This window comes from Methanobacterium bryantii (assembly GCF_002287175.1).
In the GTDB taxonomy this organism is placed as follows: Archaea; Methanobacteriota; Methanobacteria; order Methanobacteriales; family Methanobacteriaceae; genus Methanobacterium_D; species Methanobacterium_D bryantii.
In genome coordinates this window covers 57,672-173,014 of sequence record NZ_LMVM01000039.1, presented here as the reverse complement: position 1 = coordinate 173,014, position 115,343 = coordinate 57,672, and the positions used below count along the sequence as shown (strand labels likewise).

Here is a 115,343-nt window from a genome sequence, read left to right as displayed (position 1 = left end):
CCTTGCAGAAGTTAAGATTCTATGGAAAGTAGGCTGTGAAATTCCCATTATTTCTGCAGATTTTTTCTGCTGGATATCATGATAGTCTCTAAGCCTTATCGCTTCAAATTCATCTATTGTTATTTCAATAGGCTCAAGAAGCTCTAAATTTTCTTTTTCTGGCTTAAAGCACCGTATCTCGGGCTCTTTTGATATTTTTCTAAATACTCGAGGTCTTGGCATGGCTGAATATATATTCAAAACTGAAATATAAGTTTTTTTATTTAAAGTTGAATATTCACATCGGAAATTCACAAGATAAATAGGTTATTTCTTTTAATTTTTCATGATAATTTTTAATATAGTAGGTAATTCAATTACTTATTTCCTGTTTGGACAATTCTAAATTAAGGAAATTACTTTTCAAGTTGTGAATATATATTCAAAAGGAGCATATCCAAGTTTGGGGCTGTTTTAATTATATAAAATTACAGTTTAATGTTTACAATTGCTCTTTTAAAAATTGTTATGGATAGAAACTTTCACTACCTGAACTTAGAAATAAAAAAATAATAGATATGGGGGCAAAGATTGATTTTAAGATGAAAAACCGATAATATTTCAGTAAATGATTAATTATTAGTTCTTTTTCGCAGTGCTTCTTCCAGGGCATTTTTAGTAGTAGTGTTTTGATCAATTAGCTTCTGAAAGACGTTTTCACTCATTATAGTTTTTGTGATCATCTTTTGAAGATCGCTTTCATCTATGACCTTCTGGTCAATTAACTTTTGTAAAGTTCCATATGCTGTATTTTGATTGATTATCTTTTGTAAAGTGCTTTCACTCAGCAATGTTCTTGTAATCATCTGGTGTAAGTCATTTTCATCTATGACCTTCTGGTCAATTAACTTTTGTAAAGTTTTATAAGCGGTGCTCTGGTTGATTAGTTTTTGTAACGCATTTTCACCTAATAATGTATTGTCAATTATTTCCTGCAAGGCAATGTCTGATGGAGGATTTTCCAGTTTTGTACTTTTCCGTCTTTTTAATTTATTGGAAAAATCGGTAAGCTCTTCTATTACATCTGTTAAATTCAAATATTTCTTAGAATCACTTAAAAAGTTCCTGAATCTATAAATATAAAATTTTTGCTCTATTGATGAAAATTCTTTAATTAAGGAGGGATGTGGTTCTATTTGTTCTTTTTCAGGGTTTATCCACCAACCTGGATTTTCAGTTACAAAGATAATATCTTTTTTTTCTCCTTTTGCATAATCTAACATTTGATACCATGATACTAAATTACTGTACTCATTTTCTTCAAACCCTGGACGAATTCCTTTAATTTTCCTTATTTTAGCTTCGTTATTAATTTCCTTCAACTTTGGATCAGAATAATTATTTCCTGTTTTTCCCTCAAAAAGATCATTTAATTTATTTCTAATTTCATCGTGATCAGGTTTTCTTAAGCTTTCAGACATATTTTCTAAAATAGCATCAATTCCATTGAAGTTTTCTTTAACCTGGATATCAATATTTGAGCTGCTCAAAAAAGTATGGTTTAAGTCCGCAATTTTTTGAGCTAAATTTTTGGAATCTTTCTTTAAAATGGTAATGTTATTTTTTAAGTCTTCATAATTTTGGGCTGCTTTTTTCACGCCATGAATACTATTTCTTTGAAACTCTGAACTAATTTGGTAGGGTATCCATATGCGGTTAGAGATTTCATTTTTGAGGATGTTAATGAATTCACTGTAAATCTCTTCAGGGCAAGTATACAAATTCATTAAAACGCTCGTATCAAAAACAAATGTGCATTTTTCCCATAATTTTTCTAAATTGGGTTCATCATAAAATTCATCTTTCATAATTAACTCCTAATCATTCTCTAGCCAGCGTAGCTCTTATTTAATAAAATTTGGGTCCATTATTGGCGTTTTAAATAATAAACTTAAGCTAAATTACTAAAAATTACTAAATAATGGACTAATTTTATAATTTATTTTTAGTTTATAGTATTCTCTGTGTTGCTCATAATTTTATCATTTATGAAACAAATTAAATCGAAAAATTTAAACTAAATATATTATAAAGTGCTAATAAGTATTTAATTTTAAATTTAATAAAAATAAACCCATTATTATAATTTGGGGATATTCACGGTAAATAAGTAATTATTATTACTTTTTAATTAGAGATATGATAAAAGCAGTTATTACGTGCTTCATTTTTTATATAAATTATATTGAATTGATAGTTTAAATGGTTGATTTTTAGATATTTTAAATGATTATAATGGTTATTTGGACAATTATATGCATTTAATGGTGATAAAAATTGATGTATATTGGAAATTTTAATTTTAAAGCATGATTAATGAATTATTCAAGAAGATAAAAAAGTAGAAATCTGATAAAAACTAACATATAATTGGTGATTTGATGGTTACTGAAAACGTAAAATGTGGAAGATGTGGAGAATGGTTCAAAAGAGAAATACTGGAGGATAAACGGATTAAAAAATCAGGGAAGATAGAAGAATACCTGTGCCCTGAATGTGATGAAGAAATAATGAAAAATGAGTAGTTTTATTTTTTTAATATTTGCAAATGCAGGCACTGGTATCAATTTAACATAGTTTAAATAATTTTTCTTTAAAGAACTAGAAAACTCAGTTATACATTGAATAGCTAAATATTCTACTTTTTAATTAGATTATAGGACATTCTATCATTTTCAATAAAATTTTAGTCTAATTTTAATAATTTTTTTCTAAAAATTAAGCTTAACAAAACGTTTATATACGTTACGAACTAACAAAAGTCTGTTTTTAATTATAATTGATCATACCATTATTTATTCATATTTCATCGTTTTTAGTTTGTAAGCCTCTATTTTATCTATAACGCATGATGATAGATTGTTAGTTCATATAAGGCATTTATCATTCATTCCTATTGTTTTGATTATTTGGATTAAGCAATGAGGTGACATATAAATGAAAATAACATTCATAAACCCCCCGCAGACCAACTCAAAGTACAAATTTATAGGAGTAGTAGCTCCTCCTCTTGGAATAGCTTATATGGCTGCAGTTTTGGAGGAAAATAACTTTGATGTAAGCGTTATTGATGCTTCTGCTATGGATATGACATGGGAGGCTCTGGAGGAGGAAATAGGGGAAAATTCTCCGGAGTTAGTGGCCATTACAGCATTAACTCCTACTATAGAACAGGCTTTGAAAACAGCGCAGCTGGTGAAAAAAGTTTGTCCAGATACTGTGGTTGTAATGGGAGGTTATCATCCTACATTCAATTATCAGGAACTTTTAGAGAAGGATTTTGTGGATATTGTAACAATAGGAGAAGGGGAGTACACCATGCTTGAACTGGCTAAAACGCTTGAAAATGATGGTGATCTAACTGAAGTTAAGGGAATAGCCTTTGGTAATGTAGTTACGCCGCCTCGCCCACTTATAACGGATTTAGATAGTCTTCCATTCCCTGCACTGCATCTCCTTCCAATGGATCATTACAGGCTTTTGAATATGAAAACCAATGTAGCTACAATGATCACCAGCAGGGGCTGTCCAATGCAGTGTTCATTTTGCGCTTCAGCTGCTCTTCACGGCCCTAAAATGCGCTTAAGATCACCTGAAAAAATAGTGGATGAGATGGAATATCTAATAAAAGAGTATGGTGTAGAAACAATAGCTTTTATGGATGATACATTCACCCTTTACAGTAAAAGAGTGAAACAGATATGTGCCGAGATCAAAAAACGGAACATGAATGTTTTCTGGGGCTGTACAGCTAGAGTCGATACCTTATCAGAGGAAGTATTAAAAGAGATGAGGGAAGCAGGATGTATAACCATATTTATGGGTGTGGAGTCAGCAGATCAGCAAGTCCTGGATCAAGTAAACAAAAAAACTACTGTTGATAAGATCAAGCACGCATTTGAAGTATCCAGAAAAGAAAAAATCCGTACTATCGCTTCAGTAGTATTGGGAATGCCTGGCGATACTAAAGAGAGTATGGGAAGGACTATAAAGTTTGTGCAGGAATTAAAGCCATCTTATGCTATTTTTAGCCTGGCAACACCATATCCTGGAACCAGGTTTTACCAGCAGATGAAGGAGAAAAATCTGATTAAAGTTAAGGACTGGTCTAAATATACCCTTATTTCACCTATTATAGATACTATGGAATGTTCTTTAGAAGAACTTAGAAAAATTCAAAGCAACGCTTTTCGTAAGTTCTACCTGCGTCCAAGGTATATCCTTAGTCAAGTATGGATGGATGGCCCTATACTCTTAAAAACATTAGTTGCTGTTATCCGAAAAGTAGCATAGCACTGTTTAATATGTTATTTGTAAAATAAGTGGTTATTCATCCTGTTTTATTAAGATGAGTGTTAACTGGGAATGCATTGGTTATTTTATAAAATAAATGGGGGATGTAAATTGATTATTCATCCCATTTTTCTTTCATTCTTTCAATGGTCATATTATAATCTGGAACATTGGTCTGGCATCCTTCAGCCTCTACAATGAACGATGAAACAGCAGAGGCGAATTTTCCACAGTATTCTAGATCTTTGTCATTTAAATAAGCATTTAAGAACGCAGCACGATATGAATCTCCAGCTCCCGTTGGGTCTACTGGGGTTCTGAGTATTGAATCTATTTTAATTTTTTTATCAGCGTATATCATGCTTCCGTCTTTACCGTATGTTTTAACTATAATTTCAGGCCCAATAGATCTCAGTTCAGTGATATCCATATTCAATGTTTTTAAAATTCTATCAATTTCGTAATGGTTTCCAAAAAGAATGTTACAGACTTTTATAACACTTTTAAGCTTTTCTGGAGAGTACATGTGGAGATCTTGTCCTGGGTCAAATGATATCAATTTTTGAAATTCGCTGGCCACTTCACCTGACCTTCGATTGAAGCAGGGGTCGCCTGTTGCTAGGTGAACTGCAGTTGCCTTTTTAATAGCTCTTTCAGGAGGTTCAGATTCTTTAAAGTAAGCTGCAGCCCCCCAGTAAAAATAACTTATCTGATCATTGTTAGAATCTGTAAAAACCCAGGCCATAGGTGTTTTTTCGTTTTCAATCACTATCATGTCCTCAGTGTCTACTCCCATAGTTTTAAGCTTATTGTGGTAATTTGAAGCTTTAAATTCGTCTCCAACAGCAGATACCAGTGCTGATTTAAGTCCTAATGCAGATGCAACCACTGCTACATTTGCAGCTGCTCCTCCATCGAAGTTTTTTATCTGTTTTATCAGTGTTGACGAATTTGGAGATGGAAATTCCTTAACAAGAACTATGGAATCTAAAGCTGTGTGCCCAATGGCTAGAAGATCTGTTTTTTTAATCAGAAAAATCACCTCATAATATAATAATTATTATAAATAACTCTGGAAAAATTTCCCATGGTTTTTACAAGTTTCGTTTTAAAACTATTAAAATGTTTGGAAAGTTATTTAGGTTTGGGGAGAGTATATAGTTCTAAATGATTAAAACAAATTTAAGTTAAGCTTTTTAAATAATGTCTGGAGTGATTAATTTAATTATTAAGCTGTTGTGGGGTAAGTGGTATGGTTAATAAAAAATCTGTTGTACCTTCCGATATTGAGTTTATCAGGATACTGTGGTGTGATAATGCAAATATAATAAGGGCAAAATCGATTTATAAGACTTCTTCGGAGGATTCTGAGTATTATGTAGGTATTTCTGAAGGTCAACAGGGAGTACCTGCAGTATATGATGCTGTTGTTGAAGAAAGCGGGCTTAGTCCAGTAGGTGAAGTCCAGCTTAAAGCAGATCTTTCCAGTTTTACGCCTGTTCCATATTCTCCAGGTCACGGGCGTTTTATGGGGGATATGAAAAAAAATGGAGAGACGTGGGATTACTGTCCCAGAGGGTTTTTAAAAAGGATGGTCAATAGAGCTGCAGAAATGGGGTTTTCAGTTAAAGGGGCATTTGAAAATGAATTTTACCTTTTAAAGAAAACAGAAGATGGAATTTTCCCTGCTGATAACACTTCCTTTGCATCAACTTATTCCATGGATATAAATAGCGAAATTATTAATGAAATGGTTAAAGCACTTATTTTACAGGGTATGGAAGTCCAGCAGTACCATGCTGAATCTGGACCTGGACAACAGGAAATTACAGTTAAGTACGACGAGGCTCTTAAGGCATGCGACAATCAAATAATATTTAGAGAAACTGTAAGGGCAGTTGCAGGTAAATATAGTTTAACCGCATCATTCCTTCCTAAAATATTTGTGGATAAAGCTGGAAGCGGATGCCATTTGCATTTGAGCCTGTGGGGGGAAGGTAAAAATATTTTATCTGATTTTGAAGAAAGATATGGAATGTCTAAGGTAGGGAGTCATTTTATAGCTGGTGTTTTATATCACTTGCCTGCACTTATGGCTGTAACCACTCCAATTACCAACTCTTATCATAGAATTAAACCGCATTACTGGAGCGGAGCTTTCCAATGCTGGGGAATTGGTAATAGGGAGGCCGCTATTAGGGTTATTCCTGAATTTGATGGAGAGATCAAAAATTTTGAGTTAAAAACAGTAGATGCATCTTCTAATCCTTATCTGGCATTGGGTGCAGTTATTGCAGCAGGGATTCATGGAGTAACACAGAAAATGGAACTGGAAGAGCCGGTTCAGGAAGATCCTGGAAATATTTTACAGGGAAAAGATTATAAAATAAAAATTTTACCTTCCCGACTGGAAAATGCAATTGAAGAGCTGGAAAAAGATGAAATAATCTTGAATGCAATGGGAAAGAAACTTTCCAAAGCTTATATCGCAGTTAAAAAAGCAGAAATAGAATATTTAAAAAATTTTAATTTAGAAAAAGAAGTTGAATTACTCCTTGAGAAATATTAGCTGTAAAAAAGTTTTTACAGGTCTTCGAAATTATCCTCTTTTATTCCTAAGATATCTGTAGTTTTTTTAGCTCTTACAGGTTCTATTTCTATTTCTTTTGGAGGTTGTAACTTTTTAATATCTTCCTGCAGTTCTTCAATACCTTCTGGAATCCTATTAAACAATCTATTAAATAATCCAAGGTTTTTTAAAGTAGTTATAGCTTCCATTGACATTGAAAGATACTGTTCTAACTTCCGTTTTTTAGATTCTAATTCATTTATAGTTTTATCTTTCTTGTTTACTACTTCCTGGAGGTGTCTGTAACTATTAACTAGTTTGTTATACTCTATCTGGACCATCTCAAGCCGGTTGACGTTGGATCGAAGACTTTCTATTTCATTTTCCTTTTGAGATTTAATATCCAGAATTTCACTGTAATTACCTTTTAATTCATCATAATTAATTTTTAACTCGTTATAGCTACTTTTTAGTTCATTAATCTCCTTTTTTTTGCCTTCAATTTCATTTTTAAGCCCTATATTTCCAATTCGATAGACTTCCATCTGATTGTTTATAGTTTCCTTTTCTTCGAGCTTTTCTTTTAGAGAGTTAGAGCTATGTTCCAATTCTTCTTTGAGTTTACTGTATTCATTCTTAATGCTTTCAAGTTCGTTTCCTTTATCATTGAGTAACAGGGTCAATTCATTTGATTTGAGCGCATAGTTATCTTCAAGTGTAGTAATTTTAGAGTTATAGTTTTCTTTAAGTTCGTACATTTCGGATTTTGCCCTTTGAATTTCTATGTCTTTTTCTTGAATTTTAAGACCTTTTAATTTGAGTTCTAAGTCTTTAGATTCTAATTTTGCTGCTAATTCCTTAGACTTATTTAACTCTTTTTCAAAGTCTTTTTTGCTGACGATGATAACATCTTCAATGTTTTTAAGATTATTAGCTTCAAGTTCTTCGCTCTCAATCTCAATGATATATTTGTTGTACTTACTGATTTTTTTCTTTAAGACACCCATACTAACCACTCTACCAACATCTAGTTAACTTTCCTTTATTCATTCATGGGTATAAAAGCCACTCTTATTACCTTGTAAACCAATTATCTTACACTTTCAAATCCGCACTTTTCAACTAATCTCTGCCCCTTAAAAGTTAAAATGAAATTTAAAAAGTCATCTATTCTTTTATCTTCTTTATTACATATAACGCAACTTATGATGTGCCGTGTATCATTTTTTATAATATCTGAGCCTTCCCATAGGCTGCTGTTTATAAATGTGTAAAATTCAGGATTTTTTTGGATAAATCTTAGGGCATCATAAGGTAATTTAAATTCCCACGCTAATTTATACTGAATTTTATTATCGTCCAGTGTATTCCATGCCAGCCTTTGGGGTGAATCAAGAATTTCAACAAAATTTTTCCCATTTAACTCCTTGATGTCATGATGTGTTCTTGCGCAGGATACGAGAACCAGGTGGTCATATGCAATTGGTACAAAGTCTAAATTTTGGATAAATGCGTGCACGGGGTCGTCAAGTGTTAGAATATCCACCATATCGAGGTTAGCTAGATGAATTGCATTTTTATCACTTGTTCTGTATACTGCAGCATTTAAACCATATTTTAATGATAACGTTTCCATAAGTCTGGAAGAAGCATATCCTCCGCAAATAATGATTTTTTCACGATTTTTAAGCCTATTTGTATATTTTTTATACTTTTGAAGGATTTTTTGCGCGTTCCCGGTCAGCTCAGAACCTGCACCAGTTGCAGCGAGAAGTTTAAAACCAAGTTTTTCTTCAGCTTCTTTAATACGGCGATTGAGAACTGCATGGGATATGTTTAGTTCTTGAGCAGCTTTTCGTTGGGAATATGTTCTGGATACATGTTCAAGCGCTTCAAAAAGTTTATAACTAAATGTATGCCCTTCTATTATAAGGCTTACCTTTGGATGGTATTTCATTTTAACCCCTGTTTAGTTGTCAAAGTATGGATGTAATTTCAGTCTTTCTATTATTAAAAGGATTATAACCAAATCAATATTTATAGGTAAATATACTAAGAAAGAATATGGAAATATAGATTCTGCAACCGGTGAGAAAATGATTTTAAATGAGGCTATAGATGAAATAGTGGACAATATTAAGGGTGTATCATCAGAAATTGACAGTGAACGCATTGAAGAAATGCTTGACATGCTAATTAATGCAAACAATGTTTTTATAATAGGTCTTGGAAGATCTGGACTGGTTGCAAGGGCCTTTGCTATGAGGTTAATGCATCTTGGAATAAGTGTATATGTGGTCGGGGAAACTATAACTCCAGCTATATATGCTGATGACTGTTTACTTGCAATTTCAGGGTCAGGAGAGACCAGTTTTATTATAAGCACTGCTACAATAAGTAAAAAAAGAGGGGCAAAAATAATTGCGGTAACATCTTATGAAGACTCAACCCTTGGGGGTCTTTCTGATTTGATAATGCCAATTAAAGGAAGAACTAAAATTGACACAGAAAAAGATTATATTAAACGCCAGATAAACGGAAGGCATCAGCCACTGTCTCCACTTGGAACTTTATTTGAAGTATCAACTTTTATATTCCTTGAAGGTGTCATAGCTGAGCTTATGCATAAAATGGGAAAAACAGAAGAAGATTTGAAGGCGAGGCATACTGTTCTTGAGTGATTTTTTTAAGAGGAGTTAGTTACGGTGTGTTTTTGATCAATCCCAACAAAAATCTACGATTTTTGTGGGCCCGAAAATCATAGATTTTCGACGGCCTTTTTTTTAAAAAGGTTGAAGGGGAGGCATAATGTTCTTGAGTGATTTTTTGGAATTAAACAGATCACTCCAAAAATCTTTGATTTGCAATATGTTTTTGATGATTTTATTTTTTTAAATGACTTTTTTGTTTTTATATAACCCTGATTAATTTCAGGTAATTATTAAACTATATATGTAAAATGGTTGGAGAGTACTATTTATGTCCAGAAAAGGAAAAATTATTCTAATTATTCTAATTATCTTACTTGGTGTAACAATTGCTTATCTAGTCTGGCCTCAACCTACAACAACCAGTAACAGCCAGAGGACAGTTATCAGTACAATAAACCTCCCAAACCCCATACTTGAGGGTAACGTGTCTGTGGAGCAAGCTATACAGAATAGGCGTTCTGTGAGGCATTATACTAACCAATCTATAACTTTACAAGACGTTTCACAGCTTATGTGGGCTGCGCAGGGAATCACTGATAAAGCTAACAACTTAAGATCGGTACCCTCCGGCGGACAGGTCTATCCATTGGAAGTGTATATTATTGTAGGTAAAGATGGGGTAACCGGGTTAAGTGAAGGAATATATCATTATAATCCCTATAACAACACACTGGAGAAAACATCAGAAAGTGATGCTCGTTCAGATTTGTCTCAGGCTGCAAATGGACAGGCATGGGTAAAAGAAGCTCCAGTAGATATCGTAATTACTGGAGATTACAGTAAAATGGTGGCTAAATATAAAGATGAAACACTTTGTACTCGATTTGTGAATTTAGAAGCAGGGCATGCTGGAGAAAATATTTATCTGGAAGCTGAAGCCAGAGGTCTGGTAACAGTAGCCTTAGGTTCATTTAAAGATGACCAGGTCCATACAGTTCTCGGCCTTCCAGCCAATGAAAATACGATATATATTTATCCAGTAGGGTATTCTGCGTATAACACATAGTGTTATACTATTTTTATATTAAAATCCTGTAGGGATGTGTATATATGTTAAACCGCTCTCCCCTGACAAATCCTGCTAATGTTATCCCTGCTTTTTGGGCAACGGAATAACCCGAAGAAGTAGGAGCTGCATTAGAAGTTAAAATCGGAATTCCGGTCCTTGAAACCTTTATTAACATGTCTGCAGGCATTCGCCCACTGTATACGAGGAAACTCCTTGAAAAATCTATTTTTTTAAGTGCACTTGCACCTATAACTTTATCCACTGCAACGTGGCGGCTTACATCTTCTATACCTATAAATTCATCAGTATCTTTATTTACAAGACCTGCTATGTGAGTACCGCCGGTTTCCTGCCATACATGGGCTTCTTCTTTTAATTTTTTAAATCCTTCAAATATGTCTTCTTTAGAAATGGTATAATCTGAATCTACTTCATTTATATAATCAATTTTGGTTCTCCACCCTCCAAAGCAGTCAGAGCCAACGATCAATTCTTTTCGGATATCAAAATCAGCGAGGTCAACAGTTACGTTGATGGTATAATCTTCCACTTTTATTTTGGTTATATTGTCTACAGATACAGCTAATCCTTCTCCAAGTAAGTATCCTACTGCAAACTCTTTTAAAGAGTTAGGGCTTATGGAGAAACTTCTAGTGACTGTCTCATTTATGATAATTTTGATTTGCTCGTCATTAACAATTTTTTCCTCTACCTGAGAGATTCTGTTATCAACACGTGTAGCATTTACTTTTTTAAACATTTCTGCCATGGAATTACCTCGTAGTCAAAAAGTCTGTCTATATTTAATTAGTTCACTGATTATTAAAACTGACGTAAAAATAAAAAAATTAATAAATTAATGTTTAAAAAGAGAGTTACTTATTTATTTTTTATCCGTTACAACGTCATCTACCCATGAGATGGCTGCAGCTACATTTGGGAATCCTATAGTACTTGTGACAATAATTAACGCATGATATAACTCTTCAGGAGAGGCTCCAAGTTCAAGAGCTCTTCTTGCGTGGCTGTGTACGGCACCTTCTGATCTTATGGCGGCTGATGCTGCAAGCTGAATTAAATGTGAATGTTTATGATCTATAGGGCCGGATTGATCTGTTATTCTACCTAAATCGCTTAATGCATTCCCAAATTCTTTATATCTTTCTCTTATACTTACATAATGATCTGGAAGTTCATCTGCCATGGTTATCATCCCAGTTTCTTTTTATTTACCTGTTTATAATATGATTTTAATTTGATATATTTATTACTGATTATAGTTTCAATTTACAGTTCCTAAAAATTTTTCAAAAAACTTCAAATGATTGGGGTGAAATAACTATAAATAGAAAAAATGTATATTTTTATATCATTACTCTTTTTAAAAGATTCAATCAGTCCAACTGATAAGTCAAATTTAACCAGTACATTTAAGATATAATTAGTAAACCGGTGGAAAAGAATGGAAGACAAATTAAACGAAATTTTATCAAGTTATGGGGGCGAAAAATCAGAATTAATTCCTATTTTACAGGATATCCAGTCTAATTATGGATACTTGCCTGAAGATATAATAATAGAGCTTTCAAACTTTTTGAAGATGCCTGAAAGCGAAATATATGGAGTTGCAACGTTTTATTCTCAGTTTAGATTTACTCCTGTGGGTAAAAAACATATAATGGTTTGTACAGGGACTGCATGCCACGTACAGGGTGCACCTCAAATAGTGGCTGGAATTGAAAGACATTTAGGTATCAAAGAAGGAGAAGTGACCATTGATTTAGAGTATTCTCTTGAATCTGTGGGATGCCTGGGTTGCTGTGCTTTAGCGCCATGTGCCATGGTCAATGATGAAGTTGAGTCTCATATATCTTTAAAAAATATTAAAAGGCTTTTTAAAAGGAAAAAAATAAAGAAAAAGTAAGTAATTAGATCAAAACTTTAAAAAGGGAAATCAATGAATTTCGATAAAATAGTTAAAACTGCAAAAAAGGAATATAAATCGCTTTATAAAAGCGAAAATCCGTTAATACTCATAGGTTCTGCCACATGTGGAAGATCGGCAGGTGCAGCTCTTGTAAAATCTGTAATTCAAGATGAATTGGAGAAAAATAACGCAAATGCAGAGATCATTGAAGTGGGCTGTATTGGGTTATGCTATGCAGAACCAATAATAACGATTTTTAAGCAGGGAAAGCCGGGAATTTTCTATGGAAATGTAACAAAGAAGACAGCAAAAGAAATTATCAGATCTTATATTGTAGAAGACGATCCTTTGCCTGAATATGCCCTTGGAACTATTGGAGAAGGAAAAATTGAGGGCATACCTTTATTTTTTGATACTGAAGTGTTAAAACCGCAAGTAAGGCGGATTTTACGTAACTGCGGCATTATAGATCCAAAGAATATCAACCACTACATTGCAAATGATGGGTACAGTGGATTTATGGATGCTATTGAAATGGCACCAGAGGAAGTTATAGAAAAAATAAAAGAATCAGGACTTAGGGGAAGGGGCGGAGCAGGATTCCCTACATGGATGAAATGGCAGTTCTGCCGTGATTCCGGCGGGGAAACCAGGTATTTAATATGCAACGCTGATGAAGGAGATCCAGGGGCGTTCATGAACAGGTCTCTTCTTGAAAGTGATCCTCATTCAGTTTTGGAAGGAATACTCATAGCAGGATATGTCATCGGCGCGAAAAAGGCGTATATATACTGCAGGGCTGAATATCCTCTTGCACTTGATCATTTAAAACACGCCATAAAACAGATGCGAGAATATGGATTTTTAGGGGAGAATATCTGCGGCTCTGGATTTAATTTTGATATAGAAATAAAAGAGGGTGCCGGTGCATTTGTATGTGGTGAAGAAACTGCACTAATCGCATCAGTTGAAGGAAAAAGGGGAACTCCACGTACACGTCCTCCATTCCCAACAACTTCTGGCTTATTTGGTAAACCAACCGTTATAAACAATGTGGAAACCCTTGCAAGCGTAGCGCTTATAATGCAGAAAAACCCTGATAAATTCGCAGAATTTGGGACAGACTCAAGTAAAGGGACCAAAACATTCTCTTTAGTGGGTGAAATTGAAAGGCCTGGCTTAATTGAGGTGCCTCTTGGAACAACCTTAAGAGAAGTAATTTTCGACATAGGTGGAGGTATCCCCGGCGGCAAAAAATTTAAAGCAGTGCAAATTGGAGGCCCTTCTGGGGGATGTCTTCCTGAGAACTTCCTAGACACTCCAATAGACTATGACTCCATGACAATGGCCGGTGCGATAATGGGTTCTGGTGGGCTTGTTATAATGGACGAGAGCACCTGTATGGTTGAGGTTTCCCGTTACTTCCTTGAATTTTCTCAGAGGGAGTCCTGCGGTAAGTGTGTACCATGCAGACTGGGTGCAAAACAGATGCTTGATGTACTGACTGATATAACTGAAGGAAAAGGTAAACCTGAAGATGTACAGCTGCTTAAAGACCTTTCAGAAGGAATTAAAATGGGTTCACTGTGCGGTTTAGGTCAAAACACACCGAATCCAGTGCTTACAACGCTGAAATACTTTGAAAATGAATACAATGCACACATCAATGATGATTTCTGCCCGGCCCTTGCATGTAAAGAATTCATAGCTTACCGTATACTAACTGAAGAATGCAACGGCTGTAGATTATGCTTTAAATCATGTCCTGTAGATGCAATCAGCGGTGAGAAAAAACAACCACATGTAATCGACCAGGAAAAATGTATAAAATGCGGTACATGCATCGAGCTGTGTTCTGGAAAGTATGACGCTATGGAATGCATACCAAAAATAGAGATGGATGAAGGTAAATAACTGCTTAAACATCCTTTTTACGCTATTTTTTAAGTTTAAATTTAAAATTTTTTACTTTTAGATTATTAAAAATCAGTAATTAATTTTTATCTCGTATTAACAACTCAATCTTCTTGCCTTCACCTACTCCAAATTCTTCGGTTTTAAGGGATTTTATCATACCAATAACTGCATTTTTAACGAAATCCTGCACAAAGAAGTTCATTGGGATAATACGGTCATCTACTCTGAGTAAAATTTCATCAGATTCAGTTTTACATTCTGTACCCTGTTTTACTTCCCCTTTCACAACAGCTTTTGCAAATTCTGTACAGTTTTCAAAGCCGCATTTCTTACAATCTAAATTCTGTAAAATGCCGTAGCTTCTTTCTTCAATTAGATTTACAATCGGTTTTACATCATCTTCATTCATTTCCAAAGCATTAACGCGGGTTATTATGAATTCATCTTCAATATCCGATGTGGCTATTTTAGCATAGTTGCAACGTTTAAAACTTTCTAAAACTACAAAATCAAGGTTTTTAATGAATTTTACCATGCTTAAAAGCTGGTCCAGGTCCATGTTTTTATTTACAGTTAAAAATGTTTCATCACCTGAGCCCACTACAATTTCAGCCCCGGCTTCCCTGTGTTTCCATGTGTCTTTACCTTCAAGATCAAAAGTGTGGTGGGTGTGTTTAATGGTTCCAACGCTGAAGCCCCTGCTTGTAAGTTCAGCAACGATTCTTGTAACGAGTGTTGTTTTTCCAGTATTCTTTGTTCCAGAAACAGCTATAACTTTCATAATTACACCTATAGAATAATTCAATGTCTCCTTGAGTAATATATCATTAATAAAGTGTATTCAATTATAATAACTTATCATAAACTAATTTTGCTTAATATATGTTGTACCTTATTTTTGGGAATTTCAATATAAATAAATATGATGATATATAATTTCTAAATAACTTACATATATCGGATATTTTCCATATTTTGGAGATAAAAGAGTATGTATACAATGGATAGATACTCATTTTAGAATCTAATTTTGATAATTTACAGATTTCAATGATTAACATGAAGAAAAATAAAATCACATTTACAATAGATGGATTTAATATAGAAACGGAAGAAGGAACCACCATACTTGAGGCGGCACTTGAAAACGGTATTTATATTCCAAATTTATGTTACAGCCATCAATTAAAACCATATGGGGCCTGTAGATTGTGCTTAGTTGAAAATGATGATGGAAGATTGGTTACATCATGTGAAACAATTTCACAGGAAGGAATGAATATAAAGAGTGAAAGTGAAGCAGTAAATAAAGTAAGGAGGCTTGTTGCAGAACTTTTAATTGCAAACCATGAGATGGACTGCCTTACATGCGCTAAAAATAATGAATGCAAACTGCAGGAGATAGCTTCTTATCTTGGCATTCAAAGGGATGATCTGGGAAGTTTAAGGTGTTCGACTATAGATCTTGAGAAGGACGAATCCAATCCATTTTTTGACAGGGATCTTAAGAAATGTATACTGTGCGGAATATGTGTTAGAACGTGCAGCGAGATGCTGGGTGTAAATGCAGTTGATTTTGGATTTAGAGGGTGCAATACAAAAATTACAACATTTGCAGATAGGCCTATAATGGAATCGGCCTGTGTATCCTGTGGTGAATGTGTTGTAAGATGCCCTGTGGGTGCACTGGTTCCTAAAAACAGCCCAAAACCTTCAAGGGAAGTTAAAAGCACATGTCCTTACTGTGGTGTTGGTTGTAACATATACCTTGGAGTCCGGGGAAATGAAATTACAGGTGTAAGGGCTGATCCAGATAATAAAGTAAATAAAGGTAACCTCTGTGTTAAGGGTCGATTTGGATATAAATTCATCGATCATCCAGATAGGCTAACATTGCCTTTAATAAAAAAGAACGGGGAATTTGAAGAAGTAAACTGGGACGAAGCACTTGATTTTATAGCTCAAAACCTTGAAAAGTATAAGGGAGATACTTTTGCAGCGATTTCATCTGCAAGATGCACAAATGAAGATAATTATGCTCTCCAGAAATTTACACGTGTTGTAATGGGCACAAATAATGTGGATAACTGTGCACGTTCATGCCATGCACCATCAGTTGCAGGGCTTGCCCGAAGTATGGGGAGCGGGGCAATGAGTAATTCTATAGATGAAATACCTGATGCGGATTGTCTATTTATTATAGGTACCAACGCAACGGCGTCATATCCAGTTATAGGTATGAGAATGATTGAGGCAGCTAAAAAGGGTAAAAAGCTCATTGTTGCAGATCCAAGGGAAATACAGCTTTCAAAATATGCTGATGTGTTCTTAAAACATAATCCTGGAACTGACGTTGCTCTTCTTATGGGTATGATGAGGGTGATAATTGATGAAGGCTTGTATAATTCTTCCTTTGTCGATGAGCGCACAGAAAACTTCGATGAATTTAAAAAATCACTTGAAGAATTTGATCTTGAATCAGTTGAGGAAATAACTGGAGTTGACAAAGAAAAAATAAGGGAAGCGGCAAAATTATACGCGTCAACAAAACCCGCATCTATTTTGTACTCGTTAGGTATAACAGAGCATTCTCATGGAACTGACAATGTATTTGCACTCAGTAACCTGGCACTTCTTACAGGAAACATCGGAAAACCTTCCACTGGAGTAAACCCGATTAGGGGACAAAATAATGTTCAGGGATCCTGTGATATGGGATGTTTACCTGATTCATATCCGGGATACCAGAAAGTTGATGACCCTGAAGTTTATAAGAAATTTGAAGAAATGTGGGGTTGTGAATTAGATAAGTCTGTGGGATTAAAAATGCCTTTTGTTATAGGTGCATCAAGTCTTGGAACAGTTAAAGCACTTTATATTATGGGTGAAAATCCGGTTTTAAGCGAGCCTGACTCTTCAAGCATCATCAGATCCCTTGAAAATCTTGACTTTTTAATAGTTCAGGATATTTTCATGACTGAAACGGCACGCATGGCTGATGTGGTACTGCCTGCAGCATCTTATGCTGAAAAGGATGGTACATTTACCAATGCAGAGCGAAGAATACAGAGGGTACGAAAAGCAATAGAACCAGTAGGTGAATCTAAAGCTGATTGGGAAATAACCTGTGAAATTGCTAAAAAGATGGGTGCAGAAGGATTTGAATTTAAAGACGCTTCATCAATTGTAGATGAACTTGCTTCAGTTGCTCCAATATTTGGTGGAATTGCCTACAGCCGTATTGAAGAAGAGGGCATACAATGGCCGTGTATTGATGAAAAAGACCAGGGAACTCCAATTTTGCATGTAGAAAAATTTGCAACTGAAAGCGGCAAAGGGAAGTTTATACCTTTACACTACAGACCTCCGGCTGAGCTGCCTGATGAAGAATATCCATTACTCCTTACAACAGGGCGTAGTATTTACCATTATCATACTACTACCATGACTGGAGCCGCCGATGGTCTTGTTGAATTGTACGGTGATGATCCAGTAGAAATAAACCCTGAAGACGCGGAAGAACTTGGACTTGAGAATGGGGATATAGTCAAGGTGACCTCAAGGAGGGGTGAAGTTAAAACAAGGGTAGAAGTAACTGATATGTCTCCAAAAGGAGTAGTCTTCATGACGTTCCACTTCGGCGAAACGCCTACAAATGTTCTTACAAGCCCTGCAATGGACCCTATATCCAATACGCCGGAATTTAAGGTTTGTGCGGTGAAGGTTGAAAAAGAGTAAGTTTATCATAATTTAAATTTTTCATTTTTATATGATGTTGAAATAAGTAATCATAATAGAATAATAAGAGAGTTTTTGGGGTTGATTTTAATGGGTAAAAAAGAAGCTGAAGTGTTTCATAAACAGGCGATGTCCTTTTTAGGGCAGGGTGAAGTTCAAAGAGCAGTCGAATTTTTTGATAAGGCAATTAATCTGGATGAAGATTTCTTTCCTGCATGGAACAATAAAGGAATAGCCCTTCTAGAACTTAAGAAATATGAACAAGCACTGGACTGTTTTGAACAGGTTATTCGTATAAATCCACTTGATAGGATGGTTTGGTATAACAAAGGATACACTCTGTTTATGTTAAAAAAATATGATGAATCTGTAACTGCACTTGAAAATTTCCTTTACACCTACTCTAAAGACGACGACGATTTCTATAAATATGCTTCATACCTGCAGGCTAACGGCTTTTATTATCTCAAAAAATATGATGAAGCGGTTGAAATACTTAGGGGCCTGCTTGTAAAGGATGAGAATTTTGGGGAAGCTCATGAACTTCTTGATCAGATTACAAAAAATCAGGAATAAAGTAAAAATATAACTTAAATTCACTCAAAAACTTTTAAAGAGCTGTATTTAAGTATATTGCATTTTTCACCTTTTTTTATATCTTTAGTATCTTCATCAATGAAGATATAACAGTTTGAAAGCACTGCTGATTTATTTATGCCTGCTTTTGTTTTTATTGGGTAAACCCGGTCCTCTTCAAGTTTTGCCCTTATTATATTGCACTTGCCTTTAGATGATCTTATATCATCACCTGCAGTGCATTCTATTAAATCGAACTTTTTGTATATATTCTGCATTTTTAGGATGTAATTTCTTGTAAAAATGTCAAACTGGACTGCAGCAGCTACTGGATAACCTGAAAGCATGAAAACAGGCTTATTATTTACAACACCAAATCCAACAGGTTTCCCTGGTTTGATGGCAACCCCGTGAACCAGAACTTCTCCAAGTTTAGAAGTTGCGCTTACCACAACATCTCCCTTGCTGATTGCGGTCCCTCCAGTTGTGATTACTACATCATATTTTTGGGCATATTCGTGGAGTTCATTTGCCATGGTATCCAAATCATCTCTGCAGTGTTTAATGTGGGGTACTGCAAGAGAATCTTCAACCAGTCCTTTCAAAGCAAATCTATTTGAATTCACTATTTTCCCAGGCTCAAGATTTGTGGTTGGATCTACAAGCTCATTTCCAGTTATAATAACTCCCACTTCAGGTTTTTTGAATACTTTGACCCTGCTGTAACCTGATGAGGCTATCACAGAAAGGTGATTAGGATCTAGAATTTGGCCCTCTTTTAAAATAATTTCTCCTTTTTTTAAATCTTCGCCTTTAAGCGCTACATCTCTATTAAAAGCAACTTTTTTAGTTATTTTAATCTTGTTATCCAGGTGTTCAATATCTTCTTCCATTACAACTGCGTTTGAACCTGGGGGCATAGGCGCTCCTGTTGCTATTCTAATTGCATGTCCTTGACTTAAAGTGTGATTAGATACGCTTCCAGCACCAATTTCATCTATAACTTCAAGATATATTGGATTAGATTTGGATGCCATTACTGTATCTTCTGCTATTAAAGCATACCCGTCCATTGCAGATCTGTCAAATGGGGGAACATCAATTAATACTTCAATGTTTTCAGCTAAAACTCTTGTATTTGCTTCTTCAAGAGGTATATCTTCTTTTTTAAGTGTTATTTTTACACTTTCAATTAGTTTCAGTGCATTTTCTACGGGAATTAAGTTTGATGAGTACATAATAGACACCAGTTAAATATCATTATTGATTATTTTTTTAACCTTTAATATGTCTTGAAAAAGCTGGTGCAAATAGGTTGTTATTTTTGTTAAATTTTAAAATCATGATGACCATAAAACGGGTTCAAAATGCAGGTATGGAAAAAAGCTTTATCTGGCGTGAAATTTAAAATTAAAGGATTTTAAGGGCTTTAATTGTATGCAGTTTTTTTGAAAAAGTATGCGTATGGAGGGTGATTTTTATAGTGTAAAGATGTGTGTCAAGTACACATCAGTATATATAACTTGCTATATTTACCTAGTCGAAATATATATATTTATAGAAACAAGATGTGTAATCAATACACAAGGTGTCCATCATGCCAAAACACATTGCTTCAGGATTAAAATATTTAGCGGCAGTAGAACTCATTAGAGAGGGACGCAGCCAGAGAGAGATATCAGAAATGTTGGATATGGACAGATCAACACTTTCTCATTATTTAAATGGTAGAAATATATCTATGGGATCTATAGAGATAGCAGAACTCATTAAAGGTTTCTGTCCAAAGGACTTCCTGAAGTTAACAAGTGCTCTTTTGGAAAACATGGATACAACAAGAACAATTGTTAAGACATGTTTAAACCAGAAATACAGAGCAAAAGTGAAGGACTCATGTATTGGTTGTGGGCTTTGTGTAGATACATGTTTGATGAATGCCATATCGTTGGATAATCTCAAAGCACAGATAGACTCTGAGTCATGTTGTGGATGTCTTATGTGTGAAGAAAAATGTCCTACTAATTCAATTAAAATAGTTTTGGAGGTTGAAGAAAATCCAAATCCCTCAAAAACGTAGTTTTTGTGAGCCTTGATTTGGATTTTCTGAACCCCAAAATTTGGAAAAATTTTGAGTTTGAGGAAAATCGTAGATTTTCTGAACAGCAAAATTTTTGATAGCATAAATTTTGGAGGAAAAATAATGGCTGCAAATGTAAAAGAAGTCAAAGCCAAAAATTTCGACATTGAAAGATCAGCTGAAGAAGAAAGAAAGCTGTCATTCAAGAATGAAACATGTGTTGGCTGCGGCATTTGTGAACAAATATGCCCAGTAGAGGCAATAGAGCTCGGCGACATTGGTGCAATAGTAAGGACCGGTGCTGAAGAGCCTAAAATAACAATAGATGAACATAAATGTGTACTTTGTGGTATGTGTGATGTTGCATGCCCTGTAGATGCATTAGATCTCACAATAGACGGTAAACCAATAAAAGAAATAGAAACTTACCCACGTCTCATATCTTCTGCAGAAATAAGTGATGATGCATGTGTTTACTGTAAAGCATGTGAAAGAGCATGTCCACAGGAAGCAGTAACTGTTGCAAGGGTACTCCCAGACAGGTCAAAACTTGTATCTGGTGAAATTGAAATCAACAAAGAAAAATGTATAGACTGTGGTGTATGTGAAGAAATGTGCCCTGCAGATGCTATAACCATTGAACAAAAAGGTCCTGAAGACTTCGAAATATCAGTAGATGAAGAAAAATGTGTTTACTGTGGCGTATGTAAACGTGCATGTCCTGAAAATGCTATAATGGAAGCATGCAGAGCATGTTCATACGGTGAATACGAAATCAGCCCAGAAGCAGCTGAAATCACTGGTAAAGCAATCATTGATGAAGAATCATGTGTAAGATGCGGATGGTGTGAAGATGTCTGTCCAAAAGAAGCAGTAGCTGTTGAAAAGCCATTCGAAGGTGAACTGGAATTTGACGAAGAAAAATGTGAAGCATGTGGAGCATGTGTAGATATATGCCCATGTGATGTATTAGAGTTCCACAAACCATCCAAACCAGCTGAAATCGGCGATAAAATCGATAAAAAAGAACAGTTCTGTATATACTGTGGAGCATGTGCAAATGTATGTCCTACAAAAGCTATAAACGTAAAAAGAACTGCAGTTAATTACACACCTACTAAATCCAAATCATGGCAACAAAGATTAGAATCTTTAAAAACTTAAAATCATACAGGTGATCAAATGGAACTTAAAGTAAACCAAGACAAATGTCTCGGATGCGGTGTTTGTGTAGTCGCATGCCCAATAAATGCATCAATCAGTCCTGAAGTTTCAGGTGGACACGGTCCTAAGACCGAAGACGTAATTATGATGGTTGAAAATGGAGTAATCAAATTATTCAGTAAAGATAGCTGTACAAAATGTGGTACCTGCCAAGTATTCTGTCCTACAGATGCAATCTGGCTAGAATGAGGTGTTAAATTTGACTTATGTAGAAAAACCAGCCGTTCCTAAAGTAGTAAAATTTGAAGAACCAACTGCTAAAGAACGAACTAAATTAGAAGTAATGCTTAACACAGGTTCCGACATTTACCAAGGAGCTTGCAAAAAAAGAGGATCTACCCTTAAAGATGAATACAGAAAAGTTGCTGGAGTAGCATACATGGACCCTAAAGACATGGCTAAATTAGGCGTCGCTAACTGGGAACATGTGAAAGTAGTTTCTGACTGGGGAGAAGTAATTGTATTCGCTGCTCACTCAAGGGATGCTCCTCATGAAGGCACAATATTTATACCAAAAGGACCATGGGCAAATGTAGTAACAAGCCCTGAGACCTACTGCTGCTGTGACCCTACATACAAAGGGATCATGTGTACAGTTGAAAAATCTGAAGAAGACGTTTTATTAATGGCTGACCTTATGAGAGCAACCTACAAAAAATACGTCGGCAATAAGGATGAAGAAAGCATCGCCAAACTTACTTCACTTGGAGAGATGCCGGTCTACAAGAAATTATAAGGAGGTTACATAAATGGCAAATTACGAAGAACCAATAACAGACTACGATGAAATCGTAGAAAACTGTACTTGCGCTTTTTGCGGATGTAACTGTGACGATTTAGATTATTTAGTTAAAGATGGGCATGTTGTTGCAGTAAGACATGCTTGCAGACTAGGTGCTAGTAAGATTATGGAAGATATGGATCAGAGATTATTAGTACCAATGATAAGGAATGAAGAAGGTGAACTTGAAGAAGTTGACTGGGATGCTGCTTTAGATAAAGCTGCAGAACTTATAGCTGGAGCTGTAAGACCTGTATTCTACGGTTGGAGTGAAACTTCAATTGAAACCATGCATTATGGTCTCGAACTTGGTGAATTAGTAGGAGCTGTCTTAGACAACCAGGCAACTATTTGCCACGGTCCTTCTATTCAGGCAGTTCAGAATGTAGGATACCCTATTTTCACCCTTGGAGAAGGTAAAAACCGTGCAGACATGGTTGTTTACACTGGAAGTAATGCTATGAACTCTCACCCAAGACACATGGCTAGATACAGTACTTTCCCACGAGGATACTTCAGGCCAAGGGGAAGATACGACAGAACTGTTGTTACAATGGACCCTAAATACAGTGACACAGCTAAAATGTCTGATGTATGGATTGGGTTTGAACAAAACGGTGATTACGAGTTCTATAACGCTATAAGAGCAGTTTTAAAAGGTAAAAAACTCAAAAAAGATGTAATCTCAGGTATACCTAAAGAAGACATATATGAATTAGCCGAAAAAATGAAAAATGCTCAATTCGGTACACTTTACTTCGGTTTAGGTTTAACACATACTTTATCCAAACAGAGAAACATTGACATAGCTATTCAAATGATAGCTGACTTAAACAAATACTCTAAATGGGTACTGATGCCTATGAGGGGTCACTTCAATGTTAACGGGTTCAATATTTTCATGTCTTATGAAACTGGATTCCCATACGGTGTCGACTTCTCAAGAGGATACCAGAGATACATGAACGGGGAAACCAACACCATAGATCTCTTAACAAGGAAAGAATGTGATGTATTCATGGTAATAGCTGCAGATCCAGGAGCACACTACCCTGGAGGAGCTGTAAAACACCTTGCAGAAATTCCAGTTATACAGATAGATATCCACTGGGGACCATCAACTGAAATAGCAGATGTAGTACTTCCAGGATCATTCATAGGTGTGGAAGCTGCTGGTACCAGTTATAGGATGGACGGTGTTCCAATCTACATGAAAAAAGCTATAGACAAACCTGAAACTTGCAGAGACGACGAATGGATCGTAAAAGAATTATTAGAAAGAGTTAAAAAAATCAAAGCTGAGCAAGGAACTTCACAATCTGAAGAAGGAGCTTTAGCTAAATAGGTGATTTCATGGAATACATACTTAAAAATGGTATTGTTTACGACCCTGCCAACAAGATAGCAGGAGAAAAGAAAGACGTAATGTTCAAGGATGGAAAAATCGTTGACAACGTCTCTTCTGATGCTAAAGTAATTGACGTAACTGACAAAATTGTAATGCCTGCAGGAATTGATCCTCACGCTCACGTAGCAGGACCAAAACTTGTTGTAGGTAGGTTATACAGACCTGAAGATTCAAGAAAAGGTGTAACTGGTAAAAAAGGTGTAGCAAGATCAGAAAGTGGATTTTCCATACCAAGCTGTCCTGCAACTGGATACAGATACTCTAGAATGGGATACGGAACAGTAACAGAAGCAGCTGTACCTCCACTAGAAGCTAAACACACTCACGAAGAAATAATGGCTATACCTAACTTAGACATTACTCCACTCGCTCTCTTTGGTAACAACTGGTTTGTAATGCAGTTTGCTAAAGAAGGTAAAATAGATGAACTTGCAGCATTCATCTCTTCATGGTTAAAACTCACCAAATGTTACGGTGTAAAAATAGTTAACCCATGTGGAAGTGAAGCATGGGGATGGGGTATGAACGTACATGGAATTGACGACCCTGCTCCATACTGGGACGTAACTTCCAGAGAAGTAATAACTGCGCTTGCAAAAGCTAACGAAAAGTTAGGACTGCCACATTCAATACACATACACCCTAACAACTTAGGACACCCAGGAAACTACCCAACAACTATAGGATCTTTAGACATTGTCAAAGACGTTGAGAAAAACTCACCTGTCAGAAACCAGACTGTCCACATAACTCACGCTCAGTTCCACTCATACGCGGGTACAAGCTGGAGAGATGTTGAATCTGGTGCAGATTATGTTACAGATTACATAAACAAAAACAAACATGTAACAATGGACGTTGGGCAGATAACCCTTGACGAAACCACAACCATGACAGCTGATGCTCCATTTGAATTTGATTTACACCAGCTGAATGGTCTCAAATGGGCTAACAAGGATATTGAGCTGGAAACAGCATCTGGTATTGTACCATGTATTTACTCACCAAAAGCTCCAGTTTCAGCTTTCCAGTGGGCTGTTGGATTAGAGTTATTCATGGGAGTCAAAGATCCATGGCAAGTTTGTTTAACAACTGACCACCCTAACGCAGGTCCATTCATAAGATACCCAAGAATTATCTCCTGGTTAATGAGCAGCGAAAGAAGAAATGAAATGATGGACAACAAAGAAGTCCACCCATGGTCTCACAGAAGAACCGCACTCGCAACCATTGACAGGGAATACGACTTCAATGAAATAGCAATCATCACCAGGGCAGGACCAGCTAAAATCTACGGATATCAGGACAGAGGTGAACTCACACCTGGTTACAACGCAGACATAGCTGTATACGATATTAATCCATTTGACATAGACCCATCTAAAGACCCTGCAGCAATAGAAAAAGCATTCGGTGCTGCAATGTACACAATTAAAGATGGTCAAATCTTAGTCAAAGATGGTGAAGTTGTAAGTATCAAACCAAGCCAGACTTTATGGACCAACGTAAAAGGATTAGAAGAAGAAGAAAAATCAGTAATGGAAAGGGTAATGCCTGACTTTACCAGATATTATTCAATTAAATTTGAAAACTATCAGGTATATGACAAATATTTACCTAACCCAATTGAAACAACAATTAATCAAGCAAGTAAATAAGGGGTGTTAAGCTTGAAAACAATAACTTTAGATCAAATAAAGACTTCCCCAATAGCACTGGAATTCGATGAAATAATTCCAGATGAAGTATACACTTGGGAAAAAGCAGACTTTGAAAAGTATATGGTGCCAATTGGAAACTCAAGATTCCCACTCACAGACTACTTCACTATAGAAGTGGAAGGAGATGCTGAAAGTGCTGACGATGTAAAAATGGTCATAAACGGAGATTGTGGCAGAGTAAAATACATCGGTAGCAAAATGAGTGCAGGTGAAATCATAGTTAACGGAGACGCGGATTTACACTGCGGAGCTGAGATGGAAGGAGGTTCCATCACAGTTAACGGAAATGCAGACAGCTATGCCGGTAGAGAAATGAGGGGAGGATCCCTCACCATCACAGGGAATACCAGAGAATTCTGTGGATCATCATATATTGGTGACTGGAGAGGAATGAGTGGAGGAACCATAACCCTCCACGGAAACGCTGGTAAACAGCTCGGTGAATGTTTATCCGGTGGTAAAATAATCGTTAAAGGAAACTGTGATATTCTCGCAGGTATCCACATGACTAAAGGTTACATCCAGATTGATGGTGATGTAACCAGATGGCCTGGTGGACAGATGAAAAACGGTGACATCGTTGTTAACGGAGAACTCGGTCGTTTACTGGAAGGATTTACCCAGGAAGGTATATACGACGATCCTGAAATTGAAGGAGAAGTTTTATCTGGGAAATACATAAAATACATCGGTGACATCGCTTTAAACGGAAAAGGCCGATTATGGCTAAATGCTGAAAAGAACAGGGATAAACTCTAGTTCGACTACTCGAAAGTAATTTGAAATTTATAATTTCAAGAGTTTTCAAGGGCCCTGAAAACTCATTTTCGAGGGACCGGTGAAAATTTTTAATTTTTGCTGGTCGTTTTTTTCTTTTTTTTGAAAATATATGACTACTTTTTAAAATTAAAACTTTTAGAAACTTTTATTTTACAGAAAGATCAAGTGATAATCATGGAAACTGAAATAATATTGAGTGCCAATGACGTTGTAGACTACGTCAAAAATGAAGTCAAACAGTATGATATTCTGGAAATTTCGTATAATATGGTGTATGTACCGGGAGAAGTTCTGGATATAGAAGAAGATGAAGAAGATGAAAGCTTAAACCTCACCCTCCAATTAATGGGCGAATTATTAAATGATACAGTCCATCTTGATTTAACACAGATTAAAGATGATATTTTGGAAATTCGACATACCAAAACCGACGATGAACTTGTTATAATTGTTATTGAAGAAACTTTAAAATAAGAGTACACACATATTTTAATGAATATTGGCCTTAGTAAGAGGTGATTTTTATGGAAAAAGAGATAACAATGGATTGTGACGCTGCTATTGAATACATAAAAAATAATGTAAAAACCTATGACAACATAGAATTATCTTATAATAGAGTTTATACTCCTGGAGAAGTTATAAACGTTGAAACTGAGTGTTTAAAAGACAGGGAAACCTGCAGTGTAATGGTTCAAGTACAGGGTGACACATTAAATTCAACCATTGAAATAGACCTGGAAGAAGTAAAAGATGACTTAATTGAAATTAGACATACTCCTAAAGGCCAGGAGAATGTAACTGTAATTGTTATTGACAGATGCGGCGATTAATTAGCACTTTAATAATTAAATTAATTATGGAGTATAGAACTCCTTTTTATCAATTATTTTGACATTAACAGATTTAAAACTTAAATAGATGTTTTTCCCTTTCTTAATCTTTAATTTTTCACATGAATTTGGGGTTAAAATCCCTTTAAAGTTAATTTCCCCTATTTTAACTTCTATCCAGACTATAGGGCCAACTTTTACAATTTCGTTTACAACTCCCTTAATCTGATTTTGAACAGAAGAAACAAAGGTTTCATTTGAAAAAATAACATTTTCTGGTCTTATACCTACCAAAATTTTACCTGAATCTTCAGATGAATCTGAACTGTATATAATTAAATCTGAATCTAACTTTATTTTAGTTAGAGACCCTTCTTTTTCGATGATTTTGCCTTCAAAAATATTGTGTATACCTACGAAGTCTGCAACAAAATTGTGGGAAGGTTTTGAAAATACTTCTGTGGGTATATCCTGTTGAAGAATTTTACCTTCTTTCATAACTGCCACCTTATCAGCTAAGTTCCAGACATCATTAAAGTTATGAGTTACATGGATACATGTGGTTCCATAGTCTGCTATTACATTTTTAATTAGCTTCGTAAGGTAGGCATGGGTACTTACATCAACGGCGCTGAATGGCTCATCCATAAGCAGTACTCGTGGTTCGATAATAAGGGATCTTGCAATGGCAGTTCTCTGTTTTTCGCCGCCGCTTAAGGTATCAGGATTCCTATGTAAAAGATGATCAATTTTAAGGAGTTTAGCCATCTTTAAAACTTTAGATTTTATTATTTCTTTATCATTTGTTTTTTTCTTTAATCCATAGGATATATTTTCAAAGATGTTCATATGGGGAAAAAGTACATAATCCTGATAAACTATACTTATCCCACGGTTTTCAGGATTTAACTCTGTTATTTCTTTTCCTTCGAGGAATATTTTTCCTTCTTCTGCCCTGTAAAATCCGGCAATTGTTTCTAAGAGGACAGATTTGCCTGAACCAGTTGGGCCGATAATCACCATGTAACTGTTTTTATCCAGACTTAAATTCACATTGTCAAGGTAAAATTCTCCGAGATCAACACTCAAATTTTGAACTTCTAAAAACATTGGATCATCCTGTATTTTCGTTTGCATATTTTTCCAGCACGAATATGGCTGCAAATGATATTAATATAAGTATTATGCTTGCTGTTATGGCCATATCTATATTTCCAAGTGATAAATTGTAGTAAATAGCAATTGGTAATGTTTCAGTTCTCAGGTACGTTCCACCGCCTACCAGGAGGACCGCGGCAAATGTTCCTATGCATCGGGCAATTGTAACAACTAATGCTGCGAATATTCCACTTTTAGCAAGGGGAAGGGTTATATTTTTAAAGGTTTCGAATTCTCCGTACCCTAAACTTCTGGAAACCAGTTCATATCGGGGGTTGATGTAGTTAAATGTAGAGTAAATTATTCTTACAGCATAGGGAAATGCAACAAAGAATTGGGCTATGATTATCCCTGTTGTGGTGAAAACGATATTTATACCAAGGTTCTGCAGGAAATTTCCAAATAAATTGTTTCCAAAGAGCATCAGCAGTGCTATACCTAAAATAATTTCTGGAAATGCCATGGGAAGGTCTAAAATACTTTTCACTATATTTTTAAGTGGAAACTTATATCTGGACAGTGAATAAGCAGTGGGCACAGCTATTAATATCACGCTTAACGCTGCTATTACGGATGTAGATAAGGTTAGTTTAAATGCAGTTGCCATTTCTTCTGAAAAAAGAGACTGAATGAATCCTTGTAATGATGGCATAAAAAAAAGGCTGCCTATAATTATGAATAAAAGTGCAGTAAAAATAAAAGAAATGGAAATAAAGGTTATCTCAAGCTTGCTTTTCATGTAATCACTGTATCGTTTTACTGGTTTATAAAGCTTGATGTCCTCTATTTATTGATCTACAGGTTTAAATCCGTTTTTCTCCCATACTGCCAGACCATTAGAGGAGGTTATGTAGTCTTCAAACTGCATAGCAAGGTCCTTATTTTTAGTGAAAGTGGTTAAACCAACACCAATGGTAGCAATGGAATTCTGGTCCTCTGGAATCTGTATTATTTCGATTTTACCTTCAGAAGCACTTGCATTTGCTATATCTTCTGTTACTATAGCTGCATCAACCTGGCCTGATGTGAGGTAGGTTAAGAGCTGGTTTACAGTAGGTGCATAGACAACAACATTACTTTTAACTGCAACTAAGTCGCCTGTTTTATTGAGTATTTTTATACTCTGTTTACCGACAGCGGTACCGTTGGTATCTCCTAAAGCAACTTTAATTCCAGATTTACCCAGGTCTTTTACAGAAGTTATATTTTTAGGGTTTCCTTTCTGGACTGCTATGACTGGTATGTGGTATACTATCGGTTTAACGGTACTGTTATCGATGTAACCTTTACTTTTAGCATTGTCCATAAATGTCAGGTCTCCTGGAACTACCATGTCTGCACTTTTTTGGGAGCTTAATGTTGCAAAAAGCTCTCCACTGTTGCCGTATTGTATATTAACTGTTGTACCCGGATGTTCTTTTTCAAAATTCGTTTTTAATTCGTTCATAGCTTTCATAGTGCCTGCGCCAGCTAAAACAGTGATATTTCCGCTTGCACTGTTCCCGCCTGTTAAGACGCCGCTTGCATATATGCCTGCAACTATAATTACAACGGCTATGACTGCAATAATTGCGATGTTTTTTGTATCCATAATTCGCCTCCTATTAATACGTCCTAAAAACTGATAAGACTTAATGTGAACTTTATAGAAATGTATATATAAACGTATCGTTATGAATATTTTCTCTAAAAATATAAATATAGGCTTCCCTAACAAATTTAAAGGAATATGAGGTTGTTATATCCAAGTGATGAAAAGTGCTATTCAAATTATAACAACTAAAATGAACTGAAAAAAAACAGATTTGTTTTAAAGCAGGTCTTCTGTGCTATTATAGTTTAAATAAGTATAAAAAAAGAATAATTAATTAAAAAACGTGTACTGCTGTGGCTTTGAAATAGGTCCAGACTGATTTTCCTATATTTAACTCCATATCTAAAAATGACTGCCGGGTTAAAAATACAACCAGCGGTTCGCCTACATCAATAGTTAACTTTATTAATGCTCCAGTATCTACTATTCCTATAATTGGCCCTTTAAAAACGTTTCTAGCACTGGTTTCAACTTTTTGTGTAGATAGTATAATATCTTCAGGCCTTACAGTTATGTGAACATGCCCTTGTTTCTGTTCAGTGGAATATATTGATATATTTCCAGTATTTATTATAGTGAGTCTTTCTCCGTCTTTTTTAGCGGTACCTTCGATTATATTTTCTGCCCCTACAAAATCGGCCACGAATTTGTCTGCAGGGTGCCTGAAAATTTCAGTTGAGGTACCAACCTGGGAAATTTCACCGTTCCGCATGATTGCTATTCGATCAGCAAGCATAAGTGCTTCATCGAAATTATGGGTGACATGAACAAGGGTCACATCGAATTTTCTATGTATCTCCTTTAATTCCTGCATTAATTCATCTCTAGTTTTCCTGTCCAGTGCACTTAATGGCTCATCCATAAGTAAGATTTTGGGATAAATGATTAAGGCACGGGCTAAAGCTGTTCGCTGCTGTTCTCCTCCGCTTAAAGTTCTTGGCAGGCGGTCTGCAAGGTGAGAAATTTTAAGGAGGTCCATCATCTCCTCGACACTGGTTTTTATTTCTTCGTCCCGGACTTTTCTCACCTTCAACCCAAATGCAATGTTCTCAAACACGGTTTTGTGTGGAAAAAGCATGTAGTTCTGGTAAACAAAGCCGATTCCTCTTTTTTCTGGGGGAAGCGTTGTAATATCCTTGTTGTCCATGTAAATTTTACCCGAATCAAGGGGCCACATCCCTGCAATTAATTCTAGAAGCATGGTCTTACCAGATCCGCTTGGGCCTAAAATAATGAAGTACTCGCTGTCTTTGACCTGCAGGTTAATGTTATTTATTTTAAATTCTTTCCAATCATGTGAAAGGTTTTCAATTCTTATCATAGGTTCTCCATCCTTTTATAAGAATTCTAACTAATATAAACAGTATTAGACACAGTGATATAAGGATAACAGCCACTGGAGTTGACTCTGATAACCCAAAGTTCACGAATCTTTGGTAAATAAGCGTTGGCGCTGCCAGTGGGTAGTAAGCTATGATTATAATGGCTCCAAATTCACTTATTGCCCTGGCCCAGCACATTATGGAACCAACTGCGATGCTCCTTAAAGCGAGAGGTAGAGTTATAACAAAAAATGTTCGAAGAGGCCCTGAACCAAGCGTACGGGCTACCTTTTCCATACGGGGGTCAATACTTTCAAACCCTTCCCTTGCAGAGTTTACAACGAAAGAAGAACTTACAAAAAGCATTGCAATAACAACACCTGGGAGTGCATCTGTAAAGATGATGCCAAATTTGCTGAACGGTGCTCCAAGTATGCCTCCTGATGTAAAAACAAGCAAAAGTGCAATACCACTTACCGTATGAGGTATTACAACTGGAATATCAATTATTGACTCTACAAGTCCTTTTCCGAAGAAATCGTGTCTTGCAAGGATATATGCAAGTGGTACTCCAAACAGGAGGGCTATAACTGTTGCTGCAAGTGCTGAATACACACTGACAAATATAGATTTAATTACTTCTGTGTCCTGAAGATTCCTCCAGATAGAACTGGGATCTGAGGACACCATCAAATTGAGTATGGGAATGAAAATGAACAGGATCAGGAAAGATCCCATAAATGCGAAGAAAATGGTTGTATAATCTAGTTTTCTCATACTATCAACTTTAAAATAAGTATCGTTTTATAATTTTTAGTTTTTACTACTATTTATATCCTGCAAAACGTCTTAATACAATAAAAAAAATAGATAGGAGATAAATTCTCCTAATATGTCCATTATTCGCCGCCGGTTATGTACTGCTGGAGAGCTTGTGGGATATTGGTTGAATCGTTAGTTGCTATTGCTGGGCTTATAGGTTCCTGGAAGCTGTTCTGGATTATTTGTGTACCGGTTGGGCTTAAAAGCAGCTGTACAAATTCTGTTGCAAGCTGTTTTTGCGGTGCGTTGTTCAGTACGGTAATTCCGTAGACGATAGGTGATAATTTTATTACTTTGGTTTTATTGGCGTCGTTACTGTCGCTGTACTCTACTAAACTTATTTTTTTGTAATCTGATTCATATTGTGTGTCGTTAAGGCTTAGTGAACCTGGAAGTTCAATGTATTCCACACCTGAACCTTTCTGCTGCTCTGCGATGTTTTTATATACAATGGCATAATCAAGAGCACCGGATTCCAGGGACGGCATTAACTGTGCTGCATCGTCTCTTATCATAATGTGGGAGCCTGGATTCAGGTTGGATGGGGCGTTTATTGCGTATCCTGTACCGTTTGCTTTAGATGTAATTGCAGAATTTGCGGCAACAAGGCTGTTGAATATATCGCTGTTATTGTAATATGAATCTGCAAGTTTTATCATCATAACAGCACGGTATCCTGCTGGATCAGAGTTTGGATCGCTGAAACCAAATTTCACGTCTGATTGGTTGAATATCTGGTACCAGTTAGTGCCGTTAATCTGGCTGCTGTTTTTACTTTTGTTGGTGTATGCAATTACCAGGTTGTTACGTGCATATTTAACATTCCAACTGGTGTAGTTAGGTATCAGTCTCTGATCTATGAGACCGTAATCAGCTGATGCCATAATATCGGCACTCTTATTTAGATCAGTTATCTGTCTGATTGCAGCTTGACTTCCGGAATAGTGTATTTCTACGTTGACGTTTGGATGCTGGTTTTTAAATTCCTTTGCAGTAGCATTCAATTGACTTCCCAGGCTGTCTGCAGCATATATTACTATAGTGCCGCTTTCTGATGAAGTTGAGTATGTATTGTATCCATACACTCCAATTGCGGCGACAGCAATTATTACAATAGTTATTATCGTTATATTCCTGTTGTTCATATTTTTTGCCTCCAAAACCCTCAAACACTTCGTGTTCGGGGCATTAAAAATCTACGATTTTTAATAGTTTTCTATTTTGGGTTCAGGAAATTCAGGATGAATTTCCTTCAACCTCCTTATTATGGGTAATATTGGTTTAAAAGAAACGGATCTTTTCAAAAAGATAGGCCTCTTTTTTCATATTTGCGAACAGAATATATAAACATATCGAATGAGCCCTTTATTTTAAAAAAGAAGCAATCTGGTCTATTTTCAGTTGTTTACCAATTTAACAAATTAACACACGTTATATTTGTTAGGGGAACCTATAAAAAATGTAGTTAGGTGTAACTGGATAAAAAACAAATAAAAATAAAAATGATATAGTTAAAATGCATTTAATTATTATTTTAAACTTTAATTTATGTATATTTTATTATCTGGACAATTATAACTTCTTAATTAAGTTGCAGATCGTCTTCAGCACCACAGTTAGATTGCTGCTGTTTGGAGTTAATGGTAATCTGTAATTTTACGTTTGAAGTTACTTTTTCTGACTCGGCTGCTACTATTCTATTTTTTATACGGTTTCTTGCACTTATTTTAATAATATCCTCCCTTTTAAATGTAGATCATATTTTGAGTATTATGAATTTTGGAAAAAAGAGTTGAAACTTGAAAGAATTAATTGAATGTGCTGATTATGAAAATTATACCTATAATAAATTTAACAGAAGGTAAAGTCCTGCAATAAAGATTATGGTTCCAGATCCTATTCTTATCCATTTGGAGTATGTGATTAATCTTTCAAAATTCAATTTTGAAGCAAAAATCCCTATAAGTAGTAATGTTAAAGAATATCCTGCTGCAAATAATGTCATATTAACTGTAGTATACAGTAAGTTTCCAGTGGATGCGCTGTAAGTTGCTATAGCGACTATATATGGGCCGTAACATGGGGACCATGCAAGACAGGTCAGAAAACCTAACATAAATGATCCTGTATTTTTGTTATTATTTTTAGGGGTGTAAGAATGTTTAAAAATGTTTTTGTCAATAATAAAAAATATTCCAACTCCAATTAGAAGTAATGCTGCGGTTATTCTAAAATAGAATAGATAATAATTTATTGCGGCTGTAAATAAAACAGTTAGTGTGGTTATAATTGTAAAAACTAAAAAAAATCCGAGGATGAATGCTGTTGTTTGTGAAAATTTCTTCTTTAGAATGGAATGCCCCACAATTATTGGTATAAGTGGCAGTACGCAGGGGGAAATTACTGATGCTGCACCTGTAAAAAAAGAAATTAAAAAGCTTATATTCATTTTATGCTCCATTAAATCCAATTTAACAATTGATCGGCTGATACATATCCTTCCTGCCTTTTTATTTCCTGGCCATTTGAATTTAGAATGACCAGTGTAGGAAGTTCGTAGATTTTGTATTGTGATGATAAATTGGGGTTCTGATTTGTATTAATCTTAACTGCTACATAATCCTGGTTGAGTTTTTTCCCGACACTTGAATCCGAAAGTGTGTTTTCACTAAGCTGCTTACAGTAAGAACACCCTTCACCGTAGAAATCTATGAAGATGGATTTATTGGTATTTTTGGCTTCTTGAAGTGCTGAATTTAAATCAGTGTGCCAGTTTACACTAACGTTGGATTGATCACTAGTTACAATGGACTGTCCAAATACAGCTAAAACTACTGCAGTGGCCACCAGAATAACTCCAAGACCAATAAAGAATTTATTCATATTTCACCATGGTATTTAACTTATATTACTTTCTTTTAATGAAATGGTGGGGAGTCACCGTAATCATTATTTAAGTTCTGATTATTGCAGTATACTCCCGGATTTCACTAGAAATTACTCCCTGAAATCCAGTAATTTCTTACTGTATTTTCACTAAATAGTGGTAGTCTTAACTTATCATGCTGGAATTCATTCCAGACCCTTTCAGGAGTTTAGTAACCTCATCATCGCTTAGATCATAATGGTAAAATTCAGAATAGAACTCTTTAACTTCACCTGTTAAGTCTAAATTCTTGAATTTATCTGGGTAAAGTATTTTAGCAGTCCATGGAATTCCAATAATCATATTTGCACCGTCTGGTTGGCCAAACCATTTGAAAGGGCCCTGTGGAGCAAGATACACTCTTTTATTTTTGACGGCAGTTATTTCATTCCAGCTGGAATTCTTGTAAACATTCGAATAGAATGTTGAGTCTGAAGTTATAATAACATCAGGATTCCATTTTAAAACCTGTTCTAGGGATACACTGACTATTCCTTCTCCCCCGGCCTGAGCACTAACCACATTTTTTCCACCACAAAGCTCAATTAATTGTGTATGTGCAGAGCCTGAGGGAGCGGTTTGAAGTCCAGTAGAACCTTTGGCATAATAAACAGTTACTTTTTCACCGTCTGATATACCGGATACGACACTTTTAACTTCTTTTTGAACTTTGGAGTTGAACTCATTTAATTTTTGGGCTTCGTTTTCTTTTCCCAGTACTTTTCCGAGGAACTCAATGGAAGAGCTAAATGAGGTAACATTACTGGTATCAGCCACACCAACATCTGGTATTGAACCTAGTTGTTTCTGTCTTGCGTTGAGGGTGGCCACCGTAGCCGCATCTTCCGATCCACAATCAGATGTTGAAACGCTATCAAATATCACATCAGGGTTCATTGATATGTATTGTTCGTAATCAGCAGTTTGTGATCCGTACCATCCTCCCGCTGATGGTAAGTTTTTATATTGATCCGGCATGTATGCCTGTTCTTCAGCTGTTGTCTGGTAATTAAAAGCGAGTAGCTTCTCAGGAGCTAGCATATATACCATGATTGTTGTAGTTGGAGAAGTTGCCAGTACATGATTTACAGGAGACGGAACAGTCAATGTTCTGTTAGCCATATCTGTTATAGTGGTGTTACCTCCCATTGAGAGATATCCATTCTCTGTTAGATAGTGCCCTCCCACTGATGCTGTTATTAAGAATAGTGCTGCAATTAAAATAAAATAATTCTTCATTTCATCACTCTCATAATTTATTGTAAAGTATCATTTTTCATTAAATTCGGCCAGATAATGATTTTCAAGTATTCCTCATTAATTTTCTAGATTTAATGCATTATATCATTTATATTCCTTTAAAATGAAGGAATTGGTTAATCTGATTTTTATGCATCCAATAAACTACTGGCTGACCATGATAAGCTTACCCGTTTTAGGGTCTTTATAAACCGTTCCCATCTGTTGGTAATTATTGCCTGACCCTGATTGATTACCTGGAGTATCATTGATGGTTTGGCCCGTGCTAACTGAAACTGAATTTGGGCTAGACCCTGATGATGACTCTGAAAATAATGTAGGATTGCTCTGTAACGCCATGATGGCAAATATCATAAATCCAAGTGCCAGAACCAACATACAGTCTGTCAAGCTACCCATTCCTGAGGAAGGATCATCATCATCTTCGTATTCTAAAAACTTCCTTTTTCTTGGCATTTGTCCAGAACCTCCAGCGTTGAATCAATTATTGCGTCTAAAATGGATAAATCATCAGCATACCATTTTTTCCTGTATCTTGATATGATAAAACCTACTGAACCAGCTGCTAAACCTGCTATTGTGGTATTAAATGCTAATATTAAAGCTTGTGCTAATGAATTTATATCTCCAGTTCCAAGTGCAGATAATCCTGGACCTAAAGGGATTAAAGTTCCCATAAGTCCCATAGTTGGACCTAACCTGACTAATATGTCTGTTCTTTGAGTTATATTTGAAAATTTGAGTTCTTCTTCCTCAATTAGTTTTGTAGCAAGTGCCCTTCTTGATTTTGAACCAATGTCGTGGTTGGAGATAATTTTTACCAGCACTTTTTTCTGGTCAACAGGGAGTTCGCTGTCTTGAACGTGTTTCGCCATTTCTTCAGGATTAGCTGATTTTGAGATGGCTCTTATTAACGCTTCTGTTTTATCCACATCGAATTTTGATTTTGAAAATTTTTCGGTTAAAAAACTCCCTAAACTTAAAACTGCATATACTATAAAGGCTAGAAGAACTAATATAACGGGTATAAGCAAGCTTTGAGCTATTAAATATAATAAATTACTTAAAATTTCGCTTCCAATAATTTCCATAAGAATCACCTGATCTATTCAACTGTTGTGTGTATTTAAGACATTATTTTGATTGTTTAGTTTTTTTGGTCTTTTTAAATGCTGTTAACTTTATTCTTTGCAGGATATCTTCCGTGCTTGTAATTTCCTCTCCTTTGAAGTAAGCTCCTATTAAGAAAATCCCGATCAATCCCATTATAAGGAAAATCAATGATGAAATATCTGAATTTATGGATAATGCGCTTGTTTGAACCGAAGATAATTCCGCAATATTTGGAATAAGTGCCGCGCTTATTAAAAAATAAAATCCATTTAAAATCATGAAATTTCCAAGTAAAACAGGATATGCCATTTCTGCATGCCTTAAAATTTTAGAAAATGAATAGAATCCTATTATTGCTAAAATTAATGCAATACACATAAATAAATTGAACTCCAGGAAAGAAGTTGTTATTTCTTTACTTAAAAGTACTGCAGTGGACATAAATCCTGCAAAGTAACATGCAGATGAGGACAACATGGCCGCTGATTTAAGAGAGCACAGTTCTTTTTTTGTTTCTTTCCATTTTTTAATGGTGTAAATCCCACTTAAAAGGGTTATAACCCCTATAATTCCAAGTACTGCAAAGATGCAGTAATTAATAGTGCTGTATAACGTGCTGTTTAAAAAAGTAGCCAGTACGCTTATGATCAGCGTGACTAAACCATATGATATTGAAAATGCAAGGGCCTCCTTTTTGCGAATCTCTGTAAAGCCCATTGCAAGGCCAATATTAACACCAAATAATAAAACCAAGGATACAATTAAACATTCCCATACTAGTTCTGCCATCGTTAACATCTCGTAATATAATAATTAATTAATTTTTTTATTTTGAAAGATTTTCACTGTTTTATACGTGATTAGAATTTATTGATCAATCTTAGCTCGATAGGGATATATAAACATATCGATGGGAATCATTAATTATGGAAAAATATTAACATCATACGCGTGGGAAACTGGCGTGTTTGTAATAAGTTTTTAAATTGAATTTTATATCGAGTTAAGCCTATTAAATTCAAAAAAAAATAAAACCTTCAAACACGTAGTGTTTGGGGCATGCGAAAAATGAAATTTTTCGGGCCACAAACTGTGTTTGTAGGCACCAAAAATCCTCAAAAAATCTACGATTTTTTGGGACCCTCAAACGCAAAGCATGCAAAAACTCCGTTTTTGCTTGTGCCAAAATCGTAGATTTTGAGCAACGTTTGGGGCATCGGAAATCTTTGATTTCCGAAAGGTTAGAAAAATGCAAAGCATGCGAAAATCAAAGATTTTCGCGGTTACAAAATCGTAGATTTTGTAAACATTTTTCTAAAATTCATAAAATTTTTGAGTGAAAAAAATGGTTTTATTTTTTCGATTTTCTAATCATGCTCATGAGATCTTTTCTGTAGTAGCCTCCAAATATCACAACAATGAGAACTATGACTCCGAGTATACCCCAGAACGGGGTATTTTTAGTGGTGTCATCAATAAATAACTCCTGTGCTGTTTTAGACTGTCCTGATTGCTGTCCGTTGGATCCAGCTTGGCCGGAATTTCCAGAGCTTCCTGCATCTGCTGCAGCTGTTGCAAGTCCCACGCTTGCAGAAGAACCTGAAGAAGCGCCGTTACTTGAACTACTGCCTGAAGTACCTGAATTACTTGAGGTTCCAGGGTTATTTCCGGAACCACTGCCTGGACCGTCACCTTCATTGCCAGAACCGGTACCGTTATTACCAGAGTTGCCTCCAGAACCGGGATCATCATTTCCTCCAGAACCAGGATCATCTGGATTTCCGAATAGATAATTTATAATGGAACTATATGCAGTGGATACAGTTAATCCATAAGCAGTACCGACTACGTCACCATTAGCTAGATTTGTAAAGACTGCAGTTGCTACCCCATTAATTGTCATAGCTGTTACTGAATAAGGACCGTTCTTGAATGTTACAGCAAAGGACGGTAAATCTGTTACTATTTCACCAGTGTTACCATCACGGAACACCACTGAAAATTGATTTTTTCCAGTCTTGACCATTTCCATTGTTATTTGAGGATCATAAGTCACCTGTTTACAGCCTGATCCAAACAAGTTTGACCCGGGTATATAGTCCCCTGCAGCCATACATGATCTAAAGTCCATATTTGCATTTTTAAGCATTACATTGTGTTCAATGTGGAACGTTGATGATGGTGCATAATTTTCTCCGAGTAAAATCCCGTTTCCATGGTACATCTGCTGTTTGGTTATTTTTTTAATGTTTCCTGTAATTAAGTTTCCACTTATGTTCAGGTTTTCACTTGCGCAGTTGACATGGATTCCGTTGTCGTTTTCTTGCATGGCGTTACTTGCTATGGTAACGTTTTTTGTGGTCCCATTCAGCAGTATCCCGTCTCTGTCGTTGTTGATGAATGTGTTGTTTTTAATGATGGCATTGGTTAAGTTGAGGGCTGTTATTCCGTAGTAGTTTTCGTTGATCTGGTTGTTAGTGACAGTGACATTTGTTGAGTTTTCAAAGTATACTCCACTTCCACTGGTTGTTGTGTTCCCGTTTTTCTTGATGGTGTTGCCGCTTATGGTGGTTTTGTTGGAATTTTTAACAGATATTCCGTTTTTGGTGTTGCCGGTGATTTGGCTGTTATTGGCGCTGGTGTTTGTACTGTTTTCTATGATTATTCCGTTTCCGTTGTTGTTGATATTGCTCTGGTTTATTTGAGTGCCATTACTGTCTGAAATGTCGATTCCTATGGTGGAGTCGCTTACAGTGCTGCTTCTGATGGTGGTGTTGGAACTTCCGTTTATCTGGACTGCTGTTCCGCTGGTTGAACTTATCTGGTCGTTGGATATGGTTACGTTGCTGGTGTTTTTTATGAGTATTCCTGGGCCTGTTCCTGTGTTAACAATGGTAAATCCTTTTATTGTGGTCCCTGCTGCTTGTGTTCCGTTGATTGTGAATACTGGTAATGTGCTGGATGTGGTTATTTTGGTTCCCACGTTGCTTATTATGTTCAGCTGTTTGTTGATGGTGAGCTGCAGGTTTTCATAGAGTGATCCAATGAATTCTATGGTGCTTCCAGACGCAGCGTTGTCAATGATGGATTGAATTTCTGCGTTGGTCATTCCTGAAGTTACATTGATGTTGGTGTTGACTGCTGTCTCTGATATAGTGTATGTTTCTTCGTAGACTGGGCTCCAGTTTCCTGAAGAGTCTACTGCAGCATATTTAAGTGTTGTTGTACTGTTTAATGTAATTGAACTGGTGTAAACATGCTTTATGCTGCTAGTTTGTGGGTCGCTGCCGTCTGTGGTGTAATAAACAGTCAGTTTATTGCTGTCATCAGATGAGTTTAATGTCACGGTTTGTGTTGTGTTGAACTTCCCTCCATTTGGACTTATAGTCACTGTTGGAGGTGTAATGTCACTGATTGTAAGTACCTGTGCTGCTGTAAGGGTTTCACCGTTAGCTAATGTTGCAACCAAAGTAACCTTGTACTGGCCTGATTTGCTGTAGGTGTGTGTTGGGTTCTGCTTGGTAGAAGTTGTCCCGTCACCGAAATTCCATTTCCAGCTTGTAGCGTTATTTGAAGTGTCGTTAAACTGCACATGCAACGGATTAGAGTCGATTGTGTAGTTGAACTTGGCTGCAGCATCACGGAAAGCCTGTAAATTATTATTGATTCCAACGTATAATGTGCCATCAGAATCAATTACAGGATTACTGACTGCTGAATGATCAGTATAATTCCATTTAAGTATTCCATTTGAATTTACTGCAAAAATACTGCTACCTGCTGTGAAATATAGGGTTCCATTTGCATCAATCACGGGGGATGAAAGGGAACTTGTTCCAGCGGTGTAATTCCATTTTTGTGTTCCATCTGGAGTTAGCGCAATAAGGGTACCTGAATCTAAAAGATATATGATTCCATCGGATCCTAGGGCCACAGCACCATATGATGCCCTTTTTGTAGTATATCTCCATTTGAGTGTTCCGTCCGGATTTATTGCATATAATGCAGGTTCACCAGAAAGCGCACCGCCATAAGCCAGTATGTAGATGGTTCCGTCTGTTCCAATGGATGGGGAGGAATACTGGTGGTTTCCAAAAGCATATGACCACTTTATGGTTCCATCTGGATTTACTGCATACAAGAAGCTATGGCCTGGAACGTAGATTGTTCCATCTGATGCTATGGCTAAGTTGCCTTTTATGAAACTTGCATTAACAAGGCTTGCGTTCCATTTAATTGTCCCGTTAGGGTTTATTGCATATAAGGCAGGGTCAAGGAAGCCGCTGTTATCGTAACATGGTATGTAGATGGTTCCGTCTGCTCCAACCGAGGGTGAAACTTGATCGGATGAATAGATATAAATTTTCCATATCAATGTTCCGTCTGTCTTTAATGCATGTAAATAACTACTTGCAGAAATGTAGATGGTTCCGTCCTTTCCTATGGTTGGGGTACTTACCCATGACGAGCTTCCAGTATAATAACGCCATTTTATTATTCCAGTGGGGGCCAGTGCGTATAAATACCCATTACTTCCAGCGTATATGGTTCCATCTGATCCTGTAGCTATACTGGTGTCTGCTGATGGGTTTATTTCGCTGTTGTTCCATTTTGTGTTGTTTGTTTGTGGGCCTGTGTAGTTTGATAGGCCTGTGTTGTTGTTGTCGCCTTGGTATGTTGGGTTTGAGGAGTTTGTTAGTAGTCCTCCGGTTCCAATTACGAAGTTTTGTAGGTATAGTGCGCTCCATTTTCCTGTGGTTGTCACTGCTGCGTATCTTAAGGTTGTGGTTTTGCTTATAGTGATTGGTCCGGTGTATTTTATTCTTGTGCTGTTTGTTCTAGGGTCTGTGGTGTCGTTTGTATAGTATATAGTTGCTTTTGAGTCTTCGCTGGTTAGTTTTACTGTTTGTGTGTTGTTGTATGTTCCACTTGCAAGGCTGCTGTTTACGAGTATTGTGCTTCTGACCAGGAGGATAGTGGAATAAGTGCTGGTCCCTGCAGCGTTGGTCACTGTTAATTGGACCAGGTAAGTTCCCATAGTTGCATAAACGTGTGTTGGGTTCTGTTCTGTGCTGTTTGTCCCATCACCGAAATCCCAGTACCATGATGTAGGGACGTTTGAACTGGTGTCTTTGAACTGTATCTGGTTGCAAGCGGGTGGAGCTACAGTAGGAGCTGTTCCCCAGATAGTGCTTACTGTGAAATTGGATACAGGGGGGTTGTAAGCTTTGATATACTGTGTGAATCTTACAGTACGTGTCTGCCCATTGCTGCTGGTTACAGTTAGGGTCACGGTGTAGTACCCTGCATTAGCGTATTTGTGAACAGGGTTCTGTTCTGTGCTGGTAGTTCCGTCTCCGAAATCCCAGTTCCATGAAACAGGGGAAACGCCTGAACCTGTAAACTGCACAGTTAAAGGAGCAGATCCTTCAGTCTGATTGGCCCTTAAAACCGTGTTTGCTATGGCGTACATGTTTTTATCATAACTTCCAAAGTACAGTGTTTCATTTGCACCAATGGCTACAGAACCATAGATACCACTTCCGGTGGTATAAGTCCACAGCAGTGTTCCGTCGACGTTAAATGCGTAGAGTTTGCCGTCGGAACTTCCCACGTAAATGATTCCGTTAGCACTAATCGTTGCCATGCTGCATATAGCGCCTCCAGTGGTGTATTCCCATTTGAGTGTTCCACTGTTTCCATTATCAGTTACAGCATAGAAATTACCACTCTGGCTTCCGAAGTAAACGGTTCTGTCAGCTCCAACTGCTGGACTGGAGATTATTGGACTATATATAGTTTCTCCTGTGGAATAATTCCATTTGAGTGTTCCATTTGGATTTATTGCGTAAAGATTACCGTCAACTCCTCCTGCGTAAATGGTTCCGTCAGATCCAACTGCTGGTGAACCTTGCAGGCTTCCTCCTATGGTGTATTTCCATTTGAGTGTTCCGTCTAGATTTATTGCGTAGAGTTTACCGTAATTACTGTAGGATTCACCACTTTCAAAGTAAATGGTTCCATCTGATCCTATGGCAGGACCTCCTTCTCGGCTGTAAACATAAGTTCCAGTGTCGTAGGTCCATTTTAAGGTCCCATTATGGTACAAAGCGTATAATTTACCGTCAGTGCTTCCAAAATAAATGGTTCCGTCAGATACAATTGTTGGTGTGCCTACAAGGGATCCTGGAGTCTTATATTTCCATTGGAGCGTTCCATTGTGGTTCAAAGCGAATATGTAGGGTCCTGATAATGTATAAATAGTACCATCCGCACCAATTGTTGAACCACCTATACTGTTTCCAGTGGTGTAAGTCCATTTGACGGTTCCGTCAACGTTAAATGCGTAAAACTTACCATCATCACTTCCTATGTAAATGGTCCCGTCTGATCCAATTACTGGGCTGCAATGACCCGATATGGATTTTCCTGTGGTGTAGTTCCATAGTGCGGTGTTGGTTTCGGGGCCGTTGTAATTTGATAGGCCTGTGTTGTTGAGGTCGCCGCCGGATTTAGCCCAGGTTGTATCATCAAGCCCTCCAGTCCCTCCAGTCCCGCTGCTTCCGATTACATAGTTTTGTATGTAAAGTGGGCTCCAGTTACCATTGGTATCCAGTGCCGCGTAGCGTAACGTAGTGGTTTTGCTTATGGTGATCGTTCCACTGTATTTTGTTCTTGTGCTGCTTGTTCGGGGATCTGTGGTGTCGTTTGCATAGTAAATTGTTGCAGTGGTATCGCTGCAGGTTAACTCCACCTTTTGAGCGGTTTTGTAAGTTCCACCAGTGAGGCTGGTGTTAACTGTTGGTAAAACTGTGATGTAGTTACTTTTTGTTAAACTGTCGCTTCCAGCAACATTGGTTACTGTAAGGCTGACACTGTAGTTCCCATTTTTTGTGTAGTTATGCACAGGATTCTGCTTGGTTGACGTTTTTCCATCGCCGAAATTCCATAACCATGAGGTAGGGCTGCCTTTAGATGTGTCGTTAAACTGTACACTTAAAGGCGTGCTGCCATTGGTAGTGTTACTTGTAAAGTTAACAGAGGGTGAGTTAGCTGCACTCGCACTTCCCATTGCTGAAATACAAATAAACACAGCAAAAATCATGAGCAAAACAAATGATTTATAATTCATATTGCCTCCTTTTTAATTATTATGAATCCTAAAAAGATCCATATAATTAGTAGGCATGATATGGATATATAAGCGTATCGATCACTAAAAACTCTATATCACTTATTTGATCATATTAGATTACTTAGGCTCCTCTAACTGATATAAAATAATTATAGCTAACTTAATTATAATTTAATGGATTAATAATTTATTTTATATTTATTTATGTTTTATTACTAACTTTATTATGATAAAATGGATATTAAAACCATTATAATCATTTAAACATTAATAAAATGGATATAGGTATATCTAAATTAGAGATTTACATCATTAGAAAATATCGAAACGTATATACATTCATATTAAAGTGCTGTTTGATTGGTAGAATATATGGGAACAGGGATCTTTCTTATTATTTAGCTAATGTATGCTGGTGCGATGTGATTTCAATTGAATCTCAAAAATAGGTGATACTTGCATGATTTTCATGTTTTAAAATGTTTATAGTTTATAATTGGATAATCATCTATTTTTTCAGTTTCCAAAAAGCATTGTTGGAACCGTTAAACAAGACCTGTCAAAATTTAAAATAAGTGGTGTGTATTAAATTTTTTAAAAAATAGAATTGTAGTGAATAACTTCAATCTTTAACTTGGAGAAATGCAGTTATTCACGGAAGTATGCGGTTTTTATATACTTATTCATCTATAATCTGGTAATATGATCCACTGAAACAGGAAGTACAGTAAGCTTTTCCTCCTTTCAGGTGATGTTTTCCATCCATTACAACTTCACCGCAGTCAGCACAGGTTACTATTTCCAGTGGTTTTCCAGGTAAATCATTTGGATCGATTTTAACCGATACTTTTTGGATTTCAAATAGTTCTTCTGCAGGAGTCTTGTTTATTCTTTCTATAAGCTCTTCTGTTGTTTCATTTTCGTCTCTATCTTTTTTATTAGCACCTAAATCTACAACCCGGATTGCTTCACCAGTATCTATATTGACGAATGTGGCCGCGAATTTACCGTAGTGCATTGGTTTTAAGGACTTTTTACCTAAGGATGTTCTTGTTACAGATAAGACTGCATCAGATATGCACCGGTCAATTTCAGTAAAGACTATCAATCTTTTATCTTTCTGTCCAGGTTTCATTCCCATTGTTTCCATACCATACATGGCTAATTTTGTTCCCATAACGATTCCGCCGCATATATCGCCGTGGAATTCTCCTGCTTTCTTTAATAATTCCATATAGTCACTCATATTATCACTGTTTTTTTGTTTATTTAAGAGCAATTATTCTTGATCCAGTTAGAACTAGTATAAAAAATTCTTATATTAATCCTACAATCGTTAGCATCTTTTAATATATTGATTAATAGCTCTTTTAGTTTTTTAAGCTAATCTTATAGTTTAGATTTAATATAGCTCGATAGGGATATATAAACATATCGCAGGTGTGGTGTATCATTTGAAAGATAGGGATATCCCATAGTTTTGACTGTGAAAATTAGTAAATGCAATATATCTGTTTTTAAAACGCTTTAATCTTAAAACAAAGTAGATTTTATCTAAAAAAAATCCTCAAAAATCCCTTATCTGGGAATTTTTGAGTGAGTAATTGAAACTGCTGTTTTAGTATCCTACAACGTATTTGTACTGGATTTTACCGTTGTCGTTGAATGTTATTTTTTTGGTTCCTTTGGATGTGACCTGCGCTTTGACTTTGAAAGTGTAGTATTTTCCTGCAGGTACAGTGAAAGTCCATGTTTTAGTAGCTTTATTGTAAACTGATGGGTAATTAACTTTGACAAGTTTCATTCCCTTTGGTAAGGTTATTTTAACTTTAACAGTTCCAGACTTGTCTTTTCCAGAGTTCTTCACTGTGGTTCCCAGGTAAACATATTTACCGGTTTTAACCTTGGAATTGGTGAGGATTGAATTGGAATAAGACAGTTTAATGTACTTATTTATGGTTGTCTGTAATGTGTTTGAATATACTGTGTTTGTATTAGTTCCAGTTATTTTTGCCTGGGATTTTGTTATTCCTGACAGTTTAGCCTTGGCAGTTATGTACAAGGTAAGTGTTTCTCCTGCATTTAAGTTGCCTATGTTCCATACGCCGTTGTAATATGACCCACGGGTAGGCTTTGTGTAACTGGAATAGTATGTAGGGGAAAGAATATTGCTTACTTTAACATTTGTAGCATTTTTTTTGCCGCTGTTTTTAACTGTAATTTTGTAAGTTATTGTATCTCCATTTTTTATAATGGACTTGCTGACACTGGAAGTAGCTGAAATATTGGCCTTTAAAGAAGGATTATTGGCATCGTTAACTGTAAGTGTATCTTTCATTGCTGTATTAAAGGTACTATATGGTGCTACAACAAAAATGCTGTTGTTTGTATCTTTATATGTACAGTTGGTGAAATCCACAGTTGCGGTCCCATTTACCACCAGAACATTTTTCCAGATATCTCCTACGTCAGCTGCGCCTTTGCTTGTGTTAAATTTATTTAAGAAGAATGTAACATAAAATGAACCAAAACCCGTAGATGTTAACCCTGTATTTTTGTTAATAAATGAAACAGAATATATTCCACTTGTAATCTGTTTAATCTCGCTCATTACTGCTTCACTGCTAACCTGTATCTTGGGGCATACGTTGTTTAAACCACCGAAGCATGTTTCGCCTATCCACACAGGTGCTGTATCAAGTCCAGTATCTTCATTATAAATGAATCGTATTACATCTCTACCAGTATGTCCGCTGATATAATTGTCTTTAACAGTATCCGTAGTTTCTGTTACGTTTGTTACTCCTGTATCATAGCATATACCCATTTTACCGTTCATGTAGATGAAATTACTGCTAATGTTAAGGCCGTGGATAGTTGCATTGATATAAATTCCTTTACCATTTCCAGTAGTTGCATTACAATTCTTATATATACTGTTTCCTGTTATGGTGGTGTTATTGCATGATTTTAAGATATTTATTCCAATATTTTGATTAGAACTGATATTGTTGTTGTTTATGAGGGTAGTGGAAACATTCTCTCCAAATAGAATTCCATTTCCACTGTTAGCTGTTATTAAATTACTTAAAATGTTAGTTAAGCTTGAATTTAATATTTGGATTCCTGAAACAGATTGTGTCAATGTATTGTTTTTCACAGTTATATTGCCGCTTCCAAAGACATTGACTCCTGTCCCGTCGCTGCAAATTATTGTATTGTTCAATATATTCACGTTACTGGTGCCGTTGATGTTTATACCGTATCCCTGATTATTGTTGTTTATTTTAAATCCTGAAATATTAGTCCCTGCTGCGGCATTGTTAATGGAAAATGCAGCAAGGTTATCTGATCCCTGCGGTGCTTCCATGGGACACGCATAGAGTTGTGTTCCAACACTGCTTACTATATTTAATGGTTTGTTTATCGAGAGGTGGATGTGGGTATACTGCGATCCTGTAAATAGTATTGTATCTCCAGGATTTGCATTATTAATAATGTTCTGGATGTTTGTGTTTGTCTGCATCCCCATATCGGCTTCATTTATAGTCCATGTCGCTGCAGACACTGTTTCGCTGAATGCAACATTCATGGTCATCATGCTGATTACAATAAGCGGTAGCAGCAGCCATTTATTAAATTTAATATAAACTCCTCCTTTAATAAATAAAATATTTAAAATAGCTAATTTAAAAAAAATAAAATGTAATTAGTCTTCTTTTAATAGAAAACTAATTTTAAAGTTAGTGCCCTGTAACGTATTTGTACTGGATTTTACCGTTGTCGTTGAATGTTATTTTTTTGGTTCCTTTGGATGTGACCTGAGCTTTGACTTTGAAAGTGTAGTATTTTCCTGCAGGTACAGTGAAAGTCCATGTTTTAGTAGCTTTATTGTAAACTGCTGGATAATTAACTGCAATCAGTTTCATGCCTTTAGGTAATGTTATTTTAACTTTAACAGTTCCAGACTTGTCTTTTCCAGAGTTTTTCACTGTGGTTCCCAGGTAAACATATTTACCAGTTTTAACCTTGGAATTGGTGAGAATTGAATTGGAATAAGACATTTTGATGTATTTATTAATAGTTTTCTGTATTGTATTGGATAATACGCTTATGTTGTCTCCAGTTACTTTTGCCTGGGATGTAGCTGTTCCAGATTTTAAAGCAGTTGCAGTAACTACTAATGAAGCAGTTTCTCCTGCACCTAAATTACCTATGTTCCATGCACCGTTAGAATAACTTCCTAAAGAGGAATAGCTTGCATAACTGGAGTAGAAACCAGTATTTAAGATGTTGCTTACTTTAACATTGGTTGCATCGCCATTTCCCCTGTTTGTCACGGTTACAGTGTAGATGGTTTTGTCCCCAGTTTTAATGGCTGTGGAAGAAACACCGCTTGAAACTGAGAGATTTGCCTTTTTAGCTGGATATGATGAATCCATGGTGAAGTTTAAATTTGTACCATTGGAATAAAGGTTCACATATCCTTTTGAGACATTGTCAACTGTGTTATTGGTACCAACTATGGAGTTTCCACTACCATCACCAGTGAACATTCCAGATTTATCAACTCCAATTGCAGCACCAACGATATTTTTGAACATGTTTTCAATGATCTGAATACCGCTTATTATGCTCATTGGTCCGTGTGCATATGAGTTCTGGATATATATTGCATCACCTGTTCCGTTAACAAATGTATTGTTTATTACAGAAGTTAAGTTAGCAGCTTTTTCAATAGCTAAACCTTCAACAGTCCAGTTGTTAATTAAATTGTTTGCAATGGTTATGTTTGATATTCCTCCGCCCCAGAAAGCAGCATAACTGCAGTTTGAAATGACGTTGTTAATCACATAAACATTGGTAGCTCCAGAAGCTATTGAAACTCCATCATTAGCACCATTGATGGTACTGTTTTGAACTGTGATATTGTTTCCGCCCATTACATTTACACCGCGAGGTTGGCATTCTTTGTTGTCGTTATCATTGTATTGATAATAAAAGCTAGAATTTTTTATAAGAACATTTTGTGCAGCGTTACAGTGAACACCAGTTTTACCATTGTGAGTGGTAATATTACTAATTATAATATTGGTTACTTTCTCTAAATCGATACCGTATCCTGTTGATGAACTAAGGCTGCTGTTTAAATTATTAAGTTCAAACCCTTGAATTGTTGTGCCTGAACCCTCTACATCTCCGCTAGCAGTTATTGTAAAAATAACTGAGTTAACTGTATTGATACTGTTAAGAACAGCACCATTACCAATTAAATTAAGTGTTTTGTTGATTGTAAGGTTTATATTATTGTAGGTTCCAGGTGCGAAGCTTATTGTGTCTCCGCTGTGGGCGTCATCAATTAGGGTCTGTATCTGGGCATTTGTTGAGCCTGCAGTTACTGGAATGGTGGCTGCAGATACTGGGTCAGCCATTACGGATCCTGCTGAAATGACGGCTAGAACCATTATGGATAATAATAATTCTTTTTTTATCCCCTTTATTTAAATTCCTCCTTTGTTTATTAATTATAATTAAATACATTCTACTGATTTTTTAACTTCAAACGAAATGCATATAATTATGATTCGATTTAAGTATTAAATGAATATATATATCTTTCGGAATGTTATGGTGGACTGTAACAACAAAAATTAATTTTATATGATATATTTTTAAAGTTAAAAGATTATTATGCTGTTATATGTGTATAATGCAAATTAAAAAATATATACATTTATTTAAAGCGTTATTATATGTTTTATTAATTATTAAATGTAAAATATAAAATTTAAGTTAAAATAAGCGTTATGTGTGGTTTTATAAAATAGGTTATTTCATCCAGCTTAAAAAATTGAAACTTGAATCAATGTGTAACATGTAGTAACTGGCGCTAAAAAATAGAGTGGGGAGTGAATTATTTTTTTGATTTTTTGATCATACTCATCAATTCATTCCTGTAGTAAACTCCAAATATCAGTACTAGAAGCACGATAATTCCAATTATGCTCCAAACAGTTGGATTTTTAACTGTATTATCAATGAATAGCTCTTGTGCGGTTTTCTTAGTGGCAGATCCGGACTGGCCACTACTTCCTGCACTCCCAGCTGCGGCTGAAGCTGTATTTGCTTGCCCTACACTTGAAGAGGGACCTGATGTCGCGCCGCTGCTGGAATCATCACCATTACCTCCATTAGCACCACCGTTACCTGTACCCGAACTATTTCCATTACCTTTTCCGGGGTTGCTGTTAGGATCTGTTCCATTGGTTGAATGTTGTGGGTTGTCTTTAATCCAATTTCCATACGCATTCACCCTGGTAGCGGTTAGGGTTAACCTACCTGAACCTAAATTGGGATCCAGGTGGAATATGGCCTGTCCATTCTGGGACATAGCAGATAGTGAAAATCCATTTCCACTAAGTTTTACCAGTAGAGAAGGGAAATCAGCTGCCAGCTGGCCTGTAACGCCGTCATAAAATCCTCCTGCATATGTATTTGTTCCAATTTGTATCCCCTGTAGATACATGGCCTGGGCATACTTGACACATCCACAGAGAAGGGGACTATATCCATACCAGTTAGATCCTACATTGGGAAGGACTTGGGCATCTCTTCCCCTCATATCCATGACATTGTTGTCAAAAATAGCATTGTGTTCTATGACTTCTGTTCCAGAATTGCTGGCATAACCTGAGCCAAATCTAATTCCAATTCCTGAATCTTCACCATCCTGCAGTGAGTTATACGCACTGGCTGTCACGATATTTCCGTTGATATGGATATTTATGCCCATATGATAATTTAATACTATTCCATTACCATTTTTTTCGATATCGTTACCTTTTACTGAGATATTTTCGAGTAAAGTCCCGTTAAGAAGTATCCCTTCACCATAATTGTTATTTATTGTGTTGTTAGTTATGGCAACATTGTCTGAATCAGTCACAGTTACTCCCTGGCTGTTATCATTGATAGTGTTATAAGTGATTTTAACGCTTCTCGAGTTTTTCACATACACAGCACCTTCATCAGAAGATTCACCTGCCTTATTTCCATTACCAGTTAGGGTAGACCCATTGACCACCGTGCTGTCGGAATTGGAAATTTTGACCCCTCTTTCAGCGTTACCTGTAATTTTAGTATGATTTATAGTGGTACTTGCAGAATTTTTCACGTCTACACCATCTTTTTTATTGTTTTTGACTGTGATTCCAGTGATTTTGGTTTTTTCACTGTTTGAAATGCTAATTCCTGTTATGGAGTTTGTTATATTGCTATTTTTAATGTTGGTGCCGCTGCTTTTGTTTATGATGACTGCAGAACCATCAGAAGCACTTATATTACATTTAGAAATGTTCACGTTACTCGTGCTGTTTACAAGTATTCCTGAACCTGAACCTGTAATATTAAAACCGCTTATTTGAGTTCCTGAAGCTTTAGATCCATTAATTAAAAACACTGCAGATCCTGATGAGCTGGGCCCAGACAGCACTGTTCCAACATGGGTTACTATGTTCAGCGTCTTGTTGATGGCCAGCTGTATATTTGTATAAAGCTGTCCTAGGAAATTGATGGTATCTCCAGATGCAGCGTTGTCCAGTACATTTTGAATCTCTGAATTGGTCATGGTGGAATTTATATTGGTACTTGCTGCAGATACAGGCTCTAAAGCGGCAGCAGGTATGGATATGCTCATAAATAATAAAGATAATACAATTATCATGTTTTTAGTGTTCGTCTTTTTCACCCCCTTCTAATTTTTAAGAAGGATATAATTAACACAATAACAGTAGATCGATACGTATATAAATACGTATAGATTTGGGTTCTATACGCACAAAAAGTTGAATTAGAGTAGTATGATATGAAATTATTAATATAAGTAGATAATTTGACCATCACGTTGTAAACTTGGGTTTATATTATGTGATAATCATTTAAACGTGGCTTTACAGAGTTCTATACATCTGATTTTAGTTTAAAACCTGCAAAAACCTAATGTTTTTGCGGCATGTGAAAATTGAAGATCACAGATTTTTTACAGCCCAAAACTTTCAGTTTTGTGAGCACTGAAAATTTTCGAGTAAAAAGAAAAAAAGAAGGGTTTTATTTTTTTGATTTTTGGATCATGGCCATTAAGTCTTTTCTGTAGTAAGCTCCGAATATCAGGACGAGCAGAACTATGATCCCGATTATACCCCAGAACTCTGGACTTTTAACTGTTTTGTCGATGAATAACTCCTGGGCAGTTTTAGAATTATCTTTGGACTGGGAGGACTGCTGCCCGTTGGATCCGCCTTGGCTGGAACCTCCAGAGCTTCCTGCATCTGCTGCAGCTGTTGCAAGCCCCACGCTTGCAGCAGACCCTGATGATGCGCCACCGCTGGAACCGCCTGAGTTTCCACCGGCACCGTTTGTACCTGCTCCGTTTCCATTTCCAGAGCCGCCGTTACCGTTTCCATTGTTGTTCCCATTACCGTTGTTGTTTCCATTACCATTACCATTACCGTTTCCATTTCCAGAGTTTGGATTAGTTACTTCAGCATCAAATGATACATAAGCGGTTTCATCGCCGCTGGTAACTAGTACCATACCATTTCCCAGCTGGGTGATGCCGATCTGAACACTAACATGTCCATTGTGCAGTGTCAATGTTTTTGAAAATCCTCCCGCGGTACTAAAGGTTACACTTATATCCGGCAAATCGGTTATATAATTGCCGTAAACATCCATGAGATATGCAGTATATGTGTTTCCTCCAGAGTTATACAATACCAAATTGATTGGAGTACCAAGGACTTTACAACAGAACAGATCCTGACCCACAGAATAACCAGGTTCATTTCCAGACCATGTTACTCCATACCAGTTTATACCCACTGGAAGAAGGGTAGCACTCGTATCATGCCCATTTATATTTCTCTTTTGGTTATTCATGATTACATTATGTTCTATGGTCTCGCTTACACCATTTATATAGTCAGTTCCATAATTAATTCCACTCCCGGTCTCTTCAGTAGAACTGTTTGAATAAAGTATGCTTTCAGTTATGGTGTTGTGTTTGATGTTTATGTTTGTGCCATTGGAGTAATCCAGTTCAAGCCCATTGGAATTTCTTTTTATCTCGTTAGTGTCTATGGTTATGTTAATTGCATATCCACGGAGTATTATTCCATCCCCGCGGTTATCGTCTATTGTATTGTTATTTATTGTGAGATTAGAAGAATCTACTCCAATTATTCCATGGCTGTTGTGGGTAATGCTGCTGTGGGTGATTTTAACGTTCTTTGAGCTTTGAACATAAATACCTCCTCCTGTGGAGTGCAGATTTATAGTGCTGTTATTTCCATTACTTTTTATGATGGAGCCGTTAACGGTGGTGTTAATGGAATTATAGATTTTAATTCCTCTTTCTGCGTTGCCGGTGATTTTATCCTTGTTTATGGTGGTATTTACGGAATTTTCCACGTCGATACCATTTCCTTTGTTATTTTTGACGGTACTTCCTGTGATTTTGGTGTTTTTACTGTTTGAAACGGTAATTCCTGTGGTTGAGTTGGTCAGGGTGCTGTTTTCAATTCGGGTATTAGAACTGCTGTTTACATTGACTGCAGGCCCGTTGGCAGCGCTTATGTTACACCTAGAGATGATTATATTGCTGGTGTTGTTTACGAGTATTCCTGTGCCTGATGCGTTAATTGTAAATCCGCTTATTTTAGTTCCTGAAGATTGGGGTCCATTAATTGAAAATACTGCAGATTTGAGGTTGGATCCAGATAATATTGTCCTTGCGCTGGTTACTATGTTCAAAGTCTTGTTGATGGTCAGCTGTATGTTTTCATAGAGCTTTCCAAGGAAGTTAACTGTATCTCCAGATGCAGCGTTATCTAATGCTGATTGGATCTCTGAATTATTCATAGTAGACGTTACATTAATTGTAGCAGCTGATGCCGGTTCTATGGTCGTGGCAAATAGGGACATGCCTATGATGAATACAGAAAATATCATTATCCTGTTTTTAGCGTTCGTTTTTTCACCTCCTTGCGTTTTGTTTATCAGATCAAAATAAAAAATAATAGATCTATAATAATAGGAGTATTCGAATGATCGATATAAACATATCGATTGAACTAATGTTTTAATTAAGTTAAAACACTTTTATGAGTTAATAATAAAGTTTAATTATATGGTAATTAAAATAAGTTATAAAAAACATATTCAGTATGTTAATACGTACTATTAGATCAAAATATAGATTTAAAATTATATTTTGGATACTAGGCCTTCTTTTAAAATCTATAATGACTTAATAAGTTCATTATATGGTTTATAATTGTTTATAAAGTTTTAATACATTATATAAATCTTTTAATATATTATAATATAAAATTGAGTTGCTATTAACCTGTTTTTGTATGTGCTTTTCGTAATTGGTTTAATATTTTGTGAAATATTTCGTCACTGTTTAATTGATGTGTGTTTATAAACATATCGTTGGAAATTAGGATATTAAAATCAGTGCAAATTGGGCTTATGTGGTTAGATATCCATGTAAAAACATGATTTTTGGCGGTTAAAAAATAAAAAAAGTAAAGAAAACAGGTTAGTATTTTCCTGTTTTGAATATCCAACTGTATCCTTTGGTCAGGTAGTTTCCTGCTTTGTCTTTTATGGAGTATGCTGGTATGTATACTCTGTACCATGTGTACGATGCTTTTTTGCTGGTTTTGATGTAGATGTGGTTTCCGCTGATCCATATGGTTGCTTTGCATTTTTTACCTGTTTTAATGTTTTTAATGTAGACTTTGGACCAGTTCACACTTTTTAAGACGTTTTCGCTGAGCCTGATTGAAACAGTTTTTGTTCTGGAAACACCGGTTGCTCTGCTTTTTGGGCTAACTGCACTTACTTTGGGTGCAGTTTTGTCGATTACATATTTTACTGTGTAAACTGGAGATTTATTCCCTGCTTTATCCACTGCCAGGAATTTTAGTGTGTGGGTGGATGTGACAGTGAAAGCTCCGGTGTATTTTTTACTGCTTGTGGTCGGTGTGGCCCCGTTTAGTGTGTAGTATATGGTTCCTGTTTCGCTTATTTTTAATGTGATGTTTAAGTTTTTGTTGTATGTCCTGCTTTTGTAATTAGCGCTTGCTGTCGGTGCTTTGTTGTCTATTGTGCATGTTTGAGTGCATTTATCAGTACCATTGCTACTGGTTACAGTTAAAGTAACTGTATAATCACCATCTTTGGCATATGTATGTGTTGGGTTCTGTTCTGTGGAAGTTTTTCCATCTCCAAAGTTCCACAACCATGATTTTGGACTGCCTGTGGATTTATCGGTGAATTTGACTGTTTTACTGCTAGTTTTTGTTGTGAAATTGGCTCCAATATTTTTAAACGCGTATAATGTTCCATTAATGGTTCCAACGTATAATGTGCCGTCTGAACTGATTACTGGGGAAGCACAGATACTTCCAGCGGCATAATTCCATTTCAGCGACCCGTTGGGGGTCAACGCATAAATGCCTGTGCTGCTTCCAACATAGATAGTCCCGTCGTGCCCGATAGTAGCAGATACGACTTCATTTGTAGCAACCTCCCCAATGCTGTAAGTCCACAATAATTCTCCACTGGAACTTATGGCGTAGAGTTTACTGGTGCCTATAATGTATATAGTTCCATCTGAGGAAATGGCAGGGGCACCGTAAAGTTTTTCTTCTGTATTGTATGTCCATTTCAGGGTTCCATCTGGATTTATGGCAAATAAGGTATATACTGATGGAAAATGGTAATTATAATATATTGTATTCTGGCTTTCGATGTATATGGTCCCGTCTGCACCAATTGATGGAGTAACATAATATGCAGCTTCAGATGAATCTACCACACGCGCATTTTCATAAGGAATGGATATCATCTTATATGTCCAGTGGAGTGTTCCATCAGGGTTTATAGCGTACAGAGTACCATTGTAATCTGCAATGTAGATTGTTCCATCTGAACCGATAGCTGTTGATGACCCATAGATCGACCCTGCAGTACTGTATGTCCATTTCAGAGTTCCTTTAGAAGATAATGCGTACACGGTACCAACAGTACTGCTTGTATCTACTGTATAAATGGTTCCATCTGCACCAATAGCAGGTGATGAGCCGAAATTATATTTTCCAGTCTTGTACTTCCATTTCAGTGTTCCGTCAGGGTTTATTGCGTAAAGTGTACTGTTCATCCAGCAGCTGATGTATATGGTCCCGTCGGTCCCGAGGGTAGGGGAACCAAGTATATAACTTGCAGTGGTGTAAGTCCATTTCAACGCCCCATTGGAGTTGAATGCGTATACCTTACCGTTATAGCCTCCAATGTATATGGTCCCGTCTGTACCGACAGCTGCAGACCCGTATACGGTTATGCCTTTATAAGTCCATTTGGTTGCGTTTGTCTGCGGTCCTGTGTAACTGGACTGCCCAGTGTGGCTGTTGTTTATTCCATATGTGGGGTATGATGAATTTGCAAGCCCCCCTGTTCCAATAACATAATTTTGAAGGTACAGTGGGCTCCAGTTTCCTGCAGGGTCAACTGCAGCATACCTGAGGGTTGTGGTTTTGCTTATGGTAAGAGTTTTTGTGTATTTTATTTTTGTGCTGCTTGTTCGGGGGTCAGTACCGTCTGCAGTGTAATAAATTGTTGCAGTGGGGTCGCTGGTGGTTATGGTCACTGTTTTGCTGGTGGGAAATGTCCCTCCAGAAGTTGCATTTGCGGTGGGTGCCACAGTATCAACTGTAATTGGAATGTAGACTGTACATCCTGTAACGGTTACACTTGCGTCATCTGTCCCGCTTGTGCTTCCGCCAGTTATTACTGTACTTGCTTTTCCTTTGGAAACCGTTGTGCTTGTTGTAGAAAGTGTCCCTAGAGTGTAATTAAAGTCTACTGGTAAGTCTGGTATGGTCCCCTGGCCTGATGTGTCCTGGCCATTGGAGTTGTGGGTCATATCTACTGTGATAGTGGACTTATCTCCTTTTTTCAGCAGATCGTCACTTGCACTGGCTTTTAACACAATCCACGGGTCATAAACAGCATGACTTCCGCTTTGTGCTTCATATATATCTGTTTTTCCAGGTGCAGTGGTGCCGTTTACATATGTAGGGCTGTTGGTTCCCCACCAGTTATTTTCAGCGTTTAAACCGTTTCCTGTAAACTTTAAACCATAAAGGGTGTTGTTGTATATGCTGTTAAAAGTTACAGTCGCAGTCCCGTCCTCAACATCAATTCCAATTTTATTTCCGGTAATAACGTTGCCTGTGATGGCGGCGTTGACTGAAGGGGCTATATAAATCCCGCTTGAACCAGCTGCTCCAGTTATGGTGAAACCTTTTATCAGGGAATTGTTTCCACCAGAAAGCATGCTGAAAACGGGATTATTTACATCTAAAGCGGTGATTATCACGTTCCCATTTGAAACTATGTTCACCCTTTTGGTGACCTTCACGTTTTCAGTATAGGTTTCTAGGTACGATGTACTGCCTATGTTGATGGTATCTCCGTTTTCTGCATCGTCTATCGCTGCCTGGATGCTGTCGTAAGTTTTGCCAGTTCTGGCATTGGTGGGCTGGACCACGTTAACCATATCATCAATGGTCTGGGTTGAACTGCAGTAAGGCCCTGTAACCGTTAGCTTCACAGTATAAATGCCTGCCCTGGTGTAGCTGTGGAGCGGGTTCTTTTGGGTGCTTGTTGTACCATCGCCAAAGTCCCACAGCCAGCTTGTTACCAGGCCAGTGGATGTATCTTTAAACTGGATAGTTAACGGTTTTTTGCTGTTATATGTGGTTGTACTTGTGAAATTAGCCAGGTTTTTTGAAAAACTCACTGAAAAATCATCCAGATAAGTAGTAGTACCTCCAGTGCAGTTCAGTGTTATATTGTGAATGCCGGTGTAACTTGAAGTTGAAATCGTGTATTCAGTCCATTTATTTGAGGTACTAACTGATTTTACAAGGACTCCATCAATATACACGTTAAGCTGCCTGGAAAGGTCCCCGCAGCACCAGAAGGAAATATTATCTACAATGGTTAGATCAACATTCTGTTGAATGTAATTCGTGCTTGCATTACCAGTATTGCGGAAATTAACGCTGTAATTTCCACTGTGAGATTTTGAACTGCTTACCTCTGTGGTATTTCCATATTTCCACCCGCTTAAATCGCCTGTTTCAAACCCGGAATTGTTGAACCTGTTTGCAGCGTCGGCTGAATCATATACATGGATATAATTTGAAGTGGTATCACTACCGTATTCATTGCCTGCCTTTAGACTGACAGTGTATTTACCGGCTGCGGTGTAGTTATGCACAGGGTTCTGTTCAGTTGAATTTTTTCCATCCCCAAAATTCCAGTACCAGGATGTGGGGCTGCCTGCGGACGTGTCGTTAAACTGAACACTTAAATCTGCACTGCCGCCCGTCGCATTGCTTGTAAAACTGGCGGAAGGGGCATCTGCAGCACTTACACCTCCTGCAGCTGTAATACAAATGAATAGGAAAACCATGGCTAATATAAACGTTTTCTTATTCTTTAACATTTTAACCTCCTTTTTTAGTTGCTTATCAGATCAAAATAAAAAATAATAGATCCATAATAATAGGAGTAAACGAATGATCGATATAAACATATCGATCAAATTAATGTTTTAATTAAGTTAGAACAATTTGGAGGGTTAATAACAAATTTTAGTTACATATTAATTAAAATAGGTCATAAAAAACATATTTTTCACGTTAATATATCACATTAGATCAAAATGTGGACTTAAAATTATATTTTAGATATTATGTTTTTTTAAATTTATACTGTTTTAATAAGTTTATTATCTGGTTTAAATTCATTTAAAAGAAGTAAATATGTTATAACTGTGTTTTTATGCCTTAAAATGTGGGATAAAATTGTTAATGGCTTATTTTTATATCTACTTTTTATAATTGGTTTAATATTTTATGAAATATTTTTTTGATAAGTTGATGTGTTTTTGAAAACATATCGTGAGAATTTATTAAAATTAAGACATGTAAAGTTTGGTTAAATATGTATGTAAAAACAGTGTTTTGATAACTAAAAATTAAAAAATAGGAAGGTGGTTTTAGTATCTTCCTGTTTTGAATATCCAACTGTATCCTTTGGTCAGGTAGTTTCCTGCTTTGTCTTTTATGGAGTATGCTGGTATGTATACTCTGTACCATGTGTACGATGCTTTTTTGCTGGTTTTGATGTATATGTGGTTTCCGCTGATCCATATGGTTGCTTTGCATTTTTTACCTGTTTTAATGTTTTTAATGTAGACTTTGGACCAGTTCACACTTTTTAAGACGTTTTCGCTGAGCCTGATTGAAACAGTTTTTGTTCTGGAAACACCGGTTGCTCTGCTTTTTGGGCTAACTGCACTTACTTTGGGTGCAGTTTTGTCGATTACATATTTTACTGTGTAAACTGGAGATTTATTCCCTGCTTTATCCACTGCCCGGAATTTTAGGGTTGTGCTTTTGCTTATGGTGAATGCTCCAGTGTATTTTTTGCTGCTTGTTGCTCCAGTGGTGATGTAGTATATGGTTCCTGCTTCGCTCATTTTTAGGGTGATCTTCAGGTTTTTGTTGTACCATCCGCTTTTGTAATTGGCGCTTGCAGTTGGTGCGGTTTTGTCTATGGTGTAGGTTTGTGTTGTGACAATGCCCCAGTTACCATCTTTTACAGCCACGTATTTTAGGGTTGTGGTTTTGCTTATGGTGATTGGGCCGGTGTATTTGGTTCCGTAAAGTTTAGGGTCGGTTCCGTTGGTTGTGTAGTAAATAACAGCACTGGTGTCGTCTGTTTTTAGTGTCACGGTTTTTGATGTGTTGTAGCTTCCTCCAACAGGACTAGCGGTTACGCTAGGCGCGATGGTGTAGGTTTGGGTGTAGACTGAGCTCCAGTTGCCGTTGTCCACTGCTGCGTATTTTACAGTGGTTGTTTTACTTATTGTAAGCGGACCGGTGTATTTGGTCCCGTAGAGTGTTGGGTCTGTCCCGTTTAATGTGTAGTAGATTGTGGCATTGGTGTCGTCTGTGGCTAAATTTACAGTCTTACCATTACTGTAGTTTCCACCAACAGGGTTAGCAGATGCTAAAACAATGTAAATGGTTTTGCTTGTTGTGTCCTGAACACCGTCAGCGTTGGTTACAGTTAGAGTAACGGTGTATTTGCCTGATTTACTGTAGGTGTGTGTTGGGTTTTGTTCTGTGCTTGTTGCACCATCACCAAAACTCCAGTTCCAGCTGGTTGGAATGTTAGTAGAGTTGTCGGTGAAACTTACTGTGCCGTTTGTGGGGTGGGTGTTTGTGAAGTCTGCTGTTAAATCCTGGAACGCGTAAAAAACACCTGTGGTAGTTCCAACGTATAGTGTGCCGTCAGAGCCGATTACAGGGGCACTCTGAATAGTACCATTTGTGGTATAGTTCCATTTTAATGTTCCATAGTCCCCGTTATCGGTTATAGCGTACATGCCTGTCATGGTCCCGAAGTATATGGTCCCGTCTGCCCCGATAGTAATTCCACATCGACCATTGCATAGTCCAACATCGTAACTCCATTTAACGGTGTATGTACCGTCTCCGTTGTCTGTTATGGCATATAAAGTGGATTTAGTGCCATCACCGGTTAGAATATAAATAGTTCCATCTGAACTGATTGCAGGTGTGCAGTAAATAGTTGAGCCTGGAGTATAACTCCATTTAACGGTATAAGTATCGCCATTGTCTGTTACGGCATACAAAACCTTACTGGTTCCAACATAAATGGTCCCATCTGAACCAATAGAAATACCACCGTACGTTGAAGATTTATAGGAGTATGTCCATTTAACGGTGTATGTACCGTCTCCGTTGTCTGTTATGGCCGTCAAGACCTTTCCATTAAGAACATAGAGGGTTCCGTCAGACCCAATAGATGGAGCAGAAGCATAAGTATCGATAGCGCTGGTATGATAGATCCAGTTTATTATTGCAGATGTTCCGTTGTCTGTTATGGAGTACAGATAACCATTACTGGTCCCAAGGTAAATAGTTCCATTTGGAGCAATTGAAATGCCCATGGATTGCCCTGCAAGGGTGTAATTCCATTTTGGTGTTGCGTAGGTTCCGCTATCAGTTAATGCATACAAATCTGTGATGTTACAAACATAGATGGTCCCGTCAGCACCAATAGCTGGAGCGCTATATACTGGTCTGATATCATAAGTCCATTTAACTGTCCCGTTTGGATTCAACGCGTAAAAACCAGTGCTACTTCCAAAATATATAGTACCGTCTGACCCAGTAACTGCAGATCCACCACTAATAGTACCATTAACAGTACCATTAAGAGTGCTTACTGTATTATTCCATTTGGTGGTGTTTGTCTGCGGGCCTGTGTAGTTAGACTGGCTGGTGTGGTTGTTGTTTATCCCATATTCGGGGTATGATGAGTTTGCAAGGCCTGTGGGGTTATTAGTGTCAGCCGCGCTGACGCTTCCCACTGTTAAAATACAGGCGAGCAAAGCAAAAACCAGGAATATGGGTAGTTTATTGTATTTCAATTTTGTTTTACCTCCTTATTTTGTTTGTTTATGAATCTCAGTTAAAAATTAAAATAATAATAAAGATTCATAAGACTAGGTAATCGAATGATCGATATAAACATATCGATCGAAACGGGTTTAGTGGGTTTAAATAGGCCATAAAAAATAATAATTAATAATAAACTAATAATAAATCGAATTGAGCACTAATGTATAATTTAAAAATTTAATATATGATATAATCTAATTTCAGATAGTAAATTGATATTTTACTTAAAATAATAGCTTAGTAATGTTTAAATTTGATTTTATATAGCATCACGCGCTTTAAAATGTATGATTTAAAAATAAAAGATATTTAAGCCCAACGGGCTTAAATAAAGTTTTTTTAATTGTTTATATGGTTACCATTAATGGCCATTAGATGTTAAAGGATCCCATACATTATTGTAGTCGTTGTCATCTGGATCGTTTATTAACTGTATGCTTGGGTCTCTGTAGTAGTAGTAACCTTTATGCAGGCTGTCTGAACCACTGGATACTGTGTTACCTGTTAAGTTGAGATATACTACATCTGGGTTTTCCATGGATATGCCTATACCATTTGAAGTTATATCGTTGTTGGTTATATTTGCATATAAGTTACCGGTAGTTGCGGCATTTTTTCCAGTTATGTTCATTCCAGTAGCGCCAATGTTAGTTAAGGTGTTACCTGTAACAGTTCCTTTGAAATATCCGCCCAGGAATATACCGTAATCAGTATCGTCTATAACGTTGTTTGTAACTGTTGTGGAAGTGCTTGTTTCAGCATTTAAACAGTTTACAAGTGAAATACCATCACCATAGCTGGTACTCATGTTGTTTATGGTGTTATTGTTGATTGTGAGACTTCCGTACTGTTTGTAGATATTGATAGCATCTCCACCATTTCGTATAGTATTGTTTTCAATCCGGCAGTTATACACATATTGTCCAGTTATACCATTTTTCAGCCCATTGACATTGACAACGAAACCAGTTATGTTTGTTCCAGTTGTACTTGAAATAGTCAGGACATTATGACTTCCATCACCTACAAGGACTGCTCCATTACCTACAAAATTCAGGGATTTGGTAGTAGTCAAATAGACGCCAGTATAAGTTCCTGGTGCGAAATTTATGGTTCCGCTGGTGTCTGTATCGATGGCGTTTTGAATTTGGGTGTTGGTCATGCTGGAAGTTACATCTGTAGCAGATGCGGATCCCATTGCAAGGGACACAGCCACTAAAAAGACCACTATTCCTAATTTTTTCATTTTCATTATTATTTCCTCCACATTTTGTCGCCAGGGTACATTTATACACTCCTCGAAATGTACTTGGCTACGGATCGATATTAGGTTAATACACGTATATATACATTTCTCAAAATCACACTAGATCTAGATACTTCTTAAGAAAAAATTTTTGAGGCTTGAATTTTTTAACTTGAATCTAAATAACATTAAATTAAATTTAAAAGTTTAATATATACTTTATGGAAAATTAATCACATAAAATGTACTTAAATATTAATTTAAACATTAAAATCCAGTAATAATATATTTAATTAATTATGATGTTTATTTTATAAGGAAATAATGGGCTGTTTTATGGAAATGTATATATATTCATATCGAACAAACATAATTACTCTAAACATATTGGGTGATTGAAAAACAGTTAAAAAAAATTGTGCGGCGTGCTTCAATAAATTAAATGATATTATCTGGCTAATAGTGTTTTTAATACTTAAGCGTGTTATTGGGGTTATGCAGTATTTAAACCAGTTACTTAACCATCAAAAAAGAAAAAAATTGTACATGCACCGGTTTAAAAGCAATGTCTGCATTTATGTCATGTACGGCTTTAAAAAGTACTTTTTAAAGATGTATTTGTAAAAGTTAACCGCGTTTGCACCCCTGTATCTGTAGTAGTTAGTATACGTGGTGGTGTTCCCACTTGCGGAAGTCACTGCTTCTGCAACCATTAATTTGTTGGTGCCCACCTTTTTAATGTTAATAACATCTTTAACTACCATGTAAGGTGTACCTAAAAGGTAGGTGGTGTTAGTTAAAAATGTTTTCACGTTGTAGCTGCTGTACCTGTACGTTGTCCAGTTGTACACGTGGTAAAATACATCTTTTTGGACAGTAACGTTTTTAATGCCTTTATCAATTATGGTGGTTGCTGCTGTCCCTGTTTTGAACTTCCAGGTCTTGTATTTGGTTAAACTATTATTTGCACTGTCTTTTACAGCGGCAGATGGGATGTAAATCTGGTACCATGTGTAGGAAGTCATTGTACCTGTTTTGAGGTATAAAACATTGCCGCTTATGGATTTGCTGACTGCAACCTTTTTACCTGTTTTAAGGTTTTTAACGTATATTTTAGACCAGTTTGACCCTGCTTTGACGTTCTCGCTGAACTTAACGTAGAGCGTATTTGTCCTGGAAATACCTGTGGTACCGCTTTTAGGGTAAAATGAACTTATTTTAGGTGCGGTCTTGTCTGTAATCTGGGCTGCTGCACTTTCTGCAGATACTGTGCTTAACAGGAACAGCCCCGCAACCAGCAGGATAATAAATATTGTTGTATTACGTCTCATTTAATTAATACTCCTTTAGTTTTGGGTTAAATAATTTAATATGTATGTATTTTGGATTTAGAGATTTATAATTTGGTTAATTTTCCGTTTAATGTTTAATATAAATCGGGTGCTGTTATAAACATACTTGGCTATTTATACAGTATATTTCCTTTTATAATCTTTTTGTTCGTGATCTTTCTGGAGTTTTAACAGTATGCTGCAAACGAGATGCATAAGTATATAAATCAAAAGGAACTATTTAAGATTGTTCATAAAAAGTCCCGGGACACATGTCCCTACGTGTCCAGGATCTTCTATATCAAAGTCGAACAATTCGATCTCCATGAGCACTTGCACCTACAAGTGCCAGGGAACCTCTTTTAAAAAATAAACGAATGGTATCATCACATCCCTTCCGACACGCAAATGTATATAAGTCATAAGGGGCCAACCATCTAAATGTATCATAAAAAGTCCTTCTGGGCACTTGCTCCTAAGTGTCCAGGAACTTTATGGGAAAATACTACTCGATCCTCCCGGCATATGATACAATAGGTTACGTATTCCTTGAAATAAAGCAAAGTTTCAGTATATCACATGCTATTCCTGGACACCCCCCCCAAGTGTCCAGGTGATAACCTATTACGTATTTTGAATGGAGTTATAGTAATGAGATTGGTAGAAAACCCCAAAAAATCCCTCAAAAATCTCTGATTTTTGGGGCCGAAAAACAAAGCATTCGAAAATTGAAAATTTTCGATGTTGAAGGAAATCGTAGATTTTAACAGTTTTTTCAGGCTTTGATTTTTTGAAAACACATTGAAAAATTAGATAATATTGTGTAGTTTAAGTATGATGTTTAAATAAAACTACTCAAAATTTAAGAATAATTCATGAATATATGATGATTTTTACAGCCAAATAATGATATTTTTTTAATGTTATACCATAAAAAAAGTTATGTGGATCTTTAAAGACCTATACATTTTAAGTAACTGCTGCTACTTTTTTTAAACAAAATGTGGAGGAAATAATAATATTAACAGCTCAATATTACCATTTCCATGTACATTTAAAACGTTAAGTTCTCATGTACAGACATAATTAAACATTTAATTATTTAAATTTTGCGATATAGGTTGCATTTTACTAATTTTCTTTAAGATACGAAGTTAAAAATAGAAAAGTAGGCCGCATTAAAAAGATAAAAATAGAAAAGGTTTAATTATTTTCCTGTTTTGAATTTCCAGGTGTAACTTTTAGCCAGTTTGTTGCCTGTGCTGTCTTTAACTGCTGAAGCAGGGATATAAACCTGGTACCATGTATAAGCTGCTCTTTTACTGTTGGTTTTTATGTAAAGATGATTTACACTAACCCATGTTGTTATTTTACATTTTTTTCCTGTTTTAAGGTTTTTAACGTATATTTTAGACCAGTTCACGCTTTTTAGTATGTTTTTGCTGAACCTGACAGCCGCTGCATTGGTCCTGGAAACGCCAGTAGCTTTATTTTTAGTGCTTGTAGCAGTTATGGTAGGTGAGATGATAATGGTTCCGGAACCTCTACCATATATCAATAAATCGGAAATATTGTCTAAACTGCTTATTGGGCTATTAATTGGCATTGAAGTGTTCATATGATTAAATGAAGCGGTTATGATTTTAGATAGGTTGCTGACAATGGGCACTGTGAAATTAGCCATTCCATTAACTGTTGTAACATTATACAGAACTTTTCCTACTGTAAATGTTATATTGGCTGGTAAATTTGTTATTGCGTTCCATTTGCTATCAATAAAATATGCAGTGTATGTATTTTCTCCGGTTCTTACTAGCTGTAAATATATTGGATTGGTATAGTTTTGACAGCAAATTGAATTTGAAGTTACATCTGCAGCTGATACAGGTTCTAATGAAGTAGCATACATGGCCACTCCAATGGTTAACAAACATAAAAGTATTAAATTATTTTTAATATTCGTTTTATTACCTCTATTTTATCCAATTTTAACATAAAGCTCATTTAATGGGCCTGTACAAATTCAAGTTATATATTATGTAATTTTAATGGATTTCATGACTTTTAATGGTTTAACAGGTGATCATACAAAATTAAACTGCATCATTTTACAATCATCTTAACATGAGCATAATTCATAAGATTATAGGTCGATAAGTATATAAATACCTATGGTTTTTGTAATTTCAGAAACTTAATTAAATTTTGCAGGTTTTATTTAAAAGAGGGGCCTATATCGAAATGTATATATTCCCGTATCGTATATTTTATTTTACTGTGAATAACATGTGAAAATTCTATGAATTTTCACTGTTACGGAACTTCGTTCCGTAAACGTAACTTATTAAATTTGTAAAATTTATATAATTGTTTAAATTGCCTTTAGCGTGCTAAAGTGATATAAATATATTATTGACGTACTTTAACAGCAGGGTTATTCACTAAAAAAAGGAGATAAAAAAAATGTCAAGCGATACAGGATTATTTCCATCTAACGGGCACCGTATTCAGGGAAGATCAACCGAATCTTTTATAGATGCCCGTGATGTGCTTTTAAGATTGAATTTTAAAGGAAATGAAGTTTTTGCAGATATTGGCTGCGGTGACGGCCATGTATCTATGGAAGCGTATGATATGTTGGACGATGAGGCAACCATATATTCTGTAGATGTATTTGGACCTTCCATTGAAGATATGGAAAAGGAAGTTGAGGAGAAGGGAATAAAAAATATTATTCCAATCCAGTCTGATGTAGCAGACCACATAGCTATCGAGGATAACACTGTAGATATATGCCTTCTGGTCAATGTTTTCCACCATTTTGTGGCCATGGAAAAAACCGACGGCGCAATCGAGGAACTTAAAAGAATTATAAAGCCAGAAGGAAAAATAGCAGTTATGGACTATAAAAAAGAGGATACTGGATACGGACCTCCTGTAAGGGTCAAAAGTAACCCGGAAGAAATGGAAGAAATGTTTGCAAAACACGGCTTAAAAATGGTGCAGCTTGATACTGAAGCAGGGGAAGACCTTGAAAACGGTAAATCCCATTACATCATAATATTTGGAAAATAAGATTTAGTGAGGAAATTTTATAAAATTTCTTTTCACCTGGTTTGAACAGGGTAAATCTTATTATAATATTTGGAAAATAAGATTAAGGAAATCTATAAGTTTCTTTTCAGCTTGTTTTTTTACCGGAGTATGGTAAATTTCATTATATTATAACTTGGAAAATAAGATTTAGTGAAGAAATTCACAAATTTCCTTTCATTCTATTTTTTCTTAAATAATCATCAATAGCTCTTCTAATAAGATTTCCAAGGGGAATATTATCTTTTTTTGAGGACAGTTCTTTCAAGTCGTTATACATGTCTTCTGGAAGTTTCATTGTAATCTGTCTTTCCATATAAATCACTCAGTTTGTTATAAATTCAAGCAGGGGACATGGAATTGTCCGCTGAATTTTTATGATAATTCTTAAATTCATGTTTTATGTGAACAGGATGTACATATGTCATTATTATCCCATGAAATAAACGCTTCACCGCATTTTTTGCATATAATTACATTTTTCTTCTTTTTGTGCTGTACTTCCAGATCAATGAATTCCCATGAATAAAGATCTTCACCAGCTTCAACTAAGAGGGGCCAAACTTCTTCATGAGGTACCTTTTCATAATTCATATACCATGCATGCAGTTTGGGATACTTTTCAGTTTTTTTAGGGTCTAAAAATATTCGTATGCCTTTAACATGTTCTTCAGGAGCTGCAGCTTTATTTACTGTCACTGCCATTTTCCCGTAGTCTTTAACTGTTAACCTCTTAGTTCCAGTAGTTGATCCCAGCAATATCTGGAATGGATCGGGTAGGCAGTTCTGTGTTTCAGCTGTTACGAAAATCTTTTCCCCTTCTTTTATATTAAGCTGTTTTCTGGCTATATTTAACATTTGATATCCTATACAAGCTCCTGAACTTAAATAGCCGTGAAATTTGACGATTTTCTCTAACTCTTCCCTGGTTTTAGGGTCTTTTATTTTATTTAGAATATCTTCTATACTTTCCATAAAATCACCATTACGTTTTGATCATTCATGTTAATGCGTAAAAGTTTACTGTAGATTTTTACATATCGGTTAATTTAAGCTGAAATTATTTAAAAAAATTCCATTTATTTATTCAACAGTTTACAATTAGATGTAATTTGCACAGCATGAACGTTAAAAATTATTTTTTAAACAGAATCCACAGGCCTGAATTGTCATTTAGTATGTGGTAGTCTTTAATAGGAACTCTGTTTAATATCAATTTCAGCCCTGTGATGCTAATTTTGGGTATACTAATATGATCTGTTCTACCTGTATTTACTGATTGCCTTATTTTATTTTTAAGTGTTTTACTTCCAAATCCACCCCCAATATAGGCCCATCCTCCCTGCTTTAAGACACGGCATATCTCCCTGAAAGCTGTTTCTTTATTCTCCCAGAAGAAAATTGAGCCCCTGCTTATAACTAAATCGGCAAAACCATTGGGGAAGGGAAGTTTGCAAACATCACCTTTAACAGGGAATATCCTGTACTGCAGCCCCTCTTCTACGATATTTTTCTTTGCAATCTCGTTCATTTGGGCTGAGATGTCAAGGGAATATATGTTTAAGTCGGTTACTTTAGAAAGAGCAACTGCAAGCGCGCCTGGGCCAGATCCAACGTCGATGCAGGTTCCCTTCTTAATCCCGCACCTCCTGATGATCTGGTCTGCTATCTGCAGATAAACATCCTTAAAAATGGTCTTGGATCTTTTATCCATCTTATGGGGGTCAGTTTTCATTTTTAAACTTCCATGACTCTGAAAACAAGCTCATCTCCACAGACTCTGGAGTTTATCATACCTCCACTCTGGCTTATGGTGTTAAGCAGGGCATCAGGCCTGGCTATTTCCACACCTGCAAGCATGTCTGCACCGTAATCAAATAAAACATCACTCATGGTAGTACTCGGCCCCATAACTATGGTGTAAGCATTTGCCATCCTGCACAGCTCCAGCACGCGTTCCATGGTTTTATTTATAAGTGTGGAACCAGTTACAATCACGATATCGCTGTCTGGAATCATATATTCTGCTGCCGCTGCGTTTATTATTCCCTTTTTAACGTTTAAAAGACATGGGTTCATTTCCAAAACCCACAGTTCTTTGGCACGTGCTTTAATTTCAGGGATACGTGGAAATTTACCCACCATGGTGACTTTTTTATTTTCGCATGTCTCAAGTACTATATCAATGGCGTTTACTCCTGTTTTGCCCTTAACTTTTACCATGGAATTTAGTGCAGCCACTCCAATACTTGCTTCCACAAAATTCCATGAACGGGCATATTCTGCAAGTTCTAAAGTGCTTTTTTCATTGAGCTTTCCAAGGTCCTTGGTGTAGTTGCCGTGGGGTACTGGAATCCCGTAAGTTTTGCATACTCCTCCGTACCTACCTTTAACGCCAGTCCATGATGCGCCGACTCTCACGTCTTCTGCAACCGCGTCTTTGCCCTGTACTGCTGATATAAGATCGTCTAAAAGTTTCATTTCCTTCATCTTTGCACCTTTCTAAAGTCATTGGTGTTTTAATTCTTGCGAAACGTAAATATAAACGTATCGATTTGAAAAAAAATAAAAAATTCAAGCAGTGTTTATATCATCTAAATAGATGACCTCATGGCACAGCTTATCAATTAATTTTTTTTCATGGCTCACAACCAGCACCCCTATATTCTGCTCTTCTGATATGTCTATGATGGTGCTCCATATCTGGGCCTGAGTAATTGCATCTACCATCGTGGTTATTTCATCGGCTATTAAAAATTTAGTTTGAGGCCCTAAAGCCCTTGCAAGCGCAAACCGTTGAAGTTCCCCTCCGGAAAGCTCGTTGGGCCATCGATTGAGCCACGCCTGTTTTATTCCAAAGGATCCTAAAATTTTATTTGAAACTTCATGTCCCTCGTTTAAAATATCTTTCATTTTCCATTTAGGGTTTACAGCTTTTTCAGGATGCTGAAATACAAGCTGCACAGGATTGTATCGGTTTAATGGGATTTTTTTCCCATCTATAGTTACATTTCCCTGATACATGTTTTCATAGCCGGATAGTATCTTACACAAGGTTGATTTACCGCTCCCGCTGTCCCCAATAAGACCGAGTACTTCACCGCTTTTTAATGATATATTCACCTCATTTAAAATCAGGTTATTTTTTTTATATCCAAAACTTATATCTTCACCTTTAAGGCGCACTGTTACACCCCTTTAACTTCTTTTATAATCACGTCCCCTTCGGCATCATAAAACACAGGAGTTTCATTAAAGCTTTCTTCTTTTGCGGCGGCGTTGTTGCACCTGACCATGCCTCCGTTGATCTCTTTTAATGGAGGAGTACTGGTAGAACAGAGATCATTCCTTCTGGAGCATCTTTCGTAGAAAACACACCCTTCAATGACTTCGTCCTGCATTGGCTGGTGGCCGCCAATTTCATGAAACCCATTTTGGGGAAGTGCACTCCACAGTGCCCTGGTATATGGATGTCTTAAATTTGCACCTGTACCGCTGAAATCTTCAACATTAGCTAATTCTAAAACAGTTCCTGCATAAAATACTGCAATTTTATCAGATATTTTAAGTGCAGCCTCTATATCATGAGTTATAAGTATAACTGCACATCCTTTATCTGCCATTTCCTTGAAATAATTCAATGTTTCATCTAAGGTTTTTTCATCCAGTCCTGGAGTTGGTTCATCTGCAATTATAAGTTTTGCAGAGCTTATCACTGCTGTGGATACTAAAACTCTCCGGGCCATGCCTCCAGATAGTTCATGGGGGTACATCTTATCGACTTCTGGTTTCAAATCATACCTGCGGAAAATTTTTCTTTGAATATTTTTCATTAATTTTTTATCTTCCTCTTCCACGTCCCCTATTACCTGGTCTGAAATCTTCATTAATGGATCAAGATAATTTATAGACTGGGGTACCAGGGCTATTTCTTTACCTCTAAGTTCTTCCTTTTTGTTTTGAGTAAGTTCCTGTCCATTATATTCTATTTTGCCATTAAGTGTAGCATTTGCAGGTAAAATTCCTAAAATAGCATGGGCTAAAAGACTTTTACCAGATCCACTTGATCCCACCACTGCAGTAATTTCGCCGCGCCGCGCTTCCAGGTTTAAATTGGAAATTACATTTAATTTTGTCTGTCTGAGCCCGGAGGTATATTGGGTAAAAGAAAGTGAAATGTTTTCTACATTTAACAGGATTTCGCCTTTATTTTTTTCTTCATCATGTGTGTTCATTAATTTTTTATTTAAAATCACACTTGTTTCACTATTGAGTTTGTTAGCTATGTCAATTTCAGTACTGAAATCTTCTTCAATATTTATTTCAACCTTATTTTCCATATTTAACACCTTTATTCGTGTGCACTCTTTGGGTCCATTAGTTTTCCTAAATTATCTCCAATCAGGTCAAATACTAGAACTACAATCAGCAGTGATAATCCTGGGAAGAACGCCAGCCACCAGTATCCCACTGACAGGTACTTCATGGACTCTGAGAGGATTATTCCAATTGCAGGTTCATGTGGTGAAAGCCCAAAACCAAGGAAAGTGGCTGAGGCTTCGTGTAAAATTGCGTGGGGAAACATTAAAATGGTACCCAACAGTATCTGGGGAATTAAATGCGGCATTATATGTTTGGTAGCTACCCACCATTTGGACCTGCCGAGATTCTGGGAGATATGGATGTATTCCTGAGTTTTAAGCTGCTTGATCTCTGCCCTCACAACCCTTGTTAAACTTGTCCAGTGTGTTAATGCCACTCCCACAATAATTCCAACTGCACCTCCTCCAAGTCCAATGGAAATAAGGATTATTAAAAGGAGGTGTGGAATAGAGAGAAACAGGTCCACCAGCCATGATACAAAGGTGTCTGCCTTTTTACCGGCACTTGAAAGCAGCCCTAAAATTATGGCCAGTGCAGAACTAAATGTGGACGCAATAGTTCCAATTACTATGCTCAGTCCAAGCCCTTCTATGGTCCTTGTGAGCATATCCCGACCCATCCAGTCTGTCCCGAATGGATGTTCAATGGAAGGGGCAAGGTTTTTAGCTCCAAAATTCACTGGAAGCGATTCACCACCTAATATCCAGCTGGAAATTACTATTGTGATCAGTAAAAGTGAGGTGAGGCTTATTATTAATATGGTCTTTTGTCGTAGGTTTAATCCTTTAAATAACCTTTTTCCCATGGTTACAGTGGTGTTCATGAATCTGCCTCCTGTTTTATCCTTGGATCAACGAATTCATATATGATATCTGCTATTGTATTTCCGCAGAACACAAACACTGCGCTGACCAGAACTATTCCCAAAAGTAGGGGCACATCTGATCTTAACCCTGCAGCCACTGCGGCCTGCCCAATTCCAGGATATGAAAACACCTGTTCAACCAGCACCGCCCCTCCAAACAATTCACTGAACCCTAAAAACTGTAAAGTAACTGCTGGAAGCGCTACATTTCTAATTCCATGTCGAAGTACTAGATTTAATCCTTTTTCACCCCTTGCTTTTGCAAATAACACGTAGTCGCTCGATAAGACTTCTGTTAGCTTTTCCCGTGTAAACATTGCAATTTGAGCAACTCCAATTAAACTTAAAGTTAGTGCAGGAAGGATTAAATGGTGTAGCCAGTCTAAAAATGTCACATTGCCTGAGATGACACCTATGGGGACGCTTAGGCCTATGGGGAACCATCCTAAATACACTGAAAATACCATCAGCAGGACCAGTGCCAGCCAGAACGTTGGCGTGGCGGCAAGCATGTAACAGTAAGTTTTTATTATTTTGTCTATCCAGGTTCCCCTTTTCATTCCTGCAATTATTCCAAGTATAAAACCTAAAATTCCTGAAATTAACCAGGAAGTCATCATGAGGATCAGCGATGCAGTGAATTTTTCACCAATCACACTCGTAACTGGAATTCTGTAAATCAGTGAAGTTCCAAAGTCTCCTTGGGCTATGTTCCCTGCCCAGTTTAAGAATTTTTCCTGCGGGGGCATGTTAACTCCCCAGTATTCTTCAAGCTGAGCTTTATGCTCTGGAGTTATTGACATTTCTCCAATGTATGCCCTTACGGGATCTATAGGAGATTGTTCAACAAGCCAGAAGCTAACAAGACAAACTGCAATTAAAAGGCTTATTAATTTCAGGGTCTTTTTCCCTGCAAAGGCCCATAATTTTCCATTTCCAGAAAAACTCCATAATTTTTCATATTTCAATTTAGTTACCCTCCGCCTGTAAGTTAACTTAAATAAGGATAAACATCAGAATTTTTATTTGATGTTCATTTTTTTTTAAAATTTAGATGTAATTGGGGTTGTTTAACTGGTTTTATTTTCATTTATGCGTTTCCATTCGTAGATATTCCCTAGAATGTCTTTTCCAGTGTTATTTTGAGGTGTTCCTATGTCGATGGTTTTATTTACCATGTACAGGTAGTCCTTAGTTGTTAACCACAGCCATGTTGCATCTCCTGCAGGTCCGTAACCTGTTTTTCCATCATATGCAGCTAATTTCCAGTATTCTGTGGCCTGGGACTGATCTGTAGATCTGAGGGCTTTTTCTAAATAGCCGTCTACAACAGAACTGTTGTAAAGACCTGGGTTGTTGTATCCAGAATCTGCTTCTTTGCTGTGGTACTGCATATACAGGCTGAATGTATCTGCACTGCTGTACTGGTATAAAACGGCTGAACTGTATTGTTTAGCGTAAATTTCATCCCAGTTTGCACCTATAAGGTCTATCTTTATCCCCATCTGTTTAGCCTGTTCGCTGATGGCCATAGAGAGGGCCTGTCTTGTCTGGTCTTCTGAATTGTAGTATAACTTAAATTCTGCTTTGGTACCATTTTTTTCACGGATTCCATCGCCGTCGCTGTCTTTCCATCCTGCATTTTCAAGCATTTTTTTGGCCCCTTCTATGTTTGAGTCATTGACTTTTGCTTTAGGGTTTCCAAAGCTGCGCTGATCTACTCCCGTGTACTCAACATCTCCTTTTCCATACAGTACACCTTCAACAAGGGCAGTTCTGTTGATACCTACATTCAGGGCTTTTCTGATCGCTATATCTGCGGTTACATTGTTGCCTACTGGTTCTCCACTTAGACTTTTTTTACCTGTGTCATACTGCATAGGGAATGAGACCCCGTTTGCACTTGATGATGGGAGAGCAACTAAATTGTATCCATCTATACTTTGATTTGCATAGCTGTTCTCGAGTCCGGCTACATCTACCTTGCCTGATTTAGCAGCTGCAAATGAAGCATCTTTATCTAAAAACAGTAGAGTTATTTTCTTGAAGTACGGTTTTTTTCCATAGTAATTTTCATTTAATTCCAGTATTGCCTGCTGTCCTTTATTCCACTGCACCAGTTTATAAGGTCCAGATCCTATAGGCTGCTGGCCGTAGGTTTCTTTTTGGTATGCATGTTCAGGTACAATTCCAACGTATCTAAGTCTCCATATAAAGCTGGACTGCGGCTCTTTTAGCTTAAATTTAACTGTTGTGTTGTTTACTGCCGTTGCATTTTCAAGATTGGACATGTCTAACTCTGAATTACTTCCAACTGCTGTGTTATATGTAAATGCAACATCTTTCGCTGTTAAGGGTACTCCATCTGTAAATTTAACATCATTTCTTATATTCACAGTCCATGTCAACCCGTCAGAGCTGACTGAGTAATTTGTGGCAAGGTCATTTATTATGCTGCCGTTATCAGCTGATTTGAAGAGTGTACTTTGTATCAATGGCTCATAGTCCATATGGCCGCACCCCCATCCGTGGAGGGGATCAAACCCTTCTTCTGGTTCTGCATATGTCCCTGCTGCAGCAACTATGAGCTCATCTGCATCTCTGGGAGTTGAACCGAGTGTCAGTGCAGCTGCAGAAATCACTAGAACTGCAACAACCGCACCTATAACTAAATATTGTTGATTTTTCTTAATTTAGATGCCTCCTAATCCGTTTTTAAGATAAAATTAAGTTTTTGAATGGTATTTACCACAAAACTATTTTTATGAATCCTAATGCCATTTTAATAATACTTTCTTGGTAAAAAACGTTATTCATGTAATACTATTCAAATCTAACTTAATATAAGCTAAATAAAATAAATTTACTATAAATACTTTTCTATATGTTAGTATTACTAATTTAAGAGATATTTAAAAGCTCGTATTACTTAAATCTATTTTGTAATGCTTTATTACTAAATTAAATTTATTAGGATGGATTGTAATACTAAAATCAAATTTTTGTACTATATTTTCACAAAAAAAGCTCTAAAAATTAATTTTTATGTGAAAATTGATATGTATAACTATAGTAAGTCTATAATATCATTTCTTAATTTATGGGAGATTAAATTTAAAAATAAAGATTAATTCACAATTTTTATAATAAATAGATAATTAATATCTCTTTATTTAAAAAAATAAGTAAATACTGAAGAATTTGATATCTCCAGTATTCAAACTTAACTGGTTTGATTTTCAGTACGTTTCCAGTCGTATATGTTGTTGAAGATATCTGAACCGTGGGGCTGGAGTCCTGGAGTCCCTATATCTAAATCATCTTTCATGATGTAGACATATTTGAGGGTAGCCATCCACAACCATGTGGCGTTTCCTTTTTCAGAGTATCCTGTTGTCCCATCCCATGCAGCAGCTTTCCAGTAGTTATTGCTGTTGTTGTTAAAAGTTGTCATAGCTTTTCTTAAATTTTTATCTACCTCAGAATTGTTGTAGAATATTACATTGTTGTATTTGCTGTTTTCTCCGCTTCCTGAACGGACACTGTAGTACCTTAAGTACACATCAGTTGGGTCTATGGATCCGTAACCCCAGAGTACTGGGGTTGAGTAGGCAAGTGTGTCAATTTCGTCCCAGCTTTTACCTTCAATATTTATTTTTATACCAAGTTTTTGGGCCTGTTCAGCTACTGAAACAGCCAGTGCCTGTCTTGTTTGATCGTTAGATGGGTATAGAAGGGTAAATTCTGCTTTTATTTTATTTTTTTCCACTATGCCGTCGTTATCAGTATCTTTCCAGCCTCCCTCAGCTAGAATTTCACGGGCTCCAGTTGTATTCCCGTCTTTAAAAACAGCTGCTTTATTTCCAAAGGGTAACCTGTCTACGCCGGTGAATTCTTCAGATCCCTGTCCGTTTAGTGCCCCGTTGATTAGGGCCTGCCTGTCAATTCCAATGTTCAATGCATTTCTGATTGCAGCATCGGATGTCACATTGTTTCCAATTGTATAATTATCATCAGTTTTTTTCCCTGTATCTGTCAGCATTGGGAAACTGATTCCTCGAGCGTCGATGGAATCAAGGGATATGCTCTTCATACCATTCACTGTTTGGTTTGCGTATGAATCTGGAATTTCGGCTATATCTACCTGTCCTGCCTTAGCTGCAGCAAAAGCAGCGTCTGATTTCATAAACAGAATGGTTATTTTTTTGAAGTAGGGTTTTTTACCATAGTATTCATCGTTCCTTTCAAGTATCACCTGCTGTCCTTTGTCCCACTGTACAAATTTGTATGGGCCGGACCCTATAGGCTGCGAGCCGTAGGTTTCGTTATTATATGCATGTTCTGGAACGATACCTAATCCCATAAGTTTATAAATAAACGTTGATTGAGGGTCGTTTAATTTAAACTGGACTGTAGTATTATCTAAAGCAGTAGCATTATTTAACATGGATAAATCCATTCCGCCGGTGCTGTCAGCTGCCTTATTAAATGTAAATGCAACATCTTTCGCTGTTAAGGGAACTCCATCGGTGAATTTAACATCATTTCTTATTTTAACTGTCCATGTCAGCCCGTCACTGCTAACAGAATAGTTTGTGGCTAAATCGTTGACCAGGGAGGTGTTATCTCTTTTAAAGAGTGTACTCTGGATAAGTGGTTCTGTTGTGGTTGCCCATCCGTTAATTGGGTCAAAACCACCCTCTGGCTCTCCACTATGGCCAAAAGCCCCTGCAACAACTAATTCGTCTGCAGCCCGAGAAGTTGAGCTGAACGACATGGCAGCTGCAAATATCACTAAAATCGCAATTACCGCGCCTATACTTAAATATAATTTATTTTTTTTAATTTTTAACGCCTCCTTACAATTAACCTAAGTTATTTGCAAAATATTTCCTCAAAAAATATTTTAAAAGTTATCAATATGGCCGTGCTCATACTTTTATAACCTGGAACATGATCTGAGTAATACTATACAAATTAAACTTAAGATAAGCGAAATAAAGTAATTTTAACATAAATACTTTTCTAAAGGTGAGTATTACTAAATCGGCAGGGATTTTATATGCAGTTATTAATAAAAATCGTTAACTAAATTATTATTAATTATTTAGGTTTAGTAATGATAATAGTATTACTTCATGTAGCTTTATGTGGTGTATTTACTATAGAAACGTTATTTGGGGATATAACAATAAAATAGAGTAAAAAACTTAAATTATTCTGCAAATCATGGTCTGTTTTATTAGTTATGTACATTGGAAACTATTTAAACTGTTTAAAAAGTTAAAAATAAAATATTGTAAATTAAAATGAGGTTTGTCTTGAAAAACAAGGGTTATTATGAAAAATATAAAAGTGTTTATTTAATCAATTAGACCACATAAAAAGAGGTCATCAAAGAAGGGACACTTTCCCCTGCACCCCGAAGCTTTTTCGCATTCATCACAGCTGGATTTGCAGCTGCTATCTATGTAATCCCTGTAATCTGAAAACTTACTTTCCCATATCTCTTCAAAACCGAACTGTTTCAAATTGTAGTGGTAGCTGCTGTCGTTGCAGAAGGAACAAGGAGTCACATCAAGGTTTTCATCAATATAAACCGAAAAGAACCCGCACTCGCAGCTGTCTATCAGGTCAACATTTACGCCGGTGGCTTTCATCAGGACTGGAACAAAACAGGCATCAAAACCTATTTTCACACCGGTAACTGGATTATCTACAAGATCGAGGAACGATTTTAGTGGGCCTGCAGATTTTATGTTCCCGTCGTTTTCAGCCCGTCCAGTGGGTTTGTAGGTTAGGAATATGACTGAATTGAAATCTTTGATGTATTCATCGTATTTCCCATTTAAAAGGTCCACGGCGTCATTTATGGTGGTCTCTGAGATCACATAGTGGATATTTGCAAGGATGCCGTTATCTTTTAAGCAAGACCCAATTTCTGAAAGCTCTTCAGTGGTCAGGTCCCTGTAGGGGTCCCATGATATGGCCACTGCCCCGCAGTAATTCCTGGTGGCTTCCATGTTTTCTGGATTGAAAAACTTGCCGCTTGTGGTGTAATTTGGTATTATTCCAAATTTTTCCCTTGTTATCCTGATTATTTCTGTAAAATCTGGATGGAGGAGGGGTTCTCCACCACCAAGTGCAACTTGAAAGATACTGCCGTATTTTTCGCTTTTAAGCTCCTGAAGGGCAAAGCAGTAATCTTCAAGGGACATGAACTTGCCTTCTTCACTGCTTTTCCTGTAACAGTAACTGCATCTGTTTGTACAGTAGTTGGATATTGATATGTCCGCAAGTTCTGGCCAGGGTGCCATTTGAGGGTCTTCAGAAAAGTCTGCACCCCACCTGAAGGTAATTCCAGTTTCAGGAATTCCAACGAAGTTATATCCTTCAAAGTGTTTCCTTATCATCTAAAGATCTCTCGCATCCTCTTCGCAGTCGCATTTTGGATCGGTTGTCTGGGTAGCCCCAACACCGTAGAGGTCCTGGCTTTGACCTTTGACAACTATCCAGTTTATAATATCCCATAGTTCTTCATTGGAAAGCTTGCTGAAATCGGTTCTTGAGATTTCATCAGGATTTATACTGTCATCTAAAAAGACAGATTTTCCAATGTTGAATTTTTTCACGGTGAAGTAGTATTCTTCATCGTTTATTCTTGTTGTATGGCCTGTTTTTTTCAGTTCATCCTTTACGAATGTCAGTAGCTGTACAAGTCCAATTTTGTCTGTTTTTTTAAAGTGGTTTAAGTTGGCATCTATGATGTCTTCTTTTGCAGTTAAAATAAAGCTTGTTGAACTGCTGTTTGTTACGAAATCACATCTTATTTTCAAAAATAACGCCTCCGGTTATCATATTGTTTTTTAGTTATTATGTTTTTTTTAATCTATTTTTTCCACCACATCAGCGACCACACCGGGTTGCTGTCTGGCACTTCAAGCATCCCATTTTCAAGCCTTATCAATGTTTTGTCTAGATAAGCCCTTGCTTTTTTTTCTTCTTTTTCACTTAAAGGGCCAAGGCTAATTCTGCAGCTTTCCATGGCCTCATCGAGATCGCTGTAGATCAGGCGGCTGTGGCACTCCAAGTGTTCGACGTTGGCACGTATGCCCATCTGTTGCAAAATATTGTAGAAGTATACATGGTCTGGAGTGTTCCTGTATGGTCTGCCGAGAACTGCAGGGACTCCTTTACAGTGACTATGTTCCCCACCGCCCCAGACAGTGATATACACATATCTGGATGCTGCGCTGTCAATCTTCTCAATGGCGCTTTGAATATCCGGCTCCCTCCCTACGGATCGGGATGCGACCACGACATCATGGGGTTCAATATCATCTCCCACCACGATATCGGTCCATGAGCGGTGCATGTATGTTATATTGGAGATGTGTTCTTTTTGAGCATCTTCCCTTAATATTTTTAGCATTTCACCTGAAATATCTAGTGCAGTAACCCTGGCGGCTTTTTTTGCTGCGGGTATTGACACTGCACCTGCGCCGCAGCCGATATCAAGCAGGGACCATTCTGGCTTTAATTTCACTCGCTGCATCAGTTTCAGGGGGTAGTCATCTACTTCCATCCATCGTTTAAACTGTGCAGCTGTTCTGTTCCATCGGGCTTCTATTACGCCTTCATTTGGGGAATGGTTGGTTTCATGCTTCTGTATTTCTTTCCACATCTGGTTCCAGTCAATATCTTCCAGTTTAATCAGTATCTCCTCCTGAAAGTTATATGTTATAAGTGAATTTCTAATTGATTTTCACATTTTTTTAGTTTAAATGATCCCATCTTGCGGGTCGCGCTGTTTTTTATTTTCTCTTAAATGATTTTTGTGTGGTTTTGGTGCAGTGCAGCATTCACAGGTACAGTTTATATCATGTGTGCAGTGACAGTAGCTACAACTGCAGTGATTTTTTTTATCCATTTAATTTTGCTCCTTTTAAAATTAAAACTGTAGTTCAGGCTACAATTCAAATAATTCTTTCAACAAATTTTCTTTACATGCACACGACCTGCAAATGATTTTACCGCCCAGTAAAAGCTCTTTACCATCCATCACATGTTCGTTGCAAATTTCACATGTCGCTATGTGTTTTGGAAAGCCGGGAATATCATTTTCAGGTACTTCAAACTGAATTTCTTCCAGTACTAAAAGTTCTTCTTCAGGTAATCCTGATACAATTTCCACCCCTTCTTCCATATCTTCAGGAGTAGGTGATGGTTCGCACTTGCCATTTCCTTTAAAAAGGTTTTCAGCCCATTTCCAGAAACCATGACTTGATTTACATGTGTCATCTTTGGCTGAGGCCCTGATGGCTTTTCCACTACTCATGTTGATAAAGGTCGCTACAAATTTACCATGGTCGTTGTATTTCAAATTTCTATGTCCGAGGGTGCATCCCGTTACGGCCTGCACGCCGTCTGTCATACAGCGGTCTACTTCAACGTATACTATAAGATCCTTATTCTGTTTTGCAGGATCCATGCCGAGTTCTCTCATTGCAGCCATACTCATTCTAATCCCCATGACTACACCTGCACAGACTCCTCCATGCAGTTTTTTAGCTTTTTCAAGAAACGTTGTGTATTCATCCATTTTTATCACTGATGATCATTAATCTACGAAATGTATATATAAACGTATCGATTAAACATGCTGAATTAAGATGGATTTCTGCATAAAAATTGAACAGGATAAATTCCTGTTCCTAAATTTCAAAGGTTTTAGGCAGGTATGTTTTAAATTGTCTGGTTGTTCAGTATGTTTTTCACATCGCTGTCTGTCAGGTTTACGTGGTAGAAATCTGAGTAAAATTCTTTAGTGAGTTTGGTCATGTTCAAGTTCTGGAATTTGTCGGGGTAAATTACTTTAGCAGTCCATGGTATCCCAATAATTGTGTTAACTGCTGGAGGATGGTCAAACCAGCTGAAAGGCGCATTTGGTGCCAGATAAACCCTGTGATTTTTTACTGCTGGAACTTCCTGCCATGAGGAATTGGAATAGACGCTGTTGTAGAACTGAGAGTTTTCAGTTATTATAACATCTGGATTCCAGTTTAAAACCTGTTCCATGGATACCTGCGTCATACCTCCGCTTTTAAGGTTTGCAGGGACAGTAGCAACGTTAATTCCTCCACAAAGGTCTATTAACTGGCCGTGCATTGAGCCTGATGGGTCTGTCTGCAGTCCTGCTGTTCCTTCAGCGTAGTAAACCCTGACTTTCTGGTCTTGAGGTATGGTTGAAACTGTGCTGTTGACGGTTTGTGTCATGTTGTTGTAGAATGATATAAGTTTGTCTGCCTGTTCTTCTTCTCCAAGCAGCTGCCCTAGGAACTTAATGGAAGGAGCATACTGTGTTACGTTTGTGGTGTCTTGCACACCTACAACAGGAATGCTGCCCATATTTTTCTGCCGTTCAGTTATAGTGGAGTTTGGATCTCCCTGAATATTATAACCCTCAAGTACAACATCTGGATTCATTGATATGAATGTTTCGTAGTTACCTGTATTTTGGCCGAACCATCCACCTATTGTAGGTAGATTCTGATATTTTGAAGGTATGTATTTCTTTGCTGAGTCTGTGAGGTTAAAGTTCCAGCCACCTAGCTTATCTGGAGCCAGCATATAGACTGTTGTGGTTGTTGTTGGGGATGTAGATAAAACCATATTGATTTCTCCAGGTACATGAACTGTTCTTCCCAGCATATCTGTGATGGTGGTATTTCCTGTGCCGGGAATTGCATTTGCATAATTCATGTACCCTGCTATTACTGCAATAACGGCCACTACAGCCACTATAATCTTTTTATCCAATTTAATTCACCTAATTTTAATTTTAAAATCTCTATTTGAAACATTATTGTATAAAGTTGGTTTTTTTGTATATTTCGCTTTTAAATTCTTGTTTTAAGTAGTATTTGTTGTATTATGTCCCTTTTTTAATGTCTATGTGCCTCCGTAATTTTTAATAGACACGTTTAACTTTACATATCGGCTTAAATAAGCCATGATAACGTGCTATAAATTTAAGTTAAAAGTAAAAGGATGCTAGATCGAGTTATAAGTTAATAAGGCAATATCATGATCTTCTTACCTTTACAAGTTCACCTACAATACTTACTGCGATTTCTTGAGGTGTTTCTGCATTAATGGAAAGCCCAATAGGGGAGTAAACATTATCAACAGCTTTGGGGTCAAGTCCAATCTCTTTCATATGCTTGAGGACCATTTTCACTTTTCGTCTGCTCCCGATCATGCCTACATATTTGGTGTCTTTTTTCAGGGATTCTATAAGCACATCTCTGTCGAATTGATGTCCCCTTGTAACGATTACTATGTATTCATTTCCGGTAAAATTTAAATGGTTGAACACATCGTAGAATGACTCAACAAGGACTTCATCAGCATCAGGGAACCTCTCTTCATTTGCAAATTCCTCGCGGTCATCGATGATAACAACGTAGAATCCTACCATCTTGGCAACTTTGGAGATGAACTGTGAAACATGCCCTGCACCAAAAACATAAAGGAGTGGCGCAATGTGGAGTGATTCAATGATTACTCCGTCTTCAAAGTGGAGATCTGTACTGCGGATGTGTTTTAAAAAGGCTTTTTTATCATCCTCAGATATATCATCTCCACTTATTTCTGTATTTTCTTCTACAGCTGTTTTAAGATATTTTTCTCCGTTGAATTGTGTTACAAGAACTCCATTTAACCCCATTCTTTTTAACTCTCCAAGGCGGCTGTAAAGTTTGAGATTTTTTTCATGTACTGGTTCTAAAAAAACATCTATGTCTCCACCGCAGATCATGCCGTCAGATGCCACTTCTTCACTGTCCATCCGTATGTGGATCATTTTCGGTTTTTCTGTACCCATTGTGGATATGGCCTGTTTATAAACACCGTGTTCAAGGTTACCTCCTCCGATGCTTCCGTAAATTTTACCGTCTTCTCCAACAAACATTTTAGCACCTACATCTCGTGGAGCAGACCCATTTCTCGATATAACAGTTGCAATAGCTCCTACCTTGCCATTTTTTAGATAGTCTTCTACAATTTCGTACATGTTCATATTCATTGTTATCCTCTTGGATTTTTAATTAATAAACGTAATTTATAATATTTAGTTGGTATGTCTCTATAATTTAATTATTAACTAATTTATTCCTTTTTCCACCATATTAAGGCCCAATCAGGCTTATTATGGGGAAATTTAAACTTTGAGTCGCGTATTTTAACCATTTTTTCAGATAGATATTCCCTTAAAATATCTTCCTCCGTTTGATTCAGGTTTACCATTTTCCACCTGAAGGTTTCTATCGCTTCATCAATGCTGGAATAATAACTGCTGTTGTCGTACTTTAAAATTTCAATATTTGCATAAATTCCCAGCTCATAGAGCATGTTATATGCATAAATATAAGTTGGATGTTGGTGAAATTCTCTTCCTATGATTTTTGATATTTCATTTTGAAATTTTACATTATTGGCACCCCATAATGTTATATAAACGTATTTTTTAGCAATTCCATTGATTTCTTCAAGTATCTGTTTGATGTTGTAAACCCCGTTTAGAGACCGCGACGCCACAACCACGTCGTGGGGTTCTATATCCTTGTTTAACAGCACGTCTTCCAGACGCCTGTTAAGGGGGGTAATATTATTTAGCCCGTTTTCAGAAGCATCTTCTTCCAGTAAATGAAGCATTTTTTTTGAAATGTCTAGAGCTGTGACTTTTTTTGCTTTCCTGGCAAGGGATAGGGTTATATTACCGCTGCCGCACCCAATATCCAGTAAGGTGTCCTCAGGTTCTAATTTTATTTTCTCCAAAAGCCTTCTGGAATAGTCATTTTTTCCCTTATTTTTTTTAAATTTGGGTGCTACATTATCCCATGATCTGGAGTTTTTTTTAGGTAATTTTCCAAGGGCAGCGTTCCACAATTCGTTCCAGTCACATTTTACAATTTTTTCAGTGGTGGGGTCTATTTTGATCACCTGATCCTGCAAATATTAAAGAAAATAAATAGCGAATTGAGCAGGATTGATTTTTTTGTCAATTATGAATCTGTTCGATATGTGTATATAAACATATCAGTTAAACATATAAATTTAAAAAAAGGTAATAATAATGAGTTATTTTATGGGCATAGGTATGCATGCTTTCCTGTGTTCGTCTACTTCCATTATTTTAACGTCGATATTATAGGCACGCCTCATATTTTCTTCTGTAATAACGCTTTCTGGAGTTCCTATTTCCATAATTGTCCCACCGTTCATAATGGCAACTTTATTGGATGATAAAAAAGCATGGTCTGGAAAGTGTGAAGTCATAATGACAGATAATCCATTTTCTGCCAGTTTATTTATGACATCGAGGGTACGTATCTGGTTTCCAAAGTCCAGATGTGATGTTGGTTCATCAAGAAGCAGTATTTGGGGCTGCTGGGCTAAAACTCTTGCTATGAGCACCATCTGCCGTTCTCCCCCGCTGATTTCAGTGTAAGTTTTATCGGTCAGGTGGGAAATTCCAAGGCTTTTTAATGCCTCTTCAGCTATTTTGTAGTCTTTATCTCCAGGAACCGATGTTAAACTTAAATGAGGTGCTCTGCCCATCAAAACAACATCGAAGACTGAAAATGCAAATGTTGAATTATGCGACTGGGGTATGTAACCTATTATCTTTGCTAAATCATTTTTATTCAGCGAATGAATGTTTTGGTTGTTTATGAGTATATTTCCACTGTTTAATTTAAGCAGTCCATTCATGCATTTAATTAAAGTTGATTTACCGGTTCCATTTGGGCCTAATATGCATAGGACATCTCCACTTTCAAGTGAAAGGTTTACATCATTAAAAATATCCTCTTTTTGATTGTAAGAGAATCCTGCATGTTTTATTTCAAGAATTTTGCTCATGACCATCCCTCATAACCTTTATTGAGGAGATAAACGAAGAAAGGAGCTCCAATTATTGCGGTTAATATTCCGAGAGGTATTTCAATTGAGACTGCAGTTCTGCACACATCGTCCACTAACAATAAGAAAAATGCGCCTAGTGCAATACTTGCAGGTAAAAGTTTCCTGTGGTCTGGCCCTACAATCATTCTGGCTACGTGTGGTATTACCAGGCCGACCCAGCCTATAATACCGCTTATGCTTACAGCGGCAGCAGTTAAAAGTGTACAGCATATAATTACAAGTATCCTTAGCCTGTCTATATTTATACCAAGTGCTCTGGCTTCATCATCACCCATAGAAAGAACGTTGAGTCTCCACCTTACCAGTAAAAGAGCTGTAAAACCGATTAAGATGGGCACAATAATCATCATTATGCTACTGCTCGTAACTGAAGCTAGACTACCCATAAGCCAGTATACAATTTCCGGCAGCTTGCTGTTAGGGTCTGCAAGGTACTTGATACAGGAGGTAAATGCTGAAAACAGCGCCCCGATGGCTATTCCTCCAAGCACCATCATTAAAATGGTGTTGCCTTTGAAGTTCCTGCTCAGGAAATAGGTAAGGCTGACTGCAATAAGGCCGAATGTAAATGCCATAAACTGTATCATTACTGGAGATGAGCCTAATAAAATGGCCAGAGCGGCTCCAAATCCTGCACCTGCTGAAACACCAAGAATATCTGGAGATACCAGCGGGTTCTGGAATGTCCCCTGGAATGAGGCCCCTGAAACTGATAATGCAGCGCCGACTATCATTGCAGCCATTATTCTAGGTAACCTTATATCCCAGACTACAGTGTAAACTGCAGGGGATAAATTTGTTTTAATTGGTAAAAGGGCCATTAGAACGTCTAATGGTGAAACGGGATATCTCCCTATTAAAAAAGATGCAAAAAATAAGATAACTGGCAGTAGTATCAGCACGCTTATTACGGATGTTTCCTTAATGGTTTTCTGAATTGATTTTTTGATGGTCTGGGGACCTGTTTTTTGGGTGGTGGTATCATTGCCCATTTTTTCCCTCCATGTGTGAAATTAAGTAAAGATGTATTGTATATTGCATGTCCATAAATAAAAAGGGGCAGGATAAAGTATCCTGCTTGTATATCTATTTAATTTCAGGACATTTGATTGTTCAGTAAGTCTTGCACATCGCTGTCTGTCAAGTTGTAATGGTAGAACTCCATGTAAAATTCTTTTGTCAGTTTTGTCATGTTCAGATCCTTGAATTTGTCAGGGTAGAGCGCTTTAGCTGTCCATGGTATCCCAATAATGGTGTTTACACCAGGAGGTCTATCAAACCAGCCTATGGGGGAATTTGGCGCAAGATAAACCTTTTTATCCTGAACTGCTTTGACATCTTTCCATGATGAGTTGGAGTAGACGCTGCTGTAAAACTGCTTGTCGTTAGTTATGATGATTTCAGGATTCCAGCTGAGTACTTGTTCCATTGATACCTGTGACATTCCCATTCCCTGTTTAACTGCTACTTGTGCAACATTTATACCTCCACAGAGATTTATGAGTTGAGAATGTGATGAACCACTGGGATCTGTCTGAAGACCTGATGAACTCTCAGCATAATAAACAGTTACCTTTTCATTTTCGGGTATACTGGAAACTGTGCTGTTAACAGTTTTTGATACGTTGTTATAGAAGGATATTAGTTTATTTGCCTGTTCCTCTTCTCCAAGTATTTTTCCAAGGAATTGAATGGATGCAGTGTAATTTGTGACGTTTGTTGAACTTAAAACTGCCACTACAGATATGCTGCCCATTTTACTCTGCATGTCACTTATTTGCGCTGCAGAAGAACTGTTTCCACTCACGCTCACATCGTCTAATATTAGAGATGGGTTTGCTGCTATGAATGTTTCAGGGTTACCTGTGTATGTACCAAACCATCCTCCGACTACCGTCAGGTTTTGATATTTTTCAGGTATGTATTTCTTTGAATCAGCTGTTAAGTTTGAATTCCAGCCTCCAAGTTTATCTGGGGCTAACATATAAACTATATTGGTTACAGGGGGAGATGTTGCAAGTACTGAAATTACTTCACCAGGCACGTGAACAGTTCTCCCTGTCATATCTGTGAGGGTAGTGTTGCCTGTGCCTGGAATGGAGCTGCCAAAGCTCATGTATCCTACTGCAACAGCTACAACTGCAATTACCGCTATTGCCCCTACTATAATTTTTTTATCCATTTTTACCGCCTAATATTAAATTTACTTTTTCCACCACAGCAACATCCAGTTAGGGTCATTGGTGGTGTATTCAAGGGTTCCGTCATCCCTTTTAACAAGCTTCTTTTTCAAAAAGTTCTCAATTTTTGCTTTTTTTTCTTCTTTGATATTATTTGTAGTCCATCCAAGTTTCCATATGCGGCGTTCTACCGCATCGTCTAAATTATTATATATATGTCTGGATACGCATTCAATCGGCTCTAAACTGGCATATATTCCCATCTGGTAGAGCATGTTGTATACATACATATAATCTGGGGAAATGTAGTGGGGGACACCTATAATTTCGGAAAGGTCTTTTTCGAACTGATGACTTGTTGCGCTCCAGTGCGTCATGTATACATACTTCTTGGCAATGTTGTCTATCTTTTTAAGCTCTTTTTTGAGGTTAAGAACGTTTCCAAGTGATCGTGATGCTAGTACTACATCATACTGGCCTATTTTGTCAGGATCAAGGTCCTCAATTGAGCTTTGCATATATTCAATGTTTGAAATGCCCTTTTTTTTGGCATTTTTTTCAACAAACTTCAGCATTTCATTCGACATGTCTACAGCTGTTACCTGTTTGACATGTTTTGCCACTTCAAGTGTTATGCTTCCATTGCCGCAGCCTAAATCTAGAACAGTATAATCCGGTTCTTTATGAATTTTTGATGCGAGAATCCTTGGGTAGTCATCTGTTTTCATCCATTCATTGAATTTTGGCGCGATTTTATCCCACCTATTTTTTTCATTTTCTCGGGGCATTTTCTGGAGTGCTTCGTTCCACATTCTGTTCCAATCAATATCGTTTATATCTAAAATTGAATTGTTTCCTTTGTTTATATCGGTCACCTCCAAGTAGGTTAATGATTATGATTTAAATTAGGGAATTTATGAATTATTTCCCTAATTATGGCTTTCTATGGCAATTTACTTCTAAAACCAATAAACTGTATGTGACAATGTTTCTTTAATCGACAAGCTTATATAAACGTATCGAAATGAATCAAACTTTTGTTAAAAATATGAACTATTAAAAAAAGGGAGGAGGATATATTATGGCCGCAATATATCCTGTAAAATTAATTTTTTGTCTATTCTGTCAGGTTTGATAATATTTTATCCCATGACTTTGAACGCACGTTTCCGAGGTTCATGTTGTTTCGTTTTATAACTATATTCTGTTGAGGGCACACGTTAGTGCAGACACCGCAGAGTATACAGTGATCAGGGTTCACCTGGGCTTTCCCGTCCACAACTGTTATAGCATTACACGGGCAAACATCCTGACATGCATGGCAGGAGTCACCTTTACATTCAGTGTTTCCGGTTGATATTTCTCCTTCAAATGGTTTTATAACAGTTACTGCTTCTTTTGGACAGATATCCTCGCACCACCCGCATTTAATACAGTCTTCTTCATCTAAAATTAATTTACCTGTAACTGAATACTTTTCAGGGTCGAGCTCGTACTCTCCATAGGAACATAATCTGCATGCTGCCTTTATTGCATTTTCAGGACATGCACGTTTACATACAAGGCAGTATACACATTTATCTTCGTCAACTGAGATGCTGTATGAATTTTTGCCTGTTTCTTTGATTTTAATAGCTTCTGCAGGGCACATTTCTTCACATACGCCGCAGTTTATGCATTCATCTTCGTTGATTTCAATTTCTCCAATTACAAGGTCTGCTCTTTTAGGGAGTGTTCTTGTAACTGTTATTGCATCTCTTGGACAGACGGTTTCACACTTACGGCAGTATACGCAGGCATCATCATTAACTGCTGTTTCATGGGACCATTTTGGATACACTTCCATTTTGGCCATATCTTCGCCGTTTATGCTGCATTTCATGGCCTTAAATGCACATGCAGATGCACATAACCCGCATAAAGCACATGTGTCTTCATTTACTGAAACATAATCCATTTTTAGCAGTCCTCTGGCTATAGGTAGAACTGGGCCTAACTTTAAGGAATTAGTTGGGCAGATATCTACGCATATCCCACAGCCTATACAGTTTTCACTATTATAATCCAGACAACGTACCTGGTCGCCGTTTCTTTCTATTCTCATCTTTATCCATCCTTAGATATCGCTTTATTTGGACAGCTTTGAATACATAAGTCACAATCATCGCATTTTTCAGGTATCAGGAATACATCTCCTTCTCTTTCTTCTATTGCATTTTGTTCGCAGATTTTTATGCATAGTCCTTCTCCGGGACAGTTTTGAATCTTACCACACTTTTCTGTATCAATTATCACTGGCATGATCATCACCCACGTATTTGTTATAATTGAATATGCGACATGCATATATAAACATATCTATTTAACTTTTTGACCGTCAAATTTAAATCAGTTAAATTTATAGGAAAAGTTTGAAAAATAGATTATAATATAAGATGAGGTTGTCCAATAATTCAAAATCTGGAAAAAAATAAGGATGAATAAAATTTTTAATCCTTAAATAAGTAAAATTTCAGCTGTAAAAATTAATCATAAGACGCCTTAAGGTAAAAAGATGGTTACTATGCCAGATAAAAAAATGAGATATAAATTGGACGTAGAAATTGAAATGGGCGATAAAACCATATCTATGAATAATAAGAAGTCTAAGCTTCTTCAATGTATAAATAAATATGGATCCATTGCTAAAGCGTCAGAAGAGACAAGTATTCCCTATAGAACTGCCCTTAAAAATATAGAAATTATGGAAACAGAACTGGGTTCACCTATGGTGGTCACAAAAAGGGGTGGAAAAGGAGGTGGAGGCAGCAGCGAGCTTACAGATGAAGGTAAACAGGTTTTATTCGAATTTATCAAAGTCAACAGGGCTTTAAAAAAACATGTTGATTTAAACGAAATGATAGGCACTATTTCTGCTGTAGATAACGAAAAAAGGATTATGAAGGTTGCTTTAAATAAAAATGAAATAACTATCCCAACTGCAGAAAATTTTGACGTTGGAGATGATGTTCTTATCTCTTTAAGTCCAGGTAGTATATTCATAACTCTTGAACCTCATGAATCCAGTGTTAGAAACACATTTGAAGGAACAATAACCAAAATGCAGTTTAAAGACGATGCTGTGCGTCTTGATGTGGATGTTGGTGGAGATAATGTCATCGCAGATATCACCGAACTTTCACGTGAAAAACTGGATTTAAATATTGGAAAAAGAGTATTTATCGGATTTAAGGCAGTTTCTGCTGATATAATCAAAATAGACTGAAAATAGAAAAATCAGAAAGAACTCTGTTAAAAAACTGGTTTTCTCTGATTTACATTTCATAAATTCTTATTTTGTGTTCATGATTTATTTAGTCCTGAAGAGCTTAAGATACTGGAGACTTGGCTGTCAGTCAGGTTGTAATGATAAAATTTAGAATAAAACTCTTTTGTAAGGTTATTCATATCTAAATTTGTGAATTTATCGGGATATAACACTTTGGCTGTCCAGGGTATTCCTATAATTGTATTTGCTCCAGGCGGGCTTTCAAACCAGTTGAATGGATCCTGTGGAGTTAAATAAACCTGTTTATTTTTAACCGCGTTTACACTCTGCCATGATTTGTCTGAGTACACGTTTTTGTAGAATTCAGAACTACTTGTGATTATAACATCAGGGTTCCACTGTAAAACAAGTTCCATGGAAACTGCCATACCTCCACTTGAAACTGGTGATTCTACAACGTTTTTACCTCCGCATATGTTTATAAGCTGTGTTTGTGGGGAATCAGGGGCAAAAGTGGTTAACCCATCTGCACTTCGGGCATAATAAACTTTTTTCTTCTGGGAGTCTGGTATTGTTGATACAGTACCGTTAACTTGATTTAACACATCATTGTAAAAGTTAATCAGCTCGGTTGACTGGTTCTGTTTACCAAGAACATAGCCCATAAATTTGATCGCAGACGCAATATTGCTTAGATTATTGTCTCCTTCCACGTCCACAACAGGAATACTGCCGAATTTCTGTTGAAGTTTATTAATGGTGTCATTGTCTCCACTATGGCCTGCAAATATCACATCGGGGTTCTTTGATATCACCGTTTCGTAGTTAGCATTTCCCTGTCCTTGTCCTTGACCTCCTCCTAAGACTGGGAGTTCTTTATATTTGGCAGGCATGTAGTTTTGTGTCCCGTTCAGGGAGTTCCAGCCTATCATTGTGTCTGGAGCAAGCATGTAAAGCAGTATGGTGACTGATCCTGCTGTTGAATAAGTTTTATTAATATCAGTAGGCACGTTAACGCTTCTCCCTGCCATATCTGTAATTTGTCCGCTGTTGAAGCTTGAACTTTGGTAATTTGCGTACACAATTATGCTGATAATGGCTATTATTGCAATTGCGGCAATTATTATGATTTTTTGAATCTTGTTCATGTTAATCCTTGATTATTTAAATATTTCAATGTATGCGATATGGATTAATAAACGTATTGAAAATGTGGCTATAGTAGCTGCAATCTATTCATAACTTACTAAAATTTCTTATTTTTTGTATTTTGAAAAATTTGAGTTTAATCACATAGGGAAAACTATTTATATAACGATATGTAATGTATGACATGCCGATAGAACTTGAACCAAAGTAGAAATACTTTGGTCCCATCCACCTTTATCGGTCCTTTCATTATTATTTCTAAATATTATATCTTTATGAACCGGAGGGAGTCACACACCCTCCGAGACCTCCGGTTCTTTAAAATCTATTTTTTAGATATTTCATTTATGAGTTTTAACTGTATTTGTAGTTTCAGATGGATTTGGTTTTGTCTTTACAGTAAATTTAACGATATGTTCTGTAATAATCCCTCATTACAATCTCACACAACCGATACGTATATACTCCCTTTTCGCATACTCCATAATATAATAAATGCATCCTAATTTAAAAAAGAATCACATTAAAAGGAAGGCAAAATGGCAGATATCAGAACACTAGAATCAACTGCAAATGGGAGTATCAAGAAGATAACTCTTAAAACGGATAAAAAATATTTTAAAGATATTCTATTTAGGAAAAGTGGATTTAAAAAGTGTATACAGTGCGGGCGCTGTACTGCAAGCTGTCCTGCAGCCTACCTGTATGCAGATTACAGGCCAAGGGATCTGATGAGGCGTTTTATGCTGGGCGATATTTACACAGAAGAATTGAATGAACTCATTTGGAAATGCGGCCAGTGCTATTCATGCAGGGCACGGTGTCCTAGAAACTGTAAAGCGGGTTTAGGGGTGCTGGCACTGCAAACCCTGGCTGTTTTAGAAGGTAATGTCCCTCCAGAAATCAGTGATATTTCAAAGAAAATAAAGAGGAACCTTTACTTAAAAGGAGAAACATTTTTGCCATCTACGCAGGATATAGACTTGCTCACTGAGTTTGGGGAGCAAACCTATCATCGTTGCCGTGATAATAACCTGAAACGTGAACGTTTAGGATTTAGAAGTGATGATGCAAGGAATGTTCCAGTTCCTGAAGAATCTTTGAGGGAAATACGGGAAATTTTAAAACGTACAGGTTTTGGGGGGCTGTAAAATGAACCCGGACACTATTTCACCACCTCTTGATAACTATTATTTATTTAAAAGCTGTACAGCAGGATCTGTATATCCTGGAATAGAGCTTTCAGTAAAATATATTCTCGATATTATTGAAGCTGATTATGCAGATGACCCACGCCAATCTTCATGTGCAGGATTAGGAGTTTATACGGGTACAGTTCCAATTGAAACAGCTATGGCTTTAAATGCCCGTAATTTTTCACTTGCAGCAGAAACTGAAAACCATAATATTACTTGCATCTGTCCAATGTCTTATAACAACTTAAAACACTGCCAGAAGTTGCTTTCCAAGGAAAAAAAGCTTGAAAAACAGTTTAAAGGCATGTTAAAAAATATGGGCAAAAAATATGATATCAATTCTGAAGTCAGCCATATTTCAGATGTATTTCTGGCACGAAGGAGCAAGATAGTCGAAAAAGCTGTTTATTCCCTTTCAGGAGTCAAAGCTGTTACTCACCATGGCTGTCATTATTCTAAATTCTTTTTTAAAGATGTTACATCTGGTAATTTCGAAAACCCAACTGTAATTGATACTATATTAAAAGAATTTAAATGTGAAGTTCTGGATTATTCTGAAAAGTTCCTATGCTGTGGAGGGGGATTGCACCGTTCGGTAATTGACCGTGAGTACCCCCGGGGAATTTTAAGGAGAAAAATTGCAAGCATTGCTGAGGCCATGCCAGATGTAATTGTTACCCAATGTCCTGGCTGTACATTCAACCTTGAATACTATCAGGAATCTTTGATAGAAGAATTAGGTATGTCCCTAAGAATACCAGTACTTTATATTTCAGAGCTACTTGCCCTGCTGCTTGGTGCAGAACCTGAAGATATAGGTATTGATATGCATGCAGTACCTGTGGAACCATTTCTTGAGAAATTTGGCATTGGAGATGGTAAAAAATGAGTGATGCTAAAATAGGTGTTTTCATCTGCCAGTGCGGGGGAAATATTTCCGGTGAAATTGATATTGGGCACCTGAAAAATGCCATCTCAGATGATGATGTAATTTTTATAGAGGAAAATCCTTATATTTGCTCAGTTGAAGGTCAAAATAAGATTAAAGAAAGTATTGAGTCGTCAAATGTTGATAGAATTGTTATTGCAGCATGTTCTCCAAATATGCATGAGAAAGAATTCCGCAGGTGTGCTGAAAGTGCGGGAATTAACCAGTACTTGCTGGAAGTGGCTAATATACGTGAGCAATGCGCATGGGTTGATAAAGACCTGGATCATACTGCTAGGGCTATTGATATAGTTAATTCTGTAATGCATGGTGTTAAACAGGCAGTTCCTCATGAAAAAACCAGTTTGTCAGTTGTAAAAAGTGCTCTGGTAATTGGGGGTGGAATTTCAGGGATCACAGCAGCTCTTTCACTTGCAAGGCAGAATATAAAAGTTTACCTTGTAGAAAAGACTCCTACCATCGGAGGCAACATGGTAAAGGTAGGGAAAGTATTTTCTGCAGATACCCTTAGTGAAGAATGTGCCATGTGTTCTCTTGGCCCTTTAATGGGTGAAGTAGCAGAAAATCAGAATATAAAAATTTTTTCACAGTCTCAGGTTACAGGCGTCGCTGGGCATGCTGGAAATTTCACGGTTGATATTTTAACAGGCCCTAAATTTGTGGATGAAGAAAAATGTAATGCATGCGGGAAATGTTCCCGTGCATGTAATGTCGTAACTGGTGATGATTGGAATGCAAGTTTATCAACTCGAAAAGCTGCATATAAACCATTTTCACAGGCGGTTCCATTATCTTATACAATAGATGGCGATGTATGTGTTAAATGCGGAACATGTGTAGATTCGTGCCCTGCTGGGGCAATTGATCTGGACCGTCAGGCAACTGAAACAACTTTAAATGTTGGTGCGGTCATAATCGCTACTGGACATCAAGAACTTAATCCTGAGGATAAAGAGGAATTTGGCTACAAAAAGTATCATGATGTAATCACCCAGATGGAACTTGCAAGGATACTTGCAGTAAACGGGCCCACATCTGGTAAACTCGTTGTTCCTTCCACAGGAAAAAAACCCCATAGAATTGTAATGATCCAGTGTGTGGGTTCAAGGGATAGGAAAGAAGGTTCAATACCCCACTGCTCCACAATATGCTGTATGGTGGCATTAAAACATGCTAATTATATTATAGACCATTACAAAGGCGTGGAAATTTATATATGTTATACTGACATGAGAACCCCGGGGACTTATGAAAATTACTACTTTGAAACCCAGAAAAAAGGTGAGAAAACAGTTAAGTTCATCAGGGGAAAGGTGGCCGAAGTTAAAAAAAATAAAGGCAAATTTGTAGCCCGAGTGGAAGACACTCTTGGTGGGGGCATTTTAGATATAGAAAATGACATGATGGTACTTTCATGCGCTCTTGAACCTCCAGAAGACATATTGAGGATAGAAAAAGCCCTTGGAGTGAGTTTAACGCATGAAATGTTTGTAAAGGAGAAAAATTCTAAAATGGAACCTACCCAGACAACCGTGCCGGGAATATTTGTCTGCGGCACTGCAAAAGAAGCTATGGACGTCACAGCATCTATAAATATGTCCCGTTCTGCAGCATCACAGGTTGCAGAATTAATTTCTCAGGGTAATATTGAAATAGAACCTGATTTTGCTGTCATTAATCAGGATAGATGTTTAATGTGCAAAGAATGTGTAAAATCATGTCATTCCGGCGCAGTATATCTCGGTGAAACTATTCAAGTTGATCCAGTTGCATGTTCTGGGTGTGGAGGGTGTATATCAAAATGTCAAAATAATGCAATCTCTTTACCTTTAAGCAGTGATGAAGATATTTTTGCAAGGATCGATGGATGTTTGAGTACTGGGACTCCTGCAGTTATTGCATTTCTTGATAAAGAAATTGCCTACACTGCGGCTGATAGTATGGGTAAAAACAGGTTAAACTACCCTTCAGAAGTTCGAATTATTAAAGTTCCTTCTATTTTAAGGTTAGAACCTAAACATATACTTCATGCATTTAAAATGGGTGCAGCAGGTATATTTTTGGGTGATGGGACTGGAAATGCTGCAGGAAGTCATGTAAGTGAGAAGTTAATGCTTAAAGTAGAAGAATTGAAGGATGAATTAGAAAAAGCAGGAATTGGTCCAGAAAGAATATATTTCTACGAGGCTTATTTGCCTCATTATAAAGGCCTCGCATCCAAACTTAAAGAATTTTCAAGCTTATTTAAAGATAAAATTTATAATAAAAATAAAAAACACAGTAAAAAAACAATTAAGGAGATTTAAAATGATTTATATATGCATGGACGATACAGACAACCTTGAATCTAGAGGAACTGGTAAATTATCGCGTACAATTGCTAAAAAGCTTTCAAAAGATTATCCAGTTTACGGTGTTACCCGCCACCAGTTATATAAACATCCTGATATCCCTTATACATCCCACAACACGTGTTCAGTGATCCATATTGAAAACAGGGAAATAGATGCTATTGATGGGTTGTTTGAAGTGGTAAAGGGTGAAATGATGGACGATTTTATAGAAGGAAGTGATCCAGGACTTGCAGTTGCCCATGAAAGTCAGATCACACCTGCACTCGCTGCTTTTGGAAACGACGCTAAATACGCCATATTGAATCAGGAAAAAGCAAGGAATTTAGCGCATAACCTTGGGATCCGACTTGAAGGTTTAGGCGGTACGGAAGATGGAGTTATTGGTGCTATGGCGGGTTTAGGCCTTGCATCAACTAAAAATGATGGGAGGTTTTTAGTGGTGGGACCCAAAAAGATCACCGGCCAGAAAACTGCTGAAGAGCTTCTGGATGGCGGTATTGATGGCATATACACCCTTGATGGGCAGTCAATTACAAGTGGTTTGATTTTCAACTCCAGTAAACTCATTAAACCATGTCCAGTGAACGGTAAGGTGATCCTTTTTGTTGAGAAAGACGGCAGTGTGCTGAAGGCTGTAAATCGTGGGTGAAAAAAATACGCATTTTAAACGAATTTAAAGACAATTAATGGGATAACATAGTTTAATATACAAAAATTCATTTTTTATATATTTTTATAATTAAATAATGCATATTAAAAACTTAATTACGGACTAATGTTATAATTTTTAGCATAGAATAATTAATTAAATTCCCTTAAATCATATAAAATCTCTTTTTTTAAAGTTTACATATTAAAAATGGGTCAATTTAGCTTCTTTTTTATTTATATTTGTAATTATTTGGAGTAAGTAATAAACCTCTATTAAGCTTTCTTACAAACGATATGTATATATACCTACGTCGTTTATTCGTATTTATGGATCTTTATTTTGATCCAATCATACGAATATGGAGGTTAAAATGCGAAAGAATATAATATTCATAGTAATTGTATTTTCTATGATATTAGCTTTATGTGGGAGTGCATCAGCCGCTGATGCGCCATCTGCTAATTTTACAGCTAATTTAACAAATGGCAGTGCTCCATTGAGTGTTCAATTCAATGATACTTCTAAAGGTAACCCAACCAGCTGGTACTGGGATTTTGGGGATGGAAAAAACTCAACTGAACAAAACCCTACTCATGTTTATACACATTTAGGTAACTTTACGGTTTCATTAAATGCTACAAACAGCGTAGGAACTAGTTCCGTTGTTAAGACGGTCTATGCAATGAATTCTACAACTTTTTCAAACTACTGCGACCTCAACATCTATGTGGCTAATGATGCTGGAGTTAAATACAACGTTGAAAATGGAAGAAGTCAGGTATATACATATTCATATGTTAATAACACTTATTTCTTCCTGCTGGAATCAAACGGTGGAGGTTTTAACCCTATACACATTTCAAACAACAATGCGAGTAATAACTTTGGACAAGTCACAACCACATCTAATCAGTCAGGTACCTTTTGGATTACTTTTACTGGTGGACAGGCAACTATGCATGAAGCTATTCTCATGCTTGCAGTGAATGGAACAATACCTGATGATTTCAGCGTTCACATAACATCCAGTGGTTACACTTGGGATATTCCAAGTGCAGGACTTGGTAATGTCAATGATCCTAAAACTAATCTCAATTATGTGACAGCTGCTGTGAATGAAACGTTCACTAAAAATGATTTTATATACGGGCCTCAGATATGGAGACCATCTACTCTCTCTAATTATCCTATTTACTATGGGCAGAACATGGATGATACAAACAATACGTTCCATATAATGTTCATAGATCTGTATGCTGGCTGCCTGCAGACTGGAATAGATAATGGAGCAATAAGAGTTGATTACAGTTTCAACGACTTGACCTCTTTTGCAGCGTTCAATGTATTTGGATGGTACTCAGCCAGTGCCCATGGTACAGGTGCTATAATGACCAATTGTTTAAATGCTTCAAAATCAAAAATAAGTGGATTTAACGTTATGGGAGTTCCATCAGCTAATTTCACAGCTAATGTAACCAATGGATCAGCACCTATGGATGTACAGTTCAATGATCAATCTACCAACAGCCCTACTTCATGGAGCTGGGACTTTGGTGACGGAACTACATCAACTGAACAGAACCCCGCTCATACTTACACTAAACCGGGGGTATACACTGTCAGTTTAACTGCTACAAACACAGGCGGTAGTAACACTGAAACTCAGATCATAACTGTTAATGATGTTACAGCACCAATAGTAAATAGCAGTCAGGTTGGAGGAGTTTTCAACACCACACAAACCGTGACATTGAACGCTACAGATGATAGTGACAGTGCAACAATTTATTACACCACAGATGGCACTGATCCAAAAACAAGCAGTACACGGAGCGTTTACACTGGTCCAATTGAGATAGATGGTACTACGACGCTTAAATATGCTGCAGTAGACGCTGCTGGTAATTGGAGCTCAGTTTACAGTGAAACATATACCATTAAGTCTGATGTGTATGTACAGGTTATTCCATCTAAAACTAATCCTCAAGTGGGGGATAAAGTAACTTATACCTTTAAGCTGTGTAATAATGGCCCAGGTATTGCTAACGATGTAGTTTTCACCTATGTGATTCCTGAAGGTCTGGAATATGACGGCGCAACTGTAGATCAGGGTACCATTTATTATGATGACGCTACCAGAACTTTAACCTGGAATTTAGGTAACGTAACGGTAGGTGACCCATATTTATGGCTTAATGTAACTGTTTTAAGTGCTGGAAGTTACAATTTACAGCCTGCAGTCACTACTGCAGGTTATGATCCTGAATTAAACAGTAGCATTGGTTCTTTACTTGTAAATGCTGTTTCAGCTACAGATAATGGTTCAGGCTCAGGATCTGGTTCAGGTTTTTCTACAGGTAATAATACCACTGTGCATGCAGTAACCACAACCACTACTAAAACAGTACCTATGCAGGACACTGGTTTACCGCTTGGTGGTTTAGTTTCAGCCCTGTTACTTGCAGGAAGTGGATTAGCTTTAAGCAGGAAAAAATAATTTATTTGTTTTTCTTTTTCTTTTTTTTTATTTTGATATTGATTACATTCATGTTTTAACGAAAATAGGGGAGGCGGACAAAAAATTGAAAAACTGGGGGAGATGTGTAATATTTATAGCACTGATATGTGCTTTAATGCTTATTTTTAGTGGAAGTGTGTCGGCAGATAATGTGAATTCTACAAATTCTACGACACCTATTTCTGATTATAATGATGTTTATATTAATACAACAGATAACACTTCCTATTACATGCAGGATTTAGGATCTGGTGGTGGGCTGAATGCAGTTCATGTATCTGCTAATTCTACATCTGGGGCTAATTATGGACAGTATACAATCACTTCAAACCAGTCGGGAGTATTTTATGTCACAGATACTGGTGGCAGGGGATATCAGGACGATGTCATTTTAATGATTGCTGTCAATGGGACAATACCTGATGACTTCGCAGTGCACATTAAGGCAAGTGGGTATACATGGACACCAACGGATGCCAGGGATACCGCACCCGATATCAGTTCTGTTACTTATCAAGCAGTGACTATTGATAAAACATTTTATAAGAGTGATTTCATTTACGGACCTCAAAACTGGAAGCTTGCAGGTGGAGATACAGCATATCCTATATTTTATGGGGAAGATATGAATGATTCATCTAATATGTTTTATATATTGTTTGTAGACCTACATGCGGGTCTCCTGGGGTCTAATTACCCTGGTGGAAATACTTTCATTAATTATGGAAATGTAAAGGTAAATTACAGCTTTGATAATCTTTACTCCCTCGCAGCTTTCAATGTTTACTCATGGAATGCAAATACCACTCATGGGCAGGGAATGGGATGGACAAACAGCATTTTGCCTGGACAGACAGGAGGTCCAAGCGGCTACGCTGTCATGGGTTCTCCAAAAGCAAATGCTGCATTTACTACAGACGTGTCCAGTGGATTAGTTCCACTGACAGTTCATTTTACCAGCAAGTCAACAGGAGTCAAACCATTAACATATGCTTGGGATTTTGATAATGACGGAGTGATTGACAGTACTGAACAGAACCCAACATATACATATAATGCAGCTGGTAATTACACAGTTAAATTAACAGTAACTAATGACCATGGTAACAGTGAAATAACTCAATACATCGTCGTTAAAATTATTGATGTCTCTTCTGACATTGCAAACGGTGCATATAACACTTTAAAAACTGTTACCTTAACTGCAGGTGACAATCTGTACCCTAACCCAAAAATATATTATACACTTAATGGTTCAGACCCAACTACAAGTAGTATACTTTATAAGGATCCAATAACATTCAGTGATGAAGGGACTATCACTTTAAAGTTCATAGCAGTTGATGATGCTGGAAATGTTTCAGACATAGTTACAAGAACTTACACAATAGATAAAACCAGTCCAACGGCTTCTGCTGACATTGCTGGAGGTACTTATAACACGAGGAAATCTGTAACTTTAACTGCAATTGATATTATTGATTCTAATCCAGTAATCTATTACACTACAGACGGTACTGATCCACGTACAAGCAGTACAAGAGTTCAGTATACCAGTTCCCTTTTAATTAACACTAATACAACTCTTAAATTCGCCACCGTGGATGATGCAGGTAACTGGAGCCCCGTTTACACTGAAACATATATTATGGCAGATATTACTGCACCAATAGCTTCAGCAAGTTTGCTGGGAGGGTTATATACTTCTGATCAGGATGTTGAATTGAGTGCAGTCGATGAAATGGACTTGAATCCTAAAATATATTATACTCGGGACAGTTCAAATCCTACAACAAACAGTACACTTTACACATGGCCTATAGACATTAACACCATAGGTACTACCGTTTTGAAATTCATTGCAGCTGACGCTGCAGGCCATATATCAAATGTAACTACTATAACATATACGCTTGATAAACCTGGTGCAGGGGGTACATGGAACAGTACAATTATAGACAGCAGTGGTGAATACAATTCTATTGCTGTAGATAAATCAGGAAACCCCCATATAGCATATTATCAGGTTGCACAATCAGATACAGACTACCCTGAACTTAAATATGCTTACAAGGATAGTAAAGGATGGCATATAGAAATTGTAGACTCAACCAAAGCGGGCGCGGGTTTTTATGTATCCCTTGTACTGGACTCCTCAGGCAACCCTCATATGGTTTATGGTGAGGTTTTTGGTCAGGATACTGTTGATAAATTGAAATATGCTTACAAAGATAGTACTGGATGGCATATAATCATTTTAGATCAAAACAGTTATATTTCATATATTAACCTGGTTTTGTATAACGATCAGCCGAGAATCAGCTATTACAATAATTCAGCTAATAACGGCGCTGGAGAACTCCAGTACATGTACAAAAACGGTACAAAGTGGGTTATAGAAAATGTAACTCCAAAATCATCTGGGGGCAGGTGGAATTCTCTTGCAGTAGATTCAAATGGGAACCCTAGAATCAGTTATTATGATATAGTCAGCGGTCCTGTACAGGGCAGTCTGAGATATGCTGAAAGGACATCAGATGGGGTATGGAAAACAACAATTGTTGATGGAAATATGTTAGACCTGTTAAATGTTGGAGCCTGGAATTCTCTTGCACTTGATTCTTCAGGTAATCCATGTATAAGTTATAATGTTAATAATGGGACTAATGGGAGCTTAAAATACGCATATTGGAACGGCACGAAGTGGATTACTGAAGTTGTCAGCAATTTAAAGTCATTATGCAGTAAACTGGTATTAACTCAATCAGATAGTCCATTAATAGTTTATCAGGATTCTACAACACAGAATTTAAAATATGCTTATAAAGAAGGTTCTGGATGGATAACTGATAACTATATCGACACTGTTGATGGTGTGGGGCAGTGGATATCCCTTACTTTGAGCCCATCAGGGATTCCAAATGTGAGTTATACAACTGCAAATTCCCGTTTAAAGTATGCATATCTCGTGCCATTTATCCTTCATGCCAGTATATGTGGGGGTAATTACAATACAACACAGATGGTGAACCTTACATCAACTGCAGGAACGACTATATATTACACTAAAGATGGTTCAGATCCACGAAAAAGCAGCACAAAAATCAAATATACATCTCCTGTTATGGTGAATAGTACAATGACTCTTAAATTCGCTGCAGTGGATTCTGCAACTAATTGGAGTTCAGTTTACATAGAAACATACACTATAACAGATAATATATCCCCTACTGTGGGTGCTAACGTCCCAAGCGGTTTATATAATACTGCCAAAAGTGTTAGTCTTTCAATGAGCGAAATTGGAACTATTTACTACACTACAAACGGCATTACTCCAACTAAGATCAGTATCAAATATACAGGTCCAATTTCAATAGGTTCTACCACTACTTTGAAGTTTTTAGCAGTGGACGGGGCGGGTAACCTGTCTCCAGTTTACACGGTTAATTACACCATTGATAAAACAGCACCTAAAGCTAGTGTTAGTGTCCCAAGCGGATATTATAATGCTAATAAGGCAGTTACTTTAAAAATGAGTGAATCTGGAACTATATATTACACTAAAAATGGATCTACACCGACTACATCAAGTACTAAATACACTGGCCAGATTAGCATTACCTCTTCAACTACTTTGAAGTTTTTAGCTGTGGACAAAGCGGGAAATAAATCCCCAGTTTACACTGTAAAATATGTCATAGACAAAACACGACCATACGTAAAATCAATGTACCCTAAAAAAAGCAGTACAGGCATTTCCAGGTCAAAAACACTCTACATTAAATTCAGCGAAAACATCAAAACCAGCATAAACTGGTCCAAAGTATACATCAAAAACCTGAAAACAGGCAAAAAAATAGCAGTAAGCAAACTGATCAAAAACAATATATTGTACCTTAAAACAGGTAAAAGGTCTGCTTACACATGGTACCAGATTTATATTCCCGCATCAGCCATAAAAGATGTGGCAGGAAATAATGGTATTGGTTACACATGGAAATTCAAAACAGGAAAATACTGACCTGTTTTTTTTATTTTTTTAGATCACCGTATTTTCTGATTTTTATTTAACAAGTGGATACGTTCGATACGTATATATGCACCTATAGCTGAATAAAAAATAGGTAAGAATTACGTATATTTGGATATAATACTCATAGGTCCAGCTTTATTAATATTTAATATATTAACATGATTTGATATGGATAAATACAGTAATTAAAGTTTTAAAATGGAAATAAAAGAATTTATACGTTATTATTTCAACAATAAATCAATAATTGCATAAATTAAAAAATAGTATTGAATCTGCATGGAGTGAAAATGAAACTTATAAAATCAGTTATTCCAATAATTCCAATAATAATGGCATTATTTTTCATATTTTCAACAATGGGGGCTATATCTGCAGATGGCGAGGGTAATGATACTCCCATTGTGCTGCCGATAGATCCAACTACTCTATTTAATGGATATTTAACTGTTTCAGTTAATCCGCAGGTAGCAAATGTGGGTGATACAGTTACCATAACTGTAACTGCAACTAACAATGGGTTGGTAGATTGGTGCCCTCTGAAGATATACATGCCTGTACCTGATGGACTGCAGTACATGTCTTTTGTTGTACCGGATAGAAATCTGCAGAATTATAATCCAAGCACGGGAATATGGGATGTATACAGGATGAGGTGTATTGAAAGGGGCCAGCAAAAAACTGCAATTTTAACAGCCAAAGTGCTTCCTGCAGCGGCAGGTAAAAATATAAAAGCCACGGCACGGTTTGACACACTTGTACTGGAGGGCTACGGTATCCATATGGAAAATAGAGTAGCTGCTGCAAGGGCTGATACTCTAACCATTCTCAGCAAGAATGATACTGATAATGGTAATGGAAACGGTAATGGAAACGGCAGGGGTAACGGTACAGGTAACGGAACCGGCAACGGCACGGGCAATGGAAATGGTAATGGAACAGGCAGTGGCACTGATCTTATCGATACTCTGGGCAACGCTGAACTTGCCAGTGCTATAGGTAATTTGACTTCATCAGAGAAAAATAATCTCCTGCAAAATCTACAGACTGGCGGCGGCGGGGGCAGTGGGAATAAAAAAGCAAATGAGGTTAATGTAACTACTCCTCAAGCTCAAGACAATACTCTGGCAATGTATATCCTGGCAGTACTGTTGATAATCGGCCTGCTGGCTGCAGGTTACTTCTATGGAATCAAGAGGGAAGAGTGACGTGGGTCCCATTTGGTTCATTTACATAATTCCGATAATTAAATCTCTTAAATAAAAAAAACAATCAATTTAAACAATACATTAAATGAAAAGGTGGTTAAATGGTAACAGCTTCCATCAACGATATGTTTGACAGCACAATGCATGCAGTTACCCAGTGTCTCCTGACACCGGTACTGATTGTACTCTCACTTTTCTTTATATATGCTCTGATTAACATGGGCATCCTGCTGGCGGAATATTACAAGCGGAGAAAACATGAATTTGACATTAAACAATTTATAAATCAGATTTTAGCTGTAAAGGGTAGAAATCATGATGAATTAATTAAAGTGATTGAAGAAGGTAAGATTCCAAAGAGGCATAAAGAAGTACTCAAAACTTTAGCAGGGAGTTCAAACGTGAGTAAGGACTTTAGGGAATCTCTGGCCATTAAAATGGTGGAGGATGAAGGTTTATGGGCATCTAAGAAACTGGAGAGGACGGATATAATCGCAAAGATTTCTCCAGCAATTGGTCTTATGGGGACTTTAATTCCATTAGGTCCAGGACTTACAGCTTTAGGTTCTGGGGACATTCAAAGTCTGGCACAGCACCTGTTAATTGCGTTTGATGCAGCAGTACTAGGTATGGCTGCTGCAGCGGTTGCGTTCATTACATCAAAAATAAGGCGCAGGTGGTATGAAGAAGATATTTCAAACCTTGAAACCCTGGTGGACACAATTCTGGAGATTTCCTGATGTTGAAAAAGAAGATGATGAAACGGCGGAAAAAAATACTCTCTTCAGATGAAGAGATAGACCCTATGATCTACGCTGTAAACATGATAGACTGTATGCTGGTACTAGCAGTTGGGTTCCTTATATTTACCATAATATTCATGAATTCATCACCGCAGGAAGTAAGTAAAACTGTTGACCTTAAATTGGGTAAAGAGGTGAATGTAACTTCTGAAAATTCATCTTCCAGCTCTTCAAATGGTTTAACTCAGTTAGGTACAGTTTATAAGGACCCTAAAACTGGAAAAACGATAATGATAAATAACACGTGATATGCTGGATGAGTTAAATGGTCTGTTAAAACAGGACACACTAATTTACTAAATCGATATCTGACATTTAAATGCTTTGAAAGTACTGTTAAACTGGGAATTCAGAAAGTACAGTAATTTGCGCTTATTAAAAGTGAACTTTAAAATAGTATCTGTTTATTAATGTTGATGAAGTTATGAAAATTACAGGTGATAATAATGAAACCCTTTTTATCAATAATTCTTGCATTAATAACTACAATTTTGCTTTTTATATGTGAAATAAGTTTAAGTGTAGCCTTAAATATTTATTTAGGTAGTTTAACAGTATTCCTTTTTATTTTAGGTGGGGGAATAGCTACATGGTTTGCAGCAGGTAAAAAAATTAGGTACAGTATATATTATGGTTTAATATTGGCAGTAATTACTTTAGTTTTGGGAGATTACCGTGTATTAATTTTCGCCCCTATTTTTGCAGGAATAGGTGGCTTTCTTGGGAAAATGGCAGATAAAGACAGCAGACAAACATTTAATGGATATCATCCAGTTATCGCGATTATAGTGGGAATTATTGTTATGTATATTTACAATGTTTTTTTGGGGTCAGTTACAGGGGCATATGATTTATCTTCTTCTGGATTAATTGGATTTGTAATTGGAGCAATTACCCTTGCAGTTGGAGGATTTACAACTACTTTCCTCTCTAAGGAGAAAAAGATACAGTATGGAATTTATGGGGGGCTAATCGTTGTAATAATTTCATTATTGGCCAAATTGTATGCAGAAATGACACGTACAGTAAACATGCCTGAGAATTACTTAATTTTAATTGGTACAATTGCAGGCTATCTTTTAGCTGCAGCTCTTGGGAGCTTCGCTGCTAAGAAAGTAGAGGAAATAGAAAATAAAAACCTGAAAATGATCCCCATAACAGGAGTAATCAGCATAGTTTTAGTAATGGCATTAATATATGGATTCACATCTACAGGGGGAGTTTCAGGATCTGGATCTTCGGAAGGTGTAGTTAGGGAGTCTGGTTCTGGTGAAGTTATGAGCGACTTTTCAACTGGAATAGAGCCAGATAATATGCCGGATATAATAGATTTAAGGAATGGGTCTTATGAAGTAAGCGGTTTATTAATTAACAATGCAAATAAAAGTTATAGCAATTTTAAGATTCTTGTGGTTGGATATGATATAAACGGGACTGAAATTGCTGAAAACAAAGGAGTAATTGCTGAAATCAAAGCTAATTCTAATTCCCGTTACGACATTATATTAACTCCTGTAAATGGTAAGGCCGTTGATTCGGCTTATGTTACTGTTTTTAATTCAACAGTCGCATGATATTTTTCAAAATAAATGAGTAATGATTTAAATGACAATTTATGTAGGCATCGACGACACCGGAAACTCTGAATCTGTGGGCACAGGCAAATTTGCACGTATAATTGCAGGCGAAATTTCAAAAAAATATCCTGTTTACGGCGTTACACGGCACCAGTTTTACGTGCATCCCGACATCAATTTTTCTTTGCATAACTTTGGTGCTGTTATTCATGTAGATACTGAAGAAGAGTATGTTGACAATATTTTTGAATCGGTTAAAGAAGTGATGCAGGATAATTTTAATAATGGCAGCAATCCGGGGCTTGCTGTAGCTCATGAAAGTTGTATCTCACCAGCGGTTGTTGCTTATGGTAAAGATGCTAAGGAAACAGTTATTATCTCCAAAAGGGCCTGGAATCTTGCATTAAATTCTAACATTCAACTGGAAAGCATTGGCGGAAATGGAAGTGGTGTAATTGGAGCTGTGGCAGGACTAGGGCTAGCATATGCTGGAAATGATGGTAGGTTTTTACAAATAGGAAGAATTAGGAAACTTAAGGGACCGCAGCCAGTTGAAAAGCTTATTGGGGCAGGTATTGATGGAATATTTACTCCAGATGGTCGCCCTATTACAAAGGGAATAATATTTAATGAAGGGGATAAGCCGGTAAAACCATGTCCTGTAAATGGTGAAGTCATATTATTTGTCTATGAAGAAAATGGGATTTTTAAAGCTGTAACAAGGGATTAATCATTATAATTTAACATGTTTTTTTTACAGGGCTTTAAATAAAGGGTTAGTGTGTGTTTAAGCATTTGAAAGTTCAATAAATTAAAAATTAGAAGTATAACTAACGATTAATTTCAGTTTTTAAAAAGAACCCTGCAGAAATTTTTATAAAAATTTCTGCGGTCTTCGAAAACCATAGGTTTTCGGGGTGTCGAATTTAAAAATTCCTCGGCATTAAATACTATCAAAAATCTACGATTTTTGAGGTTGAGAAAACATGTAATTAATATTATTCTTTTCCGATCATGACTTCGGTGGATTTAACGATAACTACTACTTTATCGCCTGCTTTGATATCTAGATCTTTAATGGATTCTTTGGTTATTATGGAGGTTATTGTGTCGGGGGCATCAATTTTTATTTTAACGCTGGCCATAATTGCGCCTTCGTCAACTTTTTCTACAGTTCCTTTAATATGGTTCCTTGCACTTAATTTCATTATATCTTCCTCCTATTATTATTATATTATATGTTGGGTTTTATATATTAAATACTTTTTCCATGCTTTTATGGAGGATATAAGTTAAATAATGACGTTGATATGTATTATAAAATAATTCGAGTTTTTAAATTTATCTAAAAGCATTTTAGGTACTTTTTATCTTAAAAAATTAGATTAAATAATTTTTATGTAAGAAATTTACATAATTAGATATTAAAAATATATTAAAATAAAAATAAGAAGATAATTTAATCTATGAATCTGTCATCAGACTTTTTATGATTTGCATTTTCATGTTTGTCTTCAAACCATCCGATCCGCAGTTCTTCACCTTTACATTTATCAAAATTAGGTATATATGGTTTAATATCTAAAAGGGGAGTACCATCAACAACATCCACGTTGGATATGTATACAGTGGATCCTTCTATTTTGTCAAGGCACACTACTGACATTCCTATTGCATTTGGACGTTTTGGGGCCCTGGTTGCAAATATTCCTCTTTTTACAGTATCTAAGAATGGTTTTACCTGTAGTGAATATCCTTTTGAAAGGTGGAGGTGGTAGATTAAAATTATGTGTGAGAATCCTTCAAGATCCTTAAGTCCTTCTTCATATTTTTCGTCTAGCTGTATCTCTCCTTCAACGCCTCTTGCACCTATTGGTTGTATAGGCATACCTTCTAGATTTTTGAATGGGGAGTGTATAGTTCCGATTGGTTTGTATATGATTTCATCGATAAGCATTTGATTACACCTTATATAAGAATCAGCAGTAAAATAAATAAAGCTTTTGGAAGATCTAAAACTCTTCCATATCAGATAGGTTCATCATGGTTTCCACAGCTTTTACATTAACCGGTATATCCTCTTCGTTTAATGCTGCAATTGGATTCAGGCCACCTGGAGCTGCTATACCCACGTGATATCTTTCTACCTTGGCGTTATAAAGAAGTTCACTTGGGTTTCCTATTTTAAGGATTGAAAATCCGGTTTCCTGTACCTTATCTAAAATATCTATTGCACTGGACCTTGCCATGTATGGGATTTCCCTTAAACTTGCAAGTATCCTTCCAGTTCCTTCTAATGAATCTAAAACTGATGTCATTCCCTTTGAAATATAAACTTCATGGGGATCAAGGGATGATCCACTGTATGATGTAAGTTCTGTAAACCTCGGACCTTTTTCTTCTATCTCAAGAATTCCGCTGTATTTTGGAGTTACAAGTATATCGTTTTTAACCAGTATGCCGTCAATGGTAAAGCTGCATACTGTGGCAATTCCAGTTCTGTCGCCGTCTGCATGGGGAATTATTTTATAAAATTTACTTGTACAGTACTCCGGCTTAGTCTGGAATACACGGTTTATTATTTCAAGTGCATCATCAAGGTCATCGTTAGTTACATAGGATACATTTACAATTACGTCGCCTTTTTGTGTTTCGATGTCAAAGTCCACGTTGTATATGAGGTTCCATGCCTTTGAAAGTAAAAATTTAACTTTTTCTCCAGTTTCAGAGTTGCTGGTTTTTAATGCAGGTTTTGAAGGAACTAACTTTTCCATATCTCCAAATTCCATTATGTTTTCGGCTAATTTGATGTTAACAGAACAGCCTGCTTCTTTTGCAGCACAAAGTGGAGCTATTCCTCCAGTTATTGCAATACCAACCATATCATCTTCTACGGGAACTCCGAGAACAGGTTCTCCGTTTTTACCTATTTTTAAAAGTCCAGATATTCCTATTTTCTGGAATTGTTTAAAAAGGTTAACGGCATTATCTCTTGCAACTGCAGGGATTATCCTGAAATTTGCAGGAAGTAATCCAGTTCCTTCTCTGGCTATATCTAATACTGATGTTATTTCTTTTGCAGTAAATGCTTCAATAGGAGTCATGGATGTTTCTTTATAAGATATCAATTCGGTAAAACGTTTAGGAACATAATTTTCTACTTTTACAAGGCCTCCATATTGCGGGATTACGGGAATTCCTGCATTTAGGAGCATTCCATCTATGGTGGTACCACAAATGGTATTTAACATAATTTCGTTATTATCCGAAGTTTTTTCTTCACTGGATCTGTTATCGTTAAATTTAACATAGGGGCTTACTGCAATTCCCTTACTGAATACTTCTTTAATTATGTCGACAACTTTCTGGTCGTATATAAAACTGGATGTATTTACAATTACTGACCCTTTACCTTCTTGTGGGTCTAAAGAAGTTTTGTATATCATTCCTTCAAATTTAGAAAAAGCAAAATCTACTTGATCATAAATAAGACCTTTTTCAAGTTCTTTTAATCCTTTTTCAGTTATTTCTCTACCGGCATATCCTATACGTTCTGTAAAACCTTTTTCATCTAAAATACGCATATGATATCGTACCGCTCGCTCTCCCAGGTTATAACCTTTCCGTTTCAGTTCTTCTGCAATTGTTTTTGCACCAAGAACTTTATTTTGATCTGCAAGGATCCTCAGGATTTCTATCATTTTACGATCAGTTTCATCAGGCATTTCTTCACCAAATTTGAGTTATATAAAATTGTAATTGTAAAATTAAACCTAAACGCTTTTTATTTAGGTGCTGAAATTCTATTGATTTTTGACTAATTTAAACTTTTCAAAAAAATTAAAAATGAGAAAGGGGGAATTAGATAGTTAAATACTTGTCTAATTCGTAATTGAATACTTGTATTCTGTAATCGTCCCATTCTGCCTTTTTAATATCTCTAAATTGAGTGTATATGTGGTCGCCTAATGTGGATCTCACAACATCGTCTTTTTCAAGTGCATGGTATGCTTCCCATAGGCTGGAAGGTAAAACATCTATTCCGAGAGTTTTGAGTTCTTCTATGCTTTTTCCGAATACATCAATTTCAGTTGGTTCTCCAGGGTCGACTTTGTTTTTCATACCGTCTAAACCTGCTTCTAACATTGCAGCAAATGCAAGGTATGGGTTACAGGATGGGTCAGGCATTCTCAGTTCAACACGGGTACCTTTTCCACGGGATGCAGGAATTCTTACCAGTGTAGACCTGTTTTTGAGACCGTAAGCTACGTATACAGGAGCTTCGTATCCTGGTACTAAACGTTTGTAAGAGTTTATGGTAGGAGCACAAATTGCTGTTAAAGCTGGGGAGTGCTGTAATAAACCTCCCATGAAGTACATTGCTTCCTGTGATAACTGGGTTTCAGTATCTGGGTCGTAGAAAACGTTTTCACCGCCTTTGAATAATGACTGGTGGCAGTGCATTCCACTTCCGTTTTCTCCAAAGAATGGTTTTGGCATGAATGTTACCATGTAGCCCATTGTGTCTACAATAGCTTTTATAGCCTGTTTGAATGTGATTACTGCATCAGCAGTTTTTAATGCGTTATCAAACTTGAAATCTATTTCGTGCTGACCTGGGGCCACTTCGTGGTGGCTTACTTCTACATCAAAGTTTAAAGCTTCCAGATCCATGACTAGCTGTCTTCTGATGTCAGTTCCCTGGTCTACAGGTTCTACATCGAAGTATGCACCGTTATCGTTAGGGATCAGGTTTCCTTCTTCGTCCTGGTCTAATATAAAGAATTCTGGTTCTGGACCAACGTTATATTCATATCCTGCTTTTTCAGCTTTTTCTAAAGCCCTTTTAAGTATGTATCTTGGGTCTCCTTCGAAAGGTTTTCCTTCTGGCCAGTAGACGTCACAGATAAATCTACAAACACCTTTTTCTTCTGGTCTCCATGGGAGAGTTGAAAAAGTATCAGGGTCTGGTTTAAGAATTAAATCACTTTCATTAATATCTACAAATCCTTCAACAGAGGAACCATCGAATAAAAGACCGTCTTTTAATATATCTTCCATTTGATCTGGCTTAACCAGTGGAATTGCCATGTTTTTGGGGGTTCCATGTATATCTACAAACTGCAGCCTTACGAATTTTGTGCCGCATTTTTCAATATTTTCAATAACTTGTCCTATTTTGTCTGACATTGTTTACCTCCATGATAATTAGAGTAATTATACACCGGAAGAAGATTTCCTTTTACTGGTATATAAATGTTTTGAAAAAAATATTTCAATTATTAAACCATTAAATAACAACATATTTAATTTTATTGGAGTATAACTACTATTAGATTGTTCTTTTGTCAAGATAGAATATTTCTAATGAATATTTTCGTATTCAAAGGTTTTTCAATTGTTTAATAAAATGCAAAATATTTGGATTTATGTGGGAGGATCATATATCCGGCTTTTTATACCTTTAAAAGGGGGTAAAAAATTTGAAAGAAAATATACCAGAAAAAGGAGCTTCTGTTCAAAAAGATATGGAAACATATGCTATTATTCCTTATATTTCGGGAGGCATAGTTGATTCTGCAATGTTAAGGAAAATAGCAGATGCAGCGGATAAGTATAATATTAAAATAATGAAATTGACCTCTGAAGGCAGGATATCTCTTCATGGAATTAGGGAAGAAGATTTAGACAGGGTATGGGAAGATTTGAGAATGAAACCTGGGGGACACCTTGGTAAATGTGTAAGACCTGCTAAATCTTGTATAGGTGATATCTGCTGTAAAAAAGGATATCAAAACAGTGTAGGGATGAGTCAGAAGATCAATGAATTTTATTGTGGGGTTCCAACTCCACGTAAACTTAAAATAGCTGTTTCGGGATGTCCAAATTCATGCGGTGAATCTGCTGTCCGTGATATTGGCTTAATTGGAACTGGTAAAGGTTGGAAACTGCTGGTTGGGGGAAATTGTGGAATTAAACCTCGAATTGGCAAGCTGCTGGCTAAAAACCTCTCGGATGATGAAGTAATTGAGTTAATAGGTAGAATAATAGATTATTACAGCGAACAGGGTGTTGAAAAGAGAGTAGGTGCAGTTATAGAAAAAATTGGATTTAAAAAATTCTCCCAAGATGTTTTGGGTTAAAGTTTCCACTTTTAGAATTTAATCACTGAAAATGGCTCTTTATTAAGTAAATCGAACATTAAAACATCGGGTGCCATGATTGGTTCTCCTTCTAATGTAATAAGTTTAAAAGCTTCAAAAGCCTGTAAGCATCCAACTATGTTTGGAACAGGACCAATAACAGGTGGAACTTCTGCACCGATATCTTTTATTTTTTTAACTACTTCATCAGTTAATTCTTTACCGCATGAAGGCAGCTTAAACATTTCTTCATAGGTAGGAGTGTCCTTTGTGAAAACAGTAACCTGTCCCATTGTTCCATGAATTGCGCCGTGAATAAATGGAATATCTAAATCACGAACATGTCTGCTGACTGTAATTCTTGTAACTAAATTATCAAGAGCGTCTATGACAATATCGCTGTCTTTAACAATTCTTTCCACATTATCCTCATTTACTTCTTCTTCAATGGCTTCGATATTTGTAAATGGATTTATTGACTTTAAAGTCTCGTAAGTTGTCCCTACTTTAGATTTTCCCACACTGTAGAAACTGCTCATAAGCTGGCGGTTAATATTTGAAACGTCGAAAGCGTCTTTATCGATTATCCTGAGATTTCCAATTCCCATCCTTACAAGCATCTCTGTTGCGGCACCTCCGATCCCACCGCAGCCTATAACTGTAATTTTAGCGCCTTTAAATCTTTCCTGTTCTGATTTAGTTACAACTCCCATTTGTCTACTTACAATTTCCCAGTAAGCCATCCCTTCATATCTTTTTGGCATATTAAATCTCCGTGATACTTATTTATATATAAAATTTAACTTATTTGCTCTTTTTTAGTTTTAAACTAACTGTTAAAC

94 protein-coding genes (1 of these 94 only partly in view) are annotated in these 115,343 nt (G+C 36.7%); 32 read left to right on the top strand and 62 right to left on the bottom strand.

Translation table 11 applies throughout. From position 1 onward, the window contains the following. A protein-coding gene (locus tag ASJ80_RS14935) for a DUF134 domain-containing protein (protein WP_069584528.1) crosses the window boundary here: on the bottom strand, positions 1-222 show its beginning. Its footprint begins 372 nt before the window's first position; the window shows 222 of its 594 coding nt (coding positions 1-222); the start codon lies at positions 220-222; its stop codon lies beyond the left edge, outside the window. 389 nt (positions 223-611) lie between these two features. Continuing rightward, on the bottom strand, positions 612-1,847 hold the full coding sequence (locus ASJ80_RS14930) for a PIN-like domain-containing protein (RefSeq protein ID WP_069584517.1): 1,236 nt from the start codon (positions 1,845-1,847) through the stop codon (positions 612-614). 573 nt (positions 1,848-2,420) lie between these two features. On the opposite strand from ASJ80_RS14930, the gene ASJ80_RS17210 reads away from it, so the two are divergent. Both ASJ80_RS17210 and ASJ80_RS14925 read left to right on the top strand, forming a co-directional pair. Continuing rightward, on the top strand, positions 2,421-2,564 hold the full coding sequence (locus tag ASJ80_RS17210) for a hypothetical protein (RefSeq protein ID WP_176720281.1): 144 nt from the start codon (positions 2,421-2,423) through the stop codon (positions 2,562-2,564). A 412-nt stretch (positions 2,565-2,976) separates the two neighbouring features. Next, entirely contained in the window at positions 2,977-4,332 is a 1,356-nt protein-coding gene (locus ASJ80_RS14925) for a B12-binding domain-containing radical SAM protein (RefSeq protein ID WP_069584516.1), read from the top strand. Between the two features lie 115 nt (positions 4,333-4,447). Here ASJ80_RS14925 and ASJ80_RS14920 read toward each other — a convergent pair whose 3' ends face one another. After that, complete coding sequence (locus tag ASJ80_RS14920) at positions 4,448-5,365, bottom strand: carbohydrate kinase family protein (RefSeq protein WP_069584527.1); 918 nt, start codon at positions 5,363-5,365, stop codon at positions 4,448-4,450. A 219-nt stretch (positions 5,366-5,584) separates the two neighbouring features. Between ASJ80_RS14920 and ASJ80_RS14915 the strand changes: the two genes are divergently transcribed. Beyond that, positions 5,585-6,901, top strand: a complete 1,317-nt coding sequence (locus ASJ80_RS14915; protein WP_069584515.1) for a glutamine synthetase family protein — start codon at positions 5,585-5,587, stop codon at positions 6,899-6,901. Positions 6,902-6,915: 14 nt separating this feature from the next. Here the strand turns inward: ASJ80_RS14915 and ASJ80_RS14910 are convergent, their stop codons facing one another. Together ASJ80_RS14910 and ASJ80_RS14905 are read right to left on the bottom strand one after the other, a co-directional pair. Beyond that, positions 6,916-7,908, bottom strand: coding sequence for a coiled-coil domain-containing protein (locus ASJ80_RS14910; protein ID WP_069584514.1), 993 nt, complete (start codon positions 7,906-7,908; stop codon positions 6,916-6,918). Positions 7,909-7,991: 83 nt separating this feature from the next. Then, complete coding sequence (locus ASJ80_RS14905) at positions 7,992-8,858, bottom strand: helix-turn-helix domain-containing protein (protein ID WP_069584513.1); 867 nt, start codon at positions 8,856-8,858, stop codon at positions 7,992-7,994. 139 nt (positions 8,859-8,997) lie between these two features. Here ASJ80_RS14905 and hxlB point away from each other — a divergent pair, with 139 nt between their 5' ends. Both hxlB and ASJ80_RS14895 read left to right on the top strand, forming a co-directional pair. Further along, the gene (hxlB, locus tag ASJ80_RS14900; protein WP_069584526.1) at positions 8,998-9,582 is read left to right on the top strand and encodes a 6-phospho-3-hexuloisomerase; all 585 of its coding nucleotides are present in this window, start codon (positions 8,998-9,000) and stop codon (positions 9,580-9,582) included. A 298-nt stretch (positions 9,583-9,880) separates the two neighbouring features. Next, on the top strand, positions 9,881-10,618 hold the full coding sequence (locus ASJ80_RS14895; protein ID WP_069584512.1) for a SagB/ThcOx family dehydrogenase: 738 nt from the start codon (positions 9,881-9,883) through the stop codon (positions 10,616-10,618). 13 nt (positions 10,619-10,631) lie between these two features. Here the strand turns inward: ASJ80_RS14895 and fdhD are convergent, their stop codons facing one another. Next, positions 10,632-11,390 (bottom strand): formate dehydrogenase accessory sulfurtransferase FdhD, encoded by a 759-nt coding sequence (gene fdhD, locus ASJ80_RS14890; RefSeq protein ID WP_069584511.1) that lies wholly within the window; start codon positions 11,388-11,390, stop codon positions 10,632-10,634. Positions 11,391-11,504: 114 nt separating this feature from the next. Beyond that, the gene (locus tag ASJ80_RS14885) at positions 11,505-11,825 is read right to left on the bottom strand and encodes a carboxymuconolactone decarboxylase family protein (protein ID WP_069584510.1); all 321 of its coding nucleotides are present in this window, start codon (positions 11,823-11,825) and stop codon (positions 11,505-11,507) included. A gap of 258 nt (positions 11,826-12,083) precedes the next feature. Here ASJ80_RS14885 and nuoE point away from each other — a divergent pair, with 258 nt between their 5' ends. Both nuoE and ASJ80_RS14875 read left to right on the top strand, forming a co-directional pair. Further along, a complete protein-coding gene (nuoE, locus tag ASJ80_RS14880; RefSeq protein ID WP_069584509.1) occupies positions 12,084-12,545 on the top strand; it encodes an NADH-quinone oxidoreductase subunit NuoE in 462 nt (153 codons plus the stop codon). 33 nt (positions 12,546-12,578) lie between these two features. Further along, positions 12,579-14,462 carry an NADH-quinone oxidoreductase subunit NuoF gene (locus ASJ80_RS14875; RefSeq protein WP_083241018.1) on the top strand — a complete coding sequence of 628 codons (1,884 nt, stop codon included), beginning with the start codon at positions 12,579-12,581 and terminating at the stop codon, positions 14,460-14,462. Positions 14,463-14,541: 79 nt separating this feature from the next. Here the strand turns inward: ASJ80_RS14875 and mobB are convergent, their stop codons facing one another. Further along, positions 14,542-15,246, bottom strand: coding sequence for a molybdopterin-guanine dinucleotide biosynthesis protein B (gene mobB, locus ASJ80_RS14870; protein ID WP_069584508.1), 705 nt, complete (start codon positions 15,244-15,246; stop codon positions 14,542-14,544). 278 nt (positions 15,247-15,524) lie between these two features. Between mobB and fdhF the strand changes: the two genes are divergently transcribed. Further along, positions 15,525-18,203 carry a formate dehydrogenase subunit alpha gene (gene fdhF, locus ASJ80_RS14865; protein WP_069584524.1) on the top strand — a complete coding sequence of 893 codons (2,679 nt, stop codon included), beginning with the start codon at positions 15,525-15,527 and terminating at the stop codon, positions 18,201-18,203. A 90-nt stretch (positions 18,204-18,293) separates the two neighbouring features. After that, on the top strand, positions 18,294-18,779 hold the full coding sequence (locus tag ASJ80_RS14860; RefSeq protein WP_069584507.1) for a tetratricopeptide repeat protein: 486 nt from the start codon (positions 18,294-18,296) through the stop codon (positions 18,777-18,779). A 20-nt stretch (positions 18,780-18,799) separates the two neighbouring features. Here the strand turns inward: ASJ80_RS14860 and ASJ80_RS14855 are convergent, their stop codons facing one another. Then, positions 18,800-20,017 (bottom strand): molybdopterin molybdotransferase MoeA, encoded by a 1,218-nt coding sequence (locus ASJ80_RS14855; RefSeq protein ID WP_069584506.1) that lies wholly within the window; start codon positions 20,015-20,017, stop codon positions 18,800-18,802. A 359-nt stretch (positions 20,018-20,376) separates the two neighbouring features. Here ASJ80_RS14855 and ASJ80_RS14850 point away from each other — a divergent pair, with 359 nt between their 5' ends. The 9 genes from ASJ80_RS14850 (at position 20,377) to ASJ80_RS14810 (ending at position 27,603) form a co-directional block, all read left to right on the top strand. Next, complete coding sequence (locus tag ASJ80_RS14850) at positions 20,377-20,856, top strand: 4Fe-4S binding protein (protein WP_069584505.1); 480 nt, start codon at positions 20,377-20,379, stop codon at positions 20,854-20,856. Positions 20,857-20,979: 123 nt separating this feature from the next. Further along, positions 20,980-22,020: a tungsten-dependent formylmethanofuran dehydrogenase subunit FwdF gene (gene fwdF, locus ASJ80_RS14845; RefSeq protein ID WP_069584504.1), complete on the top strand. Its 1,041-nt coding sequence runs from the start codon at positions 20,980-20,982 to the stop codon at positions 22,018-22,020. An 18-nt stretch (positions 22,021-22,038) separates the two neighbouring features. Further along, complete coding sequence (locus tag ASJ80_RS14840) at positions 22,039-22,269, top strand: 4Fe-4S binding protein (protein ID WP_048081391.1); 231 nt, start codon at positions 22,039-22,041, stop codon at positions 22,267-22,269. Between the two features lie 10 nt (positions 22,270-22,279). Further along, the gene (locus ASJ80_RS14835; RefSeq protein ID WP_083241017.1) at positions 22,280-22,816 is read left to right on the top strand and encodes a molybdopterin dinucleotide binding domain-containing protein; all 537 of its coding nucleotides are present in this window, start codon (positions 22,280-22,282) and stop codon (positions 22,814-22,816) included. 13 nt (positions 22,817-22,829) lie between these two features. Continuing rightward, positions 22,830-24,206, top strand: a complete 1,377-nt coding sequence (locus ASJ80_RS14830; protein ID WP_069584502.1) for a formylmethanofuran dehydrogenase subunit B — start codon at positions 22,830-22,832, stop codon at positions 24,204-24,206. A gap of 8 nt (positions 24,207-24,214) precedes the next feature. Beyond that, the gene (locus ASJ80_RS14825; RefSeq protein WP_069584501.1) at positions 24,215-25,927 is read left to right on the top strand and encodes a formylmethanofuran dehydrogenase subunit A; all 1,713 of its coding nucleotides are present in this window, start codon (positions 24,215-24,217) and stop codon (positions 25,925-25,927) included. A 3-nt stretch (positions 25,928-25,930) separates the two neighbouring features. After that, a complete protein-coding gene (locus tag ASJ80_RS14820; RefSeq protein ID WP_069584500.1) occupies positions 25,931-26,749 on the top strand; it encodes a formylmethanofuran dehydrogenase subunit C in 819 nt (272 codons plus the stop codon). Positions 26,750-26,944: 195 nt separating this feature from the next. Continuing rightward, the gene (locus ASJ80_RS14815; protein WP_069584523.1) at positions 26,945-27,244 is read left to right on the top strand and encodes a DUF2097 domain-containing protein; all 300 of its coding nucleotides are present in this window, start codon (positions 26,945-26,947) and stop codon (positions 27,242-27,244) included. A 50-nt stretch (positions 27,245-27,294) separates the two neighbouring features. Further along, on the top strand, positions 27,295-27,603 hold the full coding sequence (locus tag ASJ80_RS14810; RefSeq protein WP_048081397.1) for a DUF2097 domain-containing protein: 309 nt from the start codon (positions 27,295-27,297) through the stop codon (positions 27,601-27,603). Positions 27,604-27,627: 24 nt separating this feature from the next. Here the strand turns inward: ASJ80_RS14810 and ASJ80_RS14805 are convergent, their stop codons facing one another. The 23 genes from ASJ80_RS14805 to ASJ80_RS14675 form a co-directional block, all read right to left on the bottom strand. Continuing rightward, positions 27,628-28,740, bottom strand: a complete 1,113-nt coding sequence (locus ASJ80_RS14805) for an ATP-binding cassette domain-containing protein (protein ID WP_245837597.1) — start codon at positions 28,738-28,740, stop codon at positions 27,628-27,630. Beyond that, complete coding sequence (locus tag ASJ80_RS14800) at positions 28,718-29,500, bottom strand: ABC transporter permease (RefSeq protein WP_069584499.1); 783 nt, start codon at positions 29,498-29,500, stop codon at positions 28,718-28,720. Before ASJ80_RS14800 ends, ASJ80_RS14805 begins: the two co-directional genes overlap by 23 nt. 48 nt (positions 29,501-29,548) lie before the next feature. Further along, positions 29,549-30,352 carry a molybdate ABC transporter substrate-binding protein gene (modA, locus tag ASJ80_RS14795; protein WP_069584498.1) on the bottom strand — a complete coding sequence of 268 codons (804 nt, stop codon included), beginning with the start codon at positions 30,350-30,352 and terminating at the stop codon, positions 29,549-29,551. A gap of 277 nt (positions 30,353-30,629) precedes the next feature. Further along, entirely contained in the window at positions 30,630-31,676 is a 1,047-nt protein-coding gene (gene wtpC / locus ASJ80_RS14790; protein WP_069584497.1) for a tungstate ABC transporter ATP-binding protein WtpC, read from the bottom strand. Then, the gene (wtpB, locus tag ASJ80_RS14785) at positions 31,663-32,454 is read right to left on the bottom strand and encodes a tungstate ABC transporter permease WtpB (RefSeq protein WP_069584496.1); all 792 of its coding nucleotides are present in this window, start codon (positions 32,452-32,454) and stop codon (positions 31,663-31,665) included. The genes wtpC and wtpB overlap by 14 nt, the downstream gene beginning before the upstream one ends. Positions 32,455-32,576: 122 nt before the next feature. Next, positions 32,577-33,644 (bottom strand): tungstate ABC transporter substrate-binding protein WtpA, encoded by a 1,068-nt coding sequence (gene wtpA / locus ASJ80_RS14780; RefSeq protein WP_069584495.1) that lies wholly within the window; start codon positions 33,642-33,644, stop codon positions 32,577-32,579. Positions 33,645-34,339: 695 nt separating this feature from the next. Next, a complete protein-coding gene (locus ASJ80_RS14775) occupies positions 34,340-34,948 on the bottom strand; it encodes a cytochrome c biogenesis CcdA family protein (protein ID WP_069584521.1) in 609 nt (202 codons plus the stop codon). An 11-nt stretch (positions 34,949-34,959) separates the two neighbouring features. Next, positions 34,960-35,382 (bottom strand): thioredoxin family protein, encoded by a 423-nt coding sequence (locus ASJ80_RS14770; RefSeq protein WP_069584494.1) that lies wholly within the window; start codon positions 35,380-35,382, stop codon positions 34,960-34,962. A gap of 169 nt (positions 35,383-35,551) precedes the next feature. Beyond that, entirely contained in the window at positions 35,552-36,664 is a 1,113-nt protein-coding gene (locus ASJ80_RS14765; RefSeq protein WP_069584493.1) for an iron ABC transporter substrate-binding protein, read from the bottom strand. A gap of 165 nt (positions 36,665-36,829) precedes the next feature. Next, positions 36,830-37,141, bottom strand: coding sequence for a DUF2149 domain-containing protein (locus tag ASJ80_RS14760; protein ID WP_048081405.1), 312 nt, complete (start codon positions 37,139-37,141; stop codon positions 36,830-36,832). After that, positions 37,117-37,776, bottom strand: coding sequence for a MotA/TolQ/ExbB proton channel family protein (locus tag ASJ80_RS14755; RefSeq protein ID WP_069584492.1), 660 nt, complete (start codon positions 37,774-37,776; stop codon positions 37,117-37,119). Before ASJ80_RS14755 ends, ASJ80_RS14760 begins: the two co-directional genes overlap by 25 nt. A gap of 43 nt (positions 37,777-37,819) precedes the next feature. Beyond that, positions 37,820-38,587 (bottom strand): DUF2162 family putative transporter, encoded by a 768-nt coding sequence (locus ASJ80_RS14750; RefSeq protein WP_069584491.1) that lies wholly within the window; start codon positions 38,585-38,587, stop codon positions 37,820-37,822. A 562-nt stretch (positions 38,588-39,149) separates the two neighbouring features. Further along, the gene (locus ASJ80_RS17570; protein ID WP_069584490.1) at positions 39,150-44,930 is read right to left on the bottom strand and encodes a PKD domain-containing protein; all 5,781 of its coding nucleotides are present in this window, start codon (positions 44,928-44,930) and stop codon (positions 39,150-39,152) included. A 682-nt stretch (positions 44,931-45,612) separates the two neighbouring features. Next, positions 45,613-46,179, bottom strand: coding sequence for an FmdE family protein (locus ASJ80_RS14740; protein WP_069584489.1), 567 nt, complete (start codon positions 46,177-46,179; stop codon positions 45,613-45,615). A gap of 372 nt (positions 46,180-46,551) precedes the next feature. After that, entirely contained in the window at positions 46,552-48,534 is a 1,983-nt protein-coding gene (locus ASJ80_RS14735) for a right-handed parallel beta-helix repeat-containing protein (protein ID WP_083241015.1), read from the bottom strand. Positions 48,535-48,676: 142 nt separating this feature from the next. After that, on the bottom strand, positions 48,677-50,398 hold the full coding sequence (locus ASJ80_RS14730) for a right-handed parallel beta-helix repeat-containing protein (RefSeq protein WP_069584487.1): 1,722 nt from the start codon (positions 50,396-50,398) through the stop codon (positions 48,677-48,679). A 449-nt stretch (positions 50,399-50,847) separates the two neighbouring features. Continuing rightward, positions 50,848-52,656 (bottom strand): right-handed parallel beta-helix repeat-containing protein, encoded by a 1,809-nt coding sequence (locus ASJ80_RS14725; RefSeq protein WP_069584486.1) that lies wholly within the window; start codon positions 52,654-52,656, stop codon positions 50,848-50,850. A gap of 383 nt (positions 52,657-53,039) precedes the next feature. Then, the gene (locus ASJ80_RS14720) at positions 53,040-54,941 is read right to left on the bottom strand and encodes a right-handed parallel beta-helix repeat-containing protein (RefSeq protein ID WP_069584485.1); all 1,902 of its coding nucleotides are present in this window, start codon (positions 54,939-54,941) and stop codon (positions 53,040-53,042) included. Between the two features lie 595 nt (positions 54,942-55,536). After that, complete coding sequence (locus ASJ80_RS17565) at positions 55,537-59,514, bottom strand: PKD domain-containing protein (protein WP_245837596.1); 3,978 nt, start codon at positions 59,512-59,514, stop codon at positions 55,537-55,539. A gap of 555 nt (positions 59,515-60,069) precedes the next feature. Beyond that, on the bottom strand, positions 60,070-62,535 hold the full coding sequence (locus tag ASJ80_RS14690) for a chitobiase/beta-hexosaminidase C-terminal domain-containing protein (protein ID WP_095652113.1): 2,466 nt from the start codon (positions 62,533-62,535) through the stop codon (positions 60,070-60,072). Between the two features lie 392 nt (positions 62,536-62,927). Then, positions 62,928-63,818, bottom strand: coding sequence for a right-handed parallel beta-helix repeat-containing protein (locus ASJ80_RS14685; protein ID WP_048081413.1), 891 nt, complete (start codon positions 63,816-63,818; stop codon positions 62,928-62,930). A 569-nt stretch (positions 63,819-64,387) separates the two neighbouring features. Next, a complete protein-coding gene (locus tag ASJ80_RS14680; RefSeq protein ID WP_069585859.1) occupies positions 64,388-65,143 on the bottom strand; it encodes an Ig-like domain-containing protein in 756 nt (251 codons plus the stop codon). Between the two features lie 1,207 nt (positions 65,144-66,350). Further along, positions 66,351-67,052 carry an Ig-like domain-containing protein gene (locus tag ASJ80_RS14675; RefSeq protein WP_069585857.1) on the bottom strand — a complete coding sequence of 234 codons (702 nt, stop codon included), beginning with the start codon at positions 67,050-67,052 and terminating at the stop codon, positions 66,351-66,353. A 554-nt stretch (positions 67,053-67,606) separates the two neighbouring features. Here ASJ80_RS14675 and ASJ80_RS14670 point away from each other — a divergent pair. Further along, positions 67,607-68,218 (top strand): class I SAM-dependent methyltransferase, encoded by a 612-nt coding sequence (locus ASJ80_RS14670; protein WP_069585856.1) that lies wholly within the window; start codon positions 67,607-67,609, stop codon positions 68,216-68,218. Between the two features lie 181 nt (positions 68,219-68,399). Here the strand turns inward: ASJ80_RS14670 and ASJ80_RS14665 are convergent, their stop codons facing one another. From ASJ80_RS14665 to ASJ80_RS14555, 24 genes are all read right to left on the bottom strand, one after another. Next, the gene (locus tag ASJ80_RS14665; RefSeq protein ID WP_083241086.1) at positions 68,400-68,552 is read right to left on the bottom strand and encodes a ribbon-helix-helix domain-containing protein; all 153 of its coding nucleotides are present in this window, start codon (positions 68,550-68,552) and stop codon (positions 68,400-68,402) included. A gap of 77 nt (positions 68,553-68,629) precedes the next feature. Beyond that, positions 68,630-69,211, bottom strand: a complete 582-nt coding sequence (locus ASJ80_RS14660; RefSeq protein ID WP_069585855.1) for an FmdE family protein — start codon at positions 69,209-69,211, stop codon at positions 68,630-68,632. A 160-nt stretch (positions 69,212-69,371) separates the two neighbouring features. After that, positions 69,372-69,971 (bottom strand): class I SAM-dependent methyltransferase, encoded by a 600-nt coding sequence (locus ASJ80_RS14655; protein ID WP_069585852.1) that lies wholly within the window; start codon positions 69,969-69,971, stop codon positions 69,372-69,374. Positions 69,972-69,973: 2 nt separating this feature from the next. Continuing rightward, complete coding sequence (locus ASJ80_RS14650; RefSeq protein ID WP_069585851.1) at positions 69,974-70,726, bottom strand: DUF364 domain-containing protein; 753 nt, start codon at positions 70,724-70,726, stop codon at positions 69,974-69,976. A gap of 84 nt (positions 70,727-70,810) precedes the next feature. Beyond that, positions 70,811-71,422, bottom strand: coding sequence for an ABC transporter ATP-binding protein (locus tag ASJ80_RS14645; protein ID WP_069585849.1), 612 nt, complete (start codon positions 71,420-71,422; stop codon positions 70,811-70,813). A 2-nt stretch (positions 71,423-71,424) separates the two neighbouring features. Beyond that, the gene (locus ASJ80_RS14640) at positions 71,425-72,471 is read right to left on the bottom strand and encodes an ABC transporter ATP-binding protein (RefSeq protein ID WP_218105083.1); all 1,047 of its coding nucleotides are present in this window, start codon (positions 72,469-72,471) and stop codon (positions 71,425-71,427) included. Between the two features lie 116 nt (positions 72,472-72,587). Further along, on the bottom strand, positions 72,588-73,442 hold the full coding sequence (locus tag ASJ80_RS14635; protein ID WP_069585847.1) for an ABC transporter permease: 855 nt from the start codon (positions 73,440-73,442) through the stop codon (positions 72,588-72,590). Further along, positions 73,439-74,452: an ABC transporter permease gene (locus ASJ80_RS14630; RefSeq protein WP_069585845.1), complete on the bottom strand. Its 1,014-nt coding sequence runs from the start codon at positions 74,450-74,452 to the stop codon at positions 73,439-73,441. Before ASJ80_RS14630 ends, ASJ80_RS14635 begins: the two co-directional genes overlap by 4 nt. A 102-nt stretch (positions 74,453-74,554) precedes the next feature. Then, positions 74,555-76,126, bottom strand: coding sequence for an ABC transporter substrate-binding protein (locus tag ASJ80_RS14625; protein WP_245837595.1), 1,572 nt, complete (start codon positions 76,124-76,126; stop codon positions 74,555-74,557). A gap of 581 nt (positions 76,127-76,707) precedes the next feature. Beyond that, positions 76,708-78,279, bottom strand: coding sequence for an ABC transporter substrate-binding protein (locus ASJ80_RS14620; protein ID WP_245837594.1), 1,572 nt, complete (start codon positions 78,277-78,279; stop codon positions 76,708-76,710). Between the two features lie 568 nt (positions 78,280-78,847). After that, entirely contained in the window at positions 78,848-79,897 is a 1,050-nt protein-coding gene (locus ASJ80_RS14615) for a radical SAM protein (RefSeq protein ID WP_048081424.1), read from the bottom strand. After that, a complete protein-coding gene (locus tag ASJ80_RS14610; RefSeq protein ID WP_048081425.1) occupies positions 79,898-80,320 on the bottom strand; it encodes a hypothetical protein in 423 nt (140 codons plus the stop codon). Between the two features lie 53 nt (positions 80,321-80,373). After that, entirely contained in the window at positions 80,374-81,069 is a 696-nt protein-coding gene (locus tag ASJ80_RS14605; RefSeq protein WP_176720344.1) for a class I SAM-dependent methyltransferase, read from the bottom strand. Positions 81,070-81,264: 195 nt separating this feature from the next. Further along, positions 81,265-81,414, bottom strand: a complete 150-nt coding sequence (locus ASJ80_RS17190; RefSeq protein ID WP_157197591.1) for a hypothetical protein — start codon at positions 81,412-81,414, stop codon at positions 81,265-81,267. Between the two features lie 39 nt (positions 81,415-81,453). Beyond that, entirely contained in the window at positions 81,454-82,086 is a 633-nt protein-coding gene (locus ASJ80_RS14600) for an FmdE family protein (RefSeq protein ID WP_069585836.1), read from the bottom strand. Between the two features lie 143 nt (positions 82,087-82,229). After that, complete coding sequence (locus ASJ80_RS14595; RefSeq protein ID WP_069585834.1) at positions 82,230-83,303, bottom strand: iron ABC transporter substrate-binding protein; 1,074 nt, start codon at positions 83,301-83,303, stop codon at positions 82,230-82,232. Between the two features lie 265 nt (positions 83,304-83,568). Next, positions 83,569-84,570 carry an XdhC family protein gene (locus tag ASJ80_RS14590; protein WP_083241084.1) on the bottom strand — a complete coding sequence of 334 codons (1,002 nt, stop codon included), beginning with the start codon at positions 84,568-84,570 and terminating at the stop codon, positions 83,569-83,571. Positions 84,571-84,653: 83 nt separating this feature from the next. Further along, entirely contained in the window at positions 84,654-85,487 is an 834-nt protein-coding gene (locus ASJ80_RS14585) for a class I SAM-dependent methyltransferase (protein WP_176720343.1), read from the bottom strand. A 138-nt stretch (positions 85,488-85,625) separates the two neighbouring features. Then, positions 85,626-86,408, bottom strand: coding sequence for an ABC transporter ATP-binding protein (locus ASJ80_RS14580; protein ID WP_069585833.1), 783 nt, complete (start codon positions 86,406-86,408; stop codon positions 85,626-85,628). After that, positions 86,405-87,409: a FecCD family ABC transporter permease gene (locus ASJ80_RS14575; RefSeq protein ID WP_369802136.1), complete on the bottom strand. Its 1,005-nt coding sequence runs from the start codon at positions 87,407-87,409 to the stop codon at positions 86,405-86,407. Before ASJ80_RS14575 ends, ASJ80_RS14580 begins: the two co-directional genes overlap by 4 nt. A gap of 158 nt (positions 87,410-87,567) precedes the next feature. Next, positions 87,568-88,653, bottom strand: coding sequence for an iron ABC transporter substrate-binding protein (locus tag ASJ80_RS14570; RefSeq protein ID WP_069585828.1), 1,086 nt, complete (start codon positions 88,651-88,653; stop codon positions 87,568-87,570). Positions 88,654-88,674: 21 nt separating this feature from the next. After that, the gene (locus ASJ80_RS14565) at positions 88,675-89,526 is read right to left on the bottom strand and encodes a class I SAM-dependent methyltransferase (RefSeq protein ID WP_141705224.1); all 852 of its coding nucleotides are present in this window, start codon (positions 89,524-89,526) and stop codon (positions 88,675-88,677) included. 242 nt (positions 89,527-89,768) lie between these two features. Next, a complete protein-coding gene (gene fwdF, locus ASJ80_RS14560) occupies positions 89,769-90,755 on the bottom strand; it encodes a tungsten-dependent formylmethanofuran dehydrogenase subunit FwdF (protein ID WP_069585824.1) in 987 nt (328 codons plus the stop codon). Positions 90,756-90,757: 2 nt separating this feature from the next. Further along, on the bottom strand, positions 90,758-90,952 hold the full coding sequence (locus ASJ80_RS14555) for a 4Fe-4S binding protein (RefSeq protein WP_069585821.1): 195 nt from the start codon (positions 90,950-90,952) through the stop codon (positions 90,758-90,760). A gap of 262 nt (positions 90,953-91,214) precedes the next feature. On the opposite strand from ASJ80_RS14555, the gene ASJ80_RS14550 reads away from it, so the two are divergent. Next, positions 91,215-91,916, top strand: coding sequence for a TOBE domain-containing protein (locus ASJ80_RS14550; protein ID WP_069585819.1), 702 nt, complete (start codon positions 91,215-91,217; stop codon positions 91,914-91,916). A 77-nt stretch (positions 91,917-91,993) separates the two neighbouring features. Here the strand turns inward: ASJ80_RS14550 and ASJ80_RS14545 are convergent, their stop codons facing one another. Continuing rightward, on the bottom strand, positions 91,994-93,067 hold the full coding sequence (locus ASJ80_RS14545; RefSeq protein WP_069585816.1) for an ABC transporter substrate-binding protein: 1,074 nt from the start codon (positions 93,065-93,067) through the stop codon (positions 91,994-91,996). A gap of 540 nt (positions 93,068-93,607) precedes the next feature. Between ASJ80_RS14545 and ASJ80_RS14540 the strand changes: the two genes are divergently transcribed. The 11 genes from ASJ80_RS14540 to ASJ80_RS14490 all read left to right on the top strand — a co-directional run bounded on the left by ASJ80_RS14540 (position 93,608) and on the right by ASJ80_RS14490 (position 109,088). After that, positions 93,608-94,219: a 4Fe-4S dicluster domain-containing protein gene (locus ASJ80_RS14540; protein WP_069585814.1), complete on the top strand. Its 612-nt coding sequence runs from the start codon at positions 93,608-93,610 to the stop codon at positions 94,217-94,219. A gap of 1 nt (position 94,220) precedes the next feature. Beyond that, a complete protein-coding gene (locus ASJ80_RS14535) occupies positions 94,221-95,153 on the top strand; it encodes a CoB--CoM heterodisulfide reductase iron-sulfur subunit B family protein (protein ID WP_069585811.1) in 933 nt (310 codons plus the stop codon). After that, positions 95,150-97,519: a hydrogenase iron-sulfur subunit gene (locus tag ASJ80_RS14530; protein WP_069585809.1), complete on the top strand. Its 2,370-nt coding sequence runs from the start codon at positions 95,150-95,152 to the stop codon at positions 97,517-97,519. The genes ASJ80_RS14535 and ASJ80_RS14530 overlap by 4 nt, the downstream gene beginning before the upstream one ends. A gap of 1 nt (position 97,520) precedes the next feature. Beyond that, entirely contained in the window at positions 97,521-98,216 is a 696-nt protein-coding gene (locus ASJ80_RS14525) for an ABC transporter substrate-binding protein (protein ID WP_069585805.1), read from the top strand. Positions 98,217-98,589: 373 nt separating this feature from the next. Further along, entirely contained in the window at positions 98,590-100,716 is a 2,127-nt protein-coding gene (locus ASJ80_RS17740; protein WP_069585804.1) for a PKD domain-containing protein, read from the top strand. Between the two features lie 85 nt (positions 100,717-100,801). Further along, positions 100,802-104,758 (top strand): chitobiase/beta-hexosaminidase C-terminal domain-containing protein, encoded by a 3,957-nt coding sequence (locus ASJ80_RS14515; protein WP_069585803.1) that lies wholly within the window; start codon positions 100,802-100,804, stop codon positions 104,756-104,758. Positions 104,759-105,060: 302 nt separating this feature from the next. Next, positions 105,061-105,978: a DUF11 domain-containing protein gene (locus tag ASJ80_RS14510; RefSeq protein ID WP_069585802.1), complete on the top strand. Its 918-nt coding sequence runs from the start codon at positions 105,061-105,063 to the stop codon at positions 105,976-105,978. Between the two features lie 101 nt (positions 105,979-106,079). Beyond that, positions 106,080-106,718 (top strand): MotA/TolQ/ExbB proton channel family protein, encoded by a 639-nt coding sequence (locus ASJ80_RS14505; RefSeq protein WP_069585801.1) that lies wholly within the window; start codon positions 106,080-106,082, stop codon positions 106,716-106,718. Further along, complete coding sequence (locus ASJ80_RS14500; RefSeq protein ID WP_069585800.1) at positions 106,718-107,029, top strand: DUF2149 domain-containing protein; 312 nt, start codon at positions 106,718-106,720, stop codon at positions 107,027-107,029. Before ASJ80_RS14505 ends, ASJ80_RS14500 begins: the two co-directional genes overlap by 1 nt. Positions 107,030-107,227: 198 nt before the next feature. Further along, positions 107,228-108,355 (top strand): hypothetical protein, encoded by a 1,128-nt coding sequence (locus ASJ80_RS14495; protein ID WP_069585799.1) that lies wholly within the window; start codon positions 107,228-107,230, stop codon positions 108,353-108,355. Between the two features lie 31 nt (positions 108,356-108,386). Beyond that, on the top strand, positions 108,387-109,088 hold the full coding sequence (locus ASJ80_RS14490; RefSeq protein ID WP_069585798.1) for an ABC transporter substrate-binding protein: 702 nt from the start codon (positions 108,387-108,389) through the stop codon (positions 109,086-109,088). Between the two features lie 268 nt (positions 109,089-109,356). On the opposite strand, the gene ASJ80_RS14485 is transcribed toward ASJ80_RS14490, so the two are convergent. The 4 genes from ASJ80_RS14485 to glnA all read right to left on the bottom strand — a co-directional run bounded on the left by ASJ80_RS14485 (position 109,357) and on the right by glnA (position 113,548). Then, positions 109,357-109,566, bottom strand: coding sequence for a TOBE domain-containing protein (locus tag ASJ80_RS14485; RefSeq protein ID WP_069585797.1), 210 nt, complete (start codon positions 109,564-109,566; stop codon positions 109,357-109,359). A gap of 251 nt (positions 109,567-109,817) precedes the next feature. Beyond that, positions 109,818-110,315 (bottom strand): tRNA (N6-threonylcarbamoyladenosine(37)-N6)-methyltransferase TrmO, encoded by a 498-nt coding sequence (tsaA, locus tag ASJ80_RS14480; RefSeq protein ID WP_069585796.1) that lies wholly within the window; start codon positions 110,313-110,315, stop codon positions 109,818-109,820. 55 nt (positions 110,316-110,370) lie between these two features. Then, positions 110,371-112,083, bottom strand: coding sequence for a DUF128 domain-containing protein (locus ASJ80_RS14475; protein ID WP_069585795.1), 1,713 nt, complete (start codon positions 112,081-112,083; stop codon positions 110,371-110,373). 136 nt (positions 112,084-112,219) lie between these two features. After that, entirely contained in the window at positions 112,220-113,548 is a 1,329-nt protein-coding gene (gene glnA / locus ASJ80_RS14470; RefSeq protein ID WP_069585794.1) for a type I glutamate--ammonia ligase, read from the bottom strand. Positions 113,549-113,841: 293 nt separating this feature from the next. Here glnA and ASJ80_RS14465 point away from each other — a divergent pair, with 293 nt between their 5' ends. After that, a complete protein-coding gene (locus tag ASJ80_RS14465; protein WP_069585793.1) occupies positions 113,842-114,501 on the top strand; it encodes a nitrite/sulfite reductase domain-containing protein in 660 nt (219 codons plus the stop codon). An 11-nt stretch (positions 114,502-114,512) separates the two neighbouring features. Here the strand turns inward: ASJ80_RS14465 and ASJ80_RS14460 are convergent, their stop codons facing one another. Next, the gene (locus ASJ80_RS14460) at positions 114,513-115,265 is read right to left on the bottom strand and encodes a HesA/MoeB/ThiF family protein (protein WP_069585792.1); all 753 of its coding nucleotides are present in this window, start codon (positions 115,263-115,265) and stop codon (positions 114,513-114,515) included. Positions 115,266-115,343: the final 78 nt, after the last annotated feature.

Coding starts and splice junctions, on each gene's coding strand:
- ASJ80_RS14530 (WP_069585809.1), top strand. CDS start 95,150: ATGAGTGATGCTAAAATAGGTGTTTTCATCTGCCAGTGCGGGGGAAAT.
- ASJ80_RS14665 (WP_083241086.1), bottom strand. CDS start 68,552: ATGGAAAGACAGATTACAATGAAACTTCCAGAAGACATGTATAACGAC.
- ASJ80_RS14685 (WP_048081413.1), bottom strand. CDS start 63,818: ATGAAAATGAAAAAATTAGGAATAGTGGTCTTTTTAGTGGCTGTGTCC.
- ASJ80_RS14895 (WP_069584512.1), top strand. CDS start 9,881: ATGTCCAGAAAAGGAAAAATTATTCTAATTATTCTAATTATCTTACTT.
- ASJ80_RS17210 (WP_176720281.1), top strand. CDS start 2,421: ATGGTTACTGAAAACGTAAAATGTGGAAGATGTGGAGAATGGTTCAAA.
- hxlB (WP_069584526.1), top strand. CDS start 8,998: ATGATTTTAAATGAGGCTATAGATGAAATAGTGGACAATATTAAGGGT.
- ASJ80_RS17565 (WP_245837596.1), bottom strand. CDS start 59,514: ATGTTAAAGAATAAGAAAACGTTTATATTAGCCATGGTTTTCCTATTC.
- ASJ80_RS17190 (WP_157197591.1), bottom strand. CDS start 81,414: ATGGATAAAAAAAATCACTGCAGTTGTAGCTACTGTCACTGCACACAT.
- ASJ80_RS14535 (WP_069585811.1), top strand. CDS start 94,221: ATGAACCCGGACACTATTTCACCACCTCTTGATAACTATTATTTATTT.
- ASJ80_RS14840 (WP_048081391.1), top strand. CDS start 22,039: ATGGAACTTAAAGTAAACCAAGACAAATGTCTCGGATGCGGTGTTTGT.
- ASJ80_RS14915 (WP_069584515.1), top strand. CDS start 5,585: ATGGTTAATAAAAAATCTGTTGTACCTTCCGATATTGAGTTTATCAGG.
- ASJ80_RS14580 (WP_069585833.1), bottom strand. CDS start 86,408: ATGAGCAAAATTCTTGAAATAAAACATGCAGGATTCTCTTACAATCAA.
- ASJ80_RS14495 (WP_069585799.1), top strand. CDS start 107,228: ATGAAACCCTTTTTATCAATAATTCTTGCATTAATAACTACAATTTTG.
- wtpC (WP_069584497.1), bottom strand. CDS start 31,676: ATGATAAGAATTGAAAACCTTTCACATGATTGGAAAGAATTTAAAATA.
- ASJ80_RS14590 (WP_083241084.1), bottom strand. CDS start 84,570: ATGAATATGAACATGTACGAAATTGTAGAAGACTATCTAAAAAATGGC.
- ASJ80_RS14475 (WP_069585795.1), bottom strand. CDS start 112,083: ATGCCTGATGAAACTGATCGTAAAATGATAGAAATCCTGAGGATCCTT.
- ASJ80_RS14615 (WP_048081424.1), bottom strand. CDS start 79,897: ATGATAAGGAAACACTTTGAAGGATATAACTTCGTTGGAATTCCTGAA.
- ASJ80_RS14805 (WP_245837597.1), bottom strand. CDS start 28,740: ATGCAAACGAAAATACAGGATGATCCAATGTTTTTAGAAGTTCAAAAT.
- ASJ80_RS14725 (WP_069584486.1), bottom strand. CDS start 52,656: ATGATAATTGTATTATCTTTATTATTTATGAGCATATCCATACCTGCT.
- ASJ80_RS14825 (WP_069584501.1), top strand. CDS start 24,215: ATGGAATACATACTTAAAAATGGTATTGTTTACGACCCTGCCAACAAG.
- ASJ80_RS14550 (WP_069585819.1), top strand. CDS start 91,215: ATGCCAGATAAAAAAATGAGATATAAATTGGACGTAGAAATTGAAATG.
- ASJ80_RS17570 (WP_069584490.1), bottom strand. CDS start 44,930: ATGAATTATAAATCATTTGTTTTGCTCATGATTTTTGCTGTGTTTATT.
- ASJ80_RS14505 (WP_069585801.1), top strand. CDS start 106,080: ATGGTAACAGCTTCCATCAACGATATGTTTGACAGCACAATGCATGCA.
- nuoE (WP_069584509.1), top strand. CDS start 12,084: ATGGAAGACAAATTAAACGAAATTTTATCAAGTTATGGGGGCGAAAAA.
- ASJ80_RS14600 (WP_069585836.1), bottom strand. CDS start 82,086: ATGGATGAATACACAACGTTTCTTGAAAAAGCTAAAAAACTGCATGGA.
- ASJ80_RS14540 (WP_069585814.1), top strand. CDS start 93,608: ATGGCAGATATCAGAACACTAGAATCAACTGCAAATGGGAGTATCAAG.
- ASJ80_RS14655 (WP_069585852.1), bottom strand. CDS start 69,971: ATGAAAACTGACCCCCATAAGATGGATAAAAGATCCAAGACCATTTTT.
- fdhF (WP_069584524.1), top strand. CDS start 15,525: ATGAAGAAAAATAAAATCACATTTACAATAGATGGATTTAATATAGAA.
- ASJ80_RS14730 (WP_069584487.1), bottom strand. CDS start 50,398: ATGGTTCTAGCCGTCATTTCAGCAGGATCCGTAATGGCTGACCCAGTA.
- ASJ80_RS14605 (WP_176720344.1), bottom strand. CDS start 81,069: ATGGAAGTAGATGACTACCCCCTGAAACTGATGCAGCGAGTGAAATTA.
- ASJ80_RS14490 (WP_069585798.1), top strand. CDS start 108,387: ATGACAATTTATGTAGGCATCGACGACACCGGAAACTCTGAATCTGTG.
- ASJ80_RS14765 (WP_069584493.1), bottom strand. CDS start 36,664: ATGAAGAATTATTTTATTTTAATTGCAGCACTATTCTTAATAACAGCA.
- ASJ80_RS14510 (WP_069585802.1), top strand. CDS start 105,061: ATGAAACTTATAAAATCAGTTATTCCAATAATTCCAATAATAATGGCA.
- ASJ80_RS14635 (WP_069585847.1), bottom strand. CDS start 73,442: ATGAACACCACTGTAACCATGGGAAAAAGGTTATTTAAAGGATTAAAC.
- ASJ80_RS14525 (WP_069585805.1), top strand. CDS start 97,521: ATGATTTATATATGCATGGACGATACAGACAACCTTGAATCTAGAGGA.
- mobB (WP_069584508.1), bottom strand. CDS start 15,246: ATGAAAGTTATAGCTGTTTCTGGAACAAAGAATACTGGAAAAACAACA.
- ASJ80_RS14850 (WP_069584505.1), top strand. CDS start 20,377: ATGCCAAAACACATTGCTTCAGGATTAAAATATTTAGCGGCAGTAGAA.
- fwdF (WP_069585824.1), bottom strand. CDS start 90,755: ATGAGAATAGAAAGAAACGGCGACCAGGTACGTTGTCTGGATTATAAT.
- ASJ80_RS14485 (WP_069585797.1), bottom strand. CDS start 109,566: ATGAAATTAAGTGCAAGGAACCATATTAAAGGAACTGTAGAAAAAGTT.
- wtpA (WP_069584495.1), bottom strand. CDS start 33,644: ATGAACAACAGGAATATAACGATAATAACTATTGTAATAATTGCTGTC.
- ASJ80_RS14830 (WP_069584502.1), top strand. CDS start 22,830: ATGGCAAATTACGAAGAACCAATAACAGACTACGATGAAATCGTAGAA.
- ASJ80_RS14905 (WP_069584513.1), bottom strand. CDS start 8,858: ATGAAATACCATCCAAAGGTAAGCCTTATAATAGAAGGGCATACATTT.
- ASJ80_RS14910 (WP_069584514.1), bottom strand. CDS start 7,908: ATGGGTGTCTTAAAGAAAAAAATCAGTAAGTACAACAAATATATCATT.
- ASJ80_RS14755 (WP_069584492.1), bottom strand. CDS start 37,776: ATGGAAATTATTGGAAGCGAAATTTTAAGTAATTTATTATATTTAATA.
- ASJ80_RS14500 (WP_069585800.1), top strand. CDS start 106,718: ATGTTGAAAAAGAAGATGATGAAACGGCGGAAAAAAATACTCTCTTCA.
- ASJ80_RS14670 (WP_069585856.1), top strand. CDS start 67,607: ATGTCAAGCGATACAGGATTATTTCCATCTAACGGGCACCGTATTCAG.
- ASJ80_RS14555 (WP_069585821.1), bottom strand. CDS start 90,952: ATGCCAGTGATAATTGATACAGAAAAGTGTGGTAAGATTCAAAACTGT.
- tsaA (WP_069585796.1), bottom strand. CDS start 110,315: ATGCTTATCGATGAAATCATATACAAACCAATCGGAACTATACACTCC.
- ASJ80_RS14800 (WP_069584499.1), bottom strand. CDS start 29,500: ATGAAAAGCAAGCTTGAGATAACCTTTATTTCCATTTCTTTTATTTTT.
- ASJ80_RS14810 (WP_048081397.1), top strand. CDS start 27,295: ATGGAAAAAGAGATAACAATGGATTGTGACGCTGCTATTGAATACATA.
- glnA (WP_069585794.1), bottom strand. CDS start 113,548: ATGTCAGACAAAATAGGACAAGTTATTGAAAATATTGAAAAATGCGGC.
- ASJ80_RS14770 (WP_069584494.1), bottom strand. CDS start 35,382: ATGAATAAATTCTTTATTGGTCTTGGAGTTATTCTGGTGGCCACTGCA.
- ASJ80_RS14760 (WP_048081405.1), bottom strand. CDS start 37,141: ATGCCAAGAAAAAGGAAGTTTTTAGAATACGAAGATGATGATGATCCT.
- ASJ80_RS14650 (WP_069585851.1), bottom strand. CDS start 70,726: ATGAAGGAAATGAAACTTTTAGACGATCTTATATCAGCAGTACAGGGC.
- ASJ80_RS14930 (WP_069584517.1), bottom strand. CDS start 1,847: ATGAAAGATGAATTTTATGATGAACCCAATTTAGAAAAATTATGGGAA.
- ASJ80_RS14860 (WP_069584507.1), top strand. CDS start 18,294: ATGGGTAAAAAAGAAGCTGAAGTGTTTCATAAACAGGCGATGTCCTTT.
- modA (WP_069584498.1), bottom strand. CDS start 30,352: ATGGATACAAAAAACATCGCAATTATTGCAGTCATAGCCGTTGTAATT.
- ASJ80_RS14875 (WP_083241018.1), top strand. CDS start 12,579: ATGAATTTCGATAAAATAGTTAAAACTGCAAAAAAGGAATATAAATCG.
- ASJ80_RS14855 (WP_069584506.1), bottom strand. CDS start 20,017: ATGTACTCATCAAACTTAATTCCCGTAGAAAATGCACTGAAACTAATT.
- ASJ80_RS14750 (WP_069584491.1), bottom strand. CDS start 38,587: ATGGCAGAACTAGTATGGGAATGTTTAATTGTATCCTTGGTTTTATTA.
- ASJ80_RS14775 (WP_069584521.1), bottom strand. CDS start 34,948: ATGAATATAAGCTTTTTAATTTCTTTTTTTACAGGTGCAGCATCAGTA.
- ASJ80_RS14735 (WP_083241015.1), bottom strand. CDS start 48,534: ATGATGACCATGAATGTTGCATTCAGCGAAACAGTGTCTGCAGCGACA.
- ASJ80_RS14460 (WP_069585792.1), bottom strand. CDS start 115,265: ATGCCAAAAAGATATGAAGGGATGGCTTACTGGGAAATTGTAAGTAGA.
- ASJ80_RS14570 (WP_069585828.1), bottom strand. CDS start 88,653: ATGGATAAAAAAATTATAGTAGGGGCAATAGCGGTAATTGCAGTTGTA.
- ASJ80_RS14660 (WP_069585855.1), bottom strand. CDS start 69,211: ATGGAAAGTATAGAAGATATTCTAAATAAAATAAAAGACCCTAAAACC.
- ASJ80_RS14815 (WP_069584523.1), top strand. CDS start 26,945: ATGGAAACTGAAATAATATTGAGTGCCAATGACGTTGTAGACTACGTC.
- ASJ80_RS14545 (WP_069585816.1), bottom strand. CDS start 93,067: ATGAACAAGATTCAAAAAATCATAATAATTGCCGCAATTGCAATAATA.
- fdhD (WP_069584511.1), bottom strand. CDS start 11,390: ATGGCAGAAATGTTTAAAAAAGTAAATGCTACACGTGTTGATAACAGA.
- ASJ80_RS17740 (WP_069585804.1), top strand. CDS start 98,590: ATGCGAAAGAATATAATATTCATAGTAATTGTATTTTCTATGATATTA.
- ASJ80_RS14675 (WP_069585857.1), bottom strand. CDS start 67,052: ATGTATGCTACTTCATTAGAACCTGTATCAGCTGCAGATGTAACTTCA.
- ASJ80_RS14885 (WP_069584510.1), bottom strand. CDS start 11,825: ATGGCAGATGAACTTCCAGATCATTATGTAAGTATAAGAGAAAGATAT.
- fwdF (WP_069584504.1), top strand. CDS start 20,980: ATGGCTGCAAATGTAAAAGAAGTCAAAGCCAAAAATTTCGACATTGAA.
- ASJ80_RS14720 (WP_069584485.1), bottom strand. CDS start 54,941: ATGATATTTTCTGTATTCATCATAGGCATGTCCCTATTTGCCACGACC.
- ASJ80_RS14640 (WP_218105083.1), bottom strand. CDS start 72,471: ATGAACACACATGATGAAGAAAAAAATAAAGGCGAAATCCTGTTAAAT.
- wtpB (WP_069584496.1), bottom strand. CDS start 32,454: ATGAGAAAACTAGATTATACAACCATTTTCTTCGCATTTATGGGATCT.
- ASJ80_RS14740 (WP_069584489.1), bottom strand. CDS start 46,179: ATGAGTGACTATATGGAATTATTAAAGAAAGCAGGAGAATTCCACGGC.
- ASJ80_RS14680 (WP_069585859.1), bottom strand. CDS start 65,143: ATGAGACGTAATACAACAATATTTATTATCCTGCTGGTTGCGGGGCTG.
- ASJ80_RS14925 (WP_069584516.1), top strand. CDS start 2,977: ATGAAAATAACATTCATAAACCCCCCGCAGACCAACTCAAAGTACAAA.